This window comes from Patescibacteria group bacterium (genome assembly GCA_028692545.1).
Taxonomy (GTDB): Bacteria; Patescibacteriota; Patescibacteriia; order UBA1558; family S5-K13; genus STD2-204.
Genome location: JAQUXC010000003.1, coordinates 1 through 114,495 on the forward strand (window position 1 = coordinate 1; position 114,495 = coordinate 114,495).

At 28.5% G+C, this 114,495-nt stretch carries 119 protein-coding genes, 2 tRNA genes, 1 pseudogene and 1 riboswitch; of the genes and pseudogenes, 90 read left to right on the forward strand and 32 right to left on the reverse strand.

Annotated elements, in window-relative coordinates; translation table 11 throughout:
* The 29 genes from PHZ07_01660 to PHZ07_01800 all read left to right on the forward strand — a co-directional run.
* A partial coding sequence (locus PHZ07_01660; protein ID MDD3284278.1) for a carboxypeptidase-like regulatory domain-containing protein occupies positions 1-1,081 on the forward strand: 1,081 nt, incomplete at its 5' end.
* A gap of 52 nt (positions 1,082-1,133) precedes the next feature.
* Positions 1,134-2,207 (forward strand): hypothetical protein, encoded by a 1,074-nt coding sequence (locus PHZ07_01665; protein MDD3284279.1) that lies wholly within the window; start codon positions 1,134-1,136, stop codon positions 2,205-2,207.
* 2 nt (positions 2,208-2,209) lie between these two features.
* Positions 2,210-3,694, forward strand: a complete 1,485-nt coding sequence (locus PHZ07_01670) for a hypothetical protein (protein MDD3284280.1) — start codon at positions 2,210-2,212, stop codon at positions 3,692-3,694.
* Entirely contained in the window at positions 3,684-4,106 is a 423-nt protein-coding gene (gene ybeY, locus PHZ07_01675; GenBank protein ID MDD3284281.1) for an rRNA maturation RNase YbeY, read from the forward strand. Before PHZ07_01670 ends, ybeY begins: the two co-directional genes overlap by 11 nt.
* Positions 4,103-4,474: a diacylglycerol kinase family protein gene (locus tag PHZ07_01680; GenBank protein MDD3284282.1), complete on the forward strand. Its 372-nt coding sequence runs from the start codon at positions 4,103-4,105 to the stop codon at positions 4,472-4,474. Before ybeY ends, PHZ07_01680 begins: the two co-directional genes overlap by 4 nt.
* An 82-nt stretch (positions 4,475-4,556) precedes the next feature.
* Positions 4,557-5,801: a cell division protein FtsA gene (ftsA, locus tag PHZ07_01685; GenBank protein MDD3284283.1), complete on the forward strand. Its 1,245-nt coding sequence runs from the start codon at positions 4,557-4,559 to the stop codon at positions 5,799-5,801.
* Positions 5,802-5,827: 26 nt separating this feature from the next.
* Positions 5,828-7,105 (forward strand): cell division protein FtsZ, encoded by a 1,278-nt coding sequence (gene ftsZ, locus PHZ07_01690; protein MDD3284284.1) that lies wholly within the window; start codon positions 5,828-5,830, stop codon positions 7,103-7,105.
* Between the two features lie 47 nt (positions 7,106-7,152).
* Entirely contained in the window at positions 7,153-7,614 is a 462-nt protein-coding gene (nrdR, locus tag PHZ07_01695) for a transcriptional regulator NrdR (protein ID MDD3284285.1), read from the forward strand.
* Between the two features lie 364 nt (positions 7,615-7,978).
* The gene (locus PHZ07_01700) at positions 7,979-10,573 is read left to right on the forward strand and encodes an adenosylcobalamin-dependent ribonucleoside-diphosphate reductase (protein ID MDD3284286.1); all 2,595 of its coding nucleotides are present in this window, start codon (positions 7,979-7,981) and stop codon (positions 10,571-10,573) included.
* 20 nt (positions 10,574-10,593) lie between these two features.
* On the forward strand, positions 10,594-11,115 hold the full coding sequence (locus tag PHZ07_01705) for a cob(I)yrinic acid a,c-diamide adenosyltransferase (protein ID MDD3284287.1): 522 nt from the start codon (positions 10,594-10,596) through the stop codon (positions 11,113-11,115).
* Between the two features lie 30 nt (positions 11,116-11,145).
* Positions 11,146-11,601, forward strand: a complete 456-nt coding sequence (locus PHZ07_01710) for a DUF4430 domain-containing protein (protein ID MDD3284288.1) — start codon at positions 11,146-11,148, stop codon at positions 11,599-11,601.
* 12 nt (positions 11,602-11,613) lie between these two features.
* Positions 11,614-12,171: a hypothetical protein gene (locus PHZ07_01715; GenBank protein MDD3284289.1), complete on the forward strand. Its 558-nt coding sequence runs from the start codon at positions 11,614-11,616 to the stop codon at positions 12,169-12,171.
* A gap of 2 nt (positions 12,172-12,173) precedes the next feature.
* Positions 12,174-12,455 carry a hypothetical protein gene (locus tag PHZ07_01720; GenBank protein MDD3284290.1) on the forward strand — a complete coding sequence of 94 codons (282 nt, stop codon included), beginning with the start codon at positions 12,174-12,176 and terminating at the stop codon, positions 12,453-12,455.
* A 100-nt stretch (positions 12,456-12,555) separates the two neighbouring features.
* The gene (locus PHZ07_01725; protein MDD3284291.1) at positions 12,556-12,828 is read left to right on the forward strand and encodes a hypothetical protein; all 273 of its coding nucleotides are present in this window, start codon (positions 12,556-12,558) and stop codon (positions 12,826-12,828) included.
* Between the two features lie 84 nt (positions 12,829-12,912).
* Positions 12,913-13,299 carry a hypothetical protein gene (locus PHZ07_01730; protein ID MDD3284292.1) on the forward strand — a complete coding sequence of 129 codons (387 nt, stop codon included), beginning with the start codon at positions 12,913-12,915 and terminating at the stop codon, positions 13,297-13,299.
* A complete protein-coding gene (locus PHZ07_01735) occupies positions 13,300-15,987 on the forward strand; it encodes an ATP-dependent Clp protease ATP-binding subunit (protein ID MDD3284293.1) in 2,688 nt (895 codons plus the stop codon).
* Positions 15,988-16,065: 78 nt separating this feature from the next.
* Positions 16,066-17,463 (forward strand): glycine--tRNA ligase, encoded by a 1,398-nt coding sequence (locus PHZ07_01740; protein ID MDD3284294.1) that lies wholly within the window; start codon positions 16,066-16,068, stop codon positions 17,461-17,463.
* 10 nt (positions 17,464-17,473) lie between these two features.
* Complete coding sequence (locus PHZ07_01745; protein MDD3284295.1) at positions 17,474-18,814, forward strand: pilin; 1,341 nt, start codon at positions 17,474-17,476, stop codon at positions 18,812-18,814.
* Positions 18,815-18,843: 29 nt separating this feature from the next.
* On the forward strand, positions 18,844-20,085 hold the full coding sequence (locus tag PHZ07_01750; GenBank protein MDD3284296.1) for a pitrilysin family protein: 1,242 nt from the start codon (positions 18,844-18,846) through the stop codon (positions 20,083-20,085).
* 44 nt (positions 20,086-20,129) lie between these two features.
* The gene (locus tag PHZ07_01755) at positions 20,130-21,143 is read left to right on the forward strand and encodes an AI-2E family transporter (protein ID MDD3284297.1); all 1,014 of its coding nucleotides are present in this window, start codon (positions 20,130-20,132) and stop codon (positions 21,141-21,143) included.
* Positions 21,144-21,145: 2 nt separating this feature from the next.
* A complete protein-coding gene (gene rsmI / locus PHZ07_01760) occupies positions 21,146-21,820 on the forward strand; it encodes a 16S rRNA (cytidine(1402)-2'-O)-methyltransferase (GenBank protein MDD3284298.1) in 675 nt (224 codons plus the stop codon).
* Positions 21,821-21,831: 11 nt separating this feature from the next.
* The gene (locus PHZ07_01765) at positions 21,832-21,981 is read left to right on the forward strand and encodes a hypothetical protein (GenBank protein ID MDD3284299.1); all 150 of its coding nucleotides are present in this window, start codon (positions 21,832-21,834) and stop codon (positions 21,979-21,981) included.
* A 5-nt stretch (positions 21,982-21,986) separates the two neighbouring features.
* Entirely contained in the window at positions 21,987-23,216 is a 1,230-nt protein-coding gene (locus PHZ07_01770; GenBank protein ID MDD3284300.1) for a hypothetical protein, read from the forward strand.
* 70 nt (positions 23,217-23,286) lie between these two features.
* A complete protein-coding gene (locus PHZ07_01775; protein MDD3284301.1) occupies positions 23,287-24,744 on the forward strand; it encodes a hypothetical protein in 1,458 nt (485 codons plus the stop codon).
* Between the two features lie 21 nt (positions 24,745-24,765).
* Positions 24,766-26,241: a methionine--tRNA ligase gene (gene metG / locus PHZ07_01780; protein ID MDD3284302.1), complete on the forward strand. Its 1,476-nt coding sequence runs from the start codon at positions 24,766-24,768 to the stop codon at positions 26,239-26,241.
* An 80-nt stretch (positions 26,242-26,321) separates the two neighbouring features.
* Entirely contained in the window at positions 26,322-27,050 is a 729-nt protein-coding gene (locus tag PHZ07_01785; GenBank protein MDD3284303.1) for a CvpA family protein, read from the forward strand.
* 3 nt (positions 27,051-27,053) lie between these two features.
* Complete coding sequence (locus PHZ07_01790) at positions 27,054-27,863, forward strand: TatD family hydrolase (GenBank protein MDD3284304.1); 810 nt, start codon at positions 27,054-27,056, stop codon at positions 27,861-27,863.
* A gap of 5 nt (positions 27,864-27,868) precedes the next feature.
* Positions 27,869-28,330: a PH domain-containing protein gene (locus tag PHZ07_01795; protein ID MDD3284305.1), complete on the forward strand. Its 462-nt coding sequence runs from the start codon at positions 27,869-27,871 to the stop codon at positions 28,328-28,330.
* A 4-nt stretch (positions 28,331-28,334) separates the two neighbouring features.
* A complete protein-coding gene (locus PHZ07_01800) occupies positions 28,335-29,372 on the forward strand; it encodes a DNA recombination protein RmuC (GenBank protein MDD3284306.1) in 1,038 nt (345 codons plus the stop codon).
* Between the two features lie 74 nt (positions 29,373-29,446).
* Here the strand turns inward: PHZ07_01800 and PHZ07_01805 are convergent, their stop codons facing one another.
* The 12 genes from PHZ07_01805 to PHZ07_01860 all read right to left on the reverse strand — a co-directional run bounded on the left by PHZ07_01805 (position 29,447) and on the right by PHZ07_01860 (position 37,729).
* Positions 29,447-29,890 carry a hypothetical protein gene (locus PHZ07_01805; GenBank protein ID MDD3284307.1) on the reverse strand — a complete coding sequence of 148 codons (444 nt, stop codon included), beginning with the start codon at positions 29,888-29,890 and terminating at the stop codon, positions 29,447-29,449.
* 73 nt (positions 29,891-29,963) lie between these two features.
* Positions 29,964-30,182 (reverse strand): hypothetical protein, encoded by a 219-nt coding sequence (locus PHZ07_01810; protein MDD3284308.1) that lies wholly within the window; start codon positions 30,180-30,182, stop codon positions 29,964-29,966.
* A gap of 19 nt (positions 30,183-30,201) precedes the next feature.
* Positions 30,202-30,702, reverse strand: a complete 501-nt coding sequence (locus PHZ07_01815; GenBank protein ID MDD3284309.1) for a hypothetical protein — start codon at positions 30,700-30,702, stop codon at positions 30,202-30,204.
* Positions 30,703-30,830: 128 nt separating this feature from the next.
* Complete coding sequence (gene atpC, locus PHZ07_01820; protein ID MDD3284310.1) at positions 30,831-31,247, reverse strand: ATP synthase F1 subunit epsilon; 417 nt, start codon at positions 31,245-31,247, stop codon at positions 30,831-30,833.
* 28 nt (positions 31,248-31,275) lie between these two features.
* Complete coding sequence (atpD, locus tag PHZ07_01825) at positions 31,276-32,679, reverse strand: F0F1 ATP synthase subunit beta (protein ID MDD3284311.1); 1,404 nt, start codon at positions 32,677-32,679, stop codon at positions 31,276-31,278.
* 41 nt (positions 32,680-32,720) lie between these two features.
* Positions 32,721-33,698: an ATP synthase F1 subunit gamma gene (atpG, locus tag PHZ07_01830; protein MDD3284312.1), complete on the reverse strand. Its 978-nt coding sequence runs from the start codon at positions 33,696-33,698 to the stop codon at positions 32,721-32,723.
* Positions 33,699-33,737: 39 nt separating this feature from the next.
* Positions 33,738-35,252: a F0F1 ATP synthase subunit alpha gene (atpA, locus tag PHZ07_01835; GenBank protein MDD3284313.1), complete on the reverse strand. Its 1,515-nt coding sequence runs from the start codon at positions 35,250-35,252 to the stop codon at positions 33,738-33,740.
* 41 nt (positions 35,253-35,293) lie between these two features.
* Positions 35,294-35,695, reverse strand: coding sequence for an ATP synthase F1 subunit delta (gene atpH, locus PHZ07_01840; protein MDD3284314.1), 402 nt, complete (start codon positions 35,693-35,695; stop codon positions 35,294-35,296).
* A gap of 1 nt (position 35,696) precedes the next feature.
* Positions 35,697-36,200, reverse strand: a complete 504-nt coding sequence (atpF, locus tag PHZ07_01845) for a F0F1 ATP synthase subunit B (GenBank protein ID MDD3284315.1) — start codon at positions 36,198-36,200, stop codon at positions 35,697-35,699.
* Between the two features lie 102 nt (positions 36,201-36,302).
* On the reverse strand, positions 36,303-36,533 hold the full coding sequence (gene atpE / locus PHZ07_01850) for an ATP synthase F0 subunit C (protein ID MDD3284316.1): 231 nt from the start codon (positions 36,531-36,533) through the stop codon (positions 36,303-36,305).
* A 59-nt stretch (positions 36,534-36,592) separates the two neighbouring features.
* Positions 36,593-37,405 carry a F0F1 ATP synthase subunit A gene (locus PHZ07_01855; GenBank protein MDD3284317.1) on the reverse strand — a complete coding sequence of 271 codons (813 nt, stop codon included), beginning with the start codon at positions 37,403-37,405 and terminating at the stop codon, positions 36,593-36,595.
* Between the two features lie 3 nt (positions 37,406-37,408).
* Positions 37,409-37,729, reverse strand: a complete 321-nt coding sequence (locus tag PHZ07_01860; GenBank protein MDD3284318.1) for an AtpZ/AtpI family protein — start codon at positions 37,727-37,729, stop codon at positions 37,409-37,411.
* 183 nt (positions 37,730-37,912) lie between these two features.
* On the opposite strand from PHZ07_01860, the gene PHZ07_01865 reads away from it, so the two are divergent.
* A complete protein-coding gene (locus PHZ07_01865) occupies positions 37,913-38,620 on the forward strand; it encodes a hypothetical protein (protein MDD3284319.1) in 708 nt (235 codons plus the stop codon).
* A gap of 99 nt (positions 38,621-38,719) precedes the next feature.
* Here PHZ07_01865 and PHZ07_01870 read toward each other — a convergent pair whose 3' ends face one another.
* The gene (locus PHZ07_01870; GenBank protein ID MDD3284320.1) at positions 38,720-39,364 is read right to left on the reverse strand and encodes a hypothetical protein; all 645 of its coding nucleotides are present in this window, start codon (positions 39,362-39,364) and stop codon (positions 38,720-38,722) included.
* 133 nt (positions 39,365-39,497) lie between these two features.
* Between PHZ07_01870 and PHZ07_01875 the strand changes: the two are divergent.
* The 5 genes and pseudogenes from PHZ07_01875 to PHZ07_01895 all read left to right on the forward strand — a co-directional run bounded on the left by PHZ07_01875 (position 39,498) and on the right by PHZ07_01895 (position 44,813).
* Positions 39,498-39,793 (forward strand): annotated as a pseudogene (locus tag PHZ07_01875) (GIY-YIG nuclease family protein).
* 248 nt (positions 39,794-40,041) lie between these two features.
* Entirely contained in the window at positions 40,042-40,803 is a 762-nt protein-coding gene (locus PHZ07_01880; GenBank protein ID MDD3284321.1) for a hypothetical protein, read from the forward strand.
* A 10-nt stretch (positions 40,804-40,813) separates the two neighbouring features.
* Positions 40,814-43,771: a UvrD-helicase domain-containing protein gene (locus PHZ07_01885; protein ID MDD3284322.1), complete on the forward strand. Its 2,958-nt coding sequence runs from the start codon at positions 40,814-40,816 to the stop codon at positions 43,769-43,771.
* A 7-nt stretch (positions 43,772-43,778) separates the two neighbouring features.
* Positions 43,779-44,075, forward strand: a complete 297-nt coding sequence (locus tag PHZ07_01890; GenBank protein ID MDD3284323.1) for a DUF721 domain-containing protein — start codon at positions 43,779-43,781, stop codon at positions 44,073-44,075.
* Positions 44,076-44,270: 195 nt separating this feature from the next.
* On the forward strand, positions 44,271-44,813 hold the full coding sequence (locus tag PHZ07_01895) for an NYN domain-containing protein (protein MDD3284324.1): 543 nt from the start codon (positions 44,271-44,273) through the stop codon (positions 44,811-44,813).
* 257 nt (positions 44,814-45,070) lie between these two features.
* Here the strand turns inward: PHZ07_01895 and PHZ07_01900 are convergent, their stop codons facing one another.
* A complete protein-coding gene (locus tag PHZ07_01900; protein ID MDD3284325.1) occupies positions 45,071-45,562 on the reverse strand; it encodes a hypothetical protein in 492 nt (163 codons plus the stop codon).
* 203 nt (positions 45,563-45,765) lie between these two features.
* Here PHZ07_01900 and PHZ07_01905 point away from each other — a divergent pair, with 203 nt between their 5' ends.
* The 7 genes from PHZ07_01905 to PHZ07_01935 all read left to right on the forward strand — a co-directional run bounded on the left by PHZ07_01905 (position 45,766) and on the right by PHZ07_01935 (position 53,157).
* The gene (locus PHZ07_01905) at positions 45,766-46,155 is read left to right on the forward strand and encodes a hypothetical protein (GenBank protein ID MDD3284326.1); all 390 of its coding nucleotides are present in this window, start codon (positions 45,766-45,768) and stop codon (positions 46,153-46,155) included.
* 4 nt (positions 46,156-46,159) lie between these two features.
* Positions 46,160-47,200, forward strand: a complete 1,041-nt coding sequence (gene pheS / locus PHZ07_01910) for a phenylalanine--tRNA ligase subunit alpha (protein MDD3284327.1) — start codon at positions 46,160-46,162, stop codon at positions 47,198-47,200.
* 27 nt (positions 47,201-47,227) lie between these two features.
* Entirely contained in the window at positions 47,228-49,651 is a 2,424-nt protein-coding gene (gene pheT, locus PHZ07_01915; protein MDD3284328.1) for a phenylalanine--tRNA ligase subunit beta, read from the forward strand.
* Between the two features lie 66 nt (positions 49,652-49,717).
* Positions 49,718-50,101 carry a hypothetical protein gene (locus tag PHZ07_01920; GenBank protein ID MDD3284329.1) on the forward strand — a complete coding sequence of 128 codons (384 nt, stop codon included), beginning with the start codon at positions 49,718-49,720 and terminating at the stop codon, positions 50,099-50,101.
* Between the two features lie 104 nt (positions 50,102-50,205).
* Entirely contained in the window at positions 50,206-52,284 is a 2,079-nt protein-coding gene (gene gyrB / locus PHZ07_01925) for a DNA topoisomerase (ATP-hydrolyzing) subunit B (GenBank protein ID MDD3284330.1), read from the forward strand.
* Positions 52,285-52,295: 11 nt separating this feature from the next.
* Entirely contained in the window at positions 52,296-52,613 is a 318-nt protein-coding gene (locus PHZ07_01930; protein ID MDD3284331.1) for a DUF2584 family protein, read from the forward strand.
* A gap of 1 nt (position 52,614) precedes the next feature.
* The gene (locus PHZ07_01935; GenBank protein MDD3284332.1) at positions 52,615-53,157 is read left to right on the forward strand and encodes a histidine phosphatase family protein; all 543 of its coding nucleotides are present in this window, start codon (positions 52,615-52,617) and stop codon (positions 53,155-53,157) included.
* Positions 53,158-53,228: 71 nt separating this feature from the next.
* Here the strand turns inward: PHZ07_01935 and PHZ07_01940 are convergent, their stop codons facing one another.
* Positions 53,229-54,713: a lyase family protein gene (locus tag PHZ07_01940; protein MDD3284333.1), complete on the reverse strand. Its 1,485-nt coding sequence runs from the start codon at positions 54,711-54,713 to the stop codon at positions 53,229-53,231.
* A 203-nt stretch (positions 54,714-54,916) separates the two neighbouring features.
* Here PHZ07_01940 and PHZ07_01945 point away from each other — a divergent pair, with 203 nt between their 5' ends.
* The 8 genes from PHZ07_01945 to PHZ07_01980 all read left to right on the forward strand — a co-directional run bounded on the left by PHZ07_01945 (position 54,917) and on the right by PHZ07_01980 (position 63,218).
* A complete protein-coding gene (locus tag PHZ07_01945; GenBank protein ID MDD3284334.1) occupies positions 54,917-55,207 on the forward strand; it encodes a co-chaperone GroES in 291 nt (96 codons plus the stop codon).
* Positions 55,208-55,281: 74 nt separating this feature from the next.
* Positions 55,282-56,916 (forward strand): chaperonin GroEL, encoded by a 1,635-nt coding sequence (gene groL / locus PHZ07_01950; GenBank protein MDD3284335.1) that lies wholly within the window; start codon positions 55,282-55,284, stop codon positions 56,914-56,916.
* A gap of 118 nt (positions 56,917-57,034) precedes the next feature.
* Entirely contained in the window at positions 57,035-57,835 is an 801-nt protein-coding gene (locus PHZ07_01955; protein ID MDD3284336.1) for a hypothetical protein, read from the forward strand.
* 12 nt (positions 57,836-57,847) lie between these two features.
* Positions 57,848-58,144, forward strand: coding sequence for a hypothetical protein (locus tag PHZ07_01960; GenBank protein ID MDD3284337.1), 297 nt, complete (start codon positions 57,848-57,850; stop codon positions 58,142-58,144).
* Between the two features lie 3 nt (positions 58,145-58,147).
* Positions 58,148-59,578, forward strand: a complete 1,431-nt coding sequence (pyk, locus tag PHZ07_01965; protein MDD3284338.1) for a pyruvate kinase — start codon at positions 58,148-58,150, stop codon at positions 59,576-59,578.
* Between the two features lie 49 nt (positions 59,579-59,627).
* Positions 59,628-60,515, forward strand: a complete 888-nt coding sequence (locus PHZ07_01970) for a hypothetical protein (protein MDD3284339.1) — start codon at positions 59,628-59,630, stop codon at positions 60,513-60,515.
* A gap of 39 nt (positions 60,516-60,554) precedes the next feature.
* Complete coding sequence (gene ppsA / locus PHZ07_01975; GenBank protein ID MDD3284340.1) at positions 60,555-62,942, forward strand: phosphoenolpyruvate synthase; 2,388 nt, start codon at positions 60,555-60,557, stop codon at positions 62,940-62,942.
* A 93-nt stretch (positions 62,943-63,035) separates the two neighbouring features.
* Positions 63,036-63,218, forward strand: coding sequence for a hypothetical protein (locus tag PHZ07_01980; protein MDD3284341.1), 183 nt, complete (start codon positions 63,036-63,038; stop codon positions 63,216-63,218).
* Between the two features lie 64 nt (positions 63,219-63,282).
* Here PHZ07_01980 and PHZ07_01985 read toward each other — a convergent pair whose 3' ends face one another.
* The 5 genes from PHZ07_01985 to PHZ07_02005 form a co-directional block, all read right to left on the reverse strand.
* Positions 63,283-63,660, reverse strand: a complete 378-nt coding sequence (locus tag PHZ07_01985; protein MDD3284342.1) for a CoA-binding protein — start codon at positions 63,658-63,660, stop codon at positions 63,283-63,285.
* Positions 63,661-63,690: 30 nt separating this feature from the next.
* Positions 63,691-64,902, reverse strand: a complete 1,212-nt coding sequence (locus PHZ07_01990; protein MDD3284343.1) for an MFS transporter — start codon at positions 64,900-64,902, stop codon at positions 63,691-63,693.
* Positions 64,903-64,970: 68 nt separating this feature from the next.
* On the reverse strand, positions 64,971-65,702 hold the full coding sequence (locus PHZ07_01995) for a class I SAM-dependent methyltransferase (protein MDD3284344.1): 732 nt from the start codon (positions 65,700-65,702) through the stop codon (positions 64,971-64,973).
* A gap of 72 nt (positions 65,703-65,774) precedes the next feature.
* Positions 65,775-65,863, reverse strand: a tRNA-Ser gene (locus PHZ07_02000).
* Positions 65,849-66,118 carry a GIY-YIG nuclease family protein gene (locus tag PHZ07_02005; protein MDD3284345.1) on the reverse strand — a complete coding sequence of 90 codons (270 nt, stop codon included), beginning with the start codon at positions 66,116-66,118 and terminating at the stop codon, positions 65,849-65,851. Before PHZ07_02005 ends, PHZ07_02000 begins: the two co-directional genes overlap by 15 nt.
* A gap of 180 nt (positions 66,119-66,298) precedes the next feature.
* Here PHZ07_02005 and PHZ07_02010 point away from each other — a divergent pair, with 180 nt between their 5' ends.
* The 10 genes from PHZ07_02010 (at position 66,299) to PHZ07_02055 (ending at position 72,919) form a co-directional block, all read left to right on the forward strand.
* Complete coding sequence (locus tag PHZ07_02010; protein ID MDD3284346.1) at positions 66,299-66,886, forward strand: hypothetical protein; 588 nt, start codon at positions 66,299-66,301, stop codon at positions 66,884-66,886.
* A 16-nt stretch (positions 66,887-66,902) separates the two neighbouring features.
* On the forward strand, positions 66,903-67,445 hold the full coding sequence (locus PHZ07_02015; GenBank protein ID MDD3284347.1) for an NUDIX hydrolase: 543 nt from the start codon (positions 66,903-66,905) through the stop codon (positions 67,443-67,445).
* Positions 67,446-67,468: 23 nt separating this feature from the next.
* Positions 67,469-68,149: a hypothetical protein gene (locus tag PHZ07_02020; GenBank protein MDD3284348.1), complete on the forward strand. Its 681-nt coding sequence runs from the start codon at positions 67,469-67,471 to the stop codon at positions 68,147-68,149.
* A gap of 8 nt (positions 68,150-68,157) precedes the next feature.
* Complete coding sequence (locus tag PHZ07_02025; GenBank protein ID MDD3284349.1) at positions 68,158-68,943, forward strand: GGDEF domain-containing protein; 786 nt, start codon at positions 68,158-68,160, stop codon at positions 68,941-68,943.
* Between the two features lie 12 nt (positions 68,944-68,955).
* A complete protein-coding gene (locus tag PHZ07_02030; GenBank protein MDD3284350.1) occupies positions 68,956-69,228 on the forward strand; it encodes a hypothetical protein in 273 nt (90 codons plus the stop codon).
* A 94-nt stretch (positions 69,229-69,322) separates the two neighbouring features.
* The gene (locus PHZ07_02035) at positions 69,323-69,511 is read left to right on the forward strand and encodes a hypothetical protein (GenBank protein ID MDD3284351.1); all 189 of its coding nucleotides are present in this window, start codon (positions 69,323-69,325) and stop codon (positions 69,509-69,511) included.
* Positions 69,468-69,875 (forward strand): hypothetical protein, encoded by a 408-nt coding sequence (locus PHZ07_02040; GenBank protein ID MDD3284352.1) that lies wholly within the window; start codon positions 69,468-69,470, stop codon positions 69,873-69,875. The genes PHZ07_02035 and PHZ07_02040 overlap by 44 nt, the downstream gene beginning before the upstream one ends.
* Positions 69,876-69,886: 11 nt before the next feature.
* Entirely contained in the window at positions 69,887-71,449 is a 1,563-nt protein-coding gene (locus PHZ07_02045; protein MDD3284353.1) for a S41 family peptidase, read from the forward strand.
* Between the two features lie 10 nt (positions 71,450-71,459).
* On the forward strand, positions 71,460-72,170 hold the full coding sequence (locus tag PHZ07_02050) for a hypothetical protein (GenBank protein MDD3284354.1): 711 nt from the start codon (positions 71,460-71,462) through the stop codon (positions 72,168-72,170).
* 50 nt (positions 72,171-72,220) lie between these two features.
* A complete protein-coding gene (locus PHZ07_02055) occupies positions 72,221-72,919 on the forward strand; it encodes a DNA alkylation repair protein (GenBank protein MDD3284355.1) in 699 nt (232 codons plus the stop codon).
* A gap of 53 nt (positions 72,920-72,972) precedes the next feature.
* Here PHZ07_02055 and PHZ07_02060 read toward each other — a convergent pair whose 3' ends face one another.
* Together PHZ07_02060 and PHZ07_02065 are read right to left on the reverse strand one after the other, a co-directional pair.
* On the reverse strand, positions 72,973-73,308 hold the full coding sequence (locus tag PHZ07_02060) for a hypothetical protein (protein ID MDD3284356.1): 336 nt from the start codon (positions 73,306-73,308) through the stop codon (positions 72,973-72,975).
* 127 nt (positions 73,309-73,435) lie between these two features.
* Complete coding sequence (locus PHZ07_02065) at positions 73,436-73,663, reverse strand: hypothetical protein (GenBank protein ID MDD3284357.1); 228 nt, start codon at positions 73,661-73,663, stop codon at positions 73,436-73,438.
* A gap of 115 nt (positions 73,664-73,778) precedes the next feature.
* Here PHZ07_02065 and dnaG point away from each other — a divergent pair, with 115 nt between their 5' ends.
* The 3 genes from dnaG (at position 73,779) to PHZ07_02080 (ending at position 77,209) form a co-directional block, all read left to right on the forward strand.
* Complete coding sequence (dnaG, locus tag PHZ07_02070; protein MDD3284358.1) at positions 73,779-75,572, forward strand: DNA primase; 1,794 nt, start codon at positions 73,779-73,781, stop codon at positions 75,570-75,572.
* Between the two features lie 337 nt (positions 75,573-75,909).
* The gene (rpoD, locus tag PHZ07_02075; protein MDD3284359.1) at positions 75,910-77,007 is read left to right on the forward strand and encodes an RNA polymerase sigma factor RpoD; all 1,098 of its coding nucleotides are present in this window, start codon (positions 75,910-75,912) and stop codon (positions 77,005-77,007) included.
* A 125-nt stretch (positions 77,008-77,132) separates the two neighbouring features.
* Positions 77,133-77,209: transfer RNA gene (locus PHZ07_02080), tRNA-Asn, on the forward strand.
* Between the two features lie 1,755 nt (positions 77,210-78,964).
* Here PHZ07_02080 and PHZ07_02085 read toward each other — a convergent pair.
* The 6 genes from PHZ07_02085 to PHZ07_02110 all read right to left on the reverse strand — a co-directional run bounded on the left by PHZ07_02085 (position 78,965) and on the right by PHZ07_02110 (position 83,250).
* On the reverse strand, positions 78,965-79,573 hold the full coding sequence (locus PHZ07_02085; GenBank protein ID MDD3284360.1) for a hypothetical protein: 609 nt from the start codon (positions 79,571-79,573) through the stop codon (positions 78,965-78,967).
* Between the two features lie 153 nt (positions 79,574-79,726).
* On the reverse strand, positions 79,727-80,257 hold the full coding sequence (locus PHZ07_02090; GenBank protein ID MDD3284361.1) for a hypothetical protein: 531 nt from the start codon (positions 80,255-80,257) through the stop codon (positions 79,727-79,729).
* Between the two features lie 36 nt (positions 80,258-80,293).
* Positions 80,294-81,571, reverse strand: coding sequence for a hypothetical protein (locus tag PHZ07_02095; GenBank protein ID MDD3284362.1), 1,278 nt, complete (start codon positions 81,569-81,571; stop codon positions 80,294-80,296).
* A 10-nt stretch (positions 81,572-81,581) separates the two neighbouring features.
* Positions 81,582-81,791, reverse strand: a complete 210-nt coding sequence (locus PHZ07_02100) for a hypothetical protein (protein ID MDD3284363.1) — start codon at positions 81,789-81,791, stop codon at positions 81,582-81,584.
* A 4-nt stretch (positions 81,792-81,795) separates the two neighbouring features.
* A complete protein-coding gene (locus tag PHZ07_02105; GenBank protein MDD3284364.1) occupies positions 81,796-82,089 on the reverse strand; it encodes a DUF5659 domain-containing protein in 294 nt (97 codons plus the stop codon).
* A 315-nt stretch (positions 82,090-82,404) separates the two neighbouring features.
* Complete coding sequence (locus PHZ07_02110) at positions 82,405-83,250, reverse strand: hypothetical protein (GenBank protein ID MDD3284365.1); 846 nt, start codon at positions 83,248-83,250, stop codon at positions 82,405-82,407.
* Positions 83,251-83,577: 327 nt separating this feature from the next.
* Here PHZ07_02110 and PHZ07_02115 point away from each other — a divergent pair, with 327 nt between their 5' ends.
* The 10 genes from PHZ07_02115 to PHZ07_02160 all read left to right on the forward strand — a co-directional run bounded on the left by PHZ07_02115 (position 83,578) and on the right by PHZ07_02160 (position 99,167).
* The gene (locus tag PHZ07_02115; protein MDD3284366.1) at positions 83,578-85,359 is read left to right on the forward strand and encodes a site-specific DNA-methyltransferase; all 1,782 of its coding nucleotides are present in this window, start codon (positions 83,578-83,580) and stop codon (positions 85,357-85,359) included.
* Positions 85,356-87,539, forward strand: a complete 2,184-nt coding sequence (locus tag PHZ07_02120; protein ID MDD3284367.1) for a DEAD/DEAH box helicase family protein — start codon at positions 85,356-85,358, stop codon at positions 87,537-87,539. Before PHZ07_02115 ends, PHZ07_02120 begins: the two co-directional genes overlap by 4 nt.
* 4 nt (positions 87,540-87,543) lie before the next feature.
* Positions 87,544-88,014 carry a hypothetical protein gene (locus PHZ07_02125; GenBank protein ID MDD3284368.1) on the forward strand — a complete coding sequence of 157 codons (471 nt, stop codon included), beginning with the start codon at positions 87,544-87,546 and terminating at the stop codon, positions 88,012-88,014.
* On the forward strand, positions 88,004-88,144 hold the full coding sequence (locus tag PHZ07_02130; GenBank protein ID MDD3284369.1) for a hypothetical protein: 141 nt from the start codon (positions 88,004-88,006) through the stop codon (positions 88,142-88,144). The genes PHZ07_02125 and PHZ07_02130 overlap by 11 nt, the downstream gene beginning before the upstream one ends.
* A gap of 54 nt (positions 88,145-88,198) precedes the next feature.
* Positions 88,199-89,305 carry a hypothetical protein gene (locus tag PHZ07_02135; protein MDD3284370.1) on the forward strand — a complete coding sequence of 369 codons (1,107 nt, stop codon included), beginning with the start codon at positions 88,199-88,201 and terminating at the stop codon, positions 89,303-89,305.
* Positions 89,306-89,505: 200 nt separating this feature from the next.
* Positions 89,506-90,063: an NYN domain-containing protein gene (locus PHZ07_02140; GenBank protein ID MDD3284371.1), complete on the forward strand. Its 558-nt coding sequence runs from the start codon at positions 89,506-89,508 to the stop codon at positions 90,061-90,063.
* Positions 90,064-90,372: 309 nt separating this feature from the next.
* Positions 90,373-93,315 carry an SNF2-related protein gene (locus tag PHZ07_02145; protein MDD3284372.1) on the forward strand — a complete coding sequence of 981 codons (2,943 nt, stop codon included), beginning with the start codon at positions 90,373-90,375 and terminating at the stop codon, positions 93,313-93,315.
* Between the two features lie 4 nt (positions 93,316-93,319).
* Positions 93,320-94,990, forward strand: coding sequence for a site-specific DNA-methyltransferase (locus PHZ07_02150; GenBank protein MDD3284373.1), 1,671 nt, complete (start codon positions 93,320-93,322; stop codon positions 94,988-94,990).
* Positions 94,971-97,817, forward strand: a complete 2,847-nt coding sequence (locus tag PHZ07_02155; protein ID MDD3284374.1) for a DEAD/DEAH box helicase family protein — start codon at positions 94,971-94,973, stop codon at positions 97,815-97,817. The genes PHZ07_02150 and PHZ07_02155 overlap by 20 nt, the downstream gene beginning before the upstream one ends.
* A 3-nt stretch (positions 97,818-97,820) precedes the next feature.
* Positions 97,821-99,167 carry a hypothetical protein gene (locus tag PHZ07_02160; GenBank protein MDD3284375.1) on the forward strand — a complete coding sequence of 449 codons (1,347 nt, stop codon included), beginning with the start codon at positions 97,821-97,823 and terminating at the stop codon, positions 99,165-99,167.
* Between the two features lie 30 nt (positions 99,168-99,197).
* Here the strand turns inward: PHZ07_02160 and PHZ07_02165 are convergent, their stop codons facing one another.
* Positions 99,198-100,496 carry a recombinase family protein gene (locus tag PHZ07_02165; protein MDD3284376.1) on the reverse strand — a complete coding sequence of 433 codons (1,299 nt, stop codon included), beginning with the start codon at positions 100,494-100,496 and terminating at the stop codon, positions 99,198-99,200.
* A 304-nt stretch (positions 100,497-100,800) separates the two neighbouring features.
* Here PHZ07_02165 and PHZ07_02170 point away from each other — a divergent pair, with 304 nt between their 5' ends.
* Positions 100,801-101,310: a hypothetical protein gene (locus PHZ07_02170; GenBank protein MDD3284377.1), complete on the forward strand. Its 510-nt coding sequence runs from the start codon at positions 100,801-100,803 to the stop codon at positions 101,308-101,310.
* A gap of 63 nt (positions 101,311-101,373) precedes the next feature.
* Here PHZ07_02170 and PHZ07_02175 read toward each other — a convergent pair whose 3' ends face one another.
* From PHZ07_02175 to PHZ07_02185, 3 genes are all read right to left on the reverse strand, one after another.
* Positions 101,374-101,844: a hypothetical protein gene (locus PHZ07_02175; protein MDD3284378.1), complete on the reverse strand. Its 471-nt coding sequence runs from the start codon at positions 101,842-101,844 to the stop codon at positions 101,374-101,376.
* The gene (locus tag PHZ07_02180) at positions 101,819-103,186 is read right to left on the reverse strand and encodes a DNA methyltransferase (protein MDD3284379.1); all 1,368 of its coding nucleotides are present in this window, start codon (positions 103,184-103,186) and stop codon (positions 101,819-101,821) included. The genes PHZ07_02175 and PHZ07_02180 overlap by 26 nt, the downstream gene beginning before the upstream one ends.
* 194 nt (positions 103,187-103,380) lie before the next feature.
* A complete protein-coding gene (locus PHZ07_02185; GenBank protein MDD3284380.1) occupies positions 103,381-103,614 on the reverse strand; it encodes a DUF2188 domain-containing protein in 234 nt (77 codons plus the stop codon).
* A gap of 129 nt (positions 103,615-103,743) precedes the next feature.
* On the opposite strand from PHZ07_02185, the gene PHZ07_02190 reads away from it, so the two are divergent.
* The 16 genes from PHZ07_02190 to PHZ07_02265 form a co-directional block, all read left to right on the forward strand.
* Positions 103,744-104,376, forward strand: coding sequence for a S24 family peptidase (locus PHZ07_02190; protein ID MDD3284381.1), 633 nt, complete (start codon positions 103,744-103,746; stop codon positions 104,374-104,376).
* 67 nt (positions 104,377-104,443) lie between these two features.
* A riboswitch (SAM riboswitch) is annotated at positions 104,444-104,555 on the forward strand.
* A 77-nt stretch (positions 104,556-104,632) separates the two neighbouring features.
* On the forward strand, positions 104,633-105,571 hold the full coding sequence (locus PHZ07_02195) for a methionine adenosyltransferase domain-containing protein (protein ID MDD3284382.1): 939 nt from the start codon (positions 104,633-104,635) through the stop codon (positions 105,569-105,571).
* Positions 105,572-105,594: 23 nt separating this feature from the next.
* Positions 105,595-106,341 carry a hypothetical protein gene (locus PHZ07_02200; protein ID MDD3284383.1) on the forward strand — a complete coding sequence of 249 codons (747 nt, stop codon included), beginning with the start codon at positions 105,595-105,597 and terminating at the stop codon, positions 106,339-106,341.
* A gap of 63 nt (positions 106,342-106,404) precedes the next feature.
* The gene (locus PHZ07_02205) at positions 106,405-106,875 is read left to right on the forward strand and encodes a hypothetical protein (GenBank protein MDD3284384.1); all 471 of its coding nucleotides are present in this window, start codon (positions 106,405-106,407) and stop codon (positions 106,873-106,875) included.
* Positions 106,876-107,008: 133 nt separating this feature from the next.
* Positions 107,009-107,449, forward strand: a complete 441-nt coding sequence (locus tag PHZ07_02210; GenBank protein MDD3284385.1) for a hypothetical protein — start codon at positions 107,009-107,011, stop codon at positions 107,447-107,449.
* A 16-nt stretch (positions 107,450-107,465) separates the two neighbouring features.
* Positions 107,466-108,125 (forward strand): hypothetical protein, encoded by a 660-nt coding sequence (locus PHZ07_02215; protein ID MDD3284386.1) that lies wholly within the window; start codon positions 107,466-107,468, stop codon positions 108,123-108,125.
* Between the two features lie 4 nt (positions 108,126-108,129).
* Positions 108,130-108,306 carry a hypothetical protein gene (locus PHZ07_02220; GenBank protein ID MDD3284387.1) on the forward strand — a complete coding sequence of 59 codons (177 nt, stop codon included), beginning with the start codon at positions 108,130-108,132 and terminating at the stop codon, positions 108,304-108,306.
* 310 nt (positions 108,307-108,616) lie between these two features.
* On the forward strand, positions 108,617-109,663 hold the full coding sequence (locus tag PHZ07_02225; GenBank protein ID MDD3284388.1) for a DNA translocase FtsK: 1,047 nt from the start codon (positions 108,617-108,619) through the stop codon (positions 109,661-109,663).
* 1 nt (position 109,664) lies between these two features.
* On the forward strand, positions 109,665-110,498 hold the full coding sequence (locus PHZ07_02230; GenBank protein ID MDD3284389.1) for an FtsK/SpoIIIE domain-containing protein: 834 nt from the start codon (positions 109,665-109,667) through the stop codon (positions 110,496-110,498).
* Between the two features lie 18 nt (positions 110,499-110,516).
* The gene (locus PHZ07_02235; protein ID MDD3284390.1) at positions 110,517-110,822 is read left to right on the forward strand and encodes a DNA translocase FtsK; all 306 of its coding nucleotides are present in this window, start codon (positions 110,517-110,519) and stop codon (positions 110,820-110,822) included.
* 6 nt (positions 110,823-110,828) lie between these two features.
* Positions 110,829-111,230 carry a hypothetical protein gene (locus tag PHZ07_02240; GenBank protein ID MDD3284391.1) on the forward strand — a complete coding sequence of 134 codons (402 nt, stop codon included), beginning with the start codon at positions 110,829-110,831 and terminating at the stop codon, positions 111,228-111,230.
* 5 nt (positions 111,231-111,235) lie between these two features.
* Positions 111,236-111,421 (forward strand): hypothetical protein, encoded by a 186-nt coding sequence (locus tag PHZ07_02245; GenBank protein ID MDD3284392.1) that lies wholly within the window; start codon positions 111,236-111,238, stop codon positions 111,419-111,421.
* Between the two features lie 164 nt (positions 111,422-111,585).
* Entirely contained in the window at positions 111,586-112,350 is a 765-nt protein-coding gene (locus PHZ07_02250) for a hypothetical protein (protein ID MDD3284393.1), read from the forward strand.
* A gap of 47 nt (positions 112,351-112,397) precedes the next feature.
* Positions 112,398-113,369, forward strand: a complete 972-nt coding sequence (locus tag PHZ07_02255; GenBank protein ID MDD3284394.1) for a phosphotransferase — start codon at positions 112,398-112,400, stop codon at positions 113,367-113,369.
* 6 nt (positions 113,370-113,375) lie between these two features.
* Positions 113,376-113,777: a VOC family protein gene (locus PHZ07_02260; GenBank protein MDD3284395.1), complete on the forward strand. Its 402-nt coding sequence runs from the start codon at positions 113,376-113,378 to the stop codon at positions 113,775-113,777.
* Positions 113,778-113,798: 21 nt separating this feature from the next.
* Positions 113,799-114,495: hypothetical protein (locus PHZ07_02265; protein ID MDD3284396.1), on the forward strand; the 697-nt coding region annotated here is incomplete at its 3' end.

Genomic DNA, 114,495 nt, shown 5'->3' on the forward strand with positions numbered 1-114,495 from the left:
TTCAGACGTGTGCTCTTCCGATCTTAATGCGTCTGGTAATTGTGTGTCATCTTGTAGTGGTACAACTCCATATTGTTCTGCAGGTTCATGTGTATCTTGTCTAAGTTCAAGTGATTGTAATGCTAGTCTTTGCCAAACATGTAATGCGTCTGGTAATTGTGTGTCATCTTGTGGTATCAATGGAAATCCCCCATACTGTTCAAGTGGTACATGTTTTCAATGTATTTTTGATTATCAGTGTACAGGTGGTATGGTCTGTACAAACAATCAGTGTGTAACTCCACCATGTACTCTTGGAGGCACATCCAATTTATCAGGTATAATATATGATGATATAACTTCTACCACTTTGCCTGGAGCTACAGTCACTTTATATAATTCAAGTAATATACAAGTTGCATCTACTGTCTCAGCAACCAATGGATCATATACATTTTCCGGTATATCTGGTTTGGCGTCTTGTTCTTATAAGGTTACAGCTATAAAAACAGATTATAATGAATCTCAAACAGCATTTTTTGGATTTGCAGGTGGCAATGTAAGCGGAAAAAATTTATATTTAGTTCCAGAATTACCTGTTGGAAGATTTTTAATAGTATTTAGGTCTGGTTCTTTTAGTCCTAGATGGCCTGATTCATATTTATCTATACCAGGCACTTTTCAAGCTTATACTCCTACAATAATAAGTCGTCAGCTCCTTGGAAATCCAGATTTAAGTTCAGCACCACACGCATATCTTAAATGTGTTAATGATATTGGCCAATTATCATGTGGTGGTAACTTTGTAAGTCCAGTAGTGCTTTCATTTCAGATGACTAATGCCTCAGGAAATCCTTATTACTCAAATCCTAATGCAGGAGGAGGAATTTATAAATATTATGTGAGAGATAGTAATATTAATTTGGGTCCTAACTTTTTTCATTCAATAAATGCAAATGTTTCTATATACACACATGATGGTTTATATCAAAATATTCCTGCTCCAATGGGAAGTTTTAGATATTGGTATGTATTTAATATTAATCCTATTACAGGTGTAATCACTGTTCCAAATTCTATAACATCAAATACTGCTCCATAATTTAAATTTTGACATAATTATGTTATAATAAAATCACTTAATAAGTGATTTTATGTTTGAAGACAAGATTTTAAATAACGTGAACAACAAATTAGTTCAGGAACCAAATATTGCAGAGGATATGTTTGAAGATAATGATTTAATAAATCAGTCAAACGTCGTCAAATCTGGAGGTGTAGCGCCGGCAAAACCAATAAAAGATTATAATGAACTAATACAAGAAGTAGAAAAAGGATCTAGTAAAATAAATATTAAATATTTTTTTATTGGATTTTTTGTTTTAATTATTATAATTACATCTTTAGCTTATATTTTTTATGATAAAATTTTTAAAAAAAGTAGTGATAGCGGTGAAATTATTTTGAATACCTCTACATCTACATTAAACTTGGAAAACAAAAATGAAAATAATCAAAATACAAATTTAGATGAAATAGATGGTGTAAAAGTAAACTCTAGTGCAATATCTAATGATATAGATGGTGATGGTTTGAGTAATGAAGAAGAAAGAATTTTAGGAACAGATCCAAATAATCCAGACACAGATGGTGATGGCTTGTCTGATAGGCAAGAGGTAAAGATTTATAAAACAGATCCATTAAACTCAGATACGGATGGTGATGGATACCTAGATGGAGATGAAATAAAAAATGCTTATAATCCCAGAGGAGAAGGTAAGTTGTTTGATTTTAATTTTGATATTATAAAAAATAAGGAAACACCAAATAGTAATGATCAGGTGTTGTACAAATACTCTGGGTCTGATTTTTCATTTGACTATTTGAATGATTGGAAAGTAGAAAAAAGTGATAATAAAATTTATATAAAGAAGAATAATTCAGAAGATTATATACAAATAGATACAAGGGATAATAAATTAGAACTTGATTTAGTAGACTGGATAGTTACACAAGAAGATTATCCGGATTTTACTCAAGAGCAAGTAGATTTGGAAAATAGAAGTGTTTTATTTGTCAAAAGTGCCGATCCTGAATGGAAAGCTTTTTCTTCTGTTTTTTTGTCGGATAGTAATAAGGTTTATATTTTTAATTATTTTTCAAAAGAAGGTGATAATGTAAATATATTACGTGATATTGTGATATCATTTTCTATTACAAAAAAGTAAAAATGTTTCAACCAAAGTCAACGAACAATATAGAAACAAACAATAACGCCGATTTATCTATGGGTAATAAAATTTTTGTTGATAATAATTCTGCAAGTAATAATAATACAGACGATGGTTATATAAGTTCTGAATCGGATATAAATATTTCTAACAATAATCAATCAGAGCAATCTGCTGATGATTCCTCTTTAGAATTAGGTGATGAAAATATTTATTATATGCCTGATAAATTTTTGCAACCAGCTGGAACAACCAAATCTGGAAAGAATTGGTTTTTGATAATAGGTATAGTGCTTATAATTATTGTCGTTTTGGCAGTCGCTGTATTTGCATTTTATGTTTTAAATAAAAATAAAAATAATAACCCAGATGATATTTTAGATTTACCGCAAAATGTTGATTCACAGAATACAAATCAAAATCAAACATCAACTACAACAGAAAATAAGTTAGATACTCCAAAATTAAGAGATCAAAAAAGAATAAAAGATATAACAGATATTATTAGTGGATTATCACTTTATTATAATGATAACAAAAAATACCCACCAGTCTTAGATAGACTAGATCAATATTTGAAATCTATTCCTACAAATCCAGAACCAGGCGGAGAACCTTATTATTATCAACCACAAGATAAGAGTCAAGATTATATTATTACATTTTCTTTAGAATCAGGTGCTGAACTTGGTAATTTGATATTAAGAGAAAATAAATATAAAGCAACTGCAAAATTTGGTATAGAAATATACAAAGATACTTCTTTTGATGAAGAAGATGATAATACTACCACTACTACCCCAATAATAAATCCACCGACTGATCAGCCAGGTCTATTGCCTATACCTCCAAAGGGTAATGACACTGATGGTGATGGACTTACAGATATAGAAGAATTAATGTATGGTACAAAAATTAATATAGCAGACTCTGATTCTGATAATTATTCTGATGGTTTTGAAATTTACTCATTATACGATCCATTAAATGCCAACTTTAGATTGGTTGATAATATAGAATTAGTAAGTTTTTATAATAATGAAAATTATGGATATTCAGTTTTATATCCAAAAAAATGGAAAGTAGATATAAAAAATACAAACTCTAGTAATGTTACTTTTTCAAATGATTCAAATAGTGATTTTTTCCAAATTCAGGTAAATGAAAATCCACAAGAACTTACTCCAAAAAATTGGTATCTTTCTAATCCAAATAATACTGGTTCATCAAATTTAAAAAACTTTGGCAACAAAAATGTTTACGGTGTACAGACACAGGATAATATAAATGTATATATTGGAAATAAGAATAAAATTTATGTTATTTCTTATATAATAAAAAATATTAAAAGTTTGGAATATTTTAGAACCTTTGAAATGTTTTTACAGAGTTTTAAATTTATAGATATTAATGAGTCTGTTATTCAAAATATACAACCTATTCCAAAATTAATACCTTTAGGAGGAACTGGAGATGAAGGATAATATAAATATAATTATAAAAGGTTTTAGGTTTAATCGTTGGATGGAAAGTATAGTTGGTCAAATTGAAAAAAATCAAAAGATAAAAGAAGATGAATGGTCTATAGTTATAACAAATGATAAGGAAATAAGGAAATTAAATAAAAAATATAGAAAAAAAAATAAAACTACGGATGTACTTAGCTTTGCAGAATGTGATATAAATCAAAATTTTGTATCAGAAAAAAAATATTTAGGAGAAGTTATTATTAATTATGAACAGGCAAAAAGACAGGCAAAAAATTTGAAAAAAGAAATGTTATATTTATTGGTTCATGGTTATTTGCATTTAAAATCTTATACACATGAAAATGATAAAGATGAAATGATTATGAATAAAGAAGCGGATAAAATAATACAAAAAATAAAATTATGAAATTTTTTACATTAAGAAAATTTTTTAATAGTTTAAAATGTGCAGTAAGAGGGCTTAAATCTGTTTATAAAACAGAACAGAACTTTCGTTTTCAAATACTTATAGCAGTTATTGTTATATTTTTTACAATATACTTTGGAGTTACTAGAAGAGAAGCAGTTCTTGTAATACTTATGATTACTTTTGTAATTGTTATGGAAATTATTAATTCCGTATTTGAAAAAATAGCAGATATGTTGCAACCCAGAGTTCATATTTATGCAAAGCTTATAAAAGATATTATGTCTGGTGCTGTTTTATTGTCATCCATTGTTTCTATAATTATAGGGCTTATTATCTTTTGGCCTTATTTTCAAAGATTTTTTTGATTTCACAATTATAGATTTTTAAGTTATAATAAAGGATAATGATTTCAAAATTGCAGTTTTTATTTATTTAATTTAAATATATATGCGTACCCAAATAATTACAGGACTTGATATAGGTTCCAATAAAATAAGAGTGGCTGTAGCTCAATATACACCAGAGGATAATAGTATACAAATAATAGGTGCAGCAGAAAATCCATCAAATGGAATAATAAATGGCAACATAGTTAGTGTAGAAGATGTTGTAAGTTCTATATCTGGAACTCTAGAAAAAGTAGAAAGAGTTATAGGTATGCCTATAGAAAGGGCTATTATTGGAATATCTAGTCCAAATATAAAATTTATAAATAGTCAGGGTGTTATTGCTGTTGCAAAAGCAGATGGCGAAATAAAAGAAGAAGATGTTGCAAGAGTTATAGAAGCGGCTCAGGCAGTCGCTACGCCTCCAAATTATGAAATATTACACGTTATACCCAAGACATATAAAGTAGATAATCAAGAAGATATAAAAGATCCAATAGGTATGACAGGAGTTAGACTAGAGGTAAGTGCTCAGATTATAATGGCAAAATCAGAACAAATTAAAACTATCACAAAATGTATTTATAGAACTGGTGTGGATGTAAAAGATATGGTCTTTTCTGTTTTAGCAGATGCAGAAGCTGTTTTGAACAGAGAACAAAGGGAACTCGGTGTTGTTTTGGTGAATATAGGATCATCAACAACTGGTGTGGCTATATTTGAAGAAGGAGATCCAATACATACTGCAATACTTCCAATAGGTTCTTCTCATATTACAAATGATTTAGCTATAGGACTTAGAACATCTATTGGTGTTGCAGAAAAAATAAAAATACAAGAAGCATCTTGTGTTATTGATAATATCAGAAAAAGAGAAGAGATAAATTTATCTGTATTTGAAGAGGATGAAAATACTACAAAAAGAAATATGGTTTCTAAATTGGAAATAGCAAAAATAACAAATGCAAGAGTAGAAGAAATTTTTGATTTAGTTGCTAAAGAATTAAAAAAAGTTGATAGATTTGGAATGTTACCAGCTGGTGTAGTTCTTACAGGTGGAGGTGCAAAATTAGATGGAATGGTAGAACAAGCAAAGGAACAATTAAAACTTCCTGTATTTTTGGCAAAAATGAATAAAGTAAATACAATAGTTGATAAAATAAATGATTTGACCTATAGTAATGTTTTGGGACTTATTTTATGGGGTTATAAAAATAAGAGTGTTTCAGGCTGGAATATGGGTGGACTATTAAAATCAAATATCCCATCAAAATTAAAGGGTTTTTTTAAATCTTTAATACCTTAATTTAAATAATTTTATATTTTAAATAAATGGCAAAAAATAGTAATTCTCAAAAAAAGACAAGAGAAATAAAACCTGAAATAGAAACTTTTGCAAAGATAAAAGTTATTGGCGTTGGTGGTTCTGGTGGTTCTGCTATCAACAGAATGGTTGATAATAAAATAAAGGGAGTAGAATTTATTGCAGTAAATACGGATGCTCAAGCTTTATCGTCTTCTCTTGCTGATCAAAAAATACAGATAGGAATAAATACTACCAAAGGTCTTGGGGCTGGTATGGATCCAGAAGCTGGAGCAAGATCAGCTGAAGAAAATTTAGAGGATATAGAAAAAGTTTTAAGTGGATCTGATATGGTTTTTATTACATGTGGTTTGGGTGGGGGAACTGGTACTGGTGCTGCTCCTATAGTTGCAGATATTGCAAGAGCAAATAATGCTCTTACAGTAGCTATAGTCACAAAGCCTTTTAATTTTGAAGGTGCTCAAAGGAAATCAATAGCAGAAAGAGGTTTAAATGAATTGGAGAACAAAGTAGATACAATAATTACAATTCCAAATGATAGAATTTTGGGAATTATAGATAGAAAAACATCTCTCATTGATTCCTTTAAAACAGTAGATGAAATTTTGTACCAAGGTATTCAAGGAATATCAGAAATAATTACTGTTCCAGGTCTTGTAAATGTAGATTTTGCTGATGTGAAAGCTATTATGTCAGATGCAGGTTCAGCACTTATGGGTATAGGACGTGCTAGTGGAGATGATAGGTCAAAACGTGCCGCAAAAGAGGCTATTGATAGTCCGCTATTAGATGTTTCTATTTCTGGTGCAAAAGGAATATTATTTACCGTAACTGGTGGAAATGACCTTACAATGTTTGAAGTAAATGAAATAGCAGAAATAATTACTGCTTCAGCAGATGGCAATGCAAAAATAATATTTGGTACAGTTATAGATGAAAGTTTAAAAGATGAAATAAAGGTAATGGTCATAGCTACAGGTTTTGAAAATTTTAATATACATAATGATACAAAACAAAAATCTACTAATATTCAGGCATCTTATACTCCTAATAAATATATAAATGATGTAAAAAATAAACCTAGTAAAAATGATGATTACACAGAAGATGATAATTCTTATGATGTAGATGATGATAGTTTTGATGTAGACAATGATTTCGATGATAATAATTTTCAAAAGAATAAAATTTTAGATAGACAAAATGATATGAGTCTAGATGATGATATGCCAAAACAGGAAAGTGAGTTGGATATTCCTGCTTTTTTAAGAAGAAAAATGAAATAATAACTTATTTTTTAAAAGTTTTTATACTCCATACTTAAATTTATATTATGAGATGTCCTATTTGTAATAATGAAGCAACAAAAGTTCTAGATTCTAGAGTGGCTACAGATGGAGTCACGGTAAGAAGAAGACGAGAATGTTTAAAATGTAATTTTCGTTTTTCTACTATTGAAGAAATAGAAATTTTGGATATAAAAGTTGTGAAGAGAGATGGAAAAAAAGAATTATATAATAAAGATAAATTAAGAAATGGTATAAAAAAATCTTTAGAAAAAAGAAATAAAGATGATCAAGAAATTTCTCAATTGATTCGTGCTATAGAAGTAGACGTTCAAAAGAAAAAAAGCAATGAAATAAGTTCTGAATTAATAGGTGATATAGTAATGAAACATTTAAAAAAATTTGATAAAGTTGCTTATATACGTTATGCATCTGTTTATAGATCTTTTGAAGATTTAGAAACTTTTGAAGAAGAGTTAAAAAACCTTATACATAAAAAAAGATCATAATTTTATAAAAAATTATTATAATGAGTTATCCACAGCTCATTTTTTATTTTTATTAATTTTACTTTTTTTGCTTTGTATGTTCTTTTAAATTATACATTTTTTGGCTTATTTATAGAGTTTTTTTAAAATTTGACATAGTTTTGTTTTTACTAAATATAGTGTTATAATTTATTTGCAAATACAACATATTGTATTTATATTAATAAAGATATTTAGTTTTTTGAATTAATATTAACTGACTTTATGTTGCAAGTTTTTTTTAAATTGTTAAGATAATTTCAAATTTATATAAAAGTTAATTATTAATTTCTCGATTTTATTCGAGTCATCACCAGTTTAATTAATTTAAGCTGACAAGAAATATATGACCCCTAATGTTCCAAAATTCAAACAAGTTAGAAAAAGAGATGGAAATATAGAGAATTTTGATTATGATAAATTGAAAAATTCTATTTCAAAAAGCATAGCAGATGTGAGTAATGGAGAAATTGGTATAAGCGAAAAAGTATCAAATGAAGTTGTAGAAATTTTAAATAATAAGGCAGATGATAATGATTATACACCATCTGTTTTTGATATTAGAGAAGCAATACAAATTATTCTTATGCGTCATAATGAATTCAAAGCAGCTCAGGCTTATATTACACATAAACAAGATCCAAAATTTGCTTTGAAAATTCAAAAAGGAATACAAAATGTTATAAAAAGAGATGGGTCTATATCAGATTTTGATCTTTCTAAAATTAAGAAAGCAATTTCGAGAGCAGGGGAATCAAATCAGGCATTTGGTGAAAATATAGCTGAAGATATAGCAAATAAAGTATATGAAAGATTAAATAAAATTTATGATCAAATTATTCCAAATATAGAACAAATTCAAGATGTCGTAGAAATGGAGATAATGAAAGAGGGTTATTCAGATGTTGCAAAAGCATATATATTATATCGTATAGAACACAAAAAAATTAGAGAAAAACAACTTGAAATATTGGGTGGTATGACTACGAATTTGAAGTTTACAGATAATGCATTAAAAGTTTTGGCAAAGAGATACTTGGTTAGAAATGAAGATGGCGAAATAATAGAAACACCTGAGGAAATGTTTAGAAGAGTGGCAAGGACACTTGCAAGAGTAGAGCAAAAATATGGTAAGGATGATAGTTTTATACAAAATTTAGAAGATAAATTCTATGAAATAATGACTAATTTTGAGTTTAGTCCTGCTGGAAGAACAATTGCTAATGCAGGTGCTCCTACAAGACTTGTTTCAAATTGTATTGTTTTAAATATTCAAGATGATATGGGTCATATTTTTGAAACACTCAAAGATGCATCACTACTTCAACAAGCTGGATCTGGACTTGGTTTTCCATTTCATCTTTTAAGACCCGCTGGGAGTATAGCAAAAAAAACAAGAGGAGTGGCTTCGGGGCCGGTTTCATTTTTGAAAGTTTACAATAAAGCATTCGGTGTTATAAAACAACAAAATAGACATGGGGCGAATATGGGTGTAATGAGAGTAGATCATCCGGATATATTAGAGTTTATTCACTGTAAGGAAAAAGAAGGATCAATACGAAATTTTAATATCTCAGTTGGTCTCACAGATGATTTTATGGAAAAAGTAAAAGAAAATGATAATATTCCATGGATGTGTAGATTTAGTGGTAAAGAAATGAAGCCAAGACGTATTATAAGAGATGAATTTGATGTAATTCAAGAAATTAGAGAAGAAACAATGACAGCAAGAGAATTGTTTCAAGAAATTATAAATGCAGCATGGCAAAATGGTGAACCAGGTTGTGTATTTTTAGATACTGTAAATAAGACTAATCCACTTCCTGGACTTGGAAATATTGAAGCATGTAATCCATGTGGAGAGCAATTTTTACATGATGGAGATGTGTGTAATTTAGGGTCTATACATCTTGGAAAGTTTGTAAAAGATGAGGAAGTAGATTTTTCTAGATTAAGAGATGTTATAAGACTTTCAATTAGAATGCTTGATAATGTTATAGATCTTACAGATTTCCCAGTTGAAAGAGTTAGTGTAACCTTTAAAGGAAATAGAAGAATAGGTCTTGGAATAATGGGATTTGGGGATATGCTTTATCAATTAAAAATAGGATACAATAGTTTAGAAGGAAGAGCTATAGCTGAGAGTGTTATGTCTTTTATAAATGAAGAATCTCATCAAATGTCATCAGAATTAGCTGAGGAAAAAGGTGTTTTTCCAAATTATGAAAAGAGTATTTATTATGTGGATGGTAAAAAAATGAGAAATGCAGCACTTACTACAATAGCTCCAACAGGTACTACAAGTATGCTTTTCAATTGTAGTAGTGGCGTAGAGCCATATTTTGCGCTTGCATATCATTACAAAGGAATACTTGGATCAAATGATATAGAACTTTATTATACAAATCCTTATCTTGAAGAAGAATTAAAAAGAAGGGGATTATATACAAAAGAAATATTAAAACAAATAGAAGAAGATGGTTCAATACAAAATATAAATACAATTCCAGAGGATATGAAAAAAGTATTTGTTACTTCTATGGATATTTCTGCAGAGGATCATATATTAATGCAAGCAGCTTTTCAAAAATATGTAGATAATAGCATATCAAAAACAGTAAATTTTCCAAACTCTGCTACCAAGGATGATGTGATGAAGGGATATATCCTTGCATGGGAAAAGGGTTGTAAAGGATGTACTGTATACAGAGATGGTTCAAGGGATATTCAAGTATTGAATTTAAATAAAGGCAAAAATGATGAAGCTAACGATAATTTGATAAAAGAATATATTGATTCTCAGTCTAAGTCTAGTGCATCTTCAAAAACCAAAAAAGAAGTTATAAAAGATGGAATATGTCCTGAATGTGGTTCAAAAATAGAAATAAATGAGGGTTGTTATGTTTGTAAGAATTGTGGTTTCTCTGCTTGCTCACTTTAAATAATTTTTTGATATTATGTATGGATAATTTAGGGAAAATTCATATTTATACAGGAAATGGCAAAGGTAAAACCACAAGTGCTCTTGGGTTAGCATTACGAGCTAATTCTTCAGGATTTAGGGTAATTATTATATATTTTGATAAATCAAGAGATAATTGTACTGAATATATAGGACTTGATAAATTAGGTATAGATTATAAATTCTTTGGTATTAATAGAATTTTTGATAATAAATTTAGATTTGGGTATAATGATAGTGATATAGGTGAGATTTCAAAAGCATGGAGTTTTGTAAAAAGTATAATTTTATCATCTGAATATGATTTAATAGTTCTAGATGAAATAATAAATTGTTTAGATTATATAGATATGAAAGAATTGGAATCAGTTTTGAAGTCAAACAATAAATCAGAACTTGTACTTACAGGTAGGAATGCACCAGATAATATTATAGAATTAGCAGATTTGGTGACGGAAAATTTAGAAATAAAACACTATTTTCAAAAAAAATACCCTGCAAGAAAAGGAATAGAGTATTAATTTATATTTAAATTTTTATTTAATAAAATTATGAAAAAATATCTAAGAATAGTTTTGATAATCATATCTGCTTTTGCAATATTTTTACTTGGAGCATATATGAGCCAGGAATATTTTTTGACATCAATACAAAAATCAGAAATTATTCCATCTTTTGATGAGAAAAGTAATAGTATAAGTTTGATGATAGATTTTGGTGATGGAAATATAGAAACAATACACGATATAAATGTTAAGAGATCCGATAATTTATTATTAATACTTAAAGAATTAGAAAATACTAAAGATCAAATCAGAGATATAAAAATACAAGATTATGGAGAAATGGGGGTACTTATTACATCAATAAATGATTTTACAAATGGACAAAATAATAATTATTGGCAATATTATGTAAATAACAAACAGCCAATGTTAAGTATAGATAAATACATACTTTCTAATAAGGATGTCGTAGAATTAAAATTTACAAAATCTAAGTTTTAAAATATAAAAAATATGAAAACCAGAGACAAAATAATCTTTGCCAGTTTGTTGATTTTATTAGCTATTTTTTCAAGACTCATACCCCATTTACCAAATTTTACTCCAATAGCTGCAATATCTATATTTATTTCAGCATATATTTCCAAAAAGTATTTTTGGTTGCCTATTTTAGCATTATTTTTGTCAGATATATTTATCGGAACTTACGATATAAAACTTATGTCAGTTGTATATATTTCATTTATTATTATTGGTTTTTTTGGTTATTTTTTGAGAGAAAAAAGGAATATTTTTAGAATTTTAGGGGTAAGTTTTTTTGGTTCTTTATTTTTTTTCTTAACTACAAATTTTGCGGTATGGATTACAAGTTCATGGTATGAAAGGAGTTTGTTTGGACTTTTGAATTGCTATGCATTCGCAATTCCATTTTTTCGAAATATGGTAATAGGTGATATATATTATCTTGGAATTATAATAACTTTGTTTGAATTTATATCTAATAATGGCTATGAAAAAATAAAAATTGTATTTTTAAATTTTAAAAATAAAACAATAAGAGATATAATATAGACATGGATATAGAAAATGAAAAAATACAACAATTAGAAAGACTTCTCAAAGAAAATATTGAATTAAACAATAAGATTTTGGAAAGTTGCCTCAAAACAGAGAAGTATATGTTTAGTATAAAAGCATTTGGAATTATCAAATTTGTTGTTATAATCATTCCTATTGTTATTGGATTATTGTTTTTGGTTCCATATGTAGGTGATTTTGTACAAATGTATAAAGATTTTTTTAGTGGTACTGGAGCAGTTGATTCCATAAAAAATATGAAAGATTTGGGCTTATAATTTTTTGTATTGAAATATTCTGATTTTTACTCTTATATTTTTTAGAAGTATGTGTGAGTAATTCAGGATTTTTTATTTTTATATGTTTTAAAATAAGTTTATGAATAAAAAATTTAAAACAATTATAATATTAATATTATTTTTTATATTTATTGTTATTTTGATTTTTATCATAGACAAACCAAAACAAGTACAAACAAAACCAGGTATCATAAAATTAGAGACTTCATCAAAAATTATTAATCAAATACAAGGATCTAATAATTTGTTTCAAAACATAGAAGTAGGTGGTGGTTTTCAAGCTACAAACTCAAATTTACAAGCGATTTCTTCAGAAACAATTTTTAATAGACAAGACTTGAATATAAAGTGAGGTAATTGGATTTGAATAAAAATTTTTTTAACTCCCAGAAAACTTTTTTTTGTGGTAAAATTATATTAGATTATTAATTTTACTTTGATGAGAAGTAGTAGCTTTTTATTAGATATATTAAAACTTATCTTTGTAGATATCATATGGAAAATAATTTATTTTCCTATTTGGTGGTATAGTAAAGGTTTTTTTGATTTACTTATAAATTTTATAGAAAAAGTCAAGAGGCAATCATATGCATTAGGAATTTTTATTGGTTTTAAATTTTTGTTTCGCCCAATGTATGCTCAAAATGATTTTTCTGGAAGAATTATAAGTTTTTTTATGAGATTGATTGTTTTAATTTTTAAGATTTTTATTTTTATTTTATTTTTAGTTGTTTTATTTTTTGGAGTTGCTATATATCTAGCATTGCCTGTGTTTGTGATATGGCAAATATATTTAAATTTTGTATATTTAAAAACAATATAAATGGATCTTTTAGACAAAAATAAAATACATATATGTGATAAATGTAATCTAGATGGTAGTTGTCATTTTTGTCGTGGTATGAAAAAATATATTATTTCTGGTAGTAGTGTTATCTTTTGGAATAAATTATATAATCAAAATAATATATATATTAATAAGATAAAAAGAATTATAAAAATATCTATAAATGTATTTTTTATAATGTTTGCTATCTTTGGATTGATTTCATTTTTTTATCACATTTATATTTTGAATTTTAGTGGTTCGGATTTTTTTTATATAGAAAATTGGTTTAGTTTATATATGTTAGCTTTTTGGATAAGTGTATTTATAGATATGTTTTTATTTTATGAATTAAGAATAAACAGCAATAATATTGAAAAAGTTATAAATATAAAAGAAATTTCTATATCTGAAAATATTGATGTTCGAAAATTAAATAAAAAAGATATATATAATACACTTTCAAAAGATGTTAAAATCTTTCTTACAAAATCATATGATATATCTAGAAAATATAAATCTAATTCAATAAACGCCTTGCATATATTTTATACAATACTTATAAATAAGGACATAAATATTATATTTGGAAGACTTGGTATAAATAAAGAGCTAATGAGACAAAAGGTTGAAAGACTTATAAAAATGAATAAATCACAGTTTGGAGATATTAATGATTTAGATCTTTTAATGTTTAATAGTTATATCATAGCAAGTCGTGCCAAGAGTAAGTATATAAAAGTTTCTCATATTTTGTCAGCGCTCATACTTATAAATCAAAATATTTTAGATATATTTTTGGATGAAGGAATAGACTCAAATCAAGTCACAAATGTTATTACATGGATAAGGTTGAGAGATGAACTTGTAAATGTTTATAATAGATATAGATCAAAATCCATATTCAAACCAAGAAATTCAATGAATAGAGCTATGACAGCTGTTGCTACTCCGTATTTAGATAGATTTAGTCAGGATTTGACTCAGCTTGCTCGTAAAGGTTATTTAGAGATTAGTGTTGCTAGAGAGTCAATTGTAGATGAAATTTATAGATCAATGGAGGTAGATAAAAAGAGTATAGTTTTATCAGGTTTACCAGGTGTTGGAAAGGATAATATTATTGAAGGAATAGCAAATAGAATGTGCGCCGAAGAAGTTCCTGAATTTTTTCAAGATAAGCGTTTAGTGAGTTTGTCTTTGTCTAGTATAATATCAGCATCTTCAAATGGATCTATAGAGCAAAATTTTATAAGAGCTATGACTGAGGTTATAAGAGCTGGTAATATAATACTTTTTATAAATGATATACATAATTTAGTAGGAATAAGTTCAAGTGGTAGAGAAAATATAGATCTGTCAGAAATATTATCTGATATGATGAATAAATATGACATGATGATAATAGGAACTACAAATCCGCATGATTTTACAAAATATTTAGAAAAAAATATTTTAGCAACTCAAATGTTAAAAGTAGAGATAAGAGAGCCTGATTTCAATGAAATAGTTCAAATATTAGAATCAAAAACATTTTCTATAGAATATAAATATAGTGTTTATTTTTCCTATCAAGCAATAGAAAAAATAGTAAAACTTACAGAAAGTTATATACATGACAGTTTTCAGCCATCAAAATCTATAAAAATTTTGGAAGAAGTCGCAATATATGTAAAAAATACAAAGGGTAAAAATAGATTAGTAACAGCTGAAGATGTAGCAAAATTAATATCTGAAAAAATTCATATGCCTCTTACAAGTATTACTCAGACAGAAAGTCAAAAATTAATGCATTTGGAGGATTTAATGCATGAAAGAATTATTGGGCAAGATGAGGCGGTAAATATGGTTTCCTCGGCCCTTAGAAGAGCTAGGGCAGAGTTAAGGGATGAAGATAAGCCAATAACAAATTTATTATTTCTAGGACCTACTGGAGTTGGAAAAACAGAGCTTGCAAAAACTGTTGCTAAGATATTTTTTGGCACAGAAGATAGTATGATAAGACTTGATATGAGTGAATATCAAAATAAGGATAGTGTTTCCAGACTTATTGGTGTAGAAGGTTCTGAAGAAGGAGGAGTCCTTACAGAATCTGTTAGAAAAAAACCATTTTCTTTGGTTTTGCTAGATGAAATAGAAAAAGCACATCCAGATATACTCAATATATTTTTACAAGTTTTAGACGATGGACGACTTACTGATACACTTGGAAATACAATAGATTTTTCAAATTGTATAATAATAGCTACATCAAATGCAGGATCTTTTTATATACAAGATGAACTATCAAAAGGCGTGGAACTTGAAGTAATAAAACAATCCTTACTTGAAAAAGAACTTAGACCATATTTTAGGCCAGAATTTTTAAATCGTTTTAATGGAATAATATTATTTAAACCTTTGAATATAAAAGAGATAGAGCAAATTACAGTTTTGCTTTTACAAAAGGTAGCAAAAAAATTAGAAGTAAAAAATATAAACTTTGAAGCAACACAAGAGGCAGTAAAAGAACTTGCTCAAAAAGGATTTAGTCCTCAATTTGGAGCAAGACCACTTAAGAGAACGGTAGAGCAGAATGTAGATGATGCTTTGGCAAAGTTTTTACTCGCTGGTAAAATAGGTAGAAGAGACAAGGTAATACTTGAAAAGAATGGAAATATCAGGATAGAAAAGGCGGAAAAATTTTAATATTTCATAGTTTTTTGGCTTGTTTTTGGTATTTTTTAATGTTAATATTATCAAATAATACTTATATATAAGAAATTTATGGCAAAATCAGAAATACACGAAAAAGACATGGAAAAAATCATTTCCCTTGCAAAAAGAAGGGGTTTTGTATACCCATCATCTGAAATATATGGTGGATTTGCAGCTATTTATGATTATGGTCCATATGGAGTAGAGCTTTTGAATAATATAAAAAAATATTGGTGGAAGTGGATGGTTCAATATAGAGAAGATATAGTAGGACTTGATAGTGCAATATTTATGCATCCAAAAATTTGGGAAGCAAGTGGTCATGTATCGGGATTTTCTGATCCACTTTCTGAATGTAAAAAATGTCATCTTAGAATAAGAGTGGATACACTATTAGAGGATATTGGAATTAGTGCTGATGAAAAAATGACTGAAGATGAAATAAATAAACTTTTTGATAATAATAAAAATAAAGTAAAATGTCCAGGTTGTGGTGCTAAAGATTTTTCTGAAGCAAAAAAATTTAACCTTCTTGTAAAATCAAATCTTGGAAATTTTACGAATGATTGGGACAAAGAACCCTCTTATTTAAGAGGAGAAACATGTCAGGGAATATATGTAAACTATAAAAATGTTTTGGATTCAACTCGAGTAAAAATTCCATTTGGTATAGCACAAATCGGAAAAGCTTTTAGAAATGAAATTACTGCAAGGCAATTTATATTTAGGACAAGAGAATTTGAACAAATGGAAATGCAATATTTTACTAGTCCAGATTGTGATATGAGTGAATATGAAAAATTAAAAGAATATAGATGGAGGTTTTATATTGATATGGGATTTCAAGAGAAAAATCTTAAATGGCATAAGCATGAAAATTTGGTTTTTTATGCAAAAGAAGCATATGACATAGAATATAATTTTCCATTTGGTTTCAAGGAATTAGAAGGACTTCATGCAAGAGGAAACTATGATTTGTCTCAGCACTCCAAATTTTCCAAAAAAGATTTGTCTTATCAAGATCCAATAACAAATGAAAAATATATTCCTCACATAATAGAATCTTCAGTTGGTGTAAATAGAACATTTTTGGCAATTCTTACTGAGTTTTATGATGAAGATATTGCTGATGGAGAAACAAGATCAGTTTTGAGGTTAAAGCCAGAACTTGCTCCTGTGAAAGTAGCAATATTTCCACTTTTGAAAAACAAACCAGAACTTATAGAAAAAGCTAAAAGTATTTTTGATGAACTCAAAAAAGATTATATGTGCGAATTTGATACAAATGGAAATATAGGAAAAAGATATAGACGACAGGATGAAATAGGAACGCCATATTGCATAACAATAGATTTTGAAACAATTACAAATAATGATGTAACTATAAGAGACAGAGATACTATGGAACAGACAAGAATATCTGTTCATAAATTAAGTGATTATTTAAGGAATAAAATAAAAAATTAATATAAAAAATATGAAAAAAATATTTAAAATAAAATTTATATTGTTTATATTTTTATTGTTTTTTGTTTTTGATATAAATATATTAAATGCCCAATATGTAGATCAGCCCTGTTCAAATTTTGCTGGGGCTGAGTGTGTTTGGCAGCCAAATGTTTTTCAATATGAAATTATACAACATTCTGTATGTCCAGATACATCCCAAACATGCGTTAGAAGGCGTCCAAATTGTACAGGGGAGTGTAGACAATCTTATAATTGTCAAAACCAAATATTAGGTTTTTGTGATGGTACTATAAATACAAGTTGTTGTGGTGGTAATATGACAGCGGAACAGCAAGCTAGCGCAGAACGAATATTAGCACAACAAAGACAACCAGTTTGTCTAGAGGGTCAAATATATTTAGAAGTACCAATCCCAGGACTTGGAAAATGTGTAGACGATTTTAGCGATTATATGATAAAATTATATGATTATCTTGTGTATCTTGCAGGAGTACTTGCCGTTGTAGTAATAATGATAGGTGGGTTTCAATGGGTTTCAGCAGGAGGAAATCAAAGTAAAATAGGTGAAGCAAAAGAAAGAATAAGTGGGGCTATAATAGGACTTGTTTTAGCAATTGGATCGTATTTAATATTAGATACTATAAATCCAAATTTATTAAGCATGAGGATGCCAAGCGTTAGAAATATATCAGCAGTTCCTATTAGATTTAGTACGGAGGAACATATGAATTCAAGAGCTGCAGCAATAGCGGATAATATAACTTGTAATAGTAATATTGAATGTTCTAGATATGACAGAATTTGTGCACCAAGAAGGTCAGATAATGTTAATCAAAAAATATGTATGAATCAGAGTTATGACAATGGTCAGTGTGATGAAGATGAAGATTGTCTCCAAGGCTTAATATGTAATATGTCTAGTTATCAATGTGCTGTTCCTGATATATTAAAATGTATTGGTCAAACAGATTTAGGAGCAAGATGTTTTCAGTCATTATATCCTTTGGTATCAGGATATTGTACGAGTGGTAATAGATGTACACTTTGCAACAACTCAGGTGCGGATTGTAGTATTGGAATACTTGGTAATGTAATATCTACAGATTTGTTTGCAGACAATGATTCAATATGTATGGATCAGTATGAGGTTTGTGGACAAATAAATAGGTTAACTACTAGAGAAGAATTCCATAATTTGCCCCCCGTATATAAACAACAACCCGCAGGTAATTGTATAAAAAATTGTTCATCAGGAGTGGGTGGAGTTGTTGGAGCTGCAATGACTACTCTTATTCATGTAGGATCATATGTTCCATTAATGAATATATGTACATATAATTGTAAGTAGTTATATTTTAATTTGTCGTTCGTATTTTTATGAAGAATATTTTTTATAAAAAATTAAATGATACTCAGGCGGTCACAGTTTTGGTACTTGTAAAAACTGGGTCTAGATATGAGAATGACAAAAATAGAGGAGTAGCTCATTTTATAGAGCATCTTCTTTTTAAAGGTACAAAAAAAAGACCAAACTCTCTTAGTATTACAAAAGAACTTGATGGAATAGGTGCTGAGTACAATGCCTTTACAACAAAAGACAAAACTGGCTATTATATAAAAGCATCAAAAGAAAATTTGGAATTGGCTCTTGATATTTTGTCTGATATGTTGTTCCATTCCAAATTTGATTTAAAGGAAATAAATAGAGAAAGAGGTGTGGTTTTAGAAGAGTTCAATATGTATTTTGATAATCCTATAATGTTTTTAGATGATTTATTAGAGGCAAGTATTTTTGATAAACATAGCTTGGGAAAATTGACTCTTGGAGAAAAGGAAATAATAAAAAATATAAAAAGAGATGAGATTTTGAAATTTTACAAAAAATATTACAAACCAGAAAATATGATAATAGGAGTTGCTGGAAATTTTTCTGATGATATAGAAAAAATTGTAAAAAAATATTTTAAAATTACAAACTTTGGTACAAAAAAAACTTTTGATTTATTCAAGTCATCTCAAGAAGAATTGAGATTGTCGTGCATGAATAAGGATACAGATCAAATTCACGTAGCTATTGGATTTCTTAGTGTTTCTTGTTTTGATAAAGATTTTTATTCATTAAAATTACTTTCAATAATACTAGGAGCAAATATGAGTTCTAGATTGTTTGTTAGAATGAGAGAGCAATTGGGGCTTTGTTATTATATTCGTTCAAATAGTGATAATTATGAGGATACTGGAGCTTTTTCTATAACAGCAGGACTTGATAAAAATAAGATTGAAAGTGCGATAAGTAATATATTTTTAGAAATAGAAAAAATAAAAGCTAAAAAAGTTAGCCAAGAGGAACTTAAAAGAGCAAAGGAATTTTTGAAAGGTAAATTGGTTTTGAAAATGGAGGATAGTGAAAATGTTGTAGATTGGCATTGTGAGAGACTTTTATTTTATAACAAAGATATGAGTGTTGAGGATATGATTTCTAATTTTAATAAAATAAGCTCTGATGATATACTTAAAATAGCAAACAAAATATTTAAGAAAAGTAAAATAAATATAGCTATAATAGGATCAGAAGATATAAAACATAAAATTTCAAATATAATAAAAAAATTAAAATAATCCCGCAAAGCGGGGCAACCTAGCAGAACGGGATAAGAAAAAATATGGAAGAAGATAAAAAAATTATTGATATTTCTACGCTTACATTTGTAAAAATAATAGTAATATTGGTAGCAATAGGATTTATTTTGATAATAAAAGAAGTAATACTTTTGATATTTTTGGCCCTTATTTTGGCATCAGCTTTCAATCCACTTATATCATGGTTGCACGAGAGAAAAATTCCTAAAACACTAAGTGTATTATTAGTTTATATTACATTTTCATCTGTAATTATTGTTACAATATTACTTACAATACCTCCTGTGACAGATCAATTTGGTCAACTTATTAAATTGTTTCCAGGGTATTATCAAAAAATGTCTCAATTCTTTATAAATTATATGTCTACAGGGACTACCCCTATTAACTCTAGTTTAAGTAGTAATGTAGGAAATAGTATAGGTGGAATTGTTGGTTCTATATTTTCGACAACATTCCAAATTTTTGGTGGTATATTTGCTTTTATTACTGTACTTATTATGTCTTTTTATTTTGCTATAGAAGAAAATGCTATAAAGAAGTTTGTAAATAGTATAATTCCAAGCAAACATCAACCATATGTGGTAAATTTATTTTCCAAGATACAAGAAAAGTTGGGTCAATGGTTTAGAGGACAAATAATATTATCTCTTATAATATTTGTAATTACTTTTATTGGATTGATGCTTTTAGGAGTAAGATATTATTTGATTTTGGCAATTTTGGCTGGAGTTTTTGAAATAATTCCTTATTTTGGTCCATGGATATCTGGTGGTGTAGCTGTATTTCTTGCATTTACACAAGATCCTATGAAAGCCCTTTTTGTAGCAATTTTATATTTAGTAATTCAACAATTGGAAAATAGTATAATAGTTCCAAAGGTAATGGGAAAATCAATAGGGCTAAATCCACTTGTAGTTATAATAGCAATACTTGTTGGTTTCAAGTTGGCAGGAGTAGTTGGTGGTTTGATTGCAGTTCCTATTGCTGCAGCTATCTCTGTTTTTGTGACAGATTTTTTAGATAAAAGAGCATAATTATGAAATTTTATATTGTAGCAACTCCAATTGGAAATTTATCTGACATGACCTTTCGTGCTATTCTAATACTAAAATTAGTTGATATTATATATTGTGAAGATACAAGAGTTACAAAAAAATTATTAGATAATTATAATATCAAAACTCCTATTAATTCTTATCATAAACATTCTGGAGACTTCAAGGTAAATAAAATAATTGAATTGTTAAAGCAAGATAAAAACATTGCTTATGTAAGTGATGCTGGAACTCCAGGAATAAGTGATCCAGTTTCAATGTTGGTAGAGGAAATTGTAAATAATTTTTCTGATAATATAATAGAGTCAATTCCAGGAGCATCGTCTCTTATCACAGCACTTTCTTTGTCTGGATTTAATTGTGATAATTTTGTCTTTTTTGGTTTTATTCCACACAAAAAAGGCAAAGAAACAATGTTGAAAGAAATTATAGATAACAAAAGAACAAGTGTATTTTTTGAGTCTACTCATAGGATTATAAAAACACTTGAAAGATTAAAGTTATTAGGTATTGAAATGAATAGAAAAATAGTATTAGCTCGTGAACTTACAAAAAAATTTGAGACCGTTTACAGGGGAAATATTGAAAAAATATTAAATGATTTAAAAAGTGGGGTAAGTAAGGGAGAGTTTGTGGTAATAATTGATAAAAAATAATTTTTATAATAATGAGAAAAGATTCAAAACAACAAATAAAAAATATTTTTAAAGATTTCAATGTGAGAGTTTTGAATGTACAAAAACATCTTTTGGATATCAAAAAAAATATAGAAAAAAGAGAATATAAAGAAAAGTTAAAGAAGATAAAGAGTCAATAAAATTTATGACAAAAGAACAAGTATTACAGTATGATCAAAATAATTCAAATTTTGGTGAGTTAGACTCAGAAATAATTCCAACATCAGAGTCAGAAATGGAATATGAAAAAGAAGTGGAACAATTAATAAATTCAGAGATTCAAGATTCTGGAGAGTTGGCACGAGAAGCAGTTGTTATGGCAGATGAAATTATAAATAATAAATTTTCTACAGAAGAAGAAATAGAAATAGCACAACAATCTAAGAATAAAATAGTGTCTCTCGGGTTCTATTTAAAGAATGGGCTGAATAATTTAATTCGTTTGGGTATAATTGGTGGGGCATTATTTATGGGTCCTATGAGTGCATCAGGTAAATTAGATGATGAGAATTCAATGCCAAAAAATGCTCCACTTAAAGAGCATATATGTATTAGTGGTCCTAATAGTGATGTAAACCCAAATTATCAGGAAGAAAAGTTCTATTTAAATATTTCTGCACCCGCATGTTGGGATGAGACAAAATTAAAAAAAATACGTAGTCTTGGGGACGAGCAAAGGAATAAGTTATTGGAAATAATTTCCAAGGAAGAATATTTTAATAAATTAATTAAGGAGTATGGCTCTGTAGAGGAAGCTAAAAAAGAACTTAATTACAGAAAGTATCTTGTAAATAACTCAGATTTTACGTTGAAAGAATTTATAGTAACTCCAGACCTTACTAATGTTAATGGTGTTTTTATAAGGAATTTAGAGAAGAAATGTTTTGGTATATATATAGCCGATGATAAAGCTGTTCCAGAAGAGTATGTCCATTTATTTTCCGGTGGTAGGATTCCAAAAAATACAGAATCTATTTTACAAAAATCTTTTTTTTATAATAATGATTTAGATTCTAAATATTCAAAGAATTTTAGTTTAAAAAATTTAAAAGAATATTTTGGAAATACTAATGAAAGATATGCCAAGTTGCATGTTTTGAAATTAAGACTAGAAGAGTCGGGAATAAAAAAATATGAAGAAACTTTCACAAAAGAACACTATGATAAATTAGTTGAATTAGTTAAAAATTTTAATAAAGGTGAGCAAGTTCAATTAGATATTGATTCTATTATTGTATTAGAAACAACAAAAGGGTTTGGTTCTGATGAAGGATTTAAATGGTTAAAGATCATATTTGATGAAATTGCTATGAATGGTTCAGATATTAATAATGACTCAACAAATGAATCTCAAATTAACAAGAATATTACATAAAATATTGAAATTTAAAATATTATGAATAAAAAACAAGATAATAATATCGAAATAAAAAATATATATAAGCATGAAAGAGTCCTTATTTAAAAATGAAACATTCTCTGAATATAAAAAAGAAAAGTCAGAACAAGACACTATTTCTGAATTAATGAATTCAGAAATAGAAGATTCTATAGAAACTGCAAAAATAACAATTGATATTGCAAGAAGTATTGCGAGTGATGAGTATGCTACAGAACAAGAAAAAGAAAAAACGTCTAGATTATTGTCAAAGATTGTTTCAATTGGTTTTCTTTTAAAATCTAAATTAGATAATTTAATACGAATGGGACTGATAAGTGGAACACTACTTATGAATCCAATAATGCTTTTAGCAAAAAATGCAGATTCAAGTGATGCTCAACTAGATAAGGTTCAGGATACGGAATTAACTATAGGAAATTATATATTAGATCCTAACAAGTGTTTTAGTGATAAAGATAGAATACTTTTTGAAAATAATGATGTCAAGACAGCTGTTTCTATGAGAAATGCAAGAATATTGGAAGAGTGTTTGTATTTTATAAATAGTCAGTTAATGTATCTTACTAAATATGATGATGATCCAAATATGATTAAGGATAGAAGTGATGAAATGACTAGTTTTATAAGTGATCTTAGAAATGCAAGTCAAGTGATTCTAGGTAGCGAGATGAATAATAATATATTGGATTTTTCGAATATTCCAAAAATTAAAGAAGTATTGATAGCTATTGGTCTTGAAGAAGACGCTGCGAATCTTATCACAGAAGAACAAATTTCAGAGTTAAATCTAGGTGAATTTTATAAGGATAATGATGTAGAAAAGAAAAAATTAATAGATAATATAAATAGTTCTGTATATTTTGAAAGATTAAAAAAAGAAGGTTATACAGAGAGGAATGTCTTAAAGGAAAAACAAAAAAGACTTAATAATACAGTGATTGGTGATTATGATATAAAGATTTATGTAGATGATAGATGGGTTGGTGAATTTAAAAGGACTTTTTTTGATGATGAATTTGCTATATTTCTAAAGCCTGGGGTAAAATATAATTATATCCACGAAGGTGCACATCAATCAACTGTTTCAGGAATTTCAAAGAAAGTAAAAGATATATTTAAAGAATGCTTTTATTTTAATCCAAAGTTTTTTCCAAAAAGCGTTGAAGAGTTTGGAGAAAAAGTTGTAAAAGAATATGCTTGTATGCCTGAGGAAATGTATGCAAGAAAAAAAGTGCTTGATATTGAAATGGAAGATTTAGATATAAAAAAATATGATGAAGAATTTATAGAAAAACATTATAATAAATTATTAAAATATTATAAAGAAGGTAAATTATCAAAAGATGCGGAACAATTTCTTAAGATAATAAAGGGTGTTATAGATGGTTCGGAAGAAGGATTTAAATGGTTGAAAATAATATTTGATGAGATTGCAATGAATGATTTAGATATTAATAATGACTCAACAAATGAATCTCAAATTAACAAGAATATTACATAAAATATTGAAATTTAAAATATTATGAATAAAAAACAAGAAAAAATCTATATAACAACTCCAATATATTATGTGAATGATCTTCCGCATATTGGTCATGCTTATACAACAATTGTTGCAGATGTTTTGGCGCGATATTATAGAGACAAAATAGGAAATGACAATGTATATTTTCTTACGGGTACTGATGAGCATGGCGCAAAAATTGCTGAAGCCTCAAAAGAAAAAAATATTAGTCCACAAGAGTTTACTGATATGATAAGTCAGGAATTTGTAAATGCTTGGAAAAATTTGGATATTTCAAATAATGATTTTATTAGAACTACATCGAATAAACACAAGGAAACGGTTGTAAAAATTTTAGAAAAATTAAAAATAGCAAAAACACCACTTGGTAATGATGTTTTGTATGAATCTGATTATGAGGGATTGTATTGTGTTGGTTGTGAAAAATTTTTAAATTCTAGTGATTTGGTAGATGGTGCATGTCCATATCACAAAAATCCACCACAATTACTCAAAGAAAAAAATTGGTTTTTTAGATTGTCGGATTTTTTGCCTATTATAAAAGAAAAAATAGAGAGTGATGAACTTGAAATTTATCCAAAAACAAGAAAAAACGAAGTTTTGGGGCTCATTGATAAACAAGATTTACCAGATTTTTCTATTTCAAGATCTAAAAAATCTGTACCTTGGGGAATTGATTTGCCATGGGATGAAGATCAAAAATGTTATGTTTGGGTGGATGCACTTTCAAATTATATTACAGCGCTTGGTTATCCTGATGAAGAAAATTTTAAAAAGTTTTGGCCTGCAGATATTCAGCTTATGGCTCTTGATATTTTGAAATTTCATGCAATTTTTTGGCCAGCAATACTTTTGGCACTCGATTTACCACTTCCAAAAAAATTAGCAATTCATGGATTTTTTACTATAAACGGACAAAAAATGTCTAAGTCACTTGGTAATGTAATAAATCCAAATGAACTAGTAGAAAAATATGGAGCAGACGCTACAAAATATTTAATTTTGTCTCAGTTTGGATTTGGATCAGAATCAGATATAAATGTCTCTGAGTTTCCTGCAAAATATAATGCTGACTTAGTAAATGGACTTGGAAATTTGGTAAATAGAACTACAAAAATGATAGAGGGTTATTTGGATGGTAAAATTGATATAGAATTTAAAAAAGAAAGTATAGTAGAAAATGTGGGAGAACAGATAGAAAAGTTAAATTTCAGAGATGCTTTATTAAAAATTTGGCAGGTTATTCAAAAAGTTAATGGACTTATAGATATTAAAAAGCCATGGGAATTGTTTAAACAAGAAGAAAAACAAGAAGAATTAAAAATTGAATTACAAGCAATTGTTATTAGTTTGTATAATGTTGCAGTTTCTTTGAAACCATTCATGCCGCAAAAATCTGAAGAAATTATAAAAATATTAACGGCCCAAAAAATTGTAAAACCAGAAATTCCAATTTTTCCAAGAATGAATTAATAAACAAGTTATAAAGTACCAAGTGAAAAGTTAAAAAAATTTTTATAACTTAGTACTTTTTGACTTTAAACTTAAAATATATGAATTATTTAGATATCATATTTATAGCCATAGCACTATGTTTTGTATTTAGTGGTTATAGAAAAGGACTTGTAAAATCTGTTGGTGGAATTTTGGGACTTTTTGTTGGAGCTTATTTTGCAGGGCTTTTTTATCCAACGGTTTCATCTTTTATTCAAGGAGTAGCTAGTTTCCTAAGCCAATTTGAATCTGACATTATAAGCTTTTTATTAGTATTTATAATTACAAATAGACTTTTTGCGCTTGTTGTTGTTATAGTTGATAAAATAGTCAATATTCCTATAATAAGCTTTATAAATAGAGTTTTTGGGGCTATTTTCGGATTGTTTGGATCAGTTATATTGGTAGCTCTTGTTACCATGGTTTTGGCAAATATTGGAAGTAGTTTGGGAGACAAAAATCCAGTACTAAATTCAAAATTAATTCCCCATATAGATTATGCAATAAAAGTAGTACAACCATTTTTACCAAGTAATTTTGAAAGTGTAAAAGATATTGTATCCAACAATGCGAATAATTTGAGAAATATGGTAGATGAAAAACCAAATGTAAATGTTGATGATATGACTCTTGATGAACTCATTGATTATTTAAATTCTGATAACAAAGTTCCTCAGAGTGTAATAGAAAAAATAAAAGAAAATGAATTCAAAAATCAAAAAAATATAACAGCTGAGATGATAAAAGAAAAGTTTAATGAATATCTAAATAATGTAAAAGAGGAATAAATTATGCTTATAGATACACATGCACATTTAAATTTTGAAGCATACAACAAGGACAGAGAAGATGTTATAAAAAGATGTTTGGATTATTCCATGGCTGTTATAAATGTAGGAGCTCAATTTGAAACTTCCAAAAAAGCAGTTGAAATTTCTAAATATGATAACTTTTATAATACTATAGGACTTCACCCTATTCATGTTTTTGATGAAAAATTTGACATAAAAGTTTATCAAAAACTTATCACAAATAGAACTGTTGGAATAGGGGAGACAGGTTTTGATTATTTTCATTCTGATTCAAGTGGAGAAAATAATATTCCCGTAACACAAAAAATAATTGATAAACAAAGAGAGGTTTTTATAAAACATATACAACTTGCGAAAGAAAATGATTTACCGCTTATCTGTCATGGTAGAAATTCAAAAAATGATTTCAAGCTTCAAACTGTATATTTTGATATTTTAAAAACACTTGAAAATCAAAATTATACAAGAGGAGTTGTTCATTGTTTTGGAGGATCGCTAACTGAAGCTCTTAGTATTGTTGATAGTGGAATGTATATTGGTTTTACAGGTATTATTACTTTTCCAAATGCTGATAAATTAAGAGTTATTGCAAAAGAAATTCCACTTGATAAAATACTTATTGAGACAGATTCTCCATATTTAGCTCCTCAAAAATACAGAGGAGAAAGAAATGAGCCAATTTATGTAGAAGAAGTAGCTAGTGTAATATCTGATTTAAAGGGTGTAAGTATGGAAGATGTAATAGAAAGTACATGGCAGAATGCTAAAATATTATTTAATTTAAAATAAATTTTATGTTTTATAAAAATATAATAAAAGACATGTTGTCAGTAGATGAAAGAAAGGAGCATGAATTTTCAATAGGAATTGGTTATATAAAATTTGGTTTTATTATTTTTAATACAATTTCAGTAATTTTAATTTTTTTAAATTATAAGTTATCTATTTTGAGTTTTGCTTTTACAATATTTTATTTTTTGTTTTATTTGAAAATATCTAATATTTACGTTTTTACAAATAAAAGAATTTTAATACATAAAGGTTGGCTTTCTACAAATATGATAAGTGTTGAATATGATAAGATAACAGATGTAAGAGTTCAGGAGAATTTTATTTATAAAATTTTGACAAAAACTGGTAATCTTTTAATAAATACAGCTAGTACATCAGATACTGAAATAATTTTGTTGCATGTTGAAAATCCTTATAATTTAAAGAAAATTTTAGATAGCTTAATCCATAATAAAAAACAATAAAAATATGTTTATAAATTATTTAATTTTAATATTACTTATTATTCTTATAGTAATGATTTATATATTACTAAAAGACAAAGATGAAAAAAAAGATGATCAATCTTTTTTAATGCTTCAAAATCAATTAAGTGAAATGAACAAAACTCTTGATATAAAGCTCAATGACTCAAATCAGATGGTGCATTCAAAAATGACAGAAAGCTTGAATATTGTAAAAAATGTAACAGAAAGTCTCACAAAACTTGATGAGACAAATAAACAAGTAATGGGATTTGCACAGCAACTTCAGTCACTTGAAAATATTTTGAAAAATCCAAAACAGCGTGGAATTCTCGGTGAGTATTATTTAGAGACAGTACTTAAAAATGTACTTCCTCCAAATAGTTTTCAAATGCAATATAAATTTAATAATGGTGATATAGTAGATGCTGTCGTATTTTCAAAAGAAGGAATTATTCCAATTGATTCAAAATTTTCACTAGAAAATTATAATAAAATATTAGATGCTAGAGAAGATGGGGAAAAAGAAAATTTGGAAAAACAATTCAAACAAGACTTGAAAAATAGAATTGATGAAACAAGTAAATATATTAGACCAAAAGAAAAAACAATGGAGTTTGCTTTTATGTTTATTCCATCTGAAGCAATTTATTATGACTTACTTGTAAATAAAGTTGGTGCTGTGAAGGTAAATACAAGAGATTTGATTGAGTATGCATTTAGAGAAAGAAAAGTAATAATTGTATCGCCTACTACATTTTTGGCATATTTACAAACTGTAATGCAAGGACTTCGTGCCTTGAAAATAGAGGATTCAATAAAAGATATTTTAAAACATGTTTCAAACCTTCAAAATCATATAATAAGTTATGAGGAATATCTCAAAAAATTAGGAAATAATCTTGGTACAACAGTAAATATGTATAATAGTGCTTATAAAGAATTTGCAAAAATAGATAAAGATGTTATAAAAATCACAGGCAAGGATACAAAAATAGAACCAGAACTTATTGATAAACCAAAGGCAATTGATGAAATTTAAGTTTTAGAATATATAAATATTTTAATAAAATAGGAAGCCGGATCATATGATCCGGCTTTTTGGTTTTAAATAGATTAATATTGCCTGCCTGATTTTAGGCATAGTTCACATGGTACCGCATCACCAGCGACCATTGCTGTTCCTGTATTGTTACACACAGGACACATTTCTCCGTCTTTGAGTAATTCGTAATCATCGAAGAAATTATCATTGTCGTTTGATTCAAACTCTTCTTTGACTTCCGCTTTGTTTGACTCATGGAATAGCACTCGGAGCTCTTCTTCTGTGTATCCTTTTGGCAGGGCCATTGGTTCTCCGAATAAAACGAAGAAGTACTCTGTGATTTTTCCGTTTTCCTCAGTATCATATACAGCATTATGTTCATATGCTGCATTAATGATATCACATGTAGTCATCTCGCAGCTGTGGTTTACTACGAGGTAGTTTTTTACCATACCAACAAGATTGGCATGGCATGGAAAACGATCTGATGAGATAACAATTGGGCATTCACACATAAGATCCTCCTTCGTGTGATTAAGATTTTGTCGGAAATTAGGATAAGCTTTGGAGTTTTTTTAGATAAAAAATCTAAAGTTCACTGTTCCATTTACTTGTTAAACTTTTTTCTGTATGAAGACTGGGATTGTTATCGTCATCCCCAAAAGCGACGAGAACTTTGCCATCTTGATTTATAGCGTTATTTTTTTCACCAAAGTTTATAATTTCTGTTGCAGAAATATCACCGTTTTCAAGAATAACATAGTTTTTAGGTTTTCCACTTGGGTATGGATTTGGTTTTGTTTTCATAAGATCCTCCTTTGTGTGATTAAGATTTTGCTGGAAATGTTCCTAATAAAATACATGATGTACATACATCTCCGTTTGGAAGATATCCGATATTGAAACATATTGGGCAGATCTTAATACCTTCTTCAGAAAGGCGATTTGTTTCAGGGCATCCATTCGGACATGGTTTTGAAGTAGTAGCATAGCGCCCTTTTAATAACTCTGTTCCAGTTCCGTTGCATAAATTACATATCCCCCCTATCTGTTTAAATGGTTTTGACTCTCGTTTTTTGTCTCTTGAAGTATCCATGAAAGCTAAATCAAAAACAAATATTATGGACATGTTGTTGAAATTAGGATTTTTGCGAGAATCGACCTTTGCTATTTCGAATTTTTTTCCAGGAAATTGTAATAATTCTAATTTTTGACCAGCAACTTTAGGAGAAAATGATCCTTCGATTTCAATAGGTTTTCCCTCGTGATTTTGCGGAGAAAAATCCTGATTATTAATAATCATTTGTACAACTAACCATTTACTCATTTCTACCTCCAGTAGATTATATAGTATTTGCTTGTATATTAGTGATAATTTTTGATATTGTCAATTCTATTTTTTAAAACAAAAAACCTTAGGTGATCTAAGGTTTTTTATGTAATATATTTTATATATTATTTTTTGATATCACGCCATCTGTTTGCAGCTTTTACTCTGGCGAGTTCTTTTTCTATATAAGCTTGAACCCCAGCAAAGTCTACATCATCTTTGTTTTCGATTTCTTTTTTGACTTCTTCAGCTCTTTTTTTGGCACGTTCAATATCTATTTCTTTTGCTAGTTCTGCTGTATCAGCGAGCATTATTACTTTATCTCTTTGTACTTCTATAAAACCACTTGAAACCGCAAATACCTCTATTTCTCCATTTTCTTTTTTTATCTCAGCAACTCCAGGAACAAGTATTCCAACAAGTGGTATATGACGAGGCAAGATTGTAATAATGCCTTTTTTTGTAGGTACTGTAATACTCTTTATTGTTTCTTTCAAAACAACTCTTTCTGGAGTAACTATTTCAAATTTTATTAAACTCATATTTTTTTGTCCCGCTTTGCGGGGTTATTTAAGAAACTTTGTTCTTTTTTGCTGATTCTATAACTTGTTCAATATCACCCCTCATATAAAATTCACTTTCATTTATGTCATCATATTTACCATCAAGTATTTCTCTGAATCCTTTTATTGTATCAGATAATTTTACATATTGACCAGTGTGTCCAGTAAATGCCTCAGCTGTAAAAAATGGTTGTGAAAGGAATTTTTGTACTTTTCTTGCACGAAGTACTGTAAGCTTGTCTTCATCTGATAATTCATCCATACCCAAAATTGCAATAATATCTTGCAAGTCTTTGTATCTTTGTAAAACTTTTTGTACACCACGAGCTACATCATAATGTTCTTGTCCAATAATTTGAGGATCAAGTATGATAGAGGATGAGTCAAGTGGATCTACAGCAGGATAAATAGCAAGTTCTGATAAACTACGTGACAATACTACAGTTGAATCCAAATGAGAAAATGTAGTAGCAGGAGCAGGATCTGTAAGATCGTCAGCTGGAACATAAACAGCCTGAATTGAAGTGATAGAACCTTTGTTTGTGGATGTAATACGTTCTTGTAATTCTCCCATTTCTGTAGCAAGTGTTGGTTGATATCCTACAGCACTAGGCATACGACCAAGCAATGTAGATACTTCTGACCCAGCTTGTGTAAAACGGAAAATATTATCTATAAAAAGAAGTACATCTTGATTCTTTTCATCTCTAAAATATTCAGCAATAGATAGTCCTGTTAGAGCTACTCTTGCACGAGCTCCTGGTGGTTCATTCATTTGTCCAAATACCATAGCTACTTTGTCTATAACACCACTATCTTTCATTTCATGATATAAATCATTTCCTTCACGGCTTCTTTCTCCAACACCAGCAAAAACAGAGTATCCGCCATGTTGTGATGCTATATTATGGATAAGCTCCATAATAACAACTGTTTTTCCAACACCAGCACCACCAAACATTCCTACTTTTCCACCTCTTACAATAGGACAAATTAGATCAATTACTTTTATTCCAGTTTCAAGAATTTCAGCTTTTGTAGATTGTTCTACAAACTCAGGAGCATGTCTATGAATAGGATATTTTTTTGTTGTTTTTGGATATGGTTTGCCATCGATAACTTCTCCAGTAACGTTAAACATTCTCCCTAAAGTTTCTTCACCAACAGGAGTTGAAATTGGCAATTCTGTGTTTATAACTTTATCACCACGTTTAAGTCCATCAGTTGAGGTCATAGCAATAGTTCTTACAATTCCAGATCCAATGTGCTGTTGAACTTCTAATACTATTTTTTTGCCATCTTTTTCTATTTCTAAAGCAGTATAAATATCTGGAGCATCACCATCAAACTGTACATCTATAACAGCTCCTATAATTTGTTTTATTATTCCATTTTTATTGTCTGTTGTCATATAAATTTAAATTATTATTATTTAAAATATTTTGATATTAATTATTTCAAAGCATTTGCTCCAGCACTTATTTCTGCAATTTCAGAAGTAATACTAGCTTGTCTTGCTTTGTTGTAAAACAATGTTAATTCATTTATCAAATCATTTGCAGCAGTTGTTGCATTGTGCATTGCACTCATTCTAGCGCTATGTTCAGATGCGTTTGATTCAAGTAGTGCCTGATATAATTGTATTTCTATAAGTCTTGGCAACATTTCATTTAGAACTTCTTCTTCGTTTGGTTCAAAAACATAGTCAAATCTCGTATTTTTTAGAAGTTGATCTTGTGATTTTACTTCTAAATATTTATCTTCTTTTTCTTTTATAAAATCTTTGTTTGTTTTTAATCTTGTGTCATCTCCTACAATTCCCAAATACCCATCCTGTGTATGTATATCAATAGGTATTATTTGTTTGACTCTTGGTAATTGTGTTACTGCATTTATAAAATCAGTATATGCTACAAATATTTTATCATATTTTTGATTTTTGAAATCATCTATTATCATTTTTGCGATAGATCTTACTTCTGATATTTGTGATGAGGCATCTTGTTTTTCAAATTCGGCTGTTATTTCATATCCTAATTTGTAAACTCTAGAACCTTTTTTCCCAAGTAATATAAAGTCTACGTTTTCTGATTTTAATTCATCATAACTTTTTATTGTTTCAATTGCTTTTTTTATTATATTTGTATTCAAACTTCCACATAAACCTCTATTTGCTGTTATAAGTACTATACAAATTTTTTCTGTCTTGTTTGTATTCGTAAGAAGTGGATGTTTTATATAGTCATTATTTTTTGATCCTGCAATATTCAAAACTGTAAGCCAACTTATATTAGCATATGTTCTTGTCTTAAGAACTGCTTCAGTACATTTACGCATTTTACTAGCAGCCACCATTTCCATAGCTTTGGTAATTTTGCCAGTATTTTTTACTGATTTAATTCTGCTTTTTATTTCTTTTGTCTTTGCCATATATTTAGCCTTCAGCTTTCAGGTTTTAGCTTTCAGGGATTATATTGTTTTTTTATATTCTTCTACTACTTTTTTGATTTTTTCTTGTATCGCATCACTGAAATCCTTTGTTTCTTTTATTTCTTTTGTTAATTCTTTTGCACTAATATCTAAATATTCATAAAGTCCTTTTTCAAAACTTCTAATATTTTCTACATCTACATCATCTAGCAATCCATTTGTAAGAGCAAAGAAGGATATAACCTGTTTTCCTACTTGAATAGGGGAGTATTGTTCTTGTTTAAATATTTCCATAAGTCTTTTACCTCTTTCAAGTTTTATTTTTGTATCTTCATCAAGATCTGAACCAAATTGAGCAAAAGCAGCTAATTCTCTAAATTGAGCTGCTTCTAATTTCAATTTACCAGCAACCTTTTTCATAGATTTTATTTGAGCAGATGATCCTACACGAGAAACTGAAAGTCCTGAATTAATAGCCGGTCTTTGACCTTGATTAAATAAATCTGTTTCAAGGAAAATCTGTCCATCAGTAATTGATATAACATTTGTAGGAATATAGGCAGATACATCTCCTGCTTGTGTTTCAATAATAGGAAGTGCAGTGATAGATCCACCACCATTTTCTTGACTTAATTTACAAGCTCTTTCAAGTAATCTTGAATGTAGATAAAAAACATCTCCAGGATATGCTTCTCTTCCTGGTGGTCTTCTAAGAAGTAGAGATATTTCACGATATGATACGGCATGTTTTGATAAATCATCATATATTACCAACACATCTTCACCTTTTTCTAAGAAATATTCTGCCATAGCACAACCTGAATAAGGTGCTATATATAGAAGTGATGCAGGATCAGATGCGCTGGCTAGAACTACGGTAGTATAATCCATAGCTCCTGATTTTTCTAATTTTTCCATTATTCCTGCAATTTTTGATTCTTTTTGACCGATAGCTACATATATACATTTTACATTTTCACCTTTTTGATTGATTATAGTATCAATTGCTATAGCTGTTTTTCCTGTTTGTCTATCGCCAATTATAAGTTCTCTCTGTCCACGTCCTATTGGTATAATAGAGTCAATTGATTTTATACCCGTCTGAATTGGTTCATTTACTGATTCTCTTGCCATAACTCCAGGAGCAACTTTTTCTATTGGGTAATATTTTTCAGTTTCTATTTCTCCTTTACCATCAATAGGTTCTCCAAGTGAATTTAGAACACGGCCAATTATTTTGTCACTTACTGGTACTGATAATATTTTTCTCAAACACTTTACTTTGTCACCTTCTTTTATTGTTTTGTAATCACCAAGCACAATAATACCAACTTCTCCGTCTTCTAGATTTAGTACTACGCCATTTACTTTGACGTTTTTTTCATTTTCAAATTCTACCATTTCACTCATCATAGCATCATCAAGTCCAGATACTTTTGCAATACCATCTCCAATTTCTATTACACGTCCGACAATTTCTTCTTTTGCATTTGATTTGTGATCAGAAATTTGTTTTTTTAATTGCTCTACAATAAAGTCTTTGTTTATTTGCATATATTTTATTTTTCAGTAATTATCTTTTGTGATAATACTTATTATTTACTAATATTATTTTTTAAATTATTAATTTTCGTTTTAAAACTATTGTCCAATATTCTGTCTCCATATTTTATTATTGCTCCAGATATCAAACTTTTATTTATTTTATTTTCAAACTCTATTTTTTTTGCACCAGTTTTTTTTGCTATAAATGTCTCTATATGAGAGAGGACTTCTTTAGTAATAGGATTTGCTGTTTCCACTTCAACATTTACTATATTATTTTCACTATTATATATACTTATAAAATTTTCTATTATTTTATTTTGGTTTTTTATTTGATTTTTTTTGATGAGTAATTTTGTAAATTTTTCTATTTCAACTTTAATATCATCAGGAGATTTGTCCTTTGTAATTTCAAATAATAATTGAGAATATTTTTTTGGGCCTACTTTCATATTATTTTATATCAAGAGATTTTTTTATAATTTCCATATCTTTTTTGTCATCTATTTTTTCTTCCAATATCTTTTTTAAAGATTCTGCAATAAGCTCTGCTGTCTGTGTTTTTATTTCTTTTATTGCTTTGTTTTTTTCAAGCTCTATATCTTCTTTTTCTTTTTTGACTATATCTTTTAATTCTTCTTTTGTTTTCAAAACTATTGCTTCTCTTTTATCTTCACCAGCTTTTGTAGCACGTTCTATTATTTCTTTTGCTGATTTTTTTGCTTCTGATGTAGCACGTTCTATTATTTCTTTTTCTTCATTTTCAATGCTCAATAATTTTTGTCCAGCTTTTTCTGCATCTTCTAATCCTTTTTCAATTTTATCTTTTCTTTCATCTAAAAACTTTAGTATTGGTTTGTATGCAAATTTATACAAAACAAAAAAGAATATTGCAAAGTTTATAAATTGAGCTATGAGTATTTTTAGATCCAGTCCTAATACATTGAATAATTTCATATTTTTATTTATCTCGCTTAGCGGGATTGTTTAATTTATTTATTTAAAAAACAAAGATATTCTGCTCTTTTTTACAAAGAAGAGCAGAATGAGCTCTGGTTTTTAAGATGCAAATAATATAAGTAGTGCTACTACCAAACCATATATACCAGTTGACTCTGTAACTGCCATACTTGCAAACATGAATGGTATTATTTTGTTACTTGCTTCTGGGTTTCTACCAATAGCTGATAATGCTTGACCCCCAATAAAACCTTCACCAATAGCAGGACCAATAGCTGCGAGTCCTATTGCAAGTCCAGCACCTATAAATTTTGCTGCTTCTGCGTCCATATTTTTTTATCCTTATGCCGTATTTCAGGCTTAATTATTAAATATATAAATTATTTTTGTTAATTTTGTTCTGCTAACTCTTCTTCACCAGTATCTCCAGCCATTTTTATAAATATCAAAGTTAATATTGAAAATACAAATGCCTGTACAATAGCTGTGAGTAATCCTAAAAATTGCATTGGAAGTGGTGCTATGAAAGGTGCTAGAAATAGAAAAACAGCGCCCAGTACTTCACCAGCAAAAATATTTCCAAATAAACGAAAAGACAAGGAAACTATCTTTGCTAATTCTCCTACAACGTCCATAAGTCCAAGAAATAAATCTAACAATCCTTGAGCTAATATTCCAGGTTTGAATTTTCCTTTAAACAATTCAAGGAAGAAATTTTTTATTCCAATTACATTAATAAATTTGAAGATGTATCCAAAAGGACCAAATGCTATTATAGCTACTATTTGGGTTGTTATTACAGATATTATTGTCATTACAAAAACTAAACTATAATCAGCTATAATTGCTCTAAACAAAGGAACCATTCCACCAGCTGTTTTTATTGTTATTGCGGATTGTCCTGGGATAAATGTGGCCATATTTGCCATAAGTATAAAAAGAAACAAAGTAAAAACCAATGGAAATATCTTTTTTGATTTTTTTTCATTTCCCATTACGCTTTCTACGAGTGAATAAGCTCCCTCTATAAGTATCTCAAATGCATTTTGTAATCTTCCTGGTACTTGTTTTAGAGAAAATCTTATTATAAGAGTTGTTATCATTATAAATAGAGAGAGTACAACAGCCCATAAGAATGAGTTTGTAATAGGAAGTGCTCCTATATAAAATAATATTTGTGGTGAAAGTGATATGCTTTCCATATATTAAAGTTTATTTTCATCATTTTTTATAACTTCTTCGTCTTTTTTATTTTCTGGATTTGGATATATTGTATTAAATTCTTTTATTAATTTTTTTATTCTTCCAAACATCAAAATATTTGTTACTATAAAAGCTACAACTACGCTACTTATCATAAATAATGGTTTTGTATGAAATATTTTATCTAATATAAACCCTATTATAAGAAAAACTATAAGTGGTCCAAGAATTGATGATGCATTATACGTAATCATTCCAAGTGCTAGTTCTTTCATGCTACTTGGTTTTTTTAATAATCTCTCTTTTGCTAATTTATTTTTCATTTTTGAAAATTGATATAAAAAAAATGTATTTCCGAAATACGCAACAATTATACACTTAATTGATTCTTGGGTCAAGGGTATAAAAATTTTGATTTTTAATTAATTTGCCTATTCTAGTATTTGTATATACAATATACTTTTCAAACAATAAAAATTAAAAAATATATAAAAAGTGGAGGAACAATGAATTCGGATTTTGGAAGAATTTTTTACACTCTTGGTTTTTGTGGAATCGAGAAACAGCATCTTTCTATTAATAAAGTTTTGGATCTCAAATATTTATTTATCCCTCATAGTGGAGATAAATGTATTATTGGAGGTGTAGAAACTATATCTTTAAAAACAATAGAAAACGCAGTTACTTGTATAGAAATAGATCTTTCTATGCATCACAATCAGGCATTTAAATGTCTGAGGTGTGTTCCTGGAGATGTTATTTCTGGTCCACCAAAATGGTCTTTGGTTATTCATTATGATACATTAATATCTGGAAGTATTGTTTTTTTTCATAAAAATGACGCCGAAAGTATTGACATTAACATGTTTATTGATGAGCTTATTTTTGATTTTTCAAAAAGAGGTTATCATATCAATAATAATCTTATAGAGAATATTTATAGGGATAAGGATTTTATAAACAAAATAATTCAATTTCCTGTATTTTGTTTTCATTATAAACATGCAACTATAATGAGTAGAGTCGAGAATGTACTTATATCAAAAGAGAGAAATGGTGAAGAATATTTTCTCAATATCAATTTTACTATCAGTACAAATATGAATCTGAAGAGCATTAGAAAGTCTTTAACAACAATTTCTAGTGATTGGGAAATACTTTCTAGTCATGGCTCAGGTACAAAATTATACTCAGGAGAAATGTTTATGGACTAAATCTATAGAACAATATATGAGCAGCTCTTTTTTAAGGGCTGTTCTTTTTTATAAAAAAAGGTGAGGCACCGAAGTGCCTCTTAAGATTGTGTTGGATTTTTACCCAAAGATTTCAAAGCCAATTTTAATAGCTTGAAATTCGTCGGGAAATAATGCAATATCGTTAATATTGAATATTCCATCCTTGTCTTCTTTTGTGGAGACCCTGATATTATCATTGCTTGTGATAATCTCAAATCCAGCACTAGAAAATCCTGGAATGTGAGCACAGATCTCATCTGAGTCTAGGAGTATTCCGTAAGTTGTTACATTTTTGTCCTGATATAGGACTGTGAGACAAGATTCTTTTAGCCAGAAAATTTCATTCAGATAGTTTACTGTTTTTGTCCCAAGCTCTTCCTGGATTTCCCTTAGGAGAGCAACAAGACTAGCTTCTTCCGAATTGTTTTCTAGGCTTTTTAAAACCTCATCTATTTTAGTTAAGACATTACTGTTTCCGTTTAGTGCTGGAATAAGTTTTTCTCCCAGTTCTCTGCGAATTGTAAGTACCAAACCTTTTGTTTTTCCATCACTTTCCATGTCTATCTTGCCATGAGCCGTGACTTGACATAATCCAACGAAGGATTGCGTCTTTAGTCCGGTTTCTGGCTCATAGGTATATTTGCCCCTTCTTGTTAGGAGGCAATGCGTTGTATTTTTCCAACGGAAAAATACAAGTAATCCGACTGACTTTTTCTTTGTCATTATTCCTCCATTATTTAGTTTGACGTAATTTTATATATTACGATTTTTAAAGCAATATGTCAATCTCATATTTTGACTGGTAAGTTCAAAAGGGCTAAAATGAGAATGTAATATAATTGTTAGAAAAGCGATTATGAAGTATAAAAAAGAATATTTTGTTTATATTATGGCAAGTGTAACTAGTGTTTTGTATGTTGGAGTTACAAATAATATTTACAGAAGGGTGCTGGATCACAAATCAGGATTTATAGATAGTTTTCAAAAAAATATAAATGTAAAAAATTGGTCTATTATGAAAGTGGAGATAATATACGTATAATGATTGATAGAGAAAAACAAATAAAAAAATGGAGAAGGGAAAAGAAAATAAATTTGATAAATATAAATAATCCAAGTTGGAAAGATTTGAGTGAAGATTGGTATAATTAGTGTGGTCATTTCGACCGATCCCGCATAGCGGGAGAGCGGAGAAATCTCGTGGTTATTAAATTAAATTTCAACTTCGAGACTTCTCCACTTCGGTCGAAGTGACTGCAGAAATGCGAGACTTCTCCACTTCGTCAAGCTAAGCTTGACTTCGGTCGAAGTGACATCTAACTTTGTTTGAGGTGACTAATAAAATTGAACCATAAATATTTTTTTAGTGTTTGTTTATTATTAATAATTTATAAAAATTTATGGAAGAAGAGAGATTACAAAAAATAGAAGAACATAAAGATTATTTAAAAAACAATCAGATCATTATTATTCTTGTTCTTATTGCAATAATAATTGTTGTTAGTTTAGTTTTTATTAGACAAATTTTATATGTAAAGTCAATAAATACTGATTTACAAAATAAGAACACAGATTTAGAAAATAAAATTATGTCTCTAGATAAGCAAATTCAATCCGAAAAAGATACATATGAAAATATTTTAAAAGAGCAGACACAAAAAGATATTGATGAAAGAAACAATATAGTATCGTCCAAGATGACTGGTTGGAATACTTATTATGATGCGAAAAATAATTATACAATTAAATATCCAAATAATTGGATTAGTATGAAAGATACAAGTGATTGGATAGTATATTTTTTGAATGAAAATGTAGGGGCCCCACTTGAAATGAGTTCAAATGGAATTTTTGTCGTTGTAAGTGCTAATGTAAATTCAGATAATTTAACTTTGTCCGATTGGATATCAAGAGAAAAAATATCTAAAGGAACAGAAATTTTAAGCTCAGAAAATATAAATATCAATGGCATAGAAGCTATTCAAAGAATAAAAGATGCAACACAAGTTGAAGATACAAGTGGGTTATATAGCATACATACTTATTTTTTAAAGGATAATACGATTTATTCCATTGTTGGGATGTCTTCTGATAAAGAGGGTTTGAATAAAAATATAGAAGAATATAAATATATGGTTAATAGTTTTGACTTTGTAAAATAAATTAATAATAATGATAAATTCTGATATAAAATTAAATCCAGAGCAAAAAGAAGCAATAAGCTATGGTGAAGGACCACTTTTAATAGTAGCAGGAGCAGGAACTGGAAAAACAACTGTACTTACACAGCGCGTTTTTCATTTGTTAAAAAATAAAAAATTGACTCCAGATAATATTTTGGCGCTTACTTTTACAGAAAAAGCGGCAATGGAAATGGAGGAGCGAATTGATAGAGCTCTTCCTTATGGATACTCAGATTTGTATGTTATGACTTTTCATAGTTTTTGTCAGAAAATCTTGGAAGACAATGGAATTGATATTGGTATTCCTAGTAATTTCAAAGTTTTAGATGAAGTAGGAATTTGGATGCTTATTAGGAAAAATTTAGATAAATTTGATCTTGATTATTACAAACCACTTGGAAATCCTACAAAATTTATAAAAGAATTGATAAAACATTTTTCTAGATGTAAAGATGAAATTATTAATCCTCAAGATTATTTGGACTATTCTGAAAAGATTAGGTTAAATCAAGACAGAAGAGCAAATGAAGAGATGGAATTAGAGACAAAAAGATTAGAAGAAATTGCAAATGCATACCACGTATATCAGCAAATACTTTTGGAAAATGAAGTACTAGATTTTGGAGATTTAATAAATTATTGTTTGAAACTTTTCAAAGAACGACCAAATATTTTGAAAAAATATAGAGATCAGTTTGAATATATATTGGTAGATGAATTTCAAGATACAAATTATGCTCAATATGAACTTATAAAATTATTATCTTACCCAAAAAATAATATTACAGTTGTGGGAGATGATGATCAAAGTATTTATGCATTTCGTGGAAGTTCTATGAATAATATTTTGGGATTCAAAAAAGATTATCCAAATACAAAAGAAATATTTCTTACAAAAAATTATAGATCAACTCAAAACATTTTGGATTTGTCATATTCTTTTATAAAACAAAACAATCCAAATAGACTAGAAGTAAGGCTTTCTGACGGAAAGAAAAAACTTAGTAAAAAATTAAAATCTTTGACAAATGATTTGGGGGAAATAGAGGTAATAAGAGCGCAGAGTGAAACAGATGAAGTAAGTGAGGTAATAAAAAAGATTTATGAAATTATGAAAAAGGAAAAAAATTTGACTTGGAGTGATTTTGCAATTTTGGTAAGGTCAAATTCTCAGGCAAAACCATTTACTATTGGACTTGAAGAAGCTCAAATTCCTTATGCTTTTTTGGCTTCTCGTGGACTTTATGAAAAAGAAATTGTAATGGATATTGTATCTTACTTAAAACTTTTGGATAATTATCATGAATCATCTGCAATGTGGAGAATATTGAATTTGAAGTTTTTGGATATCTCAAATTCTGACATTATAAATTTGTCTCATACTGCAAAGAAAAAAACACGATCACTTTATGAAATTGCAAAAAATTATCAAATGTATACAAGAGTTTCTCCAAATACTGAAAAATCTTTGCAAAAAATAGTTTCTTTGATAGAAAAACATAGCAAACTTTCTCTTGAGCAAAATGTTTGGAAAGTTGTTTGGGCTTTTCTAAATGATACTGGATATTTGAAGTGGCTTGAAACATTGAGCGAGGCAAAAAAACAAGAAACTTTCAATTATTTAAATCAGTTTTATAAAAAAATTCAATTGTTTGAAAAAGAATCTGATATTGCAAGAGCAAAAGACTTTTTGGAATTTTTTAATCTCGAAATAGAATCAGGTGAGAAGGGAAAACTTACAAATAATTTAGATGATGGGCCAGAATCTCTAAAAGTAATGACTGTTCATGGTGCAAAAGGACTTGAATTTCAATATGTTTTTATAGTTGGGCTTGTGGATAAAAGATTTCCAAGTACTGAAAGATCTGAGGTAATTCAAATTCCAGATGAACTTGTAAAAGAAATACTTCTTGATGGTGATATTCATCTTCAAGAAGAGAGAAGATTATTTTATGTCGCAATGACGAGAGCAAAAAAAGGATTGTATTTTACTTGGGCATTGGACTATGGTGGTTCAAGACTCAAAAAACCATCAATATTTTTGAAAGAATTAAATCTGATAAAATTAGAAGAAGATTTTGTAAAAGAAAATCCTGATATTATAGAAAATTTGAAATCAGAAGTATATGAAGATACAAGAAAAATTAGCAAAGAAGATTTGCAGAAATTATTACCAAAACAATATTCATTTTCTCAGGTAGCGGCATATGATAGCTGTCCTAGACAATATTATTATGCACATATTTTGAAAATTCCAACTTTGGGAAAACATGTTTTTAGTTATGGAAGATCTATGCATTTGGCACTTCAAAAGTTTTTTCAACTTGTAAAATCTCGACAAGACAAAAAACAAACAAGCTTGTTTGATAAAAGCGAAGAATATGATAATAAAAAATTACCAGTAACATTAGATGAGCTTTTGAAATTGTATGAAGAAAATTGGATAGATGATTGGTATGAAAACAAGGAAGACAAAAAAAAGTATAGAGAACAAGGAAGAAAAACTCTGCAAGAAATTTACAAAGATATAGAAAACAATCCTCCAAAAGTAAAATTTTTGGAAAAAGGTTTTAATGTTAGATTTTCAGATTATAGTTTCAAGGGAAATATTGATAGAGTGGATATTGTTAGTGGTGGAGTACAATTGGTAGATTACAAAACTGGAACTTCAAAACAAAAGTTGGGCATAGAAGACAAAAAACAACTTTTGATTTACCAGATAGCTTATGAAGAAGTTTTCAAAGAAAAAGTTAAAAATTTGAAATTTCATTATTTAAATGATAATACTGAAGTAGATTTTCTTGGAACTCCCAAAGAATTAGAAAAAGTAAAAGAAAAATTGGTAGATATAATAAAAAAAATAAACACTTGTGATTTCAAAGCAGACCCAGAAGAGCATAAGTGTGGTTATTGTGATTTTAGAGGTATTTGTGCTTTTAAAAAATAAATAATATATGTCACTTATTTCAATAAAAGATTTATTACCACAAAGTTTATCTAGAAATAGAATCAAGCCACAAATTGAAGCTGTAAATGTTTTGGCAAAATTTAGAAGTATTATAAGGGAAGTCTGGGGTGATGAAGTTTGTGAATTTGTGGAGCCAAAATATGTAAAAGAAAGAGTTTTATATATTCATTGCAATTCTTCTTCGGCTACAAATGCGTTGTCACTTGCAAAGAAAAAAATTATAGAAGAAATAAATAAATTGTCAGAAGAATCCTTGGTGGATGATATTGTTTTTTGGCAGTGAGTTAGCTATTAGCTATCAGCTATTAGATTTTAGGTTTTATAAATTATGCTTTTGCATATTTTTTGTTTTGACTAAATATAAAAAAAGCGTAATATGTAGATATTATTTGATATAATTTTGAAGATTATGAATAAATAGGAAATAATTCAAATTATTAATACATTAGAAGAAACAAAGGAAAGAAATATAGTAATTATTGATTTTGGTAATTTAGTGCATTGGTCAGATACGCTAAAATGGAAAATTGGAATGAAAGAGTTAAAAAGTTTAATTATGCATTTTTGTTATGGAAAAAAATATTTAAGAAGATTTTACTATGGTAGTGATTATGGTCCTAAAGATAGTTCTCAAGTTTTGACTGATTGGTCGAGTGGAGTTATAAATACTGCAAGAATGAATAATTTTAAAATAATCACAAAAAGAGTTAAATATATAAAAGATCAAAACTATAAAGATGGATATGTAAAAAAGAGTGATTTAGATATTGAAATGGCAGTTGATTTAATAAAAGAAAGAAATAATTATGATAAAATTATAATTTTTTCTGGAGACGGAGACTTGTCATATGTACTAAAATATTTAAAGGAAGAATTTAATAAAATTTCATATATTTTTACTGCCAGAAATCATCTTGGAAAAGAATTACTTGAATGTTATGAAAATCATATAATAGAAAAAATATTATTTGTTGAAGATTTTGAATATAGATTAAATGAAAATAGATTTTGTAAAAGATAAATCAAAAATTCGTCCGTAAGGACGAATTCTGAACAAAATTTGGTAGACTTATAGTCCACATCAGTATTATATAAATTCGTATGATAATTGTCAAATAATTATCCACATGCCACTCGGTAGGCAGGCGACTTTCAGTTTTTAGTATTAAATTATGCTTTTGCATATTTTTTGTTTTTGATATTTTTTCAAAAAAAGCGGGGCACGACTAGGTCGTACCCCCAAATTTCAGCTATTCAATGTTCCATAGCAAGTCGACGCTACAGTAACATCGAAGCCGAGCGGGATTGCAAGCGAGGGATAAATTGGTAGCTTTTGCTACCGATAAATGCTATGTTGGTGGTGCCGCTGGTGAAGTTTAAGCCGGTAATTTCGTATGGCATCTTGAGTACGGTCACCTCTACACTCTTTCGAATCACGTCGGGTGAAACATTCATGTTAACGGTGGCGGTGGTGAGGATTGGCGGTGATGTAGTAGCAGCATCACCCAGGTTACGAGAAGGTACCATTGGAGATTGAACCACACTTTCGTTTTCATTGCTGGTGGTTGGTGGTGGTGCGTTTATAGCATCATCAACCAAGTTCTCCGGGTAATTGCACGGCAACATTTCTTCGCTTACGTTCACGTTATTGATTGCTACGGGAGGACTTGTTGCTCTCGCCGCAGTAATCATAGGTTGAACGGAGGCGACCAATGCAACACTGATAAAAATCAGCATGCACACAACGAGTACTAGTTTTGTCAGTCTCATTGTTCCTCCTGTATAGCTTATTTCTCAAGGATTTTGTCTAAATTTATCCCTGAGATTATATTGATTTCATATTAATATATTTTTATTATTTTTGTCAAATTTTTTATCCACGTCCGACGTTGCCAACGTCGGACGTGGATATTTTTTGCTATTAATACTCTTTTTTTATATAATTAAATTATAATAATTTATTACTGTAAGATATGAATCTTAAAAGTTTTTTAGTATTTATGACTATAGGTACTTTGCTGTCTTGGTTTGGGTGGTTTATGATTTTGTTTTTTATAGATCCTAGTGAGGCAGGTATTTTAGCGTTTTTATTATTTTATTTAACACTTTTAATATCAATACTTGGTACGGCTACGATAATTGGATTTTTTACAAGAAAAATGTTCTTAAAACAAGAATTGGCATTTGAACATGTTATAGTATCTTTTAGACAGGGTTTGTGGATTTCTATAGTTGTTACAGTTTCCTTATATTTACAATCAAAAGAATTACTCATTTGGTGGAATGCAGTTTTGCTCATATTAGCACTTGGCTTAATTGAATTTTTCTGCTTAAATTATCAAATACAACAAGAAAAAAAATAATTTTATGGAAAATAAATTAAAAGATATAAAAAATAAGGTATTAAGTGAAATTTCAAAAATAAAAGATTTGGAAGAATTTCAGCTTTTAGAAAAAAAATATCTTGGTAGAAAAGGTGAATTTACGAGTATTATAAAAGAAATAAAAAATTTAGCAGAAGACAAGAGGCCAATTATTGGACAATTTGCAAATGAATCAAAAATAGAGCTTGAAAATGCTTTTATAGAAGCAAAAAGTGTTTTTGAAAATGTAATAGATAATGTAAAAGAAATTGTTTCAAATTTTGATCCAACTCTTAGAACTAAAAAAAATGATATTGGTCATTTGCACCCAAGTACAATAGTCCAAAACAAAGTTGTAGATATTTTTAATTCTATGGGATTTATGGTGCTTGATGGTCCTGAACTTGAATCAGAATATTATAATTTTGAAGCTCTAAACATTCCAAAAACACATCCAGCCCGTGATATGCAAGATACTTATTTTATAAAACAAGACAAAAAATTAAAGAACAAAGAAAAATTAGTTCTTAGAACTCACACTTCTGCAAAACAAGTAAGAGCAATAGAAGAATTTGGAGCTCCACTTCGTGCTATATTTCCTGGTAAATGTTTTAGAAATGAAGCAACAGACGCATCACATGACAATACTTTTTATCAGCTTGAAGGTCTTATGATTGGAAAAGATATTTCTATTTCAAATTTGGTAGCTGTTATGAATAATTTATTATCAGAAGTATTTAATAGAGAGGTAAAGACTCGTCTTCGTCCAGGATATTTTCCTTTTGTTGAGCCAGGTTTTGAACTTGATATAAATTGTCTTATTTGTGGTGGCTCAGGTTGTAGTGTGTGTGGTGATGGATGGGTAGAACTTGTTCCATGTGGACTTGTACATCCAAAAGTTTTGGAAGCTGGAGGATTAGACTCAAAAGAATGGACTGGTTTTGCATTTGGTATGGGATTTACACGTCTTGTAATGATGCTTTATGGAATAAATGATATAAGATTATTACAATCAGGAGATTTGAGATTTACCAAACAATTCTAATCAAAACAATTTTAAATAAATAAAAATATGTTTGTTTCTAAACAATGGTTAAAAAATTATGTAGATATTCCAGATAATTTATCTCCTCAGGAACTTGCTGACAAAATTACAATGTCTATAGTAGAAATTGAAAATATTATTATTCAAGGTGAAAATCTCGAAAATATTGTGGTAGCTCAAGTAAAAGAAATAAATAATCATCCAAATGCAGATAAATTAAAAATTTGTCATGTTGATGCTGGAAAAAGAGGAGTCTTTAAAATAGTTTGTGGTGGAAATAATTTGTACAAAGACATGTTTGTTCCACTTGCTCTTCCTGGTTCAAAAGTAAAATGGCATGGAGAAGGCGATTTTATAACACTTGAAAAAACAAAAATAAGAGGGGTTGAATCAGAAGGAATGATAGCTGCAGCTGAGGAAATTGGTTTGTCTAGTAATTATATGATAGAAGGTGGGGTTGCAGATTTGAAATTAACGCAAGATGATTTGGGAATTGATTTAAGTGAAGCAATGAAACTTGATGATGTGATATTTGAAATTGATAATAAATCTCTTACAAATAGGCCTGATTTATGGGGACATTATGGAATAGCAAGAGAACTGGCAGCGCTTTTAGATCTAAAATTTAAGGAAATAAATTTTGATACAAAAATAAAATCAAAAGATGAAATTAAATTAAAGGTAGATATAGAAAATAAAGAAGTATGCTGTAGATATATGGGGGTTGTTGTAAAAGATATAGAAATACTTCCTTCCCCAGAATGGATTTCTAAATCACTTGAGAGAGTTGGGATAAGATCCATAAACAATATTGTAGATATTACAAATTTTATAATGCTAGAGCTTGGTCAGCCACTTCATGCATTTGATTTAGAAAATATTGAAGATGAAAAAATTATTGTAAGAAATGCAAAAGAAGGGGAAAAATTTGTTACACTAGACAATGAGACAAGAATTCTTACAAAAGAAGATTTGTTAATTTGTGATAGCAAAAAACCAATTGCTTTGGCAGGGGTAATGGGAGGACAAAATAGTCAAATTACAAATAATACAAAATCAATACTTATAGAATCTGCAAACTTTGATGCAAGTACTATTAGAAAAACTTCTTCAAGATTGGGACTTAGAACAGATTCAAGTAGTAGATTTGAAAAATCATTAGATCCAAATTTGGCAAATGATGCAATCTGTAGATCAATAGAGCTTATAAAAAAATTAAGTCCAAAAAGTTATATTGCAAGTCAATTGGTAGATGAAAATTTTTCAAAAGAAAAAAATATAATAATAAATTTAGATATAGAATTTGTAAACAAAAAAATAGGAGAAGAGTTACCAAGAAAGACTATTATAGAAATTCTTACAAGATTGGGATTTTTTGTAAAAGATAAAAAAGAATTTTTAGAAGTTTTGGTTCCTAGTTATCGTGCTGGGGGAGATGTTAGTATTGCTGAGGATTTAATTGAAGAAATATCTAGAATTTATGGATATGATAATATCAAACCACAATTACCAAGTGTTTTATTAGAAGCTCCTTTTAGAGATAAATATATTTGGATAGAAAGAACTATAAAAGATATAGTTTCAGGAAATTTGGATTACAATGAGGTATATAATTATTCTATGATTTCAGAAGACGATATTTTTAAATTAAAAGATAAAAAAGATGATTATATAGAAATAGCAAACGCGGTTTCAAAAAATTTAAAATATTTGAGAAATAATCTTCTTGTAAATTTGTGTAAAAATATATATGAAAATTTGAAGAATTTTGATAATTTTAAAATTTTTGAAATAGGAAGAATTTTTGCAAAAAGTGACGGAAGATTTAAAGTATCTAAAGATTCTAAAGAATTTTTACCAAAGCAAGATAAAAATTTGGCAATGGCTATGGTTGGAAATTTATTTGAATTTTTTGAATTAAAAAAAGATGTGGAACTTTTACTTCATAGATTAAATGTTGAGTATTGTACAACTCCTTGTGATAATATATATTTTGACAAAGAAGTATCTTTGAAATATTTTGTAGATGACATGGAAATTGGTTGTGTAGGAAAATTGGACAAAGAAATATTGAAAAATTTTGATATAGAAAAAGATGTTTTCTATGTAGAATTCAATACAACAATTTTGGTAAAATCTTCACATGATATGAAAAAATATCAACCAATATCAAAATATCCAAAAATGATTCAAGATATTTCTATGTTGGTTTCATATAACTATAAGTGGCAAGATATTGAAAATAGGATAAATTCTATTTCTCCACTTATAGAAGATGTAGATTTATTTGATGTATATGATGGAGATAAAATAGAAAAAGGAAACAGATCATTGGCATGCCACATTACATTTCACGATTCTACAAGAACTCTAGTTAGTGAAGAAGTGGAAAAAATTATGAAAAATGTAAGAGAAATGCTTGTAAAAGATTTTAAAGTAAAAATAAGATAAATAAGCTATCAGCTATCAGTTTTTAGGATCTGACAGCTAAAAGTTAAATAGCTAACAGTTAACTATATGTATGAAATAAAAAAAATAGTTCCATTTTCATTTGCAAAATATGTCGCACTTATATTTTTGATGTTGGGATTTTTTTCTTATCTTTTTAGTTTTTTGTATGATTTTGTAAATTCACCAGAAGATTTTAAAACAAATTTTACAGCAGATTTTGCTAGAAATTTATCTATTTCTTTTGTAGTAGATCTATTGTCTATATATATACTTTCTTTTGTAATAACCTATTTGTTTATAGTTGTTTACAATTATATTGTAAGAAAAACGAAGATGAGAGGAATAGTCTTGGAATTTGATTTGGTGGATGATTCTATTTTAGAAAAAAAAGATGATTTAGAAAAGGAGAATCAAGAAAATATTAAAAAAGATGATAAATTTGTAGTATAAAATACTATAAATTCAAAACAAAAAACCACTTGTGTTTTAAGTAGTTTTTTGTTAAAATAAGGGTAGAATCTGAAAGATTTTGTTTTTTATTTATCTCATAAAATATGCCTAAAAACGAAGAAAAAATCAAAAAAAGTGGGTCTTATAACGCTAGTGAAATTACTGTTTTAAAAGGACTTGATCCTGTGCGAAAGAGGCCGGGAATGTACATAGGAAATACCGCTAGCCAAGGTCTTCATCATTTAATTTGGGAAGCAGTGGATAATGCTATTGATGAAGCTATGGCAGGATATTGTACGGATATAGAAATAAAACTTTTACCAGAGGGTAAAGTATCTGTTTCTGATAATGGTCGTGGTATTCCAGTAGATTTACATAAAGTTACAAACAAAAGTGCTCTTGAAACTGTTATGACTACGCTTCATGCTGGTGGTAAGTTTGGTGATAGTGGGTATAAAGTTTCTGGTGGTTTACATGGTGTTGGTATTAGTGTTGTAAACGCACTTTCAAAATGGATGAGAAGTGAAGTAAAAAGAAATGGAAAATTGTATTATCAAGAGTATAGCAAGGGTCATGCCAAGACTAAACTTATGATAGAAAAGGGTAGGGTAGAGGGTACTGGTACAACTCAAATTTTTCAACCAGATGATGAAATATTTACAGTATTGAATTTTGATTTAAAGATTATTTTGAATCATTTTAGGCAACAAGCATACCTTACAAGAGGAATAAAAATAAAATTAATTGATGAAAGAATAGATAGAGGCAAAGACAATGAAGGTAATAAAATACAAAGTCCCTCTTATACTTTTTATTTTGAAGGTGGTATAGCCTCTTATGTAAGGCATTTAAATATAAATAATGAAATAGAACAAGAAAATGTTTTTTATATAGAAAAAGAAAGAGAGAATGTAAATGTTGAAATAGCGCTTCAATATTGTTCAGAATTTCAATCTAGTATATATAGTTTTGCAAATAATATTTCCACTATAGAGGGTGGTATGCATCTTATAGGTTTTAAAAATGCACTTTTAAAATGTTTAAATGATTATTCAAAAGAAAACAATATTTTAAAAGAAAAGGATGGGATTCTTACATCTGAAGATATAAAAGAAGGGCTTACAGCTGTTGTGTCTGTAAAAATTCCAGATCCACAATTTGAAGGACAGACAAAAGCAAAACTTGGAAATGTAGAAGCAAGATCTGCGGTTTATTCTGTTTTCAAGGATTATTTTTCAGCATTTTTGAATGAACATCCAAATGATGCAAAAGCAATAATAGGAAAATGTGTGCTTGCATCTCAGGCAAGACAAGCAGCTCGTTCTGCAAGAGAAGCTGTTATAAGAAAAGGAGCTCTAAAAGGTATAACTCTTCCAGGAAAACTTGCAGATTGTTCTTCTAGGAAGCCAGAAAATTCAGAAATGTTTATAGTAGAGGGAGAAAGTGCTGGAGGAAGTGCAAAACAGGGTAGAGATAGAAACACTCAAGCAATACTTCCGCTTCGTGGAAAAATATTAAATGTAGAAAAGTCTCGACTAGACAAAATGCTTGCAAACAAAGAAATAAAATCTCTTGTAATAGCAATGGGTACAAATATAGCAGAAGATTTTGATGTAAAAAGATTACGATATCATAAAATAGTTATTATGACTGATGCTGATGTAGATGGTTCTCATATTAGAACACTTCTTCTTACATTGTTTTATAGATATTTTCCAGAGCTTGTATACTCAGGATTTATTTATATTGCACAGCCACCACTTTATCAGGTAAAAAAGGGTAGTGATATTAGATGGATTTATTCGGATGATGAATTGCAAGTAGCTCTAAAAGATATGGGAATAAATCAAAGTATAGACGACATAAAAGAAGAAATAACAGAAGGAGAAGAACCAGAAGAGGGTACAGAAGAAGAATTGTCTGACGAAGAAAATGCAAAATCTACGAAAACTCAAACAGAAAAGAAATTCAACATTCAAAGATACAAGGGTCTTGGAGAAATGAATCCAGAACAACTTTGGGAGACAACAATGAATCCAGAAACTAGAAAAATGAAAAGAGTTACTATTGATGATGCTGCTGAGGCAGATTCAGTATTTGAGAAGCTTATGGGCTCAGATGTTGATCATAGAAAGAGATTTATACAAACTCATGCAACTAGCGTGAAAAATTTGGATATTTAATTAGCAAGATTATGGGAAACCCATTTTTATTGCAAGCTTGTTTGAAATTGGACAAAAGTGAAATGCCAAATTCTTTTGAAATTGGCAAAGAATATAGTTTTGCCAAAAAAGGACATAGAATTTATCAAATAAAAGTTCCTATGGATCTACGAGATAATTTTTGGAATGCGTATGGAAGGTGTGTAATAACAAAATACACATTAGGAAATGATGAAACAATAGGAACTTATGTAATAGTAAAAATATTTGATAGTGAACAAGCAAAACATGTTACAAATACTTATGTATCAGATGAAGAAGTTTGTAATATTTTAAAAAATACAAAATAAAATGTCAGTAAATATTACTTATTTTGTTCATGGGACAACAATAGATAATGAAAAAGATTTGGCTTCTGGTTGGTGTGACACTGATTTGTCGGAGTTAGGAGTAAAACAATCTATAGAATTAAAAGAATGCATCAAAAACAAGAAATTTGATGTTGTTTTTTGTTCGGATTTAATTAGAGCAGTTCATAGTGCAGAGTTAACATTTAAAAATATAGAAATAATAAAAGACAAAAGACTTAGAGAATGTAATTATGGATATTTTACTAGAAAAAAATCCAGTGAATTTAAAAATAGATTAAATAATTTTATAGAAAATCCGTTTCCAAATGGAGAAAGCTATTATGATGTAGAAAATAGAGTAAGAGAACTTGTAAAATATTTGAAAGATAATTATAATAACAAAAATATTGCAATTGTATGTCACCAAGCGCCTCAATTAGCACTTGATGTAATTTTGAAAAATATGACTTGGCTTGAGGCAATTGATAATGACTGGAGAATTACTCATTCTTGGCAACCTGGCTGGGAATATGTGATTGAGTAATATAATAATATAAAAGATAAGACCGGGGGTTTATTCCCGGTCTTTTTGTATTTTTTACTTCTTTTTTGTATTTACATTATTTGTTCTAAGATTGCTTCTGCCCAGTCAGCAACTTCATTAGCTTTTTCTGGGGCCAATCCTATATACATACTAGGATTAGATAATAAAGATTTTATCTCATCTGGTATATTAGTCGTTGCTTCTGCAACTTTTTCATCTCCTTGGGAATATGTAGTTAGCGCTTCCATTAGACTTATTTTGTTTTGAGATGCTATTTTCATTAGTATTTTATTGACGAGCCTATGAGCATCTCCTGTATAACCGGCCATTTGAAGGGCTATATATATAGGCTCACCAAGTACAGTGTCAGCACTCATTTGAAGATTCTTCAGACAATAATCTTCATTGATAAAGATTCGTTTGAGGAAGGAATCTTTTTTTGTTTCTTCATCAAGTCTGTTGAGTGTATTGAGTTGAACTTGAAGATTGACAGGTATGGTTGGCAAGGATCTCAGAAGAGAACTACCAGTTAGATCTCTTTGGTGCTCAGATATAATGGTGTCAAATACATTACCGTATATATTCTTTGACATAAGATACATACCTTCCATGTTTTCAAAGCTGATGGGATTTCTTTTGTTTGCCATGGTAGAGGAGCCATCTTGGTCTTTGGAAAATGGTTCAGTTATCTCTGATATTTCCGTTCTCATAAGGTGACGGCAGTCTCTTCCAAGTTGAGCTATAGAGCCACTTGTGAGAACTATGTCATGAAGAAATCTTGCAGACGGTTCAGGTGGGAGTATTTGTGTACTTATGAGAGATGGTTTCATTCCGAGGTATTTAAGAACACAAATTTCAAAGTTTGTGGTCTTATTAAATCCTAAGTGTTCTTGGGCGTTGTACGTCCCAACTGCACCAGATATTTTTCCGCACAATTGTCGGAAGTGTCTGTCCATTTCAACTAAATTGGATACAATTCTAAAAAGAATTGTTGCAAACCAGAAACCAACAGTAATTGGGAGTGCGTGTTGGCCATGAGTTCTTCCAATTTGTTTAATGTCAGAATACTTTCTGACCATAGATATGAGATCTCTCACTGTAGAGCGAATAGATGGGTTTAGCACATTATAATATGCCAAACGATATATATAAGCTCTTCCAGTGTCTAATGCGTCATAACTTGTCAGTGGTACGTGAATCCATTTGCCAATTTCAGGTCCAACTATTTCCTGTATAATTTGAACCAATGCTCTGATATCATGTTTTGTTTTCTCTCTCTCCAAGGTTTCTATTTGAGTTCCAGTGATACTTAGCATTTTGTGAATTTTGTCGTTCGTTAGTAATTTAGCTTCTGATTCCGGGATAATTTTAGTTTCTATCAGTGCTAATAAATTTGCTACCTCAACCAGTATTGCACCAGTGTAGGTAACGTCATGACCAAAATATGGTTTCAGTTGAGTTGGTTGATATCTTGGAATGCCAGGCATCATAAGATTACTCATGGATTTTAAGATATCTTCATTAGGCCAAACTATTGGTATATTTTTTGGTATCATGGTATTACTCCTTTATTTAATTTTTAAATATCTGCCTAAAAATTATCATATTTACAGCTCAAAGTAAAGTTGTACCCAGCGGGTGACCCACCGGGTGATTTGAATATTGACACTATGTTTTTTTCGAGATATTATAATAAGTACTTAGCACTCCAATATTATAAGTGCTAAAAATAAATATCTAATAATTAATAAATAAAGCTATGAAATTAAAGCCAATATTTGACAATATTGTTGTCAAAAAAATTGAAGAAACAGAAACAACAAAGTCTGGCATAATAATGCCTGATACAATTGATAAAGAAAAGCCACAAAAAGGTGAAGTTGTTGCAGTTGGATCTGGTAAGATTTCTTTGGAAGGAAAAACAATTCCAATGGAACTAAAAATTGGAGATAGGGTATTATTTAGAAAATATTCTCCAGATGAAATAAAAATTGATGGAGAGGAATATCTTGTAATGACTCAAAGTGATGTAATCGCAATTTTGGAATAATTCACAACTATTAATCAATTGATCTCCCGCAAAACGGGAAAAATATAATCTTAACAATTAATTATTACAATAATATGGCAAAACAAATACTATATAGTGAAGACGCTAGGGCAAAAATAAAAGCAGGTGTTGATAAACTCGCAAATGCGGTTAAAGTCACTCTTGGTCCAAAGGGAAGAAACGCTGTTTTGGGTTCTGGATTTGGTTCCCCTACAATTACAAAAGACGGAGTAACGGTTGCAAAAGAAATAGAACTTGAAGATAAATTTGAAAATGTAGGCGCTGAAATGGTGAAAGAAGTAGCATCAAAAACAAATGATGTTGCAGGAGATGGTACAACTACAGCAACTGTTCTTGCACAAGCAATAATTTCGGAAGGTATAAAAAATGTAACAGCTGGTACAAATCCAATGTCTATAAAAATCGGAATTGAAAAAGGTGTAGAGTATATAGTTGAGAATTTAAAAAAAATATCCAAGAAAATAGAAACAAAAGAAGAAATATCTCAAGTTGCTTCAATTTCTGCAAATGATTCTGAAATAGGAAATGTAATAGCAGAGGCAATGGAATCAGTTGGTAAGGACGGTGTTATTACAGTAGAAGAATCTCAAAGTTTTGGAATTACTAAGGAGGTTGTAGAGGGTATGCAATTTGATAGAGGTTATGTATCTCCATATATGATTACAAGTCCTGAGAGAATGGAAGCTGAATCAGAAGATCCATATATACTTATAACAGACCAAAAAATTTCTTCTTTAAAAGAATTTTTACCTCTACTTGAAAAAATAGCACAAACTGGCAAAAAAGATTTAGTAATAATAGCCGAGGAAGTAGATGGCGAGGTTCTTGCTACGCTTATTGTGAATAAATTAAAAGGAATATTTAATGCAGTTGCCGTAAAAGCTCCTGGATTTGGAGATAGAAAAAAAGAAATGCTTGAGGATATTGCAATTTTGACAGGTGCAAAAGTAATTTCAGAAGAAGTTGGTTTTAAATTAGAAAATGCTGATATAGAAATGCTTGGATCTGCAAGAAAGGTTGTTGCTACAAAAGACAACACTACTATAGTAGAAGGAAAAGGTGATAAAGGAGATATAGAAAGTAGAATAAGTATAATAAAAAAGCAAATAGAAAAATCAGATTCTGATTTTGATAGAGAAAAATTACAAGAAAGACTCGCAAAACTTTCTGGCGGTGTTGGTGTTATAAAAGTTGGTGCTGCAACTGAAACTGAAATGAAAGAGATAAAACATAGAATAGAAGATGCGCTTTCTGCTACAAAAGCCGCAAGAGAAGAAGGAATTGTTGTTGGTGGTGGGGTAGCACTACTTAGATCATCAAAAGGTTTAGAAAATGTAAAAGTTGATGGTGAAGAAAAAGTTGGACTCGATATTTTGAGAAAAGCAATTGAAATGCCCATAAAACAAATTGCAGAAAATGCTGGTAAAGATGGAGCTGTTATATCAGATCAAGTAAAAATAAATGAAAACATAAATTATGGATATAATGCGAAGACGGATATTTTTGAAGATTTGATAAAAGCAGGAGTTGTTGATCCTACAAAAGTTGTAAGAAGTGCTCTTCAAAATGCTGCTTCAATTGGTGCTATGTTTTTGACAACAGAGGCTGTAGTAGTAGATTTGCCAACTAAAGATGATTGTTCATGTAAGAGTAATCCTGGTATGGGTGGGTATCAAGGAATGATGTAAAAAGCTAAAAATATATTTTTACAAAAACTCCCAAGTTATACGACCTGGGAGTTTTGTTTTATTGTAAATTTATCTTATAATATATATAAGAGTTTTAAAAAACTGCAATTTTATTTTTATGAATTTTATTGATGAAAATGAAAAGAGTATGAGTAATCTTTTGGATATAGAAAATTCAATTTCTAATGATAATTTTAGTGTTGGCAAAGAATATAAAAATCAAATTAATGAAGATAAAGAATCTCTTCTTTTGAAAATGAAAGCACTCTCTAAAACCATGAAAGATTATGAAATAAAAAAGAAAAACAAAAATATAAGTTTACTTCTTAGTAATATGATAAATGTTGAAACAGGGGAGGATAATTCTATTTTATATGGTATAGAAAATCATGACGAGTTATTTAATAATGAAGATGGAATTACGAAAGAAGAATTAAAACAAAGAATTTCTCAATTTTCTCCAAGAGTAGAAAATAAAAAAGATATTATTTTAAAAAATGAAAAAACTGATCAAAATAGCACATTGAATTGGTATATCAAAATTTCTTGGTTACCAGTTTTTTTTATTAGTTTATTTAATTTTTTATTATTACTTATAGATCATTATGTAGTTTTGGGAAACAAATTTGCTACGAATTTTGTTTCTTTGTATTTATGGAAAATGCCTTTTGAAATTTTTGTTTTTTTATTATTAAGTGTTTATATATCTAGAAAAATCAAACAGACTCCTGTGGTTTCAGGGCTTGCTTGTGCCTTTGTTGGGTTTGAATCAGGGGTAATTATTGCTCTAATGCAACTTTTTTTCTATAGAGATATGTGGAATATATTCAATTTATCTCTTGAGGGAATATTTTTGGCAGTTAATGGTGCTGTGGTGGGTTTTATATTAGGCGCAATATTTTTTGAAGTTAAAAAATAATCCAAATAATTTATGTTAAAAAATTTGTCAAAAGAAAAAATTGCAGCTATGAGTTATTTGTGGATACTTTGTTTTATACCATTTATTATAAGTAAAGATGAATTTGTAAGATTTCATGCAAAACAAGGTTTTGTTTTGTTTGTTATAGAGGTTTTACTTGTTTTTGTTGGATGGATACCTATTATAGGTCAGATTTTGATAGTTCTTATAATAATAACAGCAGTACTTGGATTTAGAAGTGCGATAGAGGGAAAAAAATGGGAAATTCCTTTTGTTTATGAATTATCAAAAAAAATTAATATAAAATAATTTATGAAAAGAACCAAAATTGTTGCAACAATAGGGCCTTCATCAAGTGATTATAAGGTTTTGCTTAAAATGGCAAAATCTGGTATGAACGTTTGTCGATTGAATTTTTCTCATGGATCTTATAAAAATCATTTGGAACTTATAAATAATATAAAAAAAGTTCGAAAAACATTGAATGAGCCAATAACTATAATGCAAGATTTACAAGGCCCAAAAATTAGAGTCTCTGATGTCTCTCGTGATGGTGTGAGAGTTATTAAGGATGAGCAAATAATACTTATACATGATAAAATAGTAAATTATAAATTATTAGTAGGTTCTGATTATAAAATAATTCCAGTATCATTTCCAATTCATAGTGTAGTCAAAAAAAATAATAATATTTTGGTTCATGATGGACTTATAAAATTACGTGTTATAAAGTTAGAAAAAGATTTGGTTTATTGCAAGGTTTTCAATTCAGGAATCATTTTTCCTCACAAAGGCATAAATATTCCAGGTGTAGATATTGTAGGAAGTGCTATTACAAAAAAAGATGTTGAAGATTTGAAATTTGGTTTGAATCATGATATAGATTGGGTCGCACTTTCCTTTGTAAAAGATCATAAAGATATATTAAAAATCAAAAAATTGATAAAAAAGTATAAGCCAGGAATGGATGTAAAGGTGATGGCAAAAATAGAAAAGCCAGAAGCGGTAAAAGATATAAAAAAAATTATAAATATTTCTGATGGAATAATGGTTGCAAGAGGTGATTTGGGGGTAGAGCTTAGCGTAGAAAAGGTTCCTATTGTTCAAAAAGATATAATCAGAAAATGTATTGAGGCTGGCAAGGTTGTTGTGGTAGCAACTCAAATGCTAGAGTCGATGGTTGAAAATAGTCAACCTACACGCGCAGAGGTGTCTGATGTTGCAAATGCAGTAATAGATCACGCAGATGCTCTTATGTTATCAGGGGAAACAGCCTACGGAAAATATCCAGTAGAATCAGTTTCTATAATGAGTGAAGTTATTACAAATACAGAAAATTCTCCATATGATGATGATTTGAAATTGATAGATTCAAATAAAACCAGTAATGTATTAGCATTATCAGAATCTGTAAAAGATTTGGTTTTAAACTCAAAAGCAAAAGTTATAGTTGTAGCTACTAATTCTGGATTTTCTGCAAAGATGATTTCAAGATATAGACCTGAAACCCCTATTATAGCCCTTGTAAATAGTGACAAAGTAAAAAGGCAATTGAATATTTCTTGGGGAATAATTTCCTTTGATATGCCAAAATGTAAAGATATAAATGTTTTGATAAATAAATCAGTAAAATTAATAAAAGATAAAAAAATTGTGAAAAAAGGTGATCTAGCTGTTATTGTTACGGGTCAGCCAGTTGGATTAAAAGAAAATATGAATATTATAAAGTTACAAAATATTTAAAAAATCATTTTTAGAATTAGTATTTTAAAAATAAAAGATAAAAAATATAATGAAACAATTTAAAACAAGATTTTTAGTCATTATACTTCTTATTTATGCTTCTGGTATGAGTTTTTTTCTTGTCCATTCTATGAGCTATGAGTATTCTTTTTTTTCAGAAGATACAAAAAAAGAATCAAATTGGAAATTGGTTCCTATATATGATGTGTTTTTAGACATAGAACAAGATTACAATAAAGAAATATCTATAGTAATTTCTACAAGAGATTTATATAAGTGTGGGGATATTTATTACAATACAGATATAAAAGATAATATTATTAATATAAGCCTTCAAAATATTATTTTAAAAAGAAAATGTAATAAATATTTAAATAACCCTTCTGTAATAGAAAAAATTCCTGCTATTATGTATGAAAAAGGAGAAAGTATTATATTAAAAATAAGTTCAAATCAAGGAACAAATTCTTATTTATTTTCTTTTGTAGATGGTTATTTGAATATATCTGATTCAATACAAAGTCAGGACGATAATGCAGATATTAACGTAAAAACAAATAGTTTTTCAAGATTTACAAAAAATAAATATGTGCTTATTACAGATGATATTGTTAGAATAAGAGGAGATTATTTTTCTAATAAAGGTAAAAAAATGTTTGAAGATTTAATGTCAAATATAAAAGGTGAGGCAGTGGACATAAATGAATCTGATGTTGCTATAAAAGATATGTTGGATAGTTCATTTGATACAGACGCATATATTGATATAAAATATTTTAAAATTCCAAATAATAATGAATATTTGAAAAAATTAATGATGGATAATAAAGAAAATGACTGTTATTTAGAAAAAATAGATCAATCAAAATGTTTATCTCTTGATATAAGGACTGCAAATGGATATAGATATTGTACATGGCTTGACGTAAAATATTAATTATTAAATATATCCAGATTAACTGGATAATAAAAAAATATGAATAGATCATTAAAAAATGTTTTGTGGTTTGATGAAATATCTATAAAAGATGTTTCTATTGTTGGTGGAAAAAATGCATCTCTTGGAGAAATGTATAAAAATTTGAAAAAAAAGGGTGTTCCAGTTCCTTATGGATTTGCGATTACTGCAAATGCTTATAAGTATTTTTTGAAAAGTAATAATATTGATAAAAAAATAAAAGATGTTTTGAAAGGACTTGATACAGGGAATATTTCTGATTTAAAAAAAAGAGCAAAAGAAATAAGAGAAATAATTTTGAAAGCTGAATTTCCAGAAGATTTAAATGAGGAAATTTTGAAAGCATATTTAAGTTTAGCAAAATTTTACAAAAAAACGCCAATAAATTTGGATGTTGCTGTGAGATCTAGTGCTACAGCAGAGGATTTGCCAGATGCATCTTTTGCAGGTCAGCAAGAATCATATTTGAATATAACAGGTGAATATGCATTACTTGAATCAGTAAAGCGATGTATGGCATCACTTTTTACAGATCGTGCTATTTCATATAGAGTGGACAAAAAATTTGATCACATGAAAATTGCACTTTCTGTTACAGTTCAAAAAATGGTAAGATCAGATTTGGCTTCATCAGGAGTAATGTTTTCTATTGATACAGAATCAGGTTTTCCTGATATTGTTGTAATAAATGCCTCATATGGACTTGGAGAGTATGTTGTAAAAGGAGTTGTAAATCCAGATGAATATTATATTTACAAACCAACGCTTAAGAAAAAATTTAATTCTATAATAGGAAAAGACGTTGGAGACAAGACAAAAAAATTAATTTATGCAACTGGTGGAACAAATAGTACTCAAAATGTAGATGTAGCTTTAAATGAAAGATTGAAATTTGTATTAAAAGAAAATGAAATAATAAAACTTGCAAATTGGGCTGTAATTATAGAAAATCATTACAAAAAACCAATGGATATGGAATGGGCAAAAGATGGAAAAACTGGAGAACTTTTTATAGTTCAAGCTCGTCCTGAGACAGTCGCATCACAAGAGAATAGAAGCATTTTGATAGAATATTTTATAAAGCAATGTCCAAAGCCAATTCTTGTAGGTCAATCTGTTGGAAAGAAAATAGGCCAAGGGATTTCTCATGTTATAAAAAATGTTGATGAATTATCCAATTTCAAAGAAAGAGAAGTTCTTGTTGCTGAGATGACAGACCCAGACTGGGAGCCAGTTATGAAAAAAGCTAGTGCAATTGTTACAAATTCAGGTGGCAGAACTTGTCATGCAGCTATTGTATCTCGTGAACTTGGAATTCCATGTGTAGTTGGTACAAAAAATGCAATGTCAAAATTAAAAAATGGACAAAAAATTACAGTAGATTGTTCTCTTGGAGAAGAAGGCTATGTTTATGATGGAATTATCCCATTTATAACAAAAAAGACAAACTTGAAAAATTTGAAATTACCTAAGAACGTAAAAATAATGATGAATGTAGGAAATCCAAGGCAAGCATTTCGTGATTCTATGCTTCCAAATGATGGAGTAGGACTTGCAAGACAAGAATTTATTATTTCAAATTATATAAAAGTTCATCCTTTGGCACTTCTAAATTTTTCGCAAGTAAAAGATAAGTCTGAAAAAGAAATTATAAATAATTTGACTGTAAACTATAAATCAAAGCCAGATTTTTATGTAGAAAAATTAGCAGAAGGAGTTGCAAAAATAGCTTCTGCATTTTATCCAAAGGATGTAATAATTAGACTCTCAGATTTCAAATCAAATGAATATGCAAATCTTATTGGTGGAAAATATTTTGAACCAGTTGAAGACAATCCTATGATAGGTTGGCGTGGAGCTTCACGCTATTATGATCCAAAATATGAACCAGCTTTTAGATTAGAGTGTAAAGCTCTCAAAAAAGTAAGAGATAATATGGGACTTACAAATGTAAAAATAATGATTCCATTCTGTCGTACTATAGAAGAAGGCAAAAAGGTTATAAAAATAATGGAAACTGAGGGACTAAAGCGAGGAGTAAATAGTTTAGAATTATATGTAATGTGTGAAATACCATCAAATGTAATTTTGGCAAATGAGTTTTGTAAAATTTTTGATGGATTTTCAATTGGTTCAAATGATCTTACCCAGCTTACATTGGGAGTAGATAGAGATTCAAGCGTTGTTTCTCATATTTATGATGAGAGGAATGAAGCTGTAAAAGAGCTTATCAGACAAGTTATAAGGATTGCAAAGAAAAACAAGAGAAAAGTAGGTATTTGTGGGCAAGCGCCATCTGATTTTCCTGATTTTGCAAAGTTTTTGGTAAAAGAGCATATTGATAGTATGTCTCTTGTACCGGACTCAGTAGTAAATACTATATTACAGCTCAAAAAGATGAGATAATTGTATAATTTTTATGCACAAAACGCGTTATTGACTAATTTGACTATATTGTGTAGTATAATAATTAGAAAAAATGCTCGCACGGGAGGAAAAATGTGCAAAACTAAAGATGAAAGAACTAATCGAAAAGGAACCTATCTTGGTAAACAAGGAAGAGGTGGTCGTGGTATTTATTCACGTACAGGAAAAAAGTCAGATAATGTCATCACAGAAGAAACCTCAAATGATTCCGGTGGAATCAAAGAACCGACAGAAACGGAGCCAATAAGAACCTGAATGCTCGCTTCGATTTCTATATAGATTTTTAATGAGCCCCAACATTGCGTTGGGGTCTCTTTTTTTATTTATCTAGTTGAATTGGGTTGTTTTTTATTATACAAGCATTACTTATATAATTTATATTGTTATCTTTGCAAATTTGTATCAATTTTTCATTCTCTGCTCCTGGTTGGAGCCAAACATTTTTTATATCTAAATTTATCACGTCTTGTAATATTTTTTCTCCAATTTCTGGTGGTAGGACAAATATTACCCAATCAATTTTTTGGTTTATTTCAGTAATATTTTTATAAATTTTTTGGTTTAGAATTTCTGTAGCTTTTGGGTTTATTCCAAAAACTTTATAATTAGAGTCTAGTAAATGTTTAAATACTTTGTATCCATATTTATTTTCATCTGTAGAAACTCCAACAACTGCAAAAATTGTGTTTTTGTTCATATGATTAATTTTATTTTGAATTGTTAATATTTAACAACTAACAACTTCGGTATTTTTATAAATACCTGATTTGTATTTACGAACTATATATAAATACAGTGGAAAAAGTATCGCAATAAAAATAATTCCTGAATATAAAAATCCATACTGATAAGATATTCTCTCAATCATGAAACCAATACTGAAGCTTGAAATTGCAGAGACGATCTGACTAATTTGTGGACCAGTTGATAATAATGTAGCTTTGAATTTACTAGATTTAATAATATCAAGTTGATAGCCTTCATCAACTTTACTTAGTCCCCATTGAAATGCATTTATGGTGATAAAAACGATTACAACAACCCACCAATTTGATATTGTTCCCAAAACAAGAATGAGAAGAGTATAAATTATAAGTTGGAATCTGTAAAAAGAAGGTAGTGTAATATATTTTTTAATTTTTCCACCATAGGCAAGCATGAGAGAAGCGAAGATTCTTCCTATGCCGAAAAATACTCCATACCAAATTATAGGTATTTCAAGAAATGCTTGATATGGGGAACGGAATCCGTTAATACTAAATAATGTTCCACTAATAATTCCTGAAAACAAGGCGATGCTAAAAAAGTTGAGACGATAGCCTTCTTGTAATATTTGTTTAAAATTTGTTGTCCCAATTTCTTCAATGTGTTCTTGCAAAACAGGGGGTACTACCAAAGAAATAGCGATCAATAATCCAATTACATCAAAAATAATGGCAATGAGAAATGGTGTTTTATAACTTATACTTATTAAAAATGGTATTAGCACCATAAATATAATTGGAACGGCAAATCCTATAGAACTGATTTTTCCCATTACTTTTGTGTAGTCGTGTTCTCTTTTAAGTCCTTGTAAAGTTTCGTGCATAAAAGCACTGCCTGTGCCACTTTGAAAAGCAGCACTCGCACTCAAAAAAATTGCGCCAAGTATCAATAATATTATGTTATTTGCAACAAGAAAAAATATTGTTGACATCAACATCAATATTCGAGAGACAACTAGTGTTAATTTGTGTCCGATTTTATCAGACATGTATCCACTAGGAATTTCAAAAATAAAACCAGAAAGACTTCCTGCGAGTAGAATAGTTCCTATTATTTTTGGTGTTACATCGGGTATGGTTAGGTAATATGCTCCCAAAACCGCAACAAAAATTCTTTTGTTGACTATTAACAATAAGGTATATTTCCAAATATTATTTTGTAAATTTTTTTTCATATTTATTTTCATCTGTAGAAACTCCAACAACTGCAAAAATTGTATTTTTGTTCATAATAGTTTTTAGCTTATACTTTAAATGTGGTAATTATTGATATTTTTCGATGCATAACAATAAATTCATCTACTGATTCAGTTTCATAAAAATCTTTTAACTCTTTTAACATTTCTGGCTTCTTATTTTCAGGAACTATATTCCATAAGCTTAAGGATTTAACTAGTGTTAATGCATCGTTAACTGTATATTTCTCATCAAAGTCAAAAACTTTTTCTTCAATATTAGAAAAGCCAGATTTAATTAGGAATTCTCTTTTAAAGTGATTTTTAGTACTATCAAAATAATCACCGGCATATTTTTTATAAATTGAACAGTAACCATTATTATTTTCACTACTGACTTTTAAAATAGCAAAAAAGATACCACCAATTTTTAGGACTCTTTTTATTTCAGTTAAAGATTTATCATTATTAAACCAATGGAAAGAATTAAAAGCGGTAACAATATCAAACTGTTCTGATTTAAAAGGAAGTGCTTCTGTTGCTGCGACAAAATAGGGTATTGTGGAATTATGTTGTATAGCAATTTTAATCATAGTCTCGTCTTTGTCTGCTCCAGTTACTTCAAAGTGACGTTTTTTTAATTGACGCGTTGAGATACCAGTTCCACACCCGATATCAAGAGTTATTTGGTTATTATTTTTTATAAAAGACTTAATATATTCAAATACCTCATCAGGATATCCTTTTCTAGAGACATCATAATCAGCACCCATTGGACCAAAGTTATTTTGATTAATCATTTAATATGTAATTAATAATTATATTACATTTTGATTAATATATATAAACAAGATTTTGCATTTAAATTATTTTGGCGGAAGGGGCGAGATTCGAACTCGCGAGGGTTTGCACCCTACCCGCTTTCCAAGCGAGCGCACTAGGCCAACTATGCGACCCTTCCAATTATTTCGTTTGTATCTTTTAACAAAAATTTTAATCGATCTCTACCCTTACCAGACTTTAAAAATTTTTCTTCACTTCTCGCATCAACACTGGATAAAAAAACTTCATAATATATTAATTTCCAAGGAATACCTTTTGATGTAAATTTACTTAATCCAGAATTATGTTTTTTTAGCCGACCGTTCAAATTACTAGAATAACCAATATAATGTTTTCTTAATTTATTGCTATATATTATATATACATAAAACATATATTTTATAATAATTATTAGGCCACCCCGCCCGAGGCGGGTTCGCCTTGGGCGAATATGCGACCCTTCCAAATTACTAGTATAATCATATTTTATAAAATAAAAAAAGGCAAGTATTTGGTGTTTATTGGATTTTTTATATTTGTGATAAAATAAGGTAAATAATTAAAAATTCAAAATATGCTCGAGAATTTAAAATATTTAGTCTTTGTGGGTGTAATAGTTCAATTGATTGGAGTATCTTTTTATATAAATAATACTTTGAAAGGTACTACAAAGCCAAATAGAGTTACTTGGCTTTTGTGGTCTATAGCTCCACTTATTGCTACATTTGCAGCATTTTCTGATGGTGTAAGATTGTCAGTTGTTCCTGTCTTTATGTCAGGTTTTGCGCCACTTCTAGTCTTTTTGGCATCTTTTGTAAACAAAAATTCATATTGGAAATTGGAAAAGTTTGATTATGTATGTGGATTTTTTTCTGTTGTTGCACTTCTATTATGGTGGATAACAAAAAATCCAGTTGTTGCTATAATTTTTGCTATAATAAGTGATTTTTTTGCAGCTATTCCAACACTCATAAAATCATGGAAATATCCAGAGACAGAAACTGTTAATATTTTTATTTGTGCAATATTCAATGCACTTACAAGTTTTGTAGCAATTAGTATATGGAATTTTGTAGCTCTTGCTTTTCCTATATATTTGTTGATTTTTAATATTTTTATATCAATCTTGATTTTAAGAAAGAAAATTTTTAAAAGATTTTGAATTTAAATATTAATATATGAAAAAAATAATTTTGCCAAAAAGATTAAGTAGAGATATTATTTACAAGAGTCCTTGGATTAATCTTTATACTGATAAAATTTTATTTCCATCTGGAAAAATTATAGAAAAATATCATTTTTTGGATTATATAAAAGGATCTGTAGTTATTTTATTACAAAATACTAAAAAAGAAATATTATTTATAGAATCTTTACGTTATACAGCTCAAAGAATAGAATTAGAATTGCCAGCAGGGCATATTGAAGAAGGGGAAAGTATATTAAAAACAGCGAAAAGAGAAGTTGAGGAAGAAACAGGGTATATGACAAAAGATTTAAAAATCGTATATAGTTTTAATCCTTCAAATGCAATATCTAATCAAGTTGTACATGTTGTATTTGGGAAAATCAGTGATAAATTACAAAAAAGTTTTGACACGGATGAGGTAAAGAATGTAAAATGGATTTCCAAAACTGAGATTAAAAAATTAATAAAACAAAAAAAGATAAAGTGTGGTGTATCTTTGATACCAATTTTATTGTATTTAGCAGAAATATAAAATCTAATATAATTATATAATTTATGAAAAAAAATCAAAAACATATTATAATATTTTCTCATGGATTTGGAGTTTTGAAAGATGATAGGGGATTGTTTACTGAACTATCCAAAGGTTTTTTGCAAGATAAAATTGAATCAGTAATGTTTGATTATAATGAAATTGATTATGATAAAAAAGAAATTACTGTAAAACCATTTAGTGAACAAGCAAAAATATTACAAAAGGTTATCAATGAAACAGTAAAAGATAATCCAGATTCTATAATTGATATAATTACTCATTCTCAAGGAGCAGTAATGGTTGCACTTGCAAAATTAGAAGGAATAAGAAGCGTTATAATATTAGCGCCATTTTTTTATACTGATATTCACAATATAATGGAAAGATATACAAAAAATTCTTCAAATGAAATAAATTTTAGTGGCACTTCAAAACGTTTACGAAGCGATGGTACTACAACTATAATTCCAGCAAGTTATTGGACAGAGCGTTTTGCTACTGATATATACAAGTTGTATAATGACCTTGCATTAACTACAGATTTGACTATTATTAATGCAGGAGAAGATGAAATTATGGATAAACGTGATCTTTCTAAAATTTTCAATGCAAAAATTATAAATATTCATGGAAATCATGATTTTTCTGGAGAAAGTAGAAAAAATTTAGTAAGTTTTGTTGAAGATATTATTATTAAGTAAATAAACTTATGCCAAATAATTTTGAAAATCCATATAGCATGGCAGATAGAGTAGAAAATTTGAGAGAAAATGATACTCCCTATGAGGATTCTGTTGTACATTTAGCAAATGAGGAAAATAAGATTAGAGATGATTTAAAAGAAAGAGGTTTAGAAGATAAAGAACTTGTTGATTATTTATCAGATAAATTTTCTACAGAAATTTTACAAAAAATGGAAGCACAAAAGGATGTGTATATAGATGTTTTGACTGGTTTTGAAAATAGAAAAGCTCTTGTAGAAAATTTACCAAAACTTCTTAGTTTTGAAAAAAGAAACAACAGAGATTGTGCTCTTTTTATGCTAGATTTAGATCATTTTAAATCTGTAAATGATACATATGGTCATGATGCAGGAGATGTTGTTTTGAAAAAAATTACTGAAGTTATAAAAAAAACACTTAGACAATCAGATTTTACATTTAGATACGGAGGGGAAGAATTTGTTATTTTTCTTATGGATTTAGATGTTGATAAAGCACATATTGTAGCAGAAAAAATTAGAGAAGAAATAAAGAAGACAGAAATAAGATTTAAAGATAATGAAGATAAAGATATTACCTTAAAAAAGACAGTAAGTATTGGTTGTGTGGACACAGGAGATATTTTAAATTGGCAAGAAGATCATGATAATATTGATATGAAAGATGTTATGAAAGATCTTATAAAAAAAGCAGATAGAGCCTTATATGAATCAAAAGAAACAGGTAGAGATAAAATTACCATTTATAAAGATTTAGAAAAAAATAGAGTTTGATATGGAGGATTTATGAGTAAACATGTTGAGAGAATTGGGGAAATTGGGGAAGAAATCAGTATAGAATTTGATCCAGTAAACGTATTTGCTATAAGGTATTTTTGCAAAACAAAAGATGGATTTGCAATTCGTGATATTGGATTTCATAATTCAACTGAAAAAGGAATGATCTATTTTAGAATATGTCTAGTAGGTTGTTGTTTTGGAAGTTGTGGTACAAAAATTATTCGTATTTCTGAAGAAGATTATAAAGATTCCTGCAACAAAGAACGTGTGAATATATAAAAGGTTCCTAAGAGGAACCTTTTAACTTTCTGTATTTTTTGTTTTGCTTATAATTTGGTAAAATAAGTATTGTAATAAGTTAAATAATATTTTTATGAAAAAAATATTAATTGTATGTTTTTTTGTATTTTTGTTTCCTTTGTTTGGTTTTGCATGGGGTGATTGTCCTTATGATCTTGTAAATGATGAATATCCAGGTCAATGTGGCAGATATATAGATACAAACAATGATAAAATATGTGATCATTCGCAAGAAAAATCCAATTTTATCATCTCAAGATAAATCGGATATTGTTTCTCAAAATGTAAATACTCAAAAAAACAATGAAAAAAATGCTTATAATTTTGTGGGAATTACTGCTATAACTTTTGTTTTGTATTTATTTACATTTTTACTTGTGAAATATAAAAAGATATCAATCGTATTACATAAAAGAATTTGGAATATATTTTTGCTCATGACATTTCTTGTAACTGCTTTTTCGGGTATTGTCTTGGTTATTAAAATAAATTATGGGATATCTATTGGTTTTCCAAATTTATTGAAAAATCATGTAGAGTTTGGAATAGCCATGGCTATTGTTTCTATTTTTCATATTTTGTGGAATATTCCTTATTTTAAAACTATATTTAAATTTAAAAAATAATAATATTATTTATGAAAACGTTTAAAAAATATTTATTTATACTTTTTGTATTTTTGATAATACCCTTTTCATTTGCGAGTGCAAAAGATTTTGCAGATAATTTGAGAGGTAGACTTTTGCTTCAAGTAGAAAGCTCTGGTAGTGTTTGGTATGTAAATCCAACTGACTCAAAAAGATATGAGATTACACGCGATAATGCATTAGATGTTTTTAGAAAATTTGCCCTTGGCATTTCAAACAAGGATTTGGAAAAAATTCCTACAGAAGTAAATAATAACAAAAAAACAAGAGAAGATTTGAAGGGTAAATTTTTACTTCAAGTAGAAAATGGAGGAAACATCTGGTATGTAGATTTTTTTGGTATAAGACACGAGGTAACAAAATTAAATTTAATAGATATTTTAAAAAAACATTCTTTGGGAATAAAAAATTCAGATTTGAATAAAATAGAAAAGTCTGAAATTATACAAAAAGAAGACGTAAATAACAACAACGATAATGTTAAAACTCCAATAAAAGCAGAACTTAGTGAAGATCAGTATTTAAAAAAATTTTTGGATTCATGGAATTTGATAAAAGAAAAATATGTTGGAGAATTAGATTATAATTTACTTGTTGAGTCAGCTATTAGTGGAATGCTTTCAAATTTGAATGATTCATATTCTAGTTATATGTCAAAAGATTCTGCTTCTGAGTTTTCTGATAGTTTAGATGGCCAGTTTGAAGGAGTCGGAATGCAAATAAATATACAAGATGGTGTTCTCACCGTAGTTATGCCAATTTCTGACTCTCCAGCTCTACTTGCTGGTATAAAAGCGGGTGATAAGGTAGTGGCTATAGATGGTATAAGTACAAATGGAATGAGTTTAGATAAGGCTAGTGAACTTATAAAAGGAAAAAGTGGTAGTATGGTTGTGCTTGATGTAATTCATCAAAATGGAAATCCAGAAAGATTCAAAGTTACAAGAGGTCTTATAGAATATTCAGGATTGTCTTATTCTATAAAAAATAATGAAGTAGGTTATATAAAAATGGAAAAATTTAGTGGTAATACAGATTTTTATTTCAAAAAAGCAATAGATAATTTATTGAATAAAAAAGTAAGTTCTTTGATTATAGATTTGAGAGACAATCCAGGTGGATATTTGGATTCTGTTGTTGCAATATCAGATTATTGGCTGGATGATATGATTATATTAAAAGAAGTGTTTCGTGATGGAAATACAAGAAATATAAATTCTCAAGAAGGGGCTATATTAAAAAATATGAAAACTGTAGTTTTGATAAATAGTAGATCTGCATCTGCTTCTGAAATATTAGCTGGGGCACTTCAAGATTACGAGCTTGCGACTATTATTGGACAGAAAAGTTATGGAAAAGGTAGCGTTCAGGAATTATTAAAATTAGAAGATGGATCATCTATAAAAGTCACTACTGCAAAATGGTTTACTCCAAATGGAAAATCTATAGATCAAAATGGTATAGATCCTGATATAGAAATTATACCAAGTCAAGATTCTGGCACTGATAGTCAATTAGAAAGAGCATTGAAATTTATAAAAACTGGAAAATAAAGTAATATTTATGAAGTATCTTCAAAAAAATATTTTGTTGGGAATTACAGGGAGAACCAATAGGCAAATTATTAGCAAAATAAAAGATATTGATGAAGAAAAAATCAAAATTGTTTCATTGTTTTTAGAATTTATAGAAAAGTCAAAAAGAAATATTATTTATGATATTCTAAAAAAATCTAGTATAAAAGAAATTCCACTTGTACATATTAGAGATGATTTTGAAAGAGATGAAATAAAATTTTTAAAAGAAAATTATAATACAAAGTATTTTACTATTCATGAAGATCATTTTAATTTTATAAATAATTGGAAAGGTTATTATAAGAATTTATATTTGGAAATGAATACTGATAATTTTGTTTCAAAAAAAGTAAAAATAAATAAAATTGGTGGGTTTTGTATAGATTTGTCTCATTTTAAGGTGGAGGAGCAAAAATGGTCAAAAGAGTTTTTGTATATTTTGAAAAATAAAAATAAAAATATTTTTTTGTGTAATCATATAAATGGATATTCTTACAAAAAAAACAAAGATTTGCATACTATAAAAAATTTATCTGAATTTGATTATTTATCAACTTTACCAAAATTTATTTTTGGAAAAATAATAGCAATTGAGACATTCAATAAAATAGAAAATCAATTAAAATTTAAAAAATATTTATTAAAAATTTTAAATAATCAAGCTAAGTCTGGTAATACTGTTAGACGGAACAAATAGTGATTAAAATTATGAAACTAAAAAATTATATTTTAAATAAATAATTATTTATGAATGATATAAAAAAAGAATTGCAATCTTTGAAAAATCCTATTCAAGCAAAAATATTACAGAGATTTTTCAAAACAGGAATTGGCGAATATGGAGAGGGAGATATTTTTTTTGGAATAAAAGTTCCAATACTTCGTCAGACAGCAAAAAAATATTTTGATATAAATTTGAGAGAAGTTGAAGAATTGCTAAAAAGTGAAATACATGAGTATAGACTTATAGCTCTTTTTATTTTGGTAAAAAAATATGAATTATCAAAAAATGAAACAAGTCGTGAAAAAATATTTAAAATTTATATCAAAAATAAAAGGTATATAAATAATTGGGATCTGGTTGATTTGTCAGCTCCAAACATAGTTGGAAATTATTTATTAAATAAAGATAGGAATATTTTGTATAATTTTGCAAAATCAGATCATTTGTGGACAAAAAGAATAGCAATGTTATCTTGCTATACTTTTATAAAAAATGGAGAAACAAAAGATACACTAAAAATTGCAGAAATTTTGCTTAATGACAAACATGATTTAATTCAAAAAGCTGTTGGTTGGATGCTTAGAGAGCTTGGTAAACGTGTGAGTCAGAATATAGAAGAAGAGTTTTTGAAAAAATATTATCAAAAAATGCCACGCACAACACTTCGTTATTCTATAGAAAGATTTAGTGACAAGAAAAAGAAGTTTTATATGAGTAAATAGGTTTATAAAAAGTTAAGGCCGTGTGCGATTTTTCGCACACGGCCTTTTATAATTTACTCCTTTGTTATTTCAACAATCTTTTGGAAAACTCTATCTCTATCATATGTAGACAAGAAACAGTGTCCTCCTATAAATTCTTGGACATTGGTTTTTCCATATGCAACAGATAAGTCGATGACATTATCTGTTTTACATATGAAGATATAATCTGAAGAACTTATTTCTGGTATTTCATATTGAGCCAAAATTATCTCATACATTGTGTGTGGAGATATTTTTTTTGGTACAAAACTGGGAATATCCATTTCGCCAATTTCTTCTTCAGAAAAACCTCTTGGAAGTATTGGAATCCTTATAAACTTAATTAGCTTTAGAAAAGATATAGACAAATCATATGATCCATTGATGAGTCTATGTATGGGGATTTTCCAATAAGGCGATATGAATACTCTCTTTTTCGCTTTTAAGTGAACTGCAAAGAGGGCACCTATGCTAAATCCAATAACAAGATCTATATCAGAATCTGTACTGACTTGAATCTTTTTTTTGGATTTGAGAAAGAAGGTCTGAGAAAGATTCTATACAATTAGGAATTTCAAATATTATGAGATCCCAGTTGTTTTTTGAAGATTCTTTTATGAACCATAGTACACAAGCATCTTCAAGTTTCATTCCCCAGCCTAAAACGAAGACTACTTTTATCCCTCTTCCTGGGATAATCTTATAAACTATGGAATCTTTCATGATTCCCTCCTATATTTTTTTGTTAATGTAGATTTATATCATTTTTGTGCTTTTAAGTCAATGATATTATTTACTTATTTTAATACTTAATATAAACTAAATTTATAGAAATATTATGTCAAATATAACAGACGAGATCAAATCAAGGCTAGATATTGCTGATACTATTTCAGAATATATACACTTAAATCAAGCTGGAGTAAATTGGAAGGCAATATGTCCTTTTCATAGAGAAAAAACTCCTTCTCTTTTTGTATCTACAGAAAAACAAATTTGGCATTGTTTTGGATGTGGGGCAGGTGGTGATATTTTTGAATTTGTGAAAAAAATAGAAGGAGTAGAATTTCCAGAAGCACTTAGGATTTTGGCACAAAAAGCAAATGTAACAATTGATTACAATTACAATCCAGAGTTGAGCAACAAGAAAACAAAGATTTTAGATATTTTAGAAGAATCTGCTAATTATTACCACAAAAATTTAATAGAAAGTAATAATGCAAAAATAGCTAGAGATTATTTGGAAAATAGAGGAATGACTCAAGAATCAATAAGGACATTTTTATTGGGTTATAGTGAAGATTCTTGGACTGGATTATTGGATTATCTAAAAAGCAAAGGATTTATAGAAAAGGATATAGAAGCATCTGGTATGATACTCAAATCAAAACAAGGTAGTTATAGTTTTTATGATAGATTTAGGGGAAGACTTATGTTTCCAATAAATAATATTTTTGGTCAGACAGTGGGATTTACGGCAAGAGCTTTGAAAGAAGATGACAATAAACAAGGGAAATATATAAATACTCCACAAACAGATGCTTATGATAAAAGTAGTGTGCTTTACAACTTAGATCTAGCAAAAGTAGAAATAAAAAATAAAAATTATACTGTTTTGGTAGAAGGAAATATTGATGCAATATCTTCGTATATGTCAGGAGTAAAAAATGTAGTAGCATCGTCAGGCACTGCACTTACAAAAGAACAAGTAAAAATTCTTAAAAGATATTCAGAAAATTTGATAATTGCTTATGATGGAGATTTGGCAGGTGTAAAAGCTACATTTAGAATAATAGATAATGCACTTTCTCAAAATATGAACGTAAAAATAGTTTCTCTTCCAAAGGGAATTGATCCAGATGATCTTATAAAACGAGGAACTGACAAATGGATTGATGCAATAAAAAAAGCAAAGCCTATTATGGATTTTGTTTTTGATAGAGTAATTTCTTCTGCTGATTTAAACAATGTTTTCCACAAAAAACAAGTTGCAAAAACAATCCTTGTATTTATTTCTAAATTTAGTGATGAAATAGAAAAAGAAACTTATTTGAAAAAATTAAGTGATATTATTGATATAGATTATGACATGTTGAAGAAAAAATTAGGTGAAATAATATCTAATAAAAAAAATAAAGAAATAGAACAAAAAGATTCAAGTCTAGAATATAGTCCAATAGATAAAAACAAAATAGATGAGTTTTTGAAGGAAATAATAGCTCTTAGTATGAATTTTCCAGAAAATCTAGAATACTTGTCCTCAAACCTTGAATTGGAATATATTCAAGATAATTTAGTAGGAAATCTTTACAAGGACATAATAATACACTATACTAAGAATAATTCATTCAGTTTTGATTTATTTAAAAAATCATTAGATGTAGAGCGTTCAGATCTGTTGGATTTGGTTGCTTTTGTTTTTGAAAATGGTTATTCAGATTATGATAAAAATCAGGCTTTTGTTGAAATACAAAAATTAGTTTTGAGTTATAAAGAAGAATTTTTGAATAAAAAATTGAAACAAACTAACTTGCTTATGAATAAAGCGAGAATTGAAAAGAATTCAGAATTAGAAGATAAATATTTTAGAGATTTAAATGATATTAATATAAAAAAAAGAAATTTAAAATAATTTTATCTAAATTAGCTAAACATGGTTTAGTTAAATAAATATTATGCTAAAAAAAGCATCTAAAAAAAATATAACAAAAATGAAAAAAATTGCTATCAAAAAGATTGTAAAAATTAAGACAAAAAAGAATATTCCAAAAAAAATAAATAAATTAAAAGTTTCTCCAAAGAAGGTTACAAAAGTTGTAAAGAAAATTTTGGATAAGTCTAAAAAGAAAATTGTTTTAAGTAAAAAAGTTGTAAAGAAAAAAGTTATTTCTAAAAAAACCAAAAAAGTAGCAAATAAAACTTTGAAATCAAATTCTAAGAAAAAGAAAGATATAAAAAAAGAGGATGAAATAGCAAAAGGTGTTATTATTCCAAAAGAAGAAGTTTTAAATGATCTTTTGAAAGAAGGTAGAAATAGGGGATTTATAACAGAAACAGAGATTTTGTATGCATTTCCAGAAATGGAAGAATATTTGAATATGTATGATGCTTATTTGGATTTATTGGAAAAAAATAGTGTAGAAATAGTTTCTGCAGATGTTGGAATATTAAATTATAACGTTGGTAACGAGTCAACTGGTATAAAAGTAGATATAGCTGGACTTACTTTTGATCTTGGAAAAATATCTTCTGATTCTATACAAATGTATCTTAGAGAAATAGGCAAAGTTCCTCTTCTTACATCAGCAGAGGAGGTGTCTCTTGCAAAAAGAAAAGAGTGCGGAGATGTAAGTGCAAAAATGCAACTTATAAAAGCGAATCTTCGTCTTGTTGTAAGTATTGCAAAAAAATATACAGGACATTCTTTGTCTTTACTTGATTTGATACAAGAGGGGAATATTGGACTTTTTCGTGCTGTAGAAAAATTTGAATACAGAAAGGGTTATAAATTTTCTACTTATGCTACTTGGTGGATAAGACAGGCTATTACTCGTGCACTTGCAGATCAGTCGAGAACTATTAGAATTCCAGTCCATATGGTTGAAACTATAAACAAATTTCAACAAGTACAAAGAAGATTAATTCAGGATTTGGGAAGAGAGCCATTGCCAGAGGAAATTGCCTATGAAATGGGAGAAGATGTTGACAAAATTCATCATATTATAAAAATAGCCCAAGAAACAGTTTCACTTGAAACTAGTATTGGGGATGATGATGAAGATTCAACACTTAGTGACTTTATTGAAGATAGAAATACTCTTTCTCCAGACAAGGTAGCATCACTTAGATTACTCAGTGATCATGTAAAAGAAATAATTTCAGATCTTACTCCACGTGAGCAAAAAATATTAGAAATGCGTTTTGGTCTTACTGATGGTATAGCTCATACTTTGGAAGAAGTTGGTCAAGAATTTGGAGTAACTCGCGAAAGAATTAGGCAAATAGAGGCAAAAGCACTTGAGAAAATTGCTTCGAAGTCCGGTATTGCGAAATTGAGAGACTACTAATAATTGTGTAATAGTATAATTGTCTAATTGATTAATAGACTAATTGAATAATAGTATAATTGGGTTAAGGGTTGATTTTTTGGAATAGTTATTCTATAATCTTATTACTTAGAATTTTAAATTATTTCGCGGTAGCTCAGTTGGTTAGAGCGACTGGCTGTTAACCAGTAGGTCGTCGGTTCGAACCCGACCCGCGAAGCCAACCTGTATGAACAGAGGTTAAAGCCTCTGTTTTTGCTTTATTTAAAGGGTGTTTATCCAGTTCTAACCTTAAGTATTTTTGCTCTAATTCTTTATAGTCATTTTCTATTGGAATAAACCAATCATTGAACCCTATAGACAGCTTTTTATCAGTAATTGTTATCATTTTTCCTATTCCAGATAGAATTTCTCTCTTTAGTTCTAACCTATTTTCTACCCTTGCCTTTAAGAACGCTTTATGGGCATAAGTAGCAAAATTAAAAGTTTTCTCTGCTAACTCTAACCAGTTTTCAGCCCTTGCTTCTGTGCTACGCAAACATTCTTTCATTTTTGATATTTTGCTTGTAAGTTCATTTTTCTCTTTTAAGAAGGCATCATCATCAATAAGTTGGCGATATCTCATTTTAGTAAGTTCATCTAATTCATTTTGTGCTTTTACTAGATTTGTATGTTGCATTTCATAAATTTTAGACCTATCTTCTATTTCAGTATCATTTTTTTTATTTAAATCTTCTAATGCCCAATGTAGAAATTCTGGGAGAATTGTTAATCTCCCCATTTCTCTTTCAATCTCTAATTCTAAACTATCTTCTTTAACGCAACTTTTTTGAGTGCAATTGACTTTTCTTGTCTTTCTTGTGCAATGATAGTAAGTGTATTGTTTTATTTCTTTAGTTGTTTGTAGTAGTTTATTTTTTGTTTCCGCAGTATATAGACATCCACACTCTTTACATCTAATTAAACCAGTAAATGCAAATTCTTTACTTTTTGGTTTTATAATGCCTTTTCTCCCAAGAAGTCTTTGAACTCTATCATATTCTTCAAGCGTAATCATTGCTTCGTGTTTACCTTCATATTCAATTCCTTTGTTTTTAATAATCCCAGCATAAAATGGATTTTTAAAGACATCATAAATACCACTATATGAAAGAGGATTACTACCCATTCTTTTAAATTTACGAGTTCTAAAACCCCATTCATTGTTTGCAATATTTAAAATTTTTCTGGGAGTATAATTGCCAGTTAACATTAAATCCCACATATTACGAACAAGGCTAAAACGTTCAGGGTCCTTTATAATAGTTTTATTTTCTCTTTCATTAAGGTAGCCAAGTGGTGGAACTCCATTTTGCCATCCAGAATTTACTCTTTTTAGTATTCCACGTTTAGTATCTCTACTTAAATCTAAAATATATTGATTGGCTTGACCAGTTTCTACGCTAAATAATAATACGTTATCGCTTGGGAGATATTCTTTTTCAATTGTTCTAATTGATTTTATTATTCCTTGTTGTAGGAGCCATCCAAGTTTGCCACTGTCAATTGGATTACGTGTTAATCTGTTTAAAGCCCAACATAGTATTCCATTAGCTTCCCCATTTTCAATTTTTTTTATCATCTCGTCAAATACAGGACGATTATTTGGTTTTTTAGCTGATTTCGCTTCTGTAAATACTGTTTTAGTATTTATGTCTAGATTTGTAGCTAATTTTTGTAAAGTTTCTGTCTGGTCTTCAATAGACTGAACTTGTTTATCTTCGCTTTCAGAAGATTTTCTTGCATACACAAAGTATGTAATTTTGTTTTGTTCTAATTTCATATTTTTATAATTTATAAATTAAAAGGACGACTATGGTTGACCCAATTCCGCTTTTCCGAAGAATTGCTTTATTGGCATAGTCGCCCTTTTAAGACAACAAAGCAGTAAAAAACTTCGGAATTTTTTTCGGATTGGGTCAACGTATATATTATAACATTATTTTCTAATGTTGATAAACTTGCCAAAAGATTTATCTAGGCGAGATACCATCATTATAAAACTTTGTTCAAAGTCTTCTCTCATTTTAATTAAACGTTTAAATTTTCTTGTCGGCTTACCGTTATAATAAAATCTTCTAACTTCTTTTTCTGCCCTTTCAATACTTGCAGAAGATAGAGAACTTCCTCTAAATTTGCCACCCCTCATTTGAGAGGAATAAGCTATATTTCCGCAATGTCTACACCCAAACCATTTTCCTATACTGAAAAGCACACCGACTCGTCTCCCACAAACTTTTCCATTTTTTATCAAAGGACATATAAACCAATATCTTTTACCGCCATAATTACATTGAGTAGTAGTTAATTTAATTTTATAATCCATATTTTCTTTTTCTTTTGTATCCCTGTTTGTTTGTGTATATCGCAATACAATATTATTGTCTTTATTATTTATAGTAATAATAAATCCAATACTATTCTCATTCTGATTTATCCCAGAGACCCATCTAATGCCTCCATATTGAAGACCCCCATTAAGATACCCGTGTTTTTTTAACCAAGATATTTTTAAACTATTACTCCATTCTGCTTCTTGTTTCGCCATATATTTTTTATAAATCCGCCGAAATCATTAGAGATTATATTTATACATTATTTAGATAAAAGATTATTTGATGTCTAATAAAGGGATTTTTGGATTTAATTTTAATTTTTTTAATTAAGTATTTTATTATCATTTTACGAAACGAACCCATTTTTATTCTTTTTCTGTATTTATATCGACAGCCATAGGTAGAGGAACTTTCTCTCCCATACGAGTAGCTTGAATACGTTGTAATTCGTGAAGAGCTTTGTATATGCCACGTTCAATACTTGCCTCATAACGAATAAGTTTTCCGTATGTATCACGATTAGCAAAATCATAACTCAATGCACCCCCAAGTGTTTTATCAGCTTTACCCATTGAAAAACTTATACTATTACTCATATCGTTATCCATCATCTCTTTTTCTATTTGCATTACTCGTTTTAATCTCCATACATTGGCTGTTATTCTATCAACTAAGACTAATTCAAGCTCTGTTTTTGGCTCTAATTCAGCTCTTAATTTTTTGCCTATATCAATAAGAGCTCCCTCATCTTCTCCGTCTAATAAAATCTCTTTACTTAACAAACCGTGTTTTAAGGCATTGTATTTGCTTATTGCCTTACCTTCTTCAGTTTTTACTCCCCCAAGTTTTGCATTTTCTCGGTTTGCATCTAACTGTTTTTGTGATATTTCGTTCATATTTTTATTGATTATTTTGTAAAAAAATGTCTAATTTTAATTGTTAGTTTTTACCCCACTATCTAACTCACTATTGTTTTGGTTATTTAATGAAGCGAATGGAGTGGTGGGGCAGATGAGTATTTTTCTTTTATCATTTACGTCTTGTTCTTGGACTATAAGTCCAGCATTTTCTAACATCGGAATAATCTGTTGTCTGACAAGCCAATCTGCTAAAATTCTGCCAAAGATTTTTAGATGTCCCTGTGTTATTTCTCGTCTTGTTAGTCCGACTCTATCTTTAGCCTCCCATATTGGAAGTATCACCTCTTTATAAATTTGATAGATAAAAGGCGGTAGATTAAATTCTTGACTGTCAGAAATAGCATTCCAAACTTCAAAAGCATTATCTACATCTTCTTCGTTGGCTATTATTGTAGAGCCATCTTTTTGTCTATACCATAAATTTAACAATGCAAAGGCTTTTATTAGAGAGATAATTCTCCCAATATCTCTTTGGTTTCTAGGCTTTAATATTTTGTTTTCATTAAAAAACAGATTTTCTATTTTTTGAGGACAGCCAATTTTAATATTGTCAATTTCTGCTAATCTAATAGCTTCAATTCTTTCTATAAGTAATTTACGTTTAGAATTATTTTCTAACGAAAAATTATAGAAACCACTGTCAGTCTCTTTTCTTATTTTTTGATGTATTGCTTCTTTGATTTTTTCTTTGTTAGTTTCTGGACTTAATAAAAGAAATCTTGTTGTTTCTTGTTCGTCTATTCTTAGCCCAGCTGTGCAAAAGATTACCGAAGGAAATCCTTTAAGAAATATATTTTTAGTTCTTAGTCCCGCTCTTTGAGATTTGTCAGTAATTTTTATACAGATTTCTTTTTTATCGTGAGATAGTAGAGGTCTTAGATGTTGGAGTAGTAATGTGTGTGGTTGGTCAAGAAAAATTAAAATCTTTCTTGATAAATCCACTATATAGCCATTTTTCTCTTTGCTAAATTCGCCCACATCGTGAAAAAAAGCAGTTGGACTGCAATAGCCAACTTCAATAATATCTTCTTTTGGGAATAATTGAGCGATTTCAGTGGGTATATATGATTTACCAGTAGAGGACGGGGCATTGAAACTTATATTCAACTGGGAGCTTTCTGTATATGCCGATAATTCGCACAGAAAGGTTATTAGTTTGTTATTTTCATCTTTTTTGATAGTTATACCTAAAATATCAATTAACTCCTTAGGAGTAAGTATATTAAATTTAGGGGCATCTTTTTTTGACTCGATATTGTTTGGGTCATTTGTAATTGTAATATTTTCCATATTTTTAATGTTAACTTTTATTAGGGTTGTTTGGGGCGTAAATCTCTTTACGGCGTTCTTGAACTTGATTATATTCTTCTTGCGTCATTGGTTTATAAACAAGCTTAATAAGTCGGATGAGTTTTATTCCCTGTTCGTATGCTTCTTCTCGGCTAATATCCTTACCGAAACGATTTTTATAAAGCATTTGATATTTTGTTATTTGCTCATCTGACAACATAGTTTTATTCCGAATAAATTCTATTTTTTAACATTTTTGTGTTGTCAAAAAATGTCCTTGCTTTGACCTCTAATTTATTTGCCCAATATTTGTCTGCCATCAATTCAATACCCTTTTCTAAAATAAATATAAATTGAACCTTTTTGATATTAGATTTATTTAAAGACACAAGCTTAAAACCAACACTTATAAGTGCGGAACTACACCCCAAATCCGTAGTAAAAAAATATCTATTTTTACTATCTAGAGGCATATATTCAAATTCTCTAATCTGTTTTTTTTGTAATATTTTTTTCATAATCATTTTTAGTTAATTAAATAGTTCTAAAATATTTAATCAATAAAAAAACCGATAGTCGTCCTATCGGTGAAAGTTGATTATGAATAATAAAAAAAGCCAAAACAACAAACACCAGTTCGGGACGAACTGTTATCTATTGTCTTGGCTCATTTAGCTACCCATTAAGGGGTAGATTACCTAAATAGTCTCAACAAGGCTTGCATTATATCAAACCCTTTTAAATGGGTGAGCTATATAATTTAAGCTATCTTATCGATTTTTTAATGAACTTATATTTAAAATATAATCTATCTAATATTTTATGTCAAGTCTTTATTTTTTGTTTATTAAAAATTTAATCACACCTTGTTTATTTATAGAGAAGTAATTCTCTTTTCTGCATTTGTAGCATACTTTGAATTTATTGATACGAAAGTTATTTAAGTAATCTGATATTTGTTTTTCATTATTAAGTTTTTCTTTAAGAAAGTGTTTGCATTCGGCACATCTCCAATCTACTTCAGGATTGTTTTTTAATAATAGTTTAATTTTCCCAACCTGTGGTGTAATAATTTCCTTGCGGATATTATTATTTAAATTTTCTAGAACTGACACATTTAAAATTATAAATTTTGTAGGAACTTCTGATATGCCTAAAATCTGTGGTCTTTTTGTTTCCCCAAATTCAACATCTGGTTCGTTTTTATATAATATTTTTATAGCTCCAGAGTAATCGGCTAACCATAAACAAATTTCTTTATACTTATTTCCTATATTAGCAAAGTCTATTGCCCCTTTGGACGTTTTAAATTTTAAAATCAAAGTCAATGTTTCAAGAATATAATTACGTCCATTTTGTCCACTATATTTTTTAAGTAATCCGTAATATTTATTTTTTGATATTTTTATAAATTTATCTAATTCTTTTTTATTATAAGAAAGATGAATGTATTTAAGATTATAGGTGTCGTATTTATCGTCTTCATCTTCAAATTTTATCAGTTTTCTTTCTTCAAGTCTTTTTAGTATATCTACAATTTCATCAATTGTCAGTTTCGGAAAGTCTTTTGGTTCTATGGTTATGGTATTCAAAAACTTTTTTTCATCCCTGTTTATTATTAGAAGTAATTTTTCTGCAATTAGTAGGTTTTTATTTTTTGTATCTATTCCTTTTGGCATAATTTTGTAATTATAATTTTAATATTGCAGGTAGATTTTATCTCCTGTATAATAAATACTATCAAATGTTAAGTATTAAATCAAAACAGAGAAAATGAGAAATAGGCATAAAACACTAGGTTTTAATGCCGATTATTTTACAATTTAATCGCCTAACCCTTATGAAGTAAAATTCTAAGGTATGGTATAAAACCCAACCACGATAGTAAGCTCCTCATCGAGCAACTCGTGGTTGGGTTATGCAGGGAAACTTGCATAGGTAGTCAGCAGTGATTATCTGTTCGTGGGGAGCTTTTTGTTTCCTACGAAACTCAAAACCCAACCACAATGAAAAAATTACAATTACAATCTGCGGATAAACTTTCTGCAAAGAATGTTCATATTGAAGATTTCGAAAGCAAACAACAGAAATTGTTTCTCAAAGAAATTGAAAATCTTAAAAATGAAATTAAAAAACTTAAATCAAGAAAAAAATACGGACTTGTATGGGAGGACAAACCAGAACAAGTTGTTGATATGTGTAAGGATAAATTACCTGTTCTAGTAGAGGAAAAAAATAAAGAAATTAAGGCCGATAAAAACAAACCAATTGATATTTTAATTGAGGGCGATAACTATCACTCCCTTTCTGTTTTAAATTACACTCATAAGGGGAAAATAGATGTTATTTATATTGACCCACCATACAATACTGGCAATAAAGATTTTATTTATAATGACCGTTATGTAGACAAAGAAGATAATTATCGTCATTCTAAGTGGCTCTCCTTTATGAATAATAGGCTAAGGCTTGTAAAAAATTTATTAAAAGAAGATGGGTTAATTTTCATTAGTATTGATGACAACGAAGCTTCTCAACTTAAATTGTTATGCGACGATATTTTTGGTGAACAGAACTTGCTGGATATTTTTTATTTACAAGTTAGATATGCAGGAAAATCACTTAATGAGAAAGACGATTTTCAAAAATTGATTGAACAAGTTTTAATTTATGCAAAAAATAAACATAAATTTAAACCAAATAAACCCAGTGATATTTATTCACTTGCTAAGTTTAAGTTTAGGGTGGTTGAAAAAACTAGGGGTAAAAAAATAAAACTTGGAAATAAAGAAGTGGAGATATTTAAGAAAGGAGAATATGAGATTATTGAAGAAAAAGAAGAAAATATAAACCTATTAAAAGCAACTTGGGCTAGCGGTAGTGTTCTTAAGGGAAATACTTCTGGAAAATTTTTTCATACTTATTTAGAGAATAGGAGAGACATAGATGGACTTGGAACTTTATATAAAGTATATGGAATTGGTGAAGATGGTATTGGCTATAGATATTTTACTGGTCCAAAGAAAAGCACAGCTACAAAGGGGATATTTTATACAGGCATTCCAAATTTTAGAAGGACTGATATTGAAGGGGGAATAGATAGTCATAAAGAACGTCCAATAGTTAACTTTTATGATTATAGTGGGGATTTTGGCAATATAAGACACGAGGGAGCCGTTGATTTTAGGAGTGGTAAGAAACCAACTAAAATGCTTAAGGAACTTATTAACTTGAATGGGAACAAAAAATCTGTGGTTCTAGATTTTTTTGCAGGTTCTGGTTCTACTGGACACGCTGTTGAGATATTAAATAAAGAAGATGGAGGAGAACGCCAATTTATTCTCTGCACAAGTAATGAAGGTGATGTTTGCACAAAAGTTTGTTATCCAAGAATTAAAAACGTATCTAAGGATTTCAATAATAATGTTAAGTATTTTAAAACTGATTTTGTAGACGCAAAACAAACTGACCGTAATAAGAAAAAACTTATTGATAAATCTACAGAAATGCTTTGTTTAAAAGAGTCTTGTTTTAAATTAGTTAAGAAGGGTGAAAGTTTTAAGATTTTTACGAATAATAAAAATAAATATTTAGGTATAGTTTATGATGATACAGGAATTGAGTCATTTAAAAAAGAAGTTAATAAATTAAATAAGTCAATTATCACTTATATTTTTTCTCTCGACGATAGTGCTAGAGAGGAAGAATTTGAAAATATAAAAAGATTGGTTGAGTTAAAGCCCATACCAGTCGTTATCCTTAATGTTTATAAAAGAATATTCAAATGATTAAATTAAAAGATTATCAAAAAGAGGCAGTAGAAAATTTACATCAAAAAATAGAAAAATCTTTAAAGTCTCCAGAAAGTGAAGTTGTAGTATTTCAAGCCCCAACTGGTTCTGGTAAAACAGTTATGGTTTCTGCTTTATTAAAAGAATTTGTAAGAAATAGGCAAGATAATAATAAATTTTCTTTTGTTTGGGTTTCTGTAAGAATGTTGCACGAACAAAGCAAAGAAAAACTAGAAAGCTATTATGAAGATGATGGGAATTTAAGATGTTCTTATTTTGAAGATTTAGAAGACCGTAAAATTGATGAAAATGAAATATTATTTATCAATTGGCACAGTATAAACAAAAAGGATATAAATATTTTTATAAAAGACAATGAAAAGGATAATAATTTAAGTAATATCATAAAGAATACTAAAGAAGACGGCAGATTTATTATTTTGATTATAGATGAAAGTCATCATACCGCAGGTGCAGAAAAATCAAAAGAGCTTATTGAGATTATTGGTCCCAAAATAACGCTAGAAGTTTCAGCGACACCACACTTAACAGAAAAAGTTTCGGAGATAGAAAAGGTTCGTTTGTCTGATGTTAAGGCAGAAGAAATGATTAAATCTGAAATATCAGTTAATCCAGAGTTCCTTAATATTAAAATTGGTTTAAAAAGTAGTGATGAGATAGTTATAGAGCAAGCTTTAAAGAAGAGAGAAGAGTTATTAAAGATGTATAAAAGGGAGGGTTCAAAAATAAATCCCTTAATGCTTATTCAACTCCCAGATAATAAAAGTAATTTAGTGAGTAAAAAAGAGGGGGTGATAAAACTTTTAAATAAAAAAGGAATAACTGAAAAAAATGGAAAACTTGCCATCTGGTTATCTGAGGATAAATCTGATACTTTGCCAAACATTGAAAAAAATGATAATGAAGTTGAGGTCTTGATATTTAAACAAGCAATTGCTTTAGGTTGGGATTGTCCAAGAGCTTCGATTTTAGTGATTTTCAGAGAGTCAAAAAGTTTTACTTTTACAATCCAAACGATAGGTAGAATAATGAGAATGCCAGAGTTAAAATATTATTCAAAAGAACCAGAATTAAATGTTGGATATGTTTTTACAAATTTACCCAACATAGAAATTACGGAAGATTACGCAAAAGACTATATAACTATTTATGAGTCAAAAAGAGATAGCAAGCTTTATAATAATATTTCTTTGCCATCAATTTATCTAAGAAGACAAAGAGAAAGAACTCGTTTATCTGGAGAATTTGTGAAGATTTTTACAAAAATTACCGAAGCAAATAATTTTAAGAAACAAATAAATCTTAAGCCTTCAAAAATTATAAATCCTATAATAGCAGAGGGTAAAATTATCGATATTGATAAATCAGGTGAAATTGAACATAAAGGAATGCTTAAAGTATCTTTAGATGAAAAAGAATTACAAGACAAGTTTGATAGATTTATAGTGCAAAATTGCACTCCTTATTCACCAGCGGACTCAAGCGATAGAATGAAAACGGCGATTTATCAATTTTTTAATAAGGAATTTAAATTTGATAAATATGACTCTAAGGTTCAAAGAATGGTTTTAGGTAAAGAAAATATACAACTTTTTGTTAATATTCTTAATTTAGCTAAAGAAAAATATAAGAAAGAGGTTGTGGAGAAATTAAGTGAAAAAAGAGAACTACAAGCAATTTCTAATTGGGAGGTGCCAATATTTATAACTTATAATAGTAGATATAAAAAGGAAGAACAACCTATTTCTGTTATGAAACCATTTTATGTTGCAACTCAAAGTGAGCCAGAAAGATTATTCATAGAGTTGCTTAATAATTCAAAAAAAATTAAGTGGTGGTATAAGAATGGTGAGGCAGAAATAAAATATTTTGCAATTTTAAGGTCTGATGATAGAGCATTTTATCCAGATTTTATAATTCAATTTAAAAACGGAACTATTGGAATATTTGAGACTAAAAGTGGATTTACAGCGGGTGAAGACGCAAAAGAAAGAGCTGAAAGTTTGCAAAGATATATTAAGAAACAAAATAAGTCTGGTAAAAAAATTATTGGTGGTATAGCTATCTATGTCAATGGAACGTGGCGATACAATGATAATGATAAATATAAATACGACCCAAATAATTTAAGTGAGTGGAAAATTTTGAGTTTGTAAATATATGAAAAAGCCACGAGAAATAATAACCGAAGATTTCGTTCAAAAGACCATAATAAAATATTTAGAATTAAAAGGGTGGGGTAAATCGTTAAAGAGTTCTGAATTGTGGGAGCAGGGTGTTGATATAAAAGTTTGTAATAATCAATTTTCTAGATATTGGCTTATAGAAGCTAAGGGAGACCCATCAATCAATGTAAAAAATCCAAGTGGAAGTCAAAGTAGTAGTTTTAATTCAGCTTTAGGGCAGATTATTACAAGAATGCACAGAAATGGTAAAAGAGGTTATAAATATGGTTATAAATATGGTGTAGCTCTCCCAGTGTCATTTAGAAGTATGGTCATAAGAAAAATGTCTTTTGATGTAATGGATAAATTAAACCTTTATCTATTTTTTGTTGATAGTCTTGGGAGAGTTGAAGAAATAAACTATAAGGATTTAAAAAATCTAAGAACAAAGAAAAATGGAAAATAAAAAATCATCAGAGTGGACTCAAGAAGAACGGGATAGGATAGTTGGTTGTTTTAGGATACTTATTGAAATGGATAAAAAACAAAATCCAGATTTATATAAACCAAGTATTTTAGAAGTAGAGGATAATTGATTGTATACAAGAATAAGTATATTATAAATAATATCAATTGAAGCCATAGAAAATATGCAAAAATCAAATAAAATCATAGGAATAGTTTTAGTATCAGTATTATTGGTAGCTCTTATTTTCATTATAATTTTCAAAGAAAAGGATATAAAAAAGAATTATAATAATTTCCAAATAGAGTTAAATAATAAAGATGAGAAGCAGGATATCTCTAAGAGTGAAATTGGTATTTTATACAATCAATATATTGCTGATACAGAAAATAAAGAAAATGAGTTAAAGTCATTATTAAAGCAAGATAAAGATTTAAAATTTATTCCTATTGAAACACTGTATCAAAGTGAGCTAACGAATAATAATCCAAAGTATCCAACATTGAATTGCGGCAAAGAAAAAGTTGAATTTACATTTATTCCAGACCCATATAGAAAAGAGGCAACTGAAAATGTTATTTTTGAAGATGGGACAGGTATTCAAGTTATAAACAAAGAAACCAATAAAATACTTCAACAAGAAAAAGTGTATGGCATTTTGGACATAGAGAAATTGAATTTCAACAATTTAGATTATTATATAACAAGTGAATATACGGGTGGTGCCCATTGTTGTTTTGAAGAAAGAGTGATTGTTTGTAAAAATGGTAAATTTAATATTGGTGATGTTGTTAATTATGGCAGTAATGGTGAATTGGGAGATTTTTTTATAAAAAACAATCAGATTTATTTTACGAAATCAAATGGTAGATTTGATTATTTTAATCTTAGCTATACGTCATCTAGGGGAATGGAGTATCTAGCCTTTTATAAGTTAGATACTAATTCTAATAAATTCATAGATGTTTCTAAAGAATTTCCAGATTATTATTCTAAATTAGCAAAACAACAAAATGATTGGCTAATTAAATTAAAAAAATATCAACCAAGTTTTTTTAGTGGAGCAGAAGAATTGTGGTATTACCCACTGATTAAAAGATTAACAGCTAATTATTTATCTGGAGAAAGTAAAGAGATTTATGAAAAACAATTCTTAGATGATTTTAATTATTTTATAGATGGTTCTTCTGTTGATAAACAACATTTCTTATTTCCTATAGAAAAAAAAGATATTAAGAAGATATTTGATGATGCAATGAAAATTTTAATAGGAGAATATACAACAACATAGGTGTTATTATGGGGTTATTGCTAGTGAGTATGCGGGTTGTGGATAACTTATTGACATTATTATTTATATGGTGTATATTGTAAGTAATAAATCCTTATCATTTGCTTCGGCTATGATAAGCAACAAGAACCTTACGGCTCTTGTTTTTTATTTAATGGGCTAGTATTATATATTCATACTATAATTTATCATTAAGCTGTATGAACAATAAAAGAGTAGCTGTTTTTATAGACAATAGTAATGTTTTTGGAAATATGCGAGATTTGAAAAAATCAGGAATAAATTGGGTTTGTTTGTATGACCCAGAATTTTTAGCAAAAAAATTAGCTGGAAATAGAGAATTAGTGTATACAGGATTTTATTGCACTAGACCACCAGCATATCTTTTAAAGGGAAATAATGATGAAAAATATAAATTTAATACTGCTAATAAATATTACAGCGAAATAGAAAAAAATCCTTCTGTATCCGTGAAATATGGAGACTTAAAGGGAACTAGAGGCAATCTAATAGAAAAAAATTTAGATACTCAAATAAGCTCTGATATGGTAGAAATGGCGGCGTTTGATAAATATGACATCGCAATTATAGTTTCTAATGATGGGGATTATAAAAGTGCTATTGAAAGCACTAAGAAATTTAATAAAAAAATAGAGGTTTTATTTTTTCAGGGTAGCTTATCTATGTCTTTAAGAAGTGTAAGTGATATAACAAGACGAGCTAGATGTTCTTATTTTGTGAAATTAGATGGTATGTAGAAATAGTGAGTAGAGTGGTGGGGTAAATTACAAATCACCATACATTCTCAAGTCAGGAATATAAATATACTCAGTTTGTCTTTGAATAATAGTTCTGATATTCCGAACTACACGAAGCCAACCTAGTACATGTTTCGAGCAACCGGCCTGCCTCGGCGTAGCCGTAGGCGAAGACGGGGTTGCGTCGAAAATCACATATTAGAGCATAAAGACGTTTTTTATCAAGGCGTCTTTTTGTTTTTCAGCTAGATTGATTTTTAGGTTGAAATGTGCGAAAATATGAATATTCTTATATAAAAATGAATAATTATGAATATCACAGATCATCAAGCTAAATATTTTGCTTATGAGCTCACTAAACGTTGTGCTTCAGATAGTCTAGAAAAATTATCATCAACTCTCTCAAATTCTCAAGTAGATTTGAACCCACATCAAATAGAGGCAGCTTTATTTGCTTTTAGATCTCCACTTTCTAAAGGAGCTATTTTAGCTGATGAGGTTGGTTTAGGAAAAACAATTGAAGCTGGTCTTGTAATTTCTCAAAAGTGGGCAGAGAGAAAAAGAAAAATACTTTTAATAGTTCCTGCTAGTTTAAGAAAACAATGGAATTCAGAGCTCCAAGAAAAATTTTTTATTCCATCAATTATTTTAGAAGCAAAATCTTTTAATCAGTATATAAAAGAAGGAAATCTTAATCCATTTAATCAAAAAGACCTTATAGTAATCTGTTCATATCATTTTGCAAAAGGAAAATCTGTTTATATAAAACAAACGAATTTTGATTTAGTTATTATTGATGAGGCGCATAGATTGAGAAATGTTTATAAAAATAATAATGTAATCGCCCGTGAGATAAAGGACGCAGTTCAGGCATATCCAAAAATACTTCTTACAGCCACACCATTACAAAATTCTTTACTTGAATTATATGGATTAACAAGTATTATTGATGAACATATCTTTGGAGATTTAAACAGCTATAAGGCTAATTATGCAAAAGTATCTAGAGAACAAGATATATATGAGAGTGAACTTGGAATGGTAGAACCAAGACAAGAGATGTTTGTTGATTTACGAAATAGACTTAAACCAATTTGTATTCGTACTTTACGTAGACAAGTTTTAGAATATATAAATTATCGTGATAGAAAACCAATTACTCAAGATTATATTCCAACAGAACAGGAAATTGAGTTGTATGATGGAATGACAGAATATTTACAAAGACCCAAATTGTATGCGCTACCATCAAGTCAACGCCAACTTATGACGCTTATTTTAAGAAAACTTTTGGCCTCTTCTTCTTTTGCTATTGCAAGTACTCTAGATGGTCTTATTTATAAATTAGATAAACTTATAGAACACATCAGACAAAATTCAGTTGTTAAAATTGATGATTTACCAAAAGAAATAGAAGAGGACTATGAAACATATTCTGAAACTGTTGATGAGTGGATTGATAATGAAAAAGATGAGAACGAAAATAAGATCAATGAAAAGAAAAATAAATTAAATATTGAAGATATACAACAAATTAAAGAAGAAAAAAAAGATTTAGAAGTATTTAGAGATTTAGCTAAATCTATATTCAAGAATTCAAAAGGAGAGTCACTTTTAATAGCTTTAAAGAAGGGCTTCGAAATGACACAGGATCTTGGAGCTCAAAAAAAAGCTGTTATTTTTACAGAATCTAGAATTACGCAAAAATATTTATTAGATTTATTATCTGAAAATGGATATCAAGACAAGATTATTTTATTCAATGGCACAAATAATGATCAAAAATCAAAAGAAATATATTTAGAATGGTTGAAAAAGAATAAAGATACTGACAAAATTACTGGCTCTAAAACAGCTGATTTACGTGCGGCAATCGTAGAATATTTTAAATCAGATGCTGAAATTATGATCGCTACTGAAGCAGCAGCAGAGGGTATAAATTTACAATTTTGTTCTTTGGTTATAAATTATGATCTTCCGTGGAATCCCCAAAGAATTGAACAGAGAATTGGTCGTTGTCATCGTTATGGACAAAAACACGATGTTGTCGTGGTAAATTTTGTAAATAGAAAAAATGCTGCCGATCAAAGGGTCTATGAACTTTTAGATCAGAAATTTATGTTATTTAAGGGTGTATTTGGTGCAAGTGATGAAGTTCTTGGAAATATTGAATCTGGGGTAGATTTTGAAAAAAGGATAGCTTCAATTTATCAATCTTGTCGTACCGAAGAAGAAATTAATAAAGCATTCGATTCTCTTCAAGCAGAAATGGATGAATCTATTCAAGAAGGAATTAAAAATGCAAAAGAGAAACTACTTGAAAATTTTGATGCAGATGTACACGAAAAATTAAAGATAAATTTAAAAGAAAGTAGGGCTTATTTAGAAACATATGAAAAATGGTTATGGGAAATCTCACAATACTTTTTGAAAGACAAAGCCAATTATTCAACTGATGATTATTCTTTTACATTAAAAGAAAATCCATTTCCAGGTGAAGATATTGATGAAGGTCCTTATAGAATTGGAAAAAATATTGAAGATGCACATATTTATCGTCCGGGACATCCATTAGCAATTCGCATTTTAGATAAAATAAAATCAAATCAGTTATATCCGTGTGAAATCGTTTTTAACTATTCTAACTATGGACAAATTATTTCCCCAATCAAGGAATTAATCGGCATTTCTGGTATAATGAAAGTATCCCAATTAACAATTGATTCATTTGAGACGGAAGATGTTGTGTTGGTTACCGCAATAAATGATAGGGGCAATGTTATAGAAGAAGATATCGCAAAGAAGCTTTTTGCCTTAGATACTGAAATATTGCAAAATAAAATTGAGATAGAATCAGAAAATATAGATAAAAAAGAAAAAGAAAAAGTTAAAATTATTACTACTAATATTTCCGAGAGAAATAGCGAATTTTTTGATGAAGAAGTTGACAAACTTGATAAATGGGCTGAAGATGTAAAAAAGAGTTTAGAAATAGAGCTTAGAAGAATGGATATAGATATAAAAACAATGAAAACAAATGCAAAGAAAATTTTAAACTTAGAAGAAAAAGTAAAATTACAAAGAGAGATAAAAAACTTAGAAAAGAAAAGAAATGAGATGCGTCAAAAGCTTTATAAAGCCCAAGATGAAGTAGATGTAAAAAAAGAAAATTTACTTGATAAAGTAGAAGCGCAACTTAATCAAAAAATATCTCTAACTACACTATTTGTTATTAAATTTAAAATAATATAAAGATATGGATAATAAACAAAGATTAGAGCTTACTTGGATTGGTAAAAATAATCTTGATTATGATATTTCTAATATTGAGCCGAGAATCTTAGAAGAGAATTTGAAACTTTCAAATTGTGAAAATGATCCAAATACGGAGAATATGATTATACACGGAGATAATTTACTTGCCCTTAAGGCTCTTCTTCCGGAATATGAGGGGAAAATAAAATGTATTTATATTGATCCGCCCTATAATACTGGTAATGCTTTTGAACATTATGATGATTGTGTCGAACACAGTACTTGGCTTTCATTAATGAAACCAAGATTAGAGTTATTAAAAAAATTGTTAAGTAGAGACGGAGTAATATTAGTTCAAATTGATGATAAAGAAGGTCATTATTTGAAAGTTTTAATGGACGAAGTATTTGATAGGAATAATTTTTTAGTATCAATTGCTGTAAGATCGTCTACACCAAGTGGGTTAAAAACAGCCCACAAAGCAAAAACAATTATTAAACAAAAAGATTTTATTTTAGTCTATAAGAATGGCCCAGATATTAAAATTAGTCCTGCATACATCCCCAAAGAAAGTTGGGATGATCATTATAATTATTTTTTTGATAAAGAAAATAATAAAGTATTGAACTTAAAAGATGTTTTATTAGAGCATGGTATAGTTGATAAAAAACAAAAAATATCAGATATAAATATTTTCGATAAGGACTTTAGAGATTTTTATTTAAAAAACAAGGATAGAATATTCCGTACAGCCCCAGAAATGCCCATAGACATAAAAAACCAATCTAAACAAAATTTAAGTACAATAATCGAATATGGTGACGAAGATGGTAAACAGTATGCATGGAATGGCAATAGAATGACTTTTTTAAATAAAACTATAAAAATCATAGATGGAGAAGAATACATGTCAAATCTTTTATGCGATTTTTGGGGGGATATAGATTTTCAAAATACTCAAAATGAAGGAGGCGTGAAATTTCCAGCAAGTAAAAAACCAGAAAAATTGATTTTAAGAATTTTAAATATGTTTACAGAAGAAAATGACTTTGTTTTAGACTCATTTCTTGGTTCTGGCACAACTGCTGCAGTAGCGCATAAAATGAAGCGAAGGTATATAGGTGTTGAAATGGGGGATCATGCCTATTCACATTGTAAGGTACGGCTTGATAATGTGATAGATGGCTCTGACCAAGGTGGAATAAGCAGATCTGTGGAATGGAAAGGTGGGGGTGCATATAGATTTTATGAACTTGCACCTAGTTTTATTATAAAAGATGAATTTAGCAATCCTATTATTGATGAATATTATGATGATGTTAAGCTTATAAAAGCAATGTGTAAATTTATGAATTTTACTTATCAACCAAGTAAAACAGAATATTGGAAACACGGCATTGGACAAGGTAAGAATTATATCTACATTACAACACAACTTTTAACATCTGGAATAGTACAACAAATTATTGGACATTTAAAAGAAGGGGAAACTCTAACAATTTGTCCTAAGAAATTTGAACCAGGAGCTGATAAAATTGATAATCGAATAATTATTAAAAAAATTCCTCAATCGGTTTTAAAATCTTGTCAATTTGGTAAAAAAGATTATCTTCTCCCAATTAAAGAATTATCCATGGAAGAAATTGATACCGATGAAGAGAACGACGAATAATATTATGCAACCAGAACAAGCATTACAATATTTAAATAGTACGATGAATTTAAGAGAGCCACAGGCAAAGAGTCTGCAAATTTTTTCTGATTATTTAAAATCTTCAGCTGGACAAATACTGTTAAAAAGAATGAATAATAAAAATAATACAGAAAAAATTTTAGAATCATCAAAAAATTATTTTAAAGACATACCTGAAGCTCAAGAATTCGAAGTATTTGAAAGAGCTTTCCCAGCTTTTACTTTTGCACTTGCAACTGGAGTTGGTAAAACTCGTCTTATGGGAGCTTTTGTAGCATATCTTTATCTTGTATATAACATTCAACATTTTTTAATCGTAGCTCCAAATCTTACTATTTATCGCAAATTACATGAAGATTTTAGTAGAGCAAATAATCCAAAATATGTTTTTAAAGGTATTCAAGAAATAAATATAAATACCACAAAGATTATTACTACTGATAATTATGCCAGCCATAAAGAAAATCCACTTTTTGGTAATCAAATTGAAATAAATATTTTTAATATCCAACAATTTGCACAAAAGGATATGGCCAATGAACGTGGAATAACAAAAGCATGGGAAACTGCCAGTCAATCATATTTTGATTATTTAAAAAATCAAGAAGATTTAGTTGTTATGCTTGATGAGGCACATCATTATCATGCTGATGCAGCACTTGGTTCTCTTGATTTAATGAATCCTTTATTTGGTTTAGAATTTACTGCTACTCCATATTTAGGTACTCAAGGCACTGGAAGAAATTTGCAACAAATAAGAATGAAAAATGTGCTATATTCTTATAATCTTGGTGATGCTATTCGTGGTAAATTTGTAAAAGATCCATGGGTAGGAACAGAGGCAGACGTGGATTTTCAACAATTCAATACAGAATCAATAGAAACTGATGTACGCAAATTACAATTAGCTGCTTATTTTCATGAGCGTGCTAAAAATGCACTTAAAGAATACGCTCTCGAAAATAATAAACCGATTATTAAACCAGTTTTATTAGTAGTTGCAAAAGATACAAAACATTCTGCTGAACTGAAGTCTCTTATAGATAGTGATGATTTTAGAGGAGGTGAGTTCAAGGGGAAAGTGATTGAAATAAATACAAAAATTCGTGGAGAAGAAGCAGATGAAAATATTGAAAAGTTGATTTCTTTAGAACATCCGGATAATACCATTGAGGTGGTTATTCATGTTAATATGTTAAAAGAGGGTTGGGATGTAACAAATGTTTACACAATAGCACCAATTAGAGCTGCAGCTACAGCAATTCTAACAGAGCAAACAATAGGTAGGGGGTTGCGTCTTCCTTATGGCGAGCGTACAGGAGTGCCTTTAGTAGACAGATTAATGATTGTAGCACACGAACAATTTAAGAAAATTATAGAACTTGCTAAAGATTCTCCACTTATTCAAGGACGCGTAGAAGAAATATCGGAAAAAGAAACAAAAGAAATAAAAACTCTCACAGAAGTTCAACCAATAATACTTCAAAACATTACTACTGAAATAAAGAAGAATGAACTTATAATGCGTGCTGTAAGTGAAAAAGCAGAAGATGCAATTTCTAAGCTACCTGAAATTCAATCTATTGATACTGATGTTAAAGAGAAAATGGTTGAAAAGAAGATAGAAGAATTAGTAAAAGAAACCGCCAAACAAACAGTTAGCGGATTATCATTTTCAGATTATCATAATCAGAAACAAAAAATACAAGTAAAAACATCTTATGATCCAGATTCTTTCTTGGGACTATTGAATCCAGATGTACAGAAGGAACTTACAAAAATAGCCAAAGAATCGAGTATTGAATTAGAAAAAAGAAACATTCCTATACCAAGACTTATTCTTACACCAAATTATAGTGAGCTTATAATACACGATTTTGACTTGAATACTGGCATTCTTCAAAAATATACAAATGAAAGAGCTATTTTAGAAGAACAACTTCAAAACGAAAAGGAAAAAAACCTATTTGGCGAAGATGTTCCCGGAAGACGTGTAACAGAAATAACTAGAGTAACCAGTTTCGGAGCACAAAACAGGCAATCTCCTCAAAATACAATTATTGCAGCATTATTGGATTTTCCTCTAGTTGATTATGATGACCAAGGACAAAGACCATTATTGTTAAAATTAGCAGATCAAGCAGTTAATTATTATAAAAAAACTGCAATTGACGATGATAATCTTTCATTAATTATAGAAAGTAATGCAAAATCAATTGCTGGAGATATCTATAAACAAATTTTGGAACATAAAGAATACAAAGAAGAATATTTGGATTCTGGTGTAGCTGAACCAAAACCGTATTTAGAACAATATAATATTTCTATTTCATTTGGAGAAAAACCAGTTTCACTCAAATCTCAGGTAGATAGTTTTTCATATAAATTATTATATAATAATTTTCAAAAAGCGTGTCATTCTATGTATCGCTTCGATTCTTCTGATGAAATTAGATTAGCATATCTTTTAGATAATGATGGTTCTGTAGAAGATTGGCTTAGACCAGCACCAAATCAATTTGAAGGATTGTATTGGAGAGACACAGAAGGAGAAGCGCATCATCGTTATGAACCGGATTTTGTAGTTGAGTTGAAAAAAGAAATTGTTATGATTGAAGTTAAACCAAGGGAAGAAATAGACACTCCAAACGTACAATCGAAAAAAACTACTGCTGATAAATATTGTGAAGAAATAAATAAAAATATAGGAAAATTTGGAATAACAAAACCATGGAGATATACTATAATCCCAACAGATAAAATAACCATTAATTCAACAATTGAGGGTTTATTTAGCAATAAATAATTTATGTCTAAATTTTTAATTTATAAAAATAAGGAAAAGATATTTAATTTAAATACTAAACTATATTTTGAAGAAGTTTATAAATCTTACTGTTCAAAAAATTACAGATCAGCGGTTGTTATGTTATATTCAGTTGTTATATGTGATTTAATTTATAAATTACAAGAACTCAGAGATATATATAAGGATGATTGTGCGGTTGAAATTTTAAAAAAGATATCCACTTTAAGAAGTAGGGATGAAAAATCTCCAAAATGGGAGTCAGAACTTATTGAACTTATAAACAATAAAACATCCTTTTTTGAGAATGCTGACTATGCTAATCTAATTAGTCTTCAGCAACACAGACACTTATCTGCTCATCCAGTTTTAGATCAGATAGATTTATTATTTTCACCAAATAAAGAAACTACCAGGGCACATATTAGAAATATGCTTGAGGGAATACTTATTAAACCGCCTATATTTTCAAGAAAAATAATTGATCAATTGATTACAGATATATCATTAAAACAAGACATTTTTTTAAATAGAGGCTCTGATTTAAAAAAATATTTAGAAGCTAAATATTTAAAAAATTTATCAAAAGAAGTTGAGATTGCTATATTTAAAGCTTTGTGGAAATTTATATTTATAATTGAGAATGAAGATTGTGATAAAAATAGAAGTATTAATTTAGAGGCTCTAAAAATAATTTTTTATAGAAATAAGGAAAATTACTTACAATTAATAAAATCAGAAAGTGATTTTTTTAGTAATATTTCAAGAGGTAATTCTCTTATTTATTTAATAGTTTTTTTATCAAAAAATAGAGAGATATATAAATTTTTAAATGATGGGGCTAAAGAAATTATAAAAGGTGGCTGCAAAGATGATGATAATTGTTATTTATTAAGTTGGTTTATAGAAGACGACATTTTAGAACACATAAAAAATGTTAAAAAGTATATTGTAGAAGAAAAGAGACATTTCGATATTAAAGTCGGTGCTTTTAATAGTTTGTTAGTTATGGGATCTGAATTAAAATGTGAAAATGATATATTAGAATTTGGAATTTTTCTTTTTGGAAAAAGTACTAATTTCAACACGGCTGATAAAAGATTTGACGATCTGATTGCCCCTTTTATGAATAAATATAATAAACAGCTCTTTAATATTTTATTTGAATCAATTGAATCTAATGACCAGGTTTATAATCGAGGAAGAATGTCTAGTGATAGTGAAAAAATTAAAAGTATTGCAGATAATGTTTTGGGGACAGATTTTGATTATAGTATCTATCCTGAATTTATGAAAAAATTGAATCCTTTAGAGTATTATAAGCAATTATCACAGACTAATTCAAATTAAGAATATTTATTAATCGTATATTTAGATAACTTATTTTTTTAATGTAATTTTTTTATCCTTCAATATCAAATCACTCTTAAAACAACTCATCAGCTCTCTTTTTTCAATCATAGTCCCAGACCTTAAAATGTATTTAGCATAATCATTGATGCTAAATTTTTTTTGTTTTATTTCTTTGTTGTCTATTTCTACGAATCCTTTGTTGAATCTTGTATATCTTTGTAATTCTTCTTCAAATTGTTTTTGTATTCCTATATCATCTATTTCTATTTTATCTACAATTTCTATAAGTTGTTTAATTAATTCTTCTTCTCGTATATATCCACCCTTACAAAATCTATTACTACTTCTAGTGCATCCATAGTATATATATTTAACAACTGATCCATCGCTTAGTTTTTTGAATTTTTCTTCTGCTGTAATTCCTGATCCACATAATCCGCATTTCATAAGTTTGGTAAATGCGAACTCTCTACAAACTTTATTTTCAATACTAAATGTATTGTATCTATCTCTTACTTTTATAAACAACTCTTTTGATATTATTGGATCATGTAATCCTTTGTACCATTTATTACTTCCTATTGGATATTCAAATTCTCCATAATAAAATGTTTCATGAAGTATTTGAAAAATTGTACTAAGTGTTGGATTTTTTCCTTTTCTAGTTTTAAACCCAATTTCCATCAACCATTTTAATATTTTTTTACCACTAAAATTTTCATAAGCAACTCGCTCAAACATTTGTTTTATTATATGAGCTCTTTTAGGATCTAAAAATATTCTTTTGCTCCCTTTATCTCCATATTTATCATGAATATATCCAAGAGGTGGAGGAGATGGTCGCCATCCTTTTTCACACTTTGCCCTCAAACCTCTTTGTACGTTTATGCTTTTATTATCGTTTTCTAATTTTGCTTGAGAACCTAGAATCATAAGAAGAAACTTTTCATTCGGATTGTTGGTAAATTTTTGCCCATGTGTTTTTATTCCAACTAGTTTACCTTGATCCATTAAATCTACTATTCTTCCAAGGTCTCCTGCGTTTCTACTTAATCTATCAGGAGCCCAGCATAGTATTCCTTGAAACATTCCGTTTTTTACATCTTCTAGTAATTGATTAAATACTGGTCTTTGTCCTGAGTCTTTTGCAGAATGACTTTCCTTTCTAATCTCTGTAATTGTCATATTTTCCTTTATAGCCATTTCCATCATCTCCTTTATCTGAGAGTCTATTGAAAGGGCTTGTAATTCGTCCTGTTCTGTCGATTTACGAGCGTATAAACAGTATTTAACTGTTGAGTCGTCAAGCGTCGTTTTTGTGTCCATATCGTCATTTGTTACTTATTACATGGACATTGATGACGCAGAACGGGTAGTAAGTCCAGTAGGTAAACTGTTGGTAACTCGACTTCATTAATGTTTATTTTTGAGCTATAATAAAAATGCGAAACCATAGAAGAAATTACGTGAAGATTTGTAAAAATCCTATTTTTACCTATTTGAGACAAGGCTCGGGCACACCGACCAAAACTCAAGTAGGGTCTTCACGGATACCTTTTGTGGTTTCGCAGGTCGGGTGTCCGTTTTTGTTTTATCGGACATTGATCATTTATAATTAATAAAAAAGAAAATGGACAATCAAGAAAAAACAAAGAAGAAGTTTTATAAAAAATGGTGGTTCTGGGTAATTGTAGTAATTGTTATTATGACCATTACAAATTCTGATGATAATAAAGTGAAAAAGGTAGTAGAACCTATAATACAAGAGAAACAAGAGGATTTAAAATTTACATTTGACGTCCCTTCTTTAATTGGTAAAAATATTGATGAAATAAAAATTATATTAGGTGAACCATATAATGATTCAGAACCTACAGAGTTACAATTAGAAACGGGAATTGATGAGTGGAGCAAAACTTTTAGAAAGAACAATTTTGATCTTTTAGTTACCTATAATCCAAAGACTAAAACAGTAATTGATTTTTTTATTCCAACAAATGACTCATCTGGAGCTACAAATAATACAGATTCACTATTAATAGTTGGAAACTTAAAAAAGAATAGTCTAGACTATAAAGTAGAAAATGTAAAAGCAATCAAAGATCCAAATATTTTTACTGGCATTATAGTTACCTATTAGTATATAAAAACTGGTATCTTAAAAAGAGCATTAGATTTTTGACCAACGCTCTTTTAAGGTTTTTTAATTACTGATATCATTCATATCATTTTTTTCATTAGTATTATTTATAGCTGTTGAAGATTTTCTTGCGCGATCAAAGAGATCTCTTAACATTTGAGTTTGTCTATCTATTTCTGCATGTCTTTCCATTTTTAATTTTTCTATTTCATCTTTCAATTTGTTTATCTTGAAACTAGAATTCAAATTGTTTTTTCTGTATTTAGGATGATTATTTATAAGCCAGAATATAGAGGATTTTAAATCACCGTCTTTAATTTTGTTCATTATAGTAGACTCAGCTAGTTCATTTATTATAGGTATGCTTATTTTTCTAGCCTCATTACATTTTTTACTAAATTTTTTATCAGACTGTTTCCATCTATAATAAGTACCTCTCTGTATAGCGAGTTTTGTACATGCTACTTGAATAATTGGATTTGATTCCAATTCTTCTATAATCTTCTTTTTAAGTTGAACTTGATTCGGGATCATATAATTTTACCCTTCTCCCACCGAATGCCCTTTCCCATCTGTTAATTATTACTTCTGCATAGATAGGAGATTTTTCCATCAAGAAACATCTCCTACTTAATTTATTTGCTGCGATTAAAGTACTACCGCTTCCTCCAAATGGCTCTAAAACTAGTTGATCTCTTTTTGTAAGAACTTTAATATACGGAATTAATATTTCTACAGGTTTTGTTCCAAATATTATTCCTTGTCCTGACGACTTTTCATCCGATGCACGATACTCGATAAAGTCTGTAGGACAGTACTTCTTTCCTTTTTCGTAGCTTTCCCACTGTGGTTTCCCCGCAATTGCAAAAAGTGCTGTTTCGTATTCATTTTGAAGTCCCTCGCCCTCATCTTCTAAATTGTATTCAATATCAGTATCAGAAGAACCAACGACCGCTATGTCATATTTGTTAAAGAATTTGTACTTAGCTGAGAATCCCTGCATCCTATTGTTTAAGTGCCACACTAACATGTTTTTTATCTTCCAGTATTTTGCCATTTCATTCCATATGGTCATAATATTCTTCCAATTTTCATAAACTATGATACTAAAATTTTCATTAGCAACTTTACTAACATTTCCCATCCAAAGCTCTGTAAAATTATCAGGAAGTGATTCTGTTTCTAAATATCTTCTATTTTTCTTTGCTCCGAACCCGACTGTCGCTTCTCCATGTCTAGTTTTACCTTGTAAATAATTTAGAATATATGGCGGATCTGTTAGACAAAAGTCCGCCTTTTCATTTCCCATTAGTTTCATCATATCTTCCTCTATAGTGGAGTCTCCACACATTATTTTTGAATCACCCAAGGCATACACATCTCCTTTTTGAACAGTGATTTCTGTTATGTTTAATTTTTTCAATTCGTTTTCTATATTAAATATTTCTTCCTTTCCTGTTTCTATGTCAAATATTTTATCTAGATCCAAGCTGTCAAAACCTATATCCGTGAGAAAGTTAGGATCAAATTTTGATAATAAGTCATAATCAAATTCACCTTGATTTTTGTTTAATCTAATATTTAGCTCTTTTTCTTTTTCAATGTCTGGAATGTTGATATATACCACTGGTAGAGTATCAATTCCTAGTTCCATTGCTACAGCGTACCTAAAATGTCCGCCGATCAGAACATTGTGTCTTTCTGGAAAGGAATTGCATATAAACGGATCTACTAGTCCGAATCTCGTAATACTTTCTTTTAGTTGATTAAATTGTTCTTTACTCCACTTACGTGGATTTTCTGTATTGAGTTTTAGTTCTTCAATAGGAACTTGTGTTATTTGGATTTTCTCCAAAATTTCTTTGTCTTGCGACATATTTTTTTCTTTCCCTGTTTAATATTTCTATTAAACTTAATTCTTAAATAAAAAACACCTGTTTAAACAAACCAAAAAAAGATTGCTTGTTTCCTTTCATTGTTTTGTTTAAACAGGTGTTTCAAATATATTTTATTTAAATACCTATTCTTATTAGTTTTATTTTTTTAAAGAACAAGAGGCATTTTGAACTTTTATTTTTTTCTATCTTTTGGTGGACATGGATCATTTCCATAACTATCCTTGTCTATAATTTTATTATCCTTACCATGGATAACTAATTCAGACTTATTATTTTGGGCTAGTTCTCTTGCTATTGATAATGCATCTTTTTGAGTAGAGTGTAGTGATGATGCTTTTTTATCTCCCTCTCCAATGACAGCCCAATCTCCGTTTATTCTATGAGTTACATGGATGTTTTTGCTCACTGCTTTATATTAATGATTAACTATAGTCAGTATAGCAAATCTATATTCTCTGTCAAGTATTAAGGAAAAGCTTGACAAATTATTATATAATACTGTATAATTATTTTATAAATAATAATTTTTAAAAATATGCATAAAATTCAAAAAGATATTTTAAATTTAGCTAATGATAAAAATCTAGCAAAGATGTCGCTTAGAGAAATTAGCAATGCAGTAGGAGAAGGGGATGCACCACAAAAAATAAAACACCATTTAGAACAGCTAGAGAAAAAAGGACTTTTAAGAATTTTAAAAGAAAAAGGAGAGACGGTCAAATTACAAGGTGGCAAATCACTAAATAGTAATTTAATAGCTATTCCTATTCTTGGATCAGCTAACTGTGGAGATGCAACAATTATTGCAGAAGATAAAATAGAGGGTTACTTAAGAGTATCTCCTAAGATTTTTAATAAATCAAAAAATGTTTTTGCAATAAAGGCTATTGGAGATTCTATGAACATGGCAAAAATAGGAAAAGATCAAGATTCTATAAATGATGGAGATTATGTTATTGTTGACCATTCAATACAAGAACCAAAAGATGGAGATTATATAGTTTCAGTAATTGATGGTTTGGCAAATATAAAGAAATATAATTTTAGAGATAATACAATAATTTTAAAATCAGAATCAAAAAGAGACTATCCACCTATTTATATTCATGAAGATGATATTGGTAATTATACAGTTGCAGGTAGAGTTGTTAAGGTTATAAAGAGTTAATTAATTTTACATAATTTGTATTATTTTTAAAAATAAGTTATTATAAAAATAACAATTGAATAGTTTTAGTTTATCAAGAGTGACGGTTAGGGTTCTGGCCCAATGATCCGTCCGACAGCCCTTAAGGTTGATATCTTAAGAAGGTGCCAATTCCAGCCCAGTTTGGGAAAAGATAAAGATCGATTTTTTGTTTGATAAAACAAAATAGCTCTTTCCAAAACTGGTAAGAGATTTTTTTATTATTAACAACAAAATTATGATTAAAACAGCAGAGTTTGTAAGTCCAAAACATCCAGATAAAATCTGTGACTTTATTGCTGACAGTATTCTAGATGCTTACTTAGAAAATGATAAAGATAGCAGAGTGGCAATAGAAGTAATGGGTGGACATAAATTAATAACAATAAATGGAGAAGTGACTTCAAAATCAAAACCAAATATTGAAAGTATTGTAAAAAATATAGTAGGAAATGATTATAAGATAATTTCAAACATAGTTTTACAAAGTTTATCAATTTCTCAAGGTGTAGATATTGGTGGTGCAGGAGATCAGGGGATTATGAAAGGTTATGCAACAAATGAAACAGAAATATATTTGCCACTTGAATATGTTCTTGCTAGAAATTTGTGTCAAAAGGTATTTGAAATTTATCCATATGATGGCAAAACACAAGTTACAATAAAAGACAACGAAGTTCTCACTGTTGTTGTGAGTTTTCAAAATACAAAAAATGATAAACTTTTAGAATTAGTAAAAGAAATAATTAAAGCAGATGAATATCTAATAAATCCATCAGGTGAGTGGACTCAAGGCGGATTTGATGCAGACACAGGACTTTCTGGAAGAAAGCTTGTTGTAGATAATTATGGCCCAGAGATAGCTATTGGTGGTGGATCTTTTTCTGGTAAAGATTATACAAAAGTTGATAGAAGTGGTGCATATATGGCAAGAAAAATTGCTGTTGATTTATTAAAGAAAAATAATGCAAAAGAAGTTTACACAAAACTTGCTTATGCAATAGGAAAAAGTAATCCAGTAATGGCTGTAGCTATTATAGATGGAGTAGAGCAAGAAATTACAGGTTATGATCTCAGTCCAATGGGAATACGTAAATGTCTAAAATTAGATGAAATAAAATTCGTAGATACTTGCACTTGGGGACATTTTGGAGGAGATTTTGAGTGGGATAAATAAAATAGTAATTAATAATAAATTTTATGTATGATACAAGAATTAATTTAGCAGAAGAAAGTAATGGAGAAGATATAAATAAAGAACATCCTAAAGTTTTTCCATATATTGTCACAAAGCTAATGCTTGGTGCTTATCATATTATAGTATTGCCTAGAGCAAGAGAAGAGGATTTGTTGCGTATGACACATGTTCAATATTTATTGAATGATTTAGAAACTTGTCTAGTTTTAGCTGAAAAAGATTCAATATTTTTTGATAAGAATGGTAAAAGAAGAGCTGACTTTAGACCGTCAGGAGGAGCTTTATTTATAAATAGATTAGAACCATTTATGTCAAATGAGGATTCAAAAGAAATTGATCCAACTTTTTGGATAAGATGTGAAATAGTAAGGCAGCGCTATGTGGCTCAAGGCGACATGAATAAATGGCTTTTTATAAATCCAACAAAAGGAGGAAGATATGCCACAAAAGAAGAGTTAATAGAGTTTAGAAAGCCAAATATTAAATATAAAGGTGTTCCGAATGGTCTTATTAGATGTGATAAGTGTTTCCAATTTAAGGGACAATGTTTGGATCCAAGTGAGAAATATTATAAAGGATTAATACAGACAGTGCATTGTAAATGTGATAATGAAAATAGGTGTGCACATTGCTTGAAACTTCTTTATGAATATAAACTGTATGCCAATTATTATAATGAGAAAGATAATAGCGTTTGGTATGTTTCAGGACTACAGGGATTTACTCATAAATGTCCAATTGTTTTATAGCTTGATTTGGGTATTTTAGAGGTGTAAGATTAGAGTATAATTATTTACTAATAATTAAAATTTATGAAAAAAGAAATAAAAGAAAAATTACCTGCGGTTATTATTTTTTTAATTTTATTAGCTTCGTTTATAGCTTATTGGTGGTTTTTGTTTAATAATACTAACAAAACAAAATCATTAGACGAAACAAATCAAAGTCAAGTTGAATACAATATTGCGTTTGATGAAATGATAAAAGAAACGCAAATAAAGAGAGAATATCATTCCACAATATCTGATGAGCAAAAACTAAAAGGGATTTGTGATCAAGAAATGATTCCTGCTATGTATGCAAGCGATTGTTATTTTCTTGAATTTAAAGATTGTAATAAATTTGGTGGTGGAATAATTCCTAAATCTGAATTAGAAAAATGTTTACCAATTTACCTAAAAGAAGCAATAAATCCTATTGATGCTTTTTTCAATTTATCACCAAATGAACCTAAAGTTACTGATCCTAACGCAGAACCTATTAAAATTGAAAGAAAACAATAATAATAACTTAATATTATAGTAAATCTAAATTTGTTGTTTACAAAAGAAGGTAATGACAAAAGAATCATAAATGAATTATTTCAATACGAAAATTGGTCTATTATAAATAAATATAAAAATTAATTTTAAAAATATGAAAAAATTAAACAGAAAAAAAATCATATTATTTATTGTTTCAATATTTATTATAATATTTTTGATTTATATATGTTTTAGAGTTTTTGATTTAAAAATAGATGATACATATTTTGTAGAGAAAAAAATAAGAAAAGATTTTGAAGTTGCTTCTAAATATTTAGTAACAGGTGATTGTGAATCGTTTAATGATTATTTATACAATAAATCTATTGATTTTTGTTATAGATTTAAATCAACAGAGGGATCTTCTGCCTCAGAGGTAATTAATTTAAAAAGTTTTAAATTAAAAGATTTGACATATAAATCAGAAAATAAAATAGCTTTTTTAAATATAGATGTTGTACTTTCTGGATTACAAGAAAGTCATTCTATTACAATGAATGGACAAATGATAAAAGATGGTTCTATATGGAAAATTAGTAAATTAGAATATTAATATTTAATAAAAATATATGAAAGAATTTTTTACTTTAAAAAAGAGCAAAACATCTGTAGGAAGGTTTTTAATTTTAGGTATTTCGTGGTTAGTATTATTAATAAGTTGTATGTTTCTAATATACACATTCAAAGATTATAAATATTCAGAATTTTTATTAGCACTTTCTTTGCTTATAGTATTCTATTGCTTGTATATAATATTTTACAAAAAAAATTGGATAAACACTGTAGCAAAATTCATATTTATTATTTTGTTGTCTTTATATATTTTTATTGTAATATCATTTCCATTGTATATATTTAGAGAAGCTTCTATTACTCCATTAGAATTTATAATATTACTACTTTTAATTGTTTCAATGATTATATATTTGTATTGGAAACAACTCGTGTTATTTTTTAAAGAAATTTCAACGCTAAAAAAAGAAAACAAAAAGTTATATTTTGTAATTATGATGATTTCGATTGTTGTTATTTATGCTCTTTATAATTGGTTTAGAATATATAGAAATTTATATATGCTTGATACGATTGCTCTCGATTGGAATATTGATCCAGCTGAATTAGACCATGTTACTGCGTATAGTTTTGTATTTAAAAAAATAGCATTATTTGCTGGTATTATATTTTCAAGCACATTTCTTATACTTAAATCATTAGAAGAAAGGAAATAAATATATGGATATAAAAGAATTTGCAAAGATGGGTGGAGAAGCATCTTGGAAAGCAAGATTTGGTGGAAAAACAAAAGAAGAAGTATCTGAAATGATGAGAAAACTAAGATATAGTAAGAAAGGTGAAGAATCTCATAAAAAATTTAAAGAAGCTATGTTAGAAGAAACAAAAAATGCTTAATAAATAATTAAATAAATAAACTGGCATTAAATAATTACAAATGGACGCTGAAAAAAAGAGTATATAGTTAAAAGAAAAAAAGATTGTTATGAACTTGAAACTTCGGAAAGAAAAAATGGAATAATGTAGAAGATAGTTATTATGATGAGGAAAATGATGCCTGTAGTGTTAGATACACAGACTAGAAATGGAGAGATGGAGACCCTAATTCTTGCCCTGATGGGTATATTAGTATATTTAGCACCAGTACTAAAACCTGCACAATTGATAAATATTTTACAAAAGAATTTTAAAAAAATATAAATAAAATATGTATATTAATTTACAAAAAGCATTTGAATCAGAACAATTTTTGAATCGAACAACAGAGACTTTAATTCCAATTGGTGTTGGTTTTAATTTTGAATACGTATTTGAAGATTTAAAACATCTCAGATCAATAATAATGGCAGGTGCAACAGGTTCTGGAAAGTCTACTTTTAATAATTCGCTTATATTAAGTTTACTAAAACAAGATAATAATATGTCTTTAGTTTTAGCAGATTGTAAAAAAGTAGAATTGACCCCTTACAATGGAACAGAATGTCTAATTGGGGATGTTGCCACTAAACCAGATAATACAAAAGAACAATTTGAATTTTTAGATAAAGAATTTTTTGTTAGAGCCACTAGAAAAAAAGAAGACACAAATATATATAAAAATTATCATCCTATAATTTGTGTTATTGATGAATACTCAGATATTATGTGTAGTGATAATCACGATTATTTTAATGAAAAAATTTCTAAAATAGCTAAGTATGGAGCAGATTTAAATATTTTTATAATCATATGCACATCTAGACCATCAACTAATATTTTTACCAAAGAAATAAAAGATTCTTTTTTTACAAAAATAGCATTTTCTACACCAGGCTCCGCCGATTCAATAACTATAATAGAGGAAGTCGGTGCTGAAAAACTTTTAGGCAAAGGGGATATGTTATTTAAAAAAGGAAATGAGCCAATAAAAAGATTGCAAGGATTCTATGTTAGTGATAAAGAAAAAGAAAAAATGATTAAGTCTGGAAATTGTATAAAAAAAGAAAAATCAAACATTAGCCTTGATATTGAAAACAGTAGAAATAAGATTAAAACAACCTTATCTGAATATAATATTGAAATTGAAATACAGGAAATTAATATTGGCCCTATAATTACTCAATTTGTTTTAAAACTAAAAAATGAAAAAGACTTTTCCAAGGTATTTGCTTTAGCGGATATATTATCTATGAATTTAAAAGTTCATCCACTTAGAATTACATCAATTTCACAATTTTTGATTAGTCTTGAAATTCCTAATGAAATAACTAAATAAAATGCCTAACATAGATATAAATATAAAAAGAAATGACCCAAATGCAAGGGTTCCTTTAGAACCATTTTTAGATGAATTAATAAAAAGTCCTAGTGATAAATTTATTATTCCACTTGGTAGAGATAAAGATAACAAATTACATTCTATAGATTTAAAGGAATGTCATCATATTTTAAGCGCTGGTATGGCTCTTTCTGGAGTTGGAATGTTTAACAGAGTTGCATTATTATCTTTAATAAAACAAAAAGATCCAAAAGACTTGAGAATTATTTTAATTGATCCTATTCGTAAATTTCAAAATTTTTATGATATTCCCCATCTATTATATCCACCTATTTATTATAAAGATCGGCAGGATACAGTTTTAAATACTTTGAAGTGGTCTATTGCTGAAATGGAAAGAAGGTATGAAATTTTAGCAGAGAATAATGTCCATGATATGTATTCTTATAATGAAAAATGTAACCAAACAGTACTTCCTAACATTATAATATTTATTAGTGAATTAGGTGAGATTATACCAAATGAAGAGATAGAGATGGTTTTAGTTAAAATTTTACAAATGGCTAAATTAATAGGAATTCATTTAATTATAAGTACTCAATGGATAACAAATAAAGTTATTACAAATTTAATTAAAAATAATATTAGTTCTAAATTAATATTTCAAGTTCCCTCTCAAAATGAAGCTGATCTTTTAGAAGCTCCAGGAGCTGAAAAACTTATTGGTCAAGGAGATATGATTTTCTATGGATCAAGTGATCAAGTATTAAAATTACAAGGATTTCATATTAGTGATGAAAAAATAGAGGAATTATTAAAAATATATAAATAATTTTTAATTTAAAAAAATATGCAAAATGAATTTTCAAAAATAGAAAAATTACTAGAAGAAATTTTAGTAGAAATAAAAAAAGTATCAGGTAATTTAAAAAACAATACCCTATCATCTGTGATTATTCCTGAAGCGGAGGAAAAACTTTATAAACAAGCAATAAAGCTAATTACTGAACATGAATCTGTAAGCGCTACCTTATTACAAAGAAAATTTCGTATTGGCTATGCAAGCAGCGCTAGATTACTAGATAAATTAGAGAAAGGAAAATTTATTGGTCCGGCCAATGGTGCAAAACCAAGGAAGGTATTAAAAAAGAAATAAAAAAATATGAATATCTATTTAGACATAGACGGAGTATTACTAAAAAAGCATGGTGGTCCAGCTGATAATGTTTTAGATTTCATAAAATATATTACAAATAACTTTGATTGTTATTGGCTTACAACTCATTGTAGAAATGGTGAAGATGATTGTATGGAGTATTTATCTGATAAATTACCTATAGAAAGTTTACAATATTTAGAAAAAATAAAACCATCTTATTGGGATATGTTAAAAACAGAAGGAATTGATTTCTCAAAATATTTTATATGGATAGATGATTATATAATGGACGCTGAAAAAAAGGTTTTAGAAGAAAAAAATTGTTTAGGTAATTTTATTGAAATAGGATTAGAAAAAAATCAGGATCAATTATTAGATGTAATAAATAATTTAAAAAATAAATAAAAAATATGGCAGCAGATCCACAAGCAAGTGAAGCAATTGGAAAACTTATTAAGACCATGGCTCCATATTTAATTATTGGTGCTTTGGTTTATGGAATATTAACAATAATTATTGATCGTTTTAAAAAAAGAGTAGATAAACTTGGAGATGAATTAATAAAAAAGATAAAATCTAAAAAACCCAAACAATAATATATAGGTTATTTTATTTAAAAAATTCTAGATTATCTTGCCCAATATTGTTATATTTGTGTCCAACAAGATAATATAGAATAATTTATCTTCTACTTTTTTATATTTGCAGTTTATTGGGGAAAGTGCTAATAATATAGATAGAAAATAAAACTCATAAATATATGAAACTAGGCATTATTGCCGAAGATGTGGATAATATATTACATCAGACTATAGGTCTGATACGGAGAACTGGAATTAATATAGAGGTTCTAAATCCTGAATTATCAAATCAAGAGATGCTTGATTGTGGTTTTGATTGTTGTTTTATAAAATCATCTTCTTATAAAGCTATTGATTGTGCTCGAACCTTACAAAATAGAGGGGTATATATTTTAAATGATTTAAATATTATAGATAGTTTGAGAGATAAATCTTATGTATATCAACAATTAGTCACTAATGGTTTAAAAATTCCTGATTATAATCTAGTTAATTCTTTAGATTGCATGACGAAAAATATTAAAGATTATCCATTAGTAATAAAACCAGTATTTGGTTCACGTAATAATAATGTAATTACAATTAAAAGTATAGAAGATATACCAAGTACAATTGATTGGCCAGTCATAGCTCAAAAATATATTCCATTTGATATAGAATATAAAGGTTATCGTATTGGTGATTCAATTTTTTTATCTCCGGAAAGTTCTATACAATATGAGAATCAAAGTCAGATTGAAAAAAATAAATTATTCCCTTTAATTACGCAATGTGGCAATATTTTAGGATTAGATTTATATAGTATTGATATATTATTTTATCAAAACCAATGGTATGTTATCGATTTAAATATTTCAGGATCTTTTAATAGTATGCTAGATAGTGCAAATCTAATAGCAAAATATATAATAAACAAAATCCCACAAAAAATATACCAAAAATAAAAATAATTAATTTAAGATCTTAAGATTGTTAATTAATAATATTTTATATGACAAATAGGTTGTTAGAAAAAATTAATAAGGATTATTCTTTATTAAAGATAATACCTAGAAGACAGATTGGATCTGAAAAATATTTATTATCCACAGGTAATTCTCGTATTATCATTTTAAAAAAATATGACACCAAAAATGAGGCTAAAAATGAAATAAATAATTTTTTATGTATTAAAAAAAATATTCCTCAAGAATATTTACCTAAATTATATACTTCACCTATTTTTTTATCTAACAAAGAACAAGAACAATCTATTGCCTTTGAATATTATTCATCTTACAAAACTTTAGATAGAATATTAAAACAAAATGGATATAAATTAGAATATTTACAAGCTATGAATAATCTTTTCTCTGAAGCATTATTACCTCTTTATAAAAATACTTCCACAGGTTTTAGGGTAATTAGAAATAGGTTACCCATATATAATTATGCTAATAGTATTTTGGATAGTAAATTCTTAAAAGAAGTTGTTAGAAAAATAGATAGATTAGAGTTTGCTGCACCTCATACAACAATTCATGGGGATTTACATCCGCGTAATATTATTTTAGATGGATGTAATATAAAAATGATAGATTTTGAATATATATTATCAAATGAATGTATATATTATGATTTTTCTAGATTTGAATTATTTTTCTCTTTGCATTATCCGTTCCCAATTAATTGGGAAAAACATATTAGATTAATGTATCGTAAGGGAAATATTAGTAATCTTTCAGAATCCTCAAGTAAATCATGTTTATTTAATTTTATTGTTATAATTAGATCTTTTTCAACGAAATTTTCGACTCAATTATATAATAACCAGTCCCAAGAATTAATAGATATAGGATATTGCAAGTGTTTGTTTTATGATCTAATATGGGTAATAACAAGAGAAACCTTTCCGTTAATAGCTCGTAAGCGTGCAGTTACTTTATTTTTATATTTATATAATGAATTTAAAAATATATTATAAAATCATATGATGCCAATTTCTTTGGGACATATAGCATTAAGAGTTTTTGATATTAAGAAATCTTTATTATTCTATAAACAAGTTTTTGGAGCTCAAATCGAAATTGAACGTCTATCTAAAACTATTAAAGATGAGAGTGGTTGCCCATTCTACGTCGCATTTATTAAGTTTGGTAACACTACCATTGAATTATTTTCTTCTACAAAAGTTGCTTATGATATAAATAATAAAGACATTTTTCATATTGCATTTTTTGTTATTAATCTTAAAGAATTTTCTGATCACTTAGATTATCTTGATATATCATATGAAACACATCAAATTGATGAACAAAAAGAATTGATTCGTTTCTTTGACCCAGATAATTTTATTATAGAAGTAATGGAACATTTCTCTAATAAAATATAAATTTTAAATAAATAAAATTGTATGATTAACAAAAATTGGACTATTTTTAATACAAAGCCTTTTATTTCTGATGAAGTTTTTAAAATTACTAAAAAAGTAATTCCATCTACTTGGAGCATCAAGAAAATAGATAGAAGTATAGTAATTGAAAGCAATATTTCTAAAAAAAAGATAATAATTTTTGTTTATGCTGATCGACCAACTCAATCTATATCAGTGTATAAGATTAATGGAATTCCTTCTTCGAAAATAGAAATGCAAATAAATAATGGTTTAAATCAAGAATTGTGGGTTAAAAAATTAATCAAAGAAATTGATTTTTTAAGTAATAAATTTTCTAAATTAGAATTATCTACAATTATTAATTCTTTACCACTTTTAAATAAATACGCCAAGAAATTATCTGGAAGTTTATCTAATTATGCCTTGGTTTGGCGTGATCATTTTGTTGAAGATAGTGTTGCCTTATTGCATGCATTTGAAGTAGCGGGTATTAAACCTGAAAATATTTATACTCTTGATAAAGGAGATAAAACTCTTAAGAGATTGAGAATTGAAGCATCCTTTAAAGATATGGGTTATTATTGTTCCTTATTTGATAATTTATATTTAGATCCAATTTTGGAAAAAAAAGAAATTAAAAGAATAAAAAAAAGTATTTTAGACTTTGTATCTTTGATGAAGAAGAAAGGAAAGAAAATTATACTTATCGATGACG

Coding starts and splice junctions, on each gene's coding strand:
- PHZ07_01665 (MDD3284279.1), top strand. CDS start 1,134: ATGTTTGAAGACAAGATTTTAAATAACGTGAACAACAAATTAGTTCAG.
- PHZ07_01670 (MDD3284280.1), top strand. CDS start 2,210: ATGTTTCAACCAAAGTCAACGAACAATATAGAAACAAACAATAACGCC.
- ybeY (MDD3284281.1), top strand. CDS start 3,684: ATGAAGGATAATATAAATATAATTATAAAAGGTTTTAGGTTTAATCGT.
- PHZ07_01680 (MDD3284282.1), top strand. CDS start 4,103: ATGAAATTTTTTACATTAAGAAAATTTTTTAATAGTTTAAAATGTGCA.
- ftsA (MDD3284283.1), top strand. CDS start 4,557: ATGCGTACCCAAATAATTACAGGACTTGATATAGGTTCCAATAAAATA.
- ftsZ (MDD3284284.1), top strand. CDS start 5,828: ATGGCAAAAAATAGTAATTCTCAAAAAAAGACAAGAGAAATAAAACCT.
- nrdR (MDD3284285.1), top strand. CDS start 7,153: ATGAGATGTCCTATTTGTAATAATGAAGCAACAAAAGTTCTAGATTCT.
- PHZ07_01700 (MDD3284286.1), top strand. CDS start 7,979: ATGACCCCTAATGTTCCAAAATTCAAACAAGTTAGAAAAAGAGATGGA.
- PHZ07_01705 (MDD3284287.1), top strand. CDS start 10,594: ATGGATAATTTAGGGAAAATTCATATTTATACAGGAAATGGCAAAGGT.
- PHZ07_01710 (MDD3284288.1), top strand. CDS start 11,146: ATGAAAAAATATCTAAGAATAGTTTTGATAATCATATCTGCTTTTGCA.
- PHZ07_01715 (MDD3284289.1), top strand. CDS start 11,614: ATGAAAACCAGAGACAAAATAATCTTTGCCAGTTTGTTGATTTTATTA.
- PHZ07_01720 (MDD3284290.1), top strand. CDS start 12,174: ATGGATATAGAAAATGAAAAAATACAACAATTAGAAAGACTTCTCAAA.
- PHZ07_01725 (MDD3284291.1), top strand. CDS start 12,556: ATGAATAAAAAATTTAAAACAATTATAATATTAATATTATTTTTTATA.
- PHZ07_01735 (MDD3284293.1), top strand. CDS start 13,300: ATGGATCTTTTAGACAAAAATAAAATACATATATGTGATAAATGTAAT.
- PHZ07_01740 (MDD3284294.1), top strand. CDS start 16,066: ATGGCAAAATCAGAAATACACGAAAAAGACATGGAAAAAATCATTTCC.
- PHZ07_01745 (MDD3284295.1), top strand. CDS start 17,474: ATGAAAAAAATATTTAAAATAAAATTTATATTGTTTATATTTTTATTG.
- PHZ07_01750 (MDD3284296.1), top strand. CDS start 18,844: ATGAAGAATATTTTTTATAAAAAATTAAATGATACTCAGGCGGTCACA.
- PHZ07_01755 (MDD3284297.1), top strand. CDS start 20,130: ATGGAAGAAGATAAAAAAATTATTGATATTTCTACGCTTACATTTGTA.
- rsmI (MDD3284298.1), top strand. CDS start 21,146: ATGAAATTTTATATTGTAGCAACTCCAATTGGAAATTTATCTGACATG.
- PHZ07_01765 (MDD3284299.1), top strand. CDS start 21,832: ATGAGAAAAGATTCAAAACAACAAATAAAAAATATTTTTAAAGATTTC.
- PHZ07_01770 (MDD3284300.1), top strand. CDS start 21,987: ATGACAAAAGAACAAGTATTACAGTATGATCAAAATAATTCAAATTTT.
- PHZ07_01775 (MDD3284301.1), top strand. CDS start 23,287: ATGAAAGAGTCCTTATTTAAAAATGAAACATTCTCTGAATATAAAAAA.
- metG (MDD3284302.1), top strand. CDS start 24,766: ATGAATAAAAAACAAGAAAAAATCTATATAACAACTCCAATATATTAT.
- PHZ07_01785 (MDD3284303.1), top strand. CDS start 26,322: ATGAATTATTTAGATATCATATTTATAGCCATAGCACTATGTTTTGTA.
- PHZ07_01790 (MDD3284304.1), top strand. CDS start 27,054: ATGCTTATAGATACACATGCACATTTAAATTTTGAAGCATACAACAAG.
- PHZ07_01795 (MDD3284305.1), top strand. CDS start 27,869: ATGTTTTATAAAAATATAATAAAAGACATGTTGTCAGTAGATGAAAGA.
- PHZ07_01800 (MDD3284306.1), top strand. CDS start 28,335: ATGTTTATAAATTATTTAATTTTAATATTACTTATTATTCTTATAGTA.
- PHZ07_01805 (MDD3284307.1), bottom strand. CDS start 29,890: ATGTGTGAATGCCCAATTGTTATCTCATCAGATCGTTTTCCATGCCAT.
- PHZ07_01810 (MDD3284308.1), bottom strand. CDS start 30,182: ATGAAAACAAAACCAAATCCATACCCAAGTGGAAAACCTAAAAACTAT.
- PHZ07_01815 (MDD3284309.1), bottom strand. CDS start 30,702: ATGAGTAAATGGTTAGTTGTACAAATGATTATTAATAATCAGGATTTT.
- atpC (MDD3284310.1), bottom strand. CDS start 31,247: ATGAGTTTAATAAAATTTGAAATAGTTACTCCAGAAAGAGTTGTTTTG.
- atpD (MDD3284311.1), bottom strand. CDS start 32,679: ATGACAACAGACAATAAAAATGGAATAATAAAACAAATTATAGGAGCT.
- atpG (MDD3284312.1), bottom strand. CDS start 33,698: ATGGCAAAGACAAAAGAAATAAAAAGCAGAATTAAATCAGTAAAAAAT.
- atpA (MDD3284313.1), bottom strand. CDS start 35,252: ATGCAAATAAACAAAGACTTTATTGTAGAGCAATTAAAAAAACAAATT.
- atpH (MDD3284314.1), bottom strand. CDS start 35,695: ATGAAAGTAGGCCCAAAAAAATATTCTCAATTATTATTTGAAATTACA.
- atpF (MDD3284315.1), bottom strand. CDS start 36,200: ATGAAATTATTCAATGTATTAGGACTGGATCTAAAAATACTCATAGCT.
- atpE (MDD3284316.1), bottom strand. CDS start 36,533: ATGGACGCAGAAGCAGCAAAATTTATAGGTGCTGGACTTGCAATAGGA.
- PHZ07_01855 (MDD3284317.1), bottom strand. CDS start 37,405: ATGGAAAGCATATCACTTTCACCACAAATATTATTTTATATAGGAGCA.
- PHZ07_01860 (MDD3284318.1), bottom strand. CDS start 37,729: ATGAAAAATAAATTAGCAAAAGAGAGATTATTAAAAAAACCAAGTAGC.
- PHZ07_01865 (MDD3284319.1), top strand. CDS start 37,913: ATGAATTCGGATTTTGGAAGAATTTTTTACACTCTTGGTTTTTGTGGA.
- PHZ07_01870 (MDD3284320.1), bottom strand. CDS start 39,364: ATGACAAAGAAAAAGTCAGTCGGATTACTTGTATTTTTCCGTTGGAAA.
- PHZ07_01880 (MDD3284321.1), top strand. CDS start 40,042: ATGGAAGAAGAGAGATTACAAAAAATAGAAGAACATAAAGATTATTTA.
- PHZ07_01885 (MDD3284322.1), top strand. CDS start 40,814: ATGATAAATTCTGATATAAAATTAAATCCAGAGCAAAAAGAAGCAATA.
- PHZ07_01890 (MDD3284323.1), top strand. CDS start 43,779: ATGTCACTTATTTCAATAAAAGATTTATTACCACAAAGTTTATCTAGA.
- PHZ07_01900 (MDD3284325.1), bottom strand. CDS start 45,562: ATGAGACTGACAAAACTAGTACTCGTTGTGTGCATGCTGATTTTTATC.
- PHZ07_01905 (MDD3284326.1), top strand. CDS start 45,766: ATGAATCTTAAAAGTTTTTTAGTATTTATGACTATAGGTACTTTGCTG.
- pheS (MDD3284327.1), top strand. CDS start 46,160: ATGGAAAATAAATTAAAAGATATAAAAAATAAGGTATTAAGTGAAATT.
- pheT (MDD3284328.1), top strand. CDS start 47,228: ATGTTTGTTTCTAAACAATGGTTAAAAAATTATGTAGATATTCCAGAT.
- PHZ07_01920 (MDD3284329.1), top strand. CDS start 49,718: ATGTATGAAATAAAAAAAATAGTTCCATTTTCATTTGCAAAATATGTC.
- gyrB (MDD3284330.1), top strand. CDS start 50,206: ATGCCTAAAAACGAAGAAAAAATCAAAAAAAGTGGGTCTTATAACGCT.
- PHZ07_01930 (MDD3284331.1), top strand. CDS start 52,296: ATGGGAAACCCATTTTTATTGCAAGCTTGTTTGAAATTGGACAAAAGT.
- PHZ07_01935 (MDD3284332.1), top strand. CDS start 52,615: ATGTCAGTAAATATTACTTATTTTGTTCATGGGACAACAATAGATAAT.
- PHZ07_01940 (MDD3284333.1), bottom strand. CDS start 54,713: ATGATACCAAAAAATATACCAATAGTTTGGCCTAATGAAGATATCTTA.
- PHZ07_01945 (MDD3284334.1), top strand. CDS start 54,917: ATGAAATTAAAGCCAATATTTGACAATATTGTTGTCAAAAAAATTGAA.
- groL (MDD3284335.1), top strand. CDS start 55,282: ATGGCAAAACAAATACTATATAGTGAAGACGCTAGGGCAAAAATAAAA.
- PHZ07_01955 (MDD3284336.1), top strand. CDS start 57,035: ATGAATTTTATTGATGAAAATGAAAAGAGTATGAGTAATCTTTTGGAT.
- PHZ07_01960 (MDD3284337.1), top strand. CDS start 57,848: ATGTTAAAAAATTTGTCAAAAGAAAAAATTGCAGCTATGAGTTATTTG.
- pyk (MDD3284338.1), top strand. CDS start 58,148: ATGAAAAGAACCAAAATTGTTGCAACAATAGGGCCTTCATCAAGTGAT.
- PHZ07_01970 (MDD3284339.1), top strand. CDS start 59,628: ATGAAACAATTTAAAACAAGATTTTTAGTCATTATACTTCTTATTTAT.
- ppsA (MDD3284340.1), top strand. CDS start 60,555: ATGAATAGATCATTAAAAAATGTTTTGTGGTTTGATGAAATATCTATA.
- PHZ07_01980 (MDD3284341.1), top strand. CDS start 63,036: ATGTGCAAAACTAAAGATGAAAGAACTAATCGAAAAGGAACCTATCTT.
- PHZ07_01985 (MDD3284342.1), bottom strand. CDS start 63,660: ATGAACAAAAACACAATTTTTGCAGTTGTTGGAGTTTCTACAGATGAA.
- PHZ07_01990 (MDD3284343.1), bottom strand. CDS start 64,902: ATGAAAAAAAATTTACAAAATAATATTTGGAAATATACCTTATTGTTA.
- PHZ07_01995 (MDD3284344.1), bottom strand. CDS start 65,702: ATGATTAATCAAAATAACTTTGGTCCAATGGGTGCTGATTATGATGTC.
- PHZ07_02005 (MDD3284345.1), bottom strand. CDS start 66,118: ATGTTTTATGTATATATAATATATAGCAATAAATTAAGAAAACATTAT.
- PHZ07_02010 (MDD3284346.1), top strand. CDS start 66,299: ATGCTCGAGAATTTAAAATATTTAGTCTTTGTGGGTGTAATAGTTCAA.
- PHZ07_02015 (MDD3284347.1), top strand. CDS start 66,903: ATGAAAAAAATAATTTTGCCAAAAAGATTAAGTAGAGATATTATTTAC.
- PHZ07_02020 (MDD3284348.1), top strand. CDS start 67,469: ATGAAAAAAAATCAAAAACATATTATAATATTTTCTCATGGATTTGGA.
- PHZ07_02025 (MDD3284349.1), top strand. CDS start 68,158: ATGCCAAATAATTTTGAAAATCCATATAGCATGGCAGATAGAGTAGAA.
- PHZ07_02030 (MDD3284350.1), top strand. CDS start 68,956: ATGAGTAAACATGTTGAGAGAATTGGGGAAATTGGGGAAGAAATCAGT.
- PHZ07_02035 (MDD3284351.1), top strand. CDS start 69,323: ATGAAAAAAATATTAATTGTATGTTTTTTTGTATTTTTGTTTCCTTTG.
- PHZ07_02045 (MDD3284353.1), top strand. CDS start 69,887: ATGAAAACGTTTAAAAAATATTTATTTATACTTTTTGTATTTTTGATA.
- PHZ07_02050 (MDD3284354.1), top strand. CDS start 71,460: ATGAAGTATCTTCAAAAAAATATTTTGTTGGGAATTACAGGGAGAACC.
- PHZ07_02055 (MDD3284355.1), top strand. CDS start 72,221: ATGAATGATATAAAAAAAGAATTGCAATCTTTGAAAAATCCTATTCAA.
- PHZ07_02065 (MDD3284357.1), bottom strand. CDS start 73,663: ATGAAAGATTCCATAGTTTATAAGATTATCCCAGGAAGAGGGATAAAA.
- dnaG (MDD3284358.1), top strand. CDS start 73,779: ATGTCAAATATAACAGACGAGATCAAATCAAGGCTAGATATTGCTGAT.
- PHZ07_02085 (MDD3284360.1), bottom strand. CDS start 79,573: ATGGCGAAACAAGAAGCAGAATGGAGTAATAGTTTAAAAATATCTTGG.
- PHZ07_02090 (MDD3284361.1), bottom strand. CDS start 80,257: ATGAACGAAATATCACAAAAACAGTTAGATGCAAACCGAGAAAATGCA.
- PHZ07_02095 (MDD3284362.1), bottom strand. CDS start 81,571: ATGGAAAATATTACAATTACAAATGACCCAAACAATATCGAGTCAAAA.
- PHZ07_02100 (MDD3284363.1), bottom strand. CDS start 81,791: ATGTTGTCAGATGAGCAAATAACAAAATATCAAATGCTTTATAAAAAT.
- PHZ07_02105 (MDD3284364.1), bottom strand. CDS start 82,089: ATGAAAAAAATATTACAAAAAAAACAGATTAGAGAATTTGAATATATG.
- PHZ07_02110 (MDD3284365.1), bottom strand. CDS start 83,250: ATGCCAAAAGGAATAGATACAAAAAATAAAAACCTACTAATTGCAGAA.
- PHZ07_02115 (MDD3284366.1), top strand. CDS start 83,578: ATGAAAAAATTACAATTACAATCTGCGGATAAACTTTCTGCAAAGAAT.
- PHZ07_02120 (MDD3284367.1), top strand. CDS start 85,356: ATGATTAAATTAAAAGATTATCAAAAAGAGGCAGTAGAAAATTTACAT.
- PHZ07_02125 (MDD3284368.1), top strand. CDS start 87,544: ATGAAAAAGCCACGAGAAATAATAACCGAAGATTTCGTTCAAAAGACC.
- PHZ07_02130 (MDD3284369.1), top strand. CDS start 88,004: ATGGAAAATAAAAAATCATCAGAGTGGACTCAAGAAGAACGGGATAGG.
- PHZ07_02135 (MDD3284370.1), top strand. CDS start 88,199: ATGCAAAAATCAAATAAAATCATAGGAATAGTTTTAGTATCAGTATTA.
- PHZ07_02140 (MDD3284371.1), top strand. CDS start 89,506: ATGAACAATAAAAGAGTAGCTGTTTTTATAGACAATAGTAATGTTTTT.
- PHZ07_02145 (MDD3284372.1), top strand. CDS start 90,373: ATGAATATCACAGATCATCAAGCTAAATATTTTGCTTATGAGCTCACT.
- PHZ07_02150 (MDD3284373.1), top strand. CDS start 93,320: ATGGATAATAAACAAAGATTAGAGCTTACTTGGATTGGTAAAAATAAT.
- PHZ07_02155 (MDD3284374.1), top strand. CDS start 94,971: ATGAAGAGAACGACGAATAATATTATGCAACCAGAACAAGCATTACAA.
- PHZ07_02160 (MDD3284375.1), top strand. CDS start 97,821: ATGTCTAAATTTTTAATTTATAAAAATAAGGAAAAGATATTTAATTTA.
- PHZ07_02165 (MDD3284376.1), bottom strand. CDS start 100,496: ATGGACACAAAAACGACGCTTGACGACTCAACAGTTAAATACTGTTTA.
- PHZ07_02170 (MDD3284377.1), top strand. CDS start 100,801: ATGGACAATCAAGAAAAAACAAAGAAGAAGTTTTATAAAAAATGGTGG.
- PHZ07_02175 (MDD3284378.1), bottom strand. CDS start 101,844: ATGATCCCGAATCAAGTTCAACTTAAAAAGAAGATTATAGAAGAATTG.
- PHZ07_02180 (MDD3284379.1), bottom strand. CDS start 103,186: ATGTCGCAAGACAAAGAAATTTTGGAGAAAATCCAAATAACACAAGTT.
- PHZ07_02190 (MDD3284381.1), top strand. CDS start 103,744: ATGCATAAAATTCAAAAAGATATTTTAAATTTAGCTAATGATAAAAAT.
- PHZ07_02195 (MDD3284382.1), top strand. CDS start 104,633: ATGATTAAAACAGCAGAGTTTGTAAGTCCAAAACATCCAGATAAAATC.
- PHZ07_02200 (MDD3284383.1), top strand. CDS start 105,595: ATGTATGATACAAGAATTAATTTAGCAGAAGAAAGTAATGGAGAAGAT.
- PHZ07_02205 (MDD3284384.1), top strand. CDS start 106,405: ATGAAAAAAGAAATAAAAGAAAAATTACCTGCGGTTATTATTTTTTTA.
- PHZ07_02210 (MDD3284385.1), top strand. CDS start 107,009: ATGAAAAAATTAAACAGAAAAAAAATCATATTATTTATTGTTTCAATA.
- PHZ07_02215 (MDD3284386.1), top strand. CDS start 107,466: ATGAAAGAATTTTTTACTTTAAAAAAGAGCAAAACATCTGTAGGAAGG.
- PHZ07_02220 (MDD3284387.1), top strand. CDS start 108,130: ATGGATATAAAAGAATTTGCAAAGATGGGTGGAGAAGCATCTTGGAAA.
- PHZ07_02225 (MDD3284388.1), top strand. CDS start 108,617: ATGTATATTAATTTACAAAAAGCATTTGAATCAGAACAATTTTTGAAT.
- PHZ07_02230 (MDD3284389.1), top strand. CDS start 109,665: ATGCCTAACATAGATATAAATATAAAAAGAAATGACCCAAATGCAAGG.
- PHZ07_02235 (MDD3284390.1), top strand. CDS start 110,517: ATGCAAAATGAATTTTCAAAAATAGAAAAATTACTAGAAGAAATTTTA.
- PHZ07_02240 (MDD3284391.1), top strand. CDS start 110,829: ATGAATATCTATTTAGACATAGACGGAGTATTACTAAAAAAGCATGGT.
- PHZ07_02245 (MDD3284392.1), top strand. CDS start 111,236: ATGGCAGCAGATCCACAAGCAAGTGAAGCAATTGGAAAACTTATTAAG.
- PHZ07_02250 (MDD3284393.1), top strand. CDS start 111,586: ATGAAACTAGGCATTATTGCCGAAGATGTGGATAATATATTACATCAG.
- PHZ07_02255 (MDD3284394.1), top strand. CDS start 112,398: ATGACAAATAGGTTGTTAGAAAAAATTAATAAGGATTATTCTTTATTA.
- PHZ07_02260 (MDD3284395.1), top strand. CDS start 113,376: ATGATGCCAATTTCTTTGGGACATATAGCATTAAGAGTTTTTGATATT.